75 protein-coding genes, 4 tRNA genes and 5 pseudogenes (2 of these 84 cut by a window edge) are annotated in these 115343 nt (G+C 67.6%); 60 read left to right on the top strand and 24 right to left on the bottom strand.

Annotated features, from left to right (window positions below):
- The 12 genes from H074_RS35910 to H074_RS41850 all read left to right on the top strand — a co-directional run.
- Nucleotides 1–248: the 3' portion of a hypothetical protein gene (locus tag H074_RS35910; protein ID WP_235096963.1), read on the top strand. Its footprint begins 187 nt before the window's first position; only the last 248 of its 435 coding nucleotides appear in the window; the start codon falls outside the window, past its left edge; it ends in the stop codon at nucleotides 246–248.
- 221 nt (nucleotides 249–469) lie between these two features.
- On the top strand, nucleotides 470–1135 hold the full coding sequence (locus H074_RS35905; protein ID WP_007035010.1) for a hypothetical protein: 666 nt from the start codon (nucleotides 470–472) through the stop codon (nucleotides 1133–1135).
- Between the two features lie 1527 nt (nucleotides 1136–2662).
- Complete coding sequence (locus tag H074_RS35900; RefSeq protein WP_039924228.1) at nucleotides 2663–4003, top strand: TadA family conjugal transfer-associated ATPase; 1341 nt, start codon at nucleotides 2663–2665, stop codon at nucleotides 4001–4003.
- A complete protein-coding gene (locus H074_RS35895; protein WP_007035007.1) occupies nucleotides 3996–4841 on the top strand; it encodes a type II secretion system F family protein in 846 nt (281 codons plus the stop codon). Before H074_RS35900 ends, H074_RS35895 begins: the two co-directional genes overlap by 8 nt.
- On the top strand, nucleotides 4838–5704 hold the full coding sequence (locus H074_RS35890) for a hypothetical protein (protein WP_007035006.1): 867 nt from the start codon (nucleotides 4838–4840) through the stop codon (nucleotides 5702–5704). Before H074_RS35895 ends, H074_RS35890 begins: the two co-directional genes overlap by 4 nt.
- Nucleotides 5705–5720: 16 nt before the next feature.
- Nucleotides 5721–5939 carry a hypothetical protein gene (locus H074_RS35885; protein ID WP_007035005.1) on the top strand — a complete coding sequence of 73 codons (219 nt, stop codon included), beginning with the start codon at nucleotides 5721–5723 and terminating at the stop codon, nucleotides 5937–5939.
- Nucleotides 5936–6331, top strand: coding sequence for a hypothetical protein (locus tag H074_RS35880; RefSeq protein ID WP_007035004.1), 396 nt, complete (start codon nucleotides 5936–5938; stop codon nucleotides 6329–6331). Before H074_RS35885 ends, H074_RS35880 begins: the two co-directional genes overlap by 4 nt.
- Nucleotides 6328–6741: a hypothetical protein gene (locus H074_RS35875; RefSeq protein ID WP_007035003.1), complete on the top strand. Its 414-nt coding sequence runs from the start codon at nucleotides 6328–6330 to the stop codon at nucleotides 6739–6741. Before H074_RS35880 ends, H074_RS35875 begins: the two co-directional genes overlap by 4 nt.
- Nucleotides 6738–7142, top strand: a complete 405-nt coding sequence (locus H074_RS35870; RefSeq protein ID WP_007035002.1) for a pilus assembly protein TadG-related protein — start codon at nucleotides 6738–6740, stop codon at nucleotides 7140–7142. The genes H074_RS35875 and H074_RS35870 overlap by 4 nt, the downstream gene beginning before the upstream one ends.
- 10 nt (nucleotides 7143–7152) lie before the next feature.
- Nucleotides 7153–9843: a LysM peptidoglycan-binding domain-containing protein gene (locus H074_RS39775; protein WP_083920556.1), complete on the top strand. Its 2691-nt coding sequence runs from the start codon at nucleotides 7153–7155 to the stop codon at nucleotides 9841–9843.
- A gap of 48 nt (nucleotides 9844–9891) precedes the next feature.
- Nucleotides 9892–10170, top strand: coding sequence for a hypothetical protein (locus H074_RS35860; protein WP_007034997.1), 279 nt, complete (start codon nucleotides 9892–9894; stop codon nucleotides 10168–10170).
- Between the two features lie 838 nt (nucleotides 10171–11008).
- Nucleotides 11009–11563, top strand: a complete 555-nt coding sequence (locus tag H074_RS41850) for a hypothetical protein (protein ID WP_235096962.1) — start codon at nucleotides 11009–11011, stop codon at nucleotides 11561–11563.
- 323 nt (nucleotides 11564–11886) lie between these two features.
- Here the strand turns inward: H074_RS41850 and H074_RS35850 are convergent, their stop codons facing one another.
- The 4 genes and pseudogenes from H074_RS35850 to H074_RS42430 all read right to left on the bottom strand — a co-directional run.
- The gene (locus tag H074_RS35850; protein WP_007034995.1) at nucleotides 11887–12828 is read right to left on the bottom strand and encodes an LLM class F420-dependent oxidoreductase; all 942 of its coding nucleotides are present in this window, start codon (nucleotides 12826–12828) and stop codon (nucleotides 11887–11889) included.
- Nucleotides 12825–19844 (bottom strand): type I polyketide synthase, encoded by a 7020-nt coding sequence (locus tag H074_RS35845; RefSeq protein WP_007034994.1) that lies wholly within the window; start codon nucleotides 19842–19844, stop codon nucleotides 12825–12827. The genes H074_RS35850 and H074_RS35845 overlap by 4 nt, the downstream gene beginning before the upstream one ends.
- Nucleotides 19845–20229: 385 nt before the next feature.
- Entirely contained in the window at nucleotides 20230–21111 is an 882-nt protein-coding gene (locus H074_RS35840) for an alpha/beta hydrolase (protein ID WP_007034993.1), read from the bottom strand.
- A gap of 21 nt (nucleotides 21112–21132) precedes the next feature.
- Nucleotides 21133–21258 (bottom strand): annotated as a pseudogene (locus H074_RS42430) (hypothetical protein); the annotation flags it as partial.
- Between the two features lie 137 nt (nucleotides 21259–21395).
- Here H074_RS42430 and H074_RS35835 point away from each other — a divergent pair.
- A pseudogene (locus H074_RS35835) lies at nucleotides 21396–22052 on the top strand (winged helix-turn-helix domain-containing protein).
- A 65-nt stretch (nucleotides 22053–22117) separates the two neighbouring features.
- On the opposite strand, the gene H074_RS35830 reads toward H074_RS35835, so the two are convergent.
- Nucleotides 22118–25423: a hypothetical protein gene (locus H074_RS35830; RefSeq protein WP_152521562.1), complete on the bottom strand. Its 3306-nt coding sequence runs from the start codon at nucleotides 25421–25423 to the stop codon at nucleotides 22118–22120.
- A 1400-nt stretch (nucleotides 25424–26823) separates the two neighbouring features.
- Here H074_RS35830 and H074_RS35825 point away from each other — a divergent pair.
- From H074_RS35825 to H074_RS35810, 5 genes are all read left to right on the top strand, one after another.
- Nucleotides 26824–33780 carry a type I polyketide synthase gene (locus H074_RS35825; protein WP_039924225.1) on the top strand — a complete coding sequence of 2319 codons (6957 nt, stop codon included), beginning with the start codon at nucleotides 26824–26826 and terminating at the stop codon, nucleotides 33778–33780.
- Nucleotides 33777–35267 carry a flavin-containing monooxygenase gene (locus H074_RS35820; protein ID WP_007034990.1) on the top strand — a complete coding sequence of 497 codons (1491 nt, stop codon included), beginning with the start codon at nucleotides 33777–33779 and terminating at the stop codon, nucleotides 35265–35267. The genes H074_RS35825 and H074_RS35820 overlap by 4 nt, the downstream gene beginning before the upstream one ends.
- A 708-nt stretch (nucleotides 35268–35975) precedes the next feature.
- Entirely contained in the window at nucleotides 35976–36353 is a 378-nt protein-coding gene (locus H074_RS35815) for a carbohydrate ABC transporter permease (RefSeq protein WP_007034989.1), read from the top strand.
- Nucleotides 36354–36355: 2 nt separating this feature from the next.
- Complete coding sequence (locus tag H074_RS41335) at nucleotides 36356–36661, top strand: ATP-binding cassette domain-containing protein (protein WP_007034988.1); 306 nt, start codon at nucleotides 36356–36358, stop codon at nucleotides 36659–36661.
- Nucleotides 36661–37515, top strand: a complete 855-nt coding sequence (locus H074_RS35810) for an ABC transporter ATP-binding protein (protein ID WP_007034987.1) — start codon at nucleotides 36661–36663, stop codon at nucleotides 37513–37515. Before H074_RS41335 ends, H074_RS35810 begins: the two co-directional genes overlap by 1 nt.
- Nucleotides 37516–38395: 880 nt before the next feature.
- On the opposite strand, the gene H074_RS35805 is transcribed toward H074_RS35810, so the two are convergent.
- Nucleotides 38396–39199: a DUF3050 domain-containing protein gene (locus H074_RS35805; protein ID WP_007034986.1), complete on the bottom strand. Its 804-nt coding sequence runs from the start codon at nucleotides 39197–39199 to the stop codon at nucleotides 38396–38398.
- Nucleotides 39200–40522: 1323 nt separating this feature from the next.
- Between H074_RS35805 and H074_RS35800 the strand changes: the two genes are divergently transcribed.
- From H074_RS35800 to H074_RS35720, 17 genes are read left to right on the top strand one after another with little or no spacing between them, the layout of a single operon-like run.
- Nucleotides 40523–41278 carry a thioesterase II family protein gene (locus tag H074_RS35800; protein ID WP_152521561.1) on the top strand — a complete coding sequence of 252 codons (756 nt, stop codon included), beginning with the start codon at nucleotides 40523–40525 and terminating at the stop codon, nucleotides 41276–41278.
- Nucleotides 41275–42612, top strand: coding sequence for a salicylate synthase (locus tag H074_RS35795; protein WP_007034984.1), 1338 nt, complete (start codon nucleotides 41275–41277; stop codon nucleotides 42610–42612). The genes H074_RS35800 and H074_RS35795 overlap by 4 nt, the downstream gene beginning before the upstream one ends.
- Nucleotides 42609–43679: a Gfo/Idh/MocA family oxidoreductase gene (locus H074_RS35790; RefSeq protein ID WP_007034983.1), complete on the top strand. Its 1071-nt coding sequence runs from the start codon at nucleotides 42609–42611 to the stop codon at nucleotides 43677–43679. The genes H074_RS35795 and H074_RS35790 overlap by 4 nt, the downstream gene beginning before the upstream one ends.
- The gene (locus tag H074_RS35785) at nucleotides 43676–44323 is read left to right on the top strand and encodes a VOC family protein (protein ID WP_007034982.1); all 648 of its coding nucleotides are present in this window, start codon (nucleotides 43676–43678) and stop codon (nucleotides 44321–44323) included. The genes H074_RS35790 and H074_RS35785 overlap by 4 nt, the downstream gene beginning before the upstream one ends.
- A gap of 17 nt (nucleotides 44324–44340) precedes the next feature.
- Nucleotides 44341–45894, top strand: coding sequence for an ABC transporter substrate-binding protein (locus H074_RS35780; RefSeq protein WP_007034981.1), 1554 nt, complete (start codon nucleotides 44341–44343; stop codon nucleotides 45892–45894).
- Nucleotides 45891–46838 (top strand): ABC transporter permease, encoded by a 948-nt coding sequence (locus H074_RS35775; RefSeq protein ID WP_007034980.1) that lies wholly within the window; start codon nucleotides 45891–45893, stop codon nucleotides 46836–46838. Before H074_RS35780 ends, H074_RS35775 begins: the two co-directional genes overlap by 4 nt.
- Nucleotides 46835–47623 (top strand): ABC transporter permease, encoded by a 789-nt coding sequence (locus tag H074_RS35770; RefSeq protein WP_007034979.1) that lies wholly within the window; start codon nucleotides 46835–46837, stop codon nucleotides 47621–47623. Before H074_RS35775 ends, H074_RS35770 begins: the two co-directional genes overlap by 4 nt.
- A complete protein-coding gene (locus H074_RS35765; RefSeq protein WP_007034978.1) occupies nucleotides 47620–49140 on the top strand; it encodes an ABC transporter ATP-binding protein in 1521 nt (506 codons plus the stop codon). The genes H074_RS35770 and H074_RS35765 overlap by 4 nt, the downstream gene beginning before the upstream one ends.
- Nucleotides 49137–54335, top strand: a complete 5199-nt coding sequence (locus H074_RS35760; RefSeq protein ID WP_007034977.1) for a non-ribosomal peptide synthetase — start codon at nucleotides 49137–49139, stop codon at nucleotides 54333–54335. Before H074_RS35765 ends, H074_RS35760 begins: the two co-directional genes overlap by 4 nt.
- Nucleotides 54332–56092, top strand: a complete 1761-nt coding sequence (locus H074_RS35755) for an ABC transporter ATP-binding protein (protein ID WP_152521560.1) — start codon at nucleotides 54332–54334, stop codon at nucleotides 56090–56092. Before H074_RS35760 ends, H074_RS35755 begins: the two co-directional genes overlap by 4 nt.
- Nucleotides 56089–57834 carry an ABC transporter ATP-binding protein gene (locus H074_RS35750; protein WP_007034975.1) on the top strand — a complete coding sequence of 582 codons (1746 nt, stop codon included), beginning with the start codon at nucleotides 56089–56091 and terminating at the stop codon, nucleotides 57832–57834. Before H074_RS35755 ends, H074_RS35750 begins: the two co-directional genes overlap by 4 nt.
- Complete coding sequence (locus H074_RS35745) at nucleotides 57831–58829, top strand: hypothetical protein (protein WP_007034974.1); 999 nt, start codon at nucleotides 57831–57833, stop codon at nucleotides 58827–58829. Before H074_RS35750 ends, H074_RS35745 begins: the two co-directional genes overlap by 4 nt.
- The gene (locus tag H074_RS38900) at nucleotides 58826–61120 is read left to right on the top strand and encodes a methyltransferase (RefSeq protein ID WP_007034973.1); all 2295 of its coding nucleotides are present in this window, start codon (nucleotides 58826–58828) and stop codon (nucleotides 61118–61120) included. Before H074_RS35745 ends, H074_RS38900 begins: the two co-directional genes overlap by 4 nt.
- Before the next feature lie 11 nt (nucleotides 61121–61131).
- A complete protein-coding gene (gene asnB / locus H074_RS35735; RefSeq protein WP_007034972.1) occupies nucleotides 61132–62973 on the top strand; it encodes an asparagine synthase (glutamine-hydrolyzing) in 1842 nt (613 codons plus the stop codon).
- Between the two features lie 25 nt (nucleotides 62974–62998).
- Nucleotides 62999–64201, top strand: a complete 1203-nt coding sequence (locus H074_RS35730; protein ID WP_007034971.1) for a cytochrome P450 family protein — start codon at nucleotides 62999–63001, stop codon at nucleotides 64199–64201.
- The gene (locus H074_RS35725) at nucleotides 64198–65769 is read left to right on the top strand and encodes a (2,3-dihydroxybenzoyl)adenylate synthase (RefSeq protein WP_007034970.1); all 1572 of its coding nucleotides are present in this window, start codon (nucleotides 64198–64200) and stop codon (nucleotides 65767–65769) included. The genes H074_RS35730 and H074_RS35725 overlap by 4 nt, the downstream gene beginning before the upstream one ends.
- Nucleotides 65763–72080 (top strand): non-ribosomal peptide synthetase, encoded by a 6318-nt coding sequence (locus tag H074_RS35720; protein ID WP_007034969.1) that lies wholly within the window; start codon nucleotides 65763–65765, stop codon nucleotides 72078–72080. The genes H074_RS35725 and H074_RS35720 overlap by 7 nt, the downstream gene beginning before the upstream one ends.
- A gap of 665 nt (nucleotides 72081–72745) precedes the next feature.
- Here the strand turns inward: H074_RS35720 and H074_RS35715 are convergent.
- From H074_RS35715 to H074_RS42425, 3 genes are read right to left on the bottom strand one after another with little or no spacing between them, the layout of a single operon-like run.
- Complete coding sequence (locus H074_RS35715; RefSeq protein ID WP_152521559.1) at nucleotides 72746–73057, bottom strand: hypothetical protein; 312 nt, start codon at nucleotides 73055–73057, stop codon at nucleotides 72746–72748.
- A 50-nt stretch (nucleotides 73058–73107) separates the two neighbouring features.
- On the bottom strand, nucleotides 73108–73395 hold the full coding sequence (locus H074_RS35710) for a hypothetical protein (protein WP_007034967.1): 288 nt from the start codon (nucleotides 73393–73395) through the stop codon (nucleotides 73108–73110).
- Entirely contained in the window at nucleotides 73392–73676 is a 285-nt protein-coding gene (locus H074_RS42425; protein ID WP_420805413.1) for a phosphoribosyltransferase family protein, read from the bottom strand. Before H074_RS42425 ends, H074_RS35710 begins: the two co-directional genes overlap by 4 nt.
- Nucleotides 73677–74298: 622 nt before the next feature.
- Here H074_RS42425 and H074_RS41845 point away from each other — a divergent pair.
- The 4 genes and pseudogenes from H074_RS41845 to H074_RS35695 all read left to right on the top strand — a co-directional run.
- A pseudogene (locus H074_RS41845) lies at nucleotides 74299–75765 on the top strand (beta-ketoacyl [acyl carrier protein] synthase domain-containing protein); the annotation flags it as partial.
- Nucleotides 75766–75897: 132 nt separating this feature from the next.
- On the top strand, nucleotides 75898–78132 hold the full coding sequence (locus tag H074_RS42160; protein WP_338022571.1) for a condensation domain-containing protein: 2235 nt from the start codon (nucleotides 75898–75900) through the stop codon (nucleotides 78130–78132).
- A 7-nt stretch (nucleotides 78133–78139) separates the two neighbouring features.
- Nucleotides 78140–79939 carry a non-ribosomal peptide synthetase gene (locus tag H074_RS35700; RefSeq protein ID WP_007034964.1) on the top strand — a complete coding sequence of 600 codons (1800 nt, stop codon included), beginning with the start codon at nucleotides 78140–78142 and terminating at the stop codon, nucleotides 79937–79939.
- Between the two features lie 90 nt (nucleotides 79940–80029).
- Nucleotides 80030–81151 (top strand): acyl-CoA dehydrogenase family protein, encoded by a 1122-nt coding sequence (locus H074_RS35695; RefSeq protein WP_007034963.1) that lies wholly within the window; start codon nucleotides 80030–80032, stop codon nucleotides 81149–81151.
- Nucleotides 81152–81434: 283 nt separating this feature from the next.
- Here H074_RS35695 and H074_RS35690 read toward each other — a convergent pair whose 3' ends face one another.
- From H074_RS35690 to H074_RS35680, 3 genes are read right to left on the bottom strand one after another with little or no spacing between them, the layout of a single operon-like run.
- Nucleotides 81435–83675: a DEAD/DEAH box helicase gene (locus tag H074_RS35690; protein ID WP_007034962.1), complete on the bottom strand. Its 2241-nt coding sequence runs from the start codon at nucleotides 83673–83675 to the stop codon at nucleotides 81435–81437.
- Nucleotides 83650–84990 (bottom strand): ATP-binding protein, encoded by a 1341-nt coding sequence (locus H074_RS35685; protein WP_007034961.1) that lies wholly within the window; start codon nucleotides 84988–84990, stop codon nucleotides 83650–83652. Before H074_RS35685 ends, H074_RS35690 begins: the two co-directional genes overlap by 26 nt.
- On the bottom strand, nucleotides 84987–87146 hold the full coding sequence (locus H074_RS35680) for a tellurite resistance TerB family protein (RefSeq protein WP_268744787.1): 2160 nt from the start codon (nucleotides 87144–87146) through the stop codon (nucleotides 84987–84989). The genes H074_RS35685 and H074_RS35680 overlap by 4 nt, the downstream gene beginning before the upstream one ends.
- A 710-nt stretch (nucleotides 87147–87856) precedes the next feature.
- On the opposite strand from H074_RS35680, the gene H074_RS40520 reads away from it, so the two are divergent.
- Both H074_RS40520 and H074_RS35675 read left to right on the top strand, forming a co-directional pair.
- Nucleotides 87857–88036: a hypothetical protein gene (locus H074_RS40520; RefSeq protein WP_152521558.1), complete on the top strand. Its 180-nt coding sequence runs from the start codon at nucleotides 87857–87859 to the stop codon at nucleotides 88034–88036.
- Nucleotides 88037–88250: 214 nt separating this feature from the next.
- On the top strand, nucleotides 88251–88655 hold the full coding sequence (locus H074_RS35675) for a hypothetical protein (RefSeq protein WP_007034959.1): 405 nt from the start codon (nucleotides 88251–88253) through the stop codon (nucleotides 88653–88655).
- 30 nt (nucleotides 88656–88685) lie between these two features.
- On the opposite strand, the gene H074_RS40865 is transcribed toward H074_RS35675, so the two are convergent.
- The 5 genes and pseudogenes from H074_RS40865 to H074_RS41840 form a co-directional block, all read right to left on the bottom strand.
- Nucleotides 88686–88859 carry a hypothetical protein gene (locus tag H074_RS40865; RefSeq protein WP_161630722.1) on the bottom strand — a complete coding sequence of 58 codons (174 nt, stop codon included), beginning with the start codon at nucleotides 88857–88859 and terminating at the stop codon, nucleotides 88686–88688.
- Nucleotides 88860–88863: 4 nt separating this feature from the next.
- Nucleotides 88864–90831 (bottom strand): S8 family peptidase, encoded by a 1968-nt coding sequence (locus tag H074_RS35670; RefSeq protein WP_039924219.1) that lies wholly within the window; start codon nucleotides 90829–90831, stop codon nucleotides 88864–88866.
- Nucleotides 90832–91057: 226 nt separating this feature from the next.
- Nucleotides 91058–92041 (bottom strand): AAA family ATPase, encoded by a 984-nt coding sequence (locus H074_RS35665; protein ID WP_039924218.1) that lies wholly within the window; start codon nucleotides 92039–92041, stop codon nucleotides 91058–91060.
- A gap of 64 nt (nucleotides 92042–92105) precedes the next feature.
- Complete coding sequence (locus H074_RS39760; RefSeq protein WP_235096961.1) at nucleotides 92106–92780, bottom strand: DUF2637 domain-containing protein; 675 nt, start codon at nucleotides 92778–92780, stop codon at nucleotides 92106–92108.
- A gap of 77 nt (nucleotides 92781–92857) precedes the next feature.
- Nucleotides 92858–93052, bottom strand: a pseudogene (locus H074_RS41840) (IS701 family transposase); the annotation flags it as partial.
- 155 nt (nucleotides 93053–93207) lie between these two features.
- On the opposite strand from H074_RS41840, the gene H074_RS35655 reads away from it, so the two are divergent.
- Complete coding sequence (locus tag H074_RS35655) at nucleotides 93208–94002, top strand: site-specific integrase (RefSeq protein ID WP_007034954.1); 795 nt, start codon at nucleotides 93208–93210, stop codon at nucleotides 94000–94002.
- A 14-nt stretch (nucleotides 94003–94016) separates the two neighbouring features.
- Here H074_RS35655 and H074_RS35650 read toward each other — a convergent pair.
- The 4 genes from H074_RS35650 to H074_RS35635 all read right to left on the bottom strand — a co-directional run bounded on the left by H074_RS35650 (nucleotide 94017) and on the right by H074_RS35635 (nucleotide 94822).
- Nucleotides 94017–94091 (bottom strand) — tRNA-Val (locus tag H074_RS35650).
- A gap of 1 nt (nucleotide 94092) precedes the next feature.
- Nucleotides 94093–94163 (bottom strand) — tRNA-Cys (locus H074_RS35645).
- 25 nt (nucleotides 94164–94188) lie between these two features.
- Nucleotides 94189–94261 (bottom strand) — tRNA-Gly (locus H074_RS35640).
- A 135-nt stretch (nucleotides 94262–94396) separates the two neighbouring features.
- On the bottom strand, nucleotides 94397–94822 hold the full coding sequence (locus H074_RS35635; RefSeq protein ID WP_005159130.1) for an SsgA family sporulation/cell division regulator: 426 nt from the start codon (nucleotides 94820–94822) through the stop codon (nucleotides 94397–94399).
- A gap of 398 nt (nucleotides 94823–95220) precedes the next feature.
- On the opposite strand from H074_RS35635, the gene H074_RS35630 reads away from it, so the two are divergent.
- From H074_RS35630 to H074_RS35610, 5 genes are all read left to right on the top strand, one after another.
- Nucleotides 95221–95292, top strand: a tRNA-Val gene (locus tag H074_RS35630).
- 879 nt (nucleotides 95293–96171) lie between these two features.
- Complete coding sequence (locus H074_RS35625; RefSeq protein ID WP_007034952.1) at nucleotides 96172–97698, top strand: sugar transferase; 1527 nt, start codon at nucleotides 96172–96174, stop codon at nucleotides 97696–97698.
- A 109-nt stretch (nucleotides 97699–97807) separates the two neighbouring features.
- A complete protein-coding gene (locus tag H074_RS35620; protein WP_007034951.1) occupies nucleotides 97808–98422 on the top strand; it encodes a malonic semialdehyde reductase in 615 nt (204 codons plus the stop codon).
- 180 nt (nucleotides 98423–98602) lie between these two features.
- Entirely contained in the window at nucleotides 98603–100630 is a 2028-nt protein-coding gene (thrS, locus tag H074_RS35615) for a threonine--tRNA ligase (RefSeq protein ID WP_007034950.1), read from the top strand.
- Nucleotides 100627–101163 (top strand): HIT family protein, encoded by a 537-nt coding sequence (locus tag H074_RS35610; protein WP_007034949.1) that lies wholly within the window; start codon nucleotides 100627–100629, stop codon nucleotides 101161–101163. The genes thrS and H074_RS35610 overlap by 4 nt, the downstream gene beginning before the upstream one ends.
- 96 nt (nucleotides 101164–101259) lie before the next feature.
- Here H074_RS35610 and H074_RS35605 read toward each other — a convergent pair whose 3' ends face one another.
- On the bottom strand, nucleotides 101260–101802 hold the full coding sequence (locus tag H074_RS35605; protein ID WP_007034948.1) for a YceI family protein: 543 nt from the start codon (nucleotides 101800–101802) through the stop codon (nucleotides 101260–101262).
- Nucleotides 101803–101918: 116 nt separating this feature from the next.
- Here H074_RS35605 and H074_RS35600 point away from each other — a divergent pair, with 116 nt between their 5' ends.
- The 5 genes from H074_RS35600 (at nucleotide 101919) to H074_RS35580 (ending at nucleotide 105767) form a co-directional block, all read left to right on the top strand.
- The gene (locus H074_RS35600; RefSeq protein ID WP_007034947.1) at nucleotides 101919–102461 is read left to right on the top strand and encodes a MarR family winged helix-turn-helix transcriptional regulator; all 543 of its coding nucleotides are present in this window, start codon (nucleotides 101919–101921) and stop codon (nucleotides 102459–102461) included.
- A gap of 103 nt (nucleotides 102462–102564) precedes the next feature.
- Nucleotides 102565–103206, top strand: coding sequence for a phosphatidylinositol phosphate synthase (gene pgsA / locus H074_RS35595; RefSeq protein WP_007034946.1), 642 nt, complete (start codon nucleotides 102565–102567; stop codon nucleotides 103204–103206).
- On the top strand, nucleotides 103203–104120 hold the full coding sequence (locus H074_RS35590) for a phosphatidylinositol mannoside acyltransferase (protein WP_007034945.1): 918 nt from the start codon (nucleotides 103203–103205) through the stop codon (nucleotides 104118–104120). The genes pgsA and H074_RS35590 overlap by 4 nt, the downstream gene beginning before the upstream one ends.
- A gap of 22 nt (nucleotides 104121–104142) precedes the next feature.
- Nucleotides 104143–105288, top strand: coding sequence for a glycosyltransferase family 4 protein (locus H074_RS35585; protein ID WP_039924251.1), 1146 nt, complete (start codon nucleotides 104143–104145; stop codon nucleotides 105286–105288).
- Nucleotides 105285–105767 (top strand): hypothetical protein, encoded by a 483-nt coding sequence (locus H074_RS35580; protein ID WP_007034943.1) that lies wholly within the window; start codon nucleotides 105285–105287, stop codon nucleotides 105765–105767. The genes H074_RS35585 and H074_RS35580 overlap by 4 nt, the downstream gene beginning before the upstream one ends.
- A 50-nt stretch (nucleotides 105768–105817) precedes the next feature.
- Here the strand turns inward: H074_RS35580 and H074_RS35575 are convergent, their stop codons facing one another.
- Complete coding sequence (locus tag H074_RS35575) at nucleotides 105818–107911, bottom strand: elongation factor G-like protein EF-G2 (RefSeq protein WP_007034942.1); 2094 nt, start codon at nucleotides 107909–107911, stop codon at nucleotides 105818–105820.
- 174 nt (nucleotides 107912–108085) lie between these two features.
- Here H074_RS35575 and H074_RS41835 point away from each other — a divergent pair, with 174 nt between their 5' ends.
- Together H074_RS41835 and pdxS are read left to right on the top strand one after the other, a co-directional pair.
- Nucleotides 108086–108244, top strand: a complete 159-nt coding sequence (locus H074_RS41835) for a hypothetical protein (protein ID WP_235096960.1) — start codon at nucleotides 108086–108088, stop codon at nucleotides 108242–108244.
- A 327-nt stretch (nucleotides 108245–108571) separates the two neighbouring features.
- Nucleotides 108572–109486, top strand: a complete 915-nt coding sequence (gene pdxS / locus H074_RS35570; protein ID WP_007034941.1) for a pyridoxal 5'-phosphate synthase lyase subunit PdxS — start codon at nucleotides 108572–108574, stop codon at nucleotides 109484–109486.
- Nucleotides 109487–109750: 264 nt separating this feature from the next.
- Here the strand turns inward: pdxS and H074_RS41220 are convergent, their stop codons facing one another.
- Complete coding sequence (locus H074_RS41220; protein ID WP_167333195.1) at nucleotides 109751–109960, bottom strand: hypothetical protein; 210 nt, start codon at nucleotides 109958–109960, stop codon at nucleotides 109751–109753.
- Between the two features lie 214 nt (nucleotides 109961–110174).
- On the opposite strand from H074_RS41220, the pseudogene H074_RS35565 reads away from it, so the two are divergent.
- The 6 genes and pseudogenes from H074_RS35565 to H074_RS38890 form a co-directional block, all read left to right on the top strand.
- Nucleotides 110175–110396, top strand: a pseudogene (locus tag H074_RS35565) (o-succinylbenzoate synthase); the annotation flags it as partial.
- A gap of 519 nt (nucleotides 110397–110915) precedes the next feature.
- A complete protein-coding gene (locus H074_RS35555; protein ID WP_007034938.1) occupies nucleotides 110916–111701 on the top strand; it encodes a S1 family peptidase in 786 nt (261 codons plus the stop codon).
- A 234-nt stretch (nucleotides 111702–111935) separates the two neighbouring features.
- Entirely contained in the window at nucleotides 111936–112352 is a 417-nt protein-coding gene (locus H074_RS35550; protein ID WP_007034937.1) for a DUF6892 domain-containing protein, read from the top strand.
- Between the two features lie 213 nt (nucleotides 112353–112565).
- Nucleotides 112566–113066, top strand: a complete 501-nt coding sequence (locus H074_RS35545) for a peptidase inhibitor family I36 protein (RefSeq protein ID WP_007034936.1) — start codon at nucleotides 112566–112568, stop codon at nucleotides 113064–113066.
- Between the two features lie 57 nt (nucleotides 113067–113123).
- Nucleotides 113124–115190 carry an AfsR/SARP family transcriptional regulator gene (locus H074_RS35540; RefSeq protein WP_083920551.1) on the top strand — a complete coding sequence of 689 codons (2067 nt, stop codon included), beginning with the start codon at nucleotides 113124–113126 and terminating at the stop codon, nucleotides 115188–115190.
- A protein-coding gene (locus tag H074_RS38890) for a tetratricopeptide repeat protein (RefSeq protein ID WP_007034934.1) crosses the window boundary here: on the top strand, nucleotides 115079–115343 show its beginning. It continues 500 nt past the right edge of the window; the window shows 265 of its 765 coding nt (coding positions 1–265); its start codon is at nucleotides 115079–115081; its stop codon lies beyond the right edge, outside the window. The genes H074_RS35540 and H074_RS38890 overlap by 112 nt, the downstream gene beginning before the upstream one ends.

The raw sequence follows: 115343 nt of genomic DNA, 5'->3' as shown, positions 1-115343 counted from the left end.
ATCGGCGTGCCCCTGCGGTGACCGCGGTGTCGCTCGACGAGTGCGACCCGCGGATCAAGATCACCGACTGCCTGGACCGGACTGGACTCCACCTGATCAGCGACAAACCGGGCGAGCAGGGGCGGGTTCTCGACAACCCGGACCAGCCGCGACGGTACGAGTTCCGGGCCGAGATCGTCCGGTACGCCAGCCTGAACGACCGCTGGCTGGTCCAGGTCGTCGACGCCGCCTTGGACAAGCCATGCTGACGAAGACGATCGGCTCGGCGCTGCTGGTGACCGCGATGGTCAGCCCGGCGGCGTGGGCCGGCCCGGCGCCAGGCCCAGGTGGTTGCCAATCCTCGGGGGTGCGCGGCACCTGCTGGGTCGGTGCGACAGATCCCGGCCGTCCGGGGCGCGAGGGAGGCCAGCCGGGGACAGGACCAGCCAGCCCGGGAAAGCGCGCCGGACCTGCTCCGCAATGCGTTCCGATGGCGATTCCCCAGCCGGCGAGCGGCGACCCGATGTGGGCGGGAAAGGACGCGTCGAAGGGGCGGCTGGTCGTGATGATCTGCGGCGTCGGCGGGCCCGGCGGTGGGTATCCCGGCGACGCTCGGGTGGCTTACGTGTCCAATGGAGCCGAGGCTCCCGTCGTCCCGCAGGTTTCGCCCGCCGAACTCGCTCGGCAGGCGATCGACCAGATGGGACTCTCGGCGCCCGACATCAGGCTGGCGCCGCCCGCCGATTCGCCGTATGGAGCCACGATCGGCTTTCCGGTGTGGATGTGGAGCGCACGAAGCGAGGCCACCACCGGCCCAGTCATCCGGACTGCAACCGCTGGAACCGTCAGCGTGACGGCTATCGCCAAACTCGCTCGCATCACCTGGTCGATGGGCGATGGGGCGACGAAAGCTTGCGCTGGACCGGGCACGCCGTTCACCGAAGACAGAGCTGGCCTCGCGTCACCTGACTGCGGGCACGTCTACCTGACGAAGGCTTCGTCCGGTGCCTTCGCCATCGCCGCGACCGGCCACTGGGAGATCAGCTGGTCCGGCGGCGGGATGTCCGATTCCGAGGCGATGGACCTGACATCGAGCGCCAGGTTGCCCGTCCGCGAAATCCGCACGCTGAACTCCGGGGAGGACGGCCATGAATGACCCAGCTCAACTCGAGAAGCCATCGCTCGCGCCCGAGATCCGCCCACTTCGGCGGCGCCCCTCGAAGCTACTGATCCTCGTGGGTCTCGTACTGGCTGCGCTGTGCGCGACCGGGACCGTGTTCATCTACCGGAACGTCGACACGACGATCGCCGCGGTAGGTGTCGCCGCTCCTGTCCGATACGGGCAGGTCGTCCTCGACAGCTCCGTGCGCGAGGTCCAGGTCCGACCTGATCCTGGCCTCACACCGGTGCTATGGAAGGACCGGTCGCAGCTCATCGGGCGGAAGGCCACGACGAATCTCTGGCCGGGGAGCGTGCTGACCGCGCAGGCGGTCGGAGGAGAGCTCCCGCCAAGGGCGGGAGAGCAACTCCTGGGTATCGCCGTCAAGCCGGCTCAGCTCCCGGCGACTCCGCTGGAGCCGTTGAAGCCTGTTCTCCTCGTTCCTTCCGGCCAGGGCGGCACAGTGACCGAAACCTGGGAACCCGTGCAAGGGACGGTCATCCGCGTTGGGAGCGAGATCAGACCGGACTCCGTGTGGTCGACGTCGTCGTGGCCGATCACCAGGGCCCGAAGCTCGCGACCAAGGGATCCGTGGGCACGGTCGCGATCGTTCTGCTGCCGGGGAGTTGAGCGAACCATGCTGATCACATTCACTTCCCTACGAGGAAGTCCGGGGACCTCGGCCGCGACGCTGGCCTTGACGTGGGCATGGCCGCGGCACGCTGTCGCCGCGGAGTGCGATCCGTCCGGCGGCCAGGCGCTGGCGGTGTTCGACCCGGGCGGTTCGCTCGGCCACCGAGGGATGTTCGAGGCGATGCTGGCCGCGCGGACGATGCCGTTGCCGCAAGCGTTGTGGCAGCAGGCGATCACGCTGCCGGACGGCACCGGACGACACTTTCTCCTGCCGGGGCCGCAAACGACCTCGGATTGCGGAAAGCCTGCAATGGCAGCGACTGGCGCTGACGTTCCGGACCTGGGAGTCGGTCGACGTCCTGGCGGACTGCGGTCGACTTCGTTCCCGCGGCATGCCGCACGCTGTCCTGGGGAACGCCGACCTGACGGTGCTGGTCGTACGCAACGACCGGCATTCGCTCCGAGCCCTGTCGTCCTCTGTGGACTTGGTTCGCGAAGAGATCGGCCTGCTCGGCACAGCAGATGATGGCTTGGTGGTCGTTGTTGCGGCTACTCCCACTGGGTTTCCACTCAAGGAGGTCGAGAGGCAGTTCGCGAAACTCGGTCTACCGGTTGTCGGTGAGATGCCGTGGGATCCGTCCTCCGCCACGCAGTTCACGGACACGTTTAGGCCAGGCAGACGCTTCGAGACCTCGTCGTTGCTTGAAACGTCCCGAAAGCTCGGATTCGAAATCGGCAAGCGAGCCTTCACTCGGTCGCGAAGGCTTCGAGGGCGGTCGATCCTTCAGCAGGCCCCGGCCAGGCAAGAGAGGCCACGACGTGAGCTCGTGCGGAGGCCGCCACCGCCCTCGATTCCGCGGCCTGCCGGATCTGCTGGCGAGGGGAACCGCCATGCTGGTTGAACAGGACTTCGCGGGAGCGGACGAGCTTGTCGATCGTGTCCAACAAGTTCTCGCGAAGCAGGTTGAAGAAGAGATGGCACGCCATAGCGAGCCGGAATCGGGAAGTTTCGAGCGTGCGCTCGCCGGAAAGCTGATCGACGAAGTCCTCTCGGCTGCGATCAAGGAGTGGGTCGGCCGAGGTAAGCCCTTTCTTGACCCCGGCAAAGAGTGGTTCGTCAAGCAGGCCGTGATGGCGGAGATGTTCGGCCTGGGACGGCTGGAACCGTTGCTGGCGGACGAAGGCGTCGAGAACATCGACATCATCGGCAACGAGCCCGTCTGGCTGTCCTACGCGGACGGCACGGTCATGCGCGCACCCCGGATCGCACCGACCGACGAAGCCTTGCTTCGCTGGTTACAGCGCCTGGCTGCCCGCCACGGCCGGACCGAGCGCTCCATCAACAGCACGTCACCCCTGCTGAACATGGAACTACCAGGCGGGGAGCGCCTGGCCGCCACCATCGAAGTCAGTGACCGCCCGCACGTCTCCATCCGGCGGCACCGGCTGTCCAAGACAGGGCTGGCGGACCTCCGCAAGCGGCGGATGATCTCGACGGCGCAGCTCGCGCTCTTGCGCGCGGCAGTGCGAGCGGAGAAGAACATCGTCGTTTGCGGCAGGCAACGGGCGGGGAAGACGACCCTCCTGCGGGCCCTCTGCTGGGAGATCCCTCCCGACGAACGGTTCGCGACACTGGAGACGGAGTTCGAACTCGGCCTGCACCGGCATCGTGATCGCTTTCCTGCTGTGGTCGCGTTCGAGGAACGGGTCGGTAATTCGGAGCGGTCCGGCGGCACCGTCGCCGACCTGTCGCACTTGGTCTGGCAGTCGCTTCGCATGCACACCACGCGCACGATCGTGGGCGAGGTCCGCGGCCGCGAGATCATCCCGATGCTCGACGCGCTTTCGACGGGCGGATCGGGCTCGCTCTCCACACTGCACGCCCGCAACGCGGGGGACGCCATCAACCGAATGGCCCGCCTCTGCCTCGAGGGGAACTCGGCTTGGACCCCCGAGTTGGCGCACGAAACCGTGGCACACGCGATCGATCTCATCGTGCACGTCGAGCTTGTCGCCGACAGAAGCAGTCTCGATCGCTACGTTGCCGAGATCATCTTCGTCGAAGCCGGCGAGTATGGGCGACCTGCGCGGACCTACCTGTTCCAACGTGCTGCAGGCCGCCGTTCGGTGCCTACCGGCAATCTGCCGACCGACATCGACGACTACGAGCGTGCCGGGTTCGACCGGAACTGGCTGACCTGTGGCAGCGATGGGGAGTGGGCACATGCCTGAACTCGTCCTTGTTCTGCTCAGCGTCGGTCTCGTCGGCAGTCTGGCCCTCATCGTCGCCGGAGCGTTCGGTATCGGCCGACGGCGACGGCTTGTCTTCCAGCCGAAGGCACTTCGGCGGCATCGCGGCCTGCGTTGGCGAGGACCGCTCGCACTGTCAGCCGGCGCTCTGGTCTGGCTTGTCTCCGGCTGGCCGATCGCTGGGGTGGCCATCACGGTATTCATCGTCTTCCTGCCGTGGCTTTTCTCAGCGGGAGCGATCGCCAAGCAGCGCATCGAGCGACTGGAAGCCCTGGAAACCTGGTTGCGACGTCTCAGCGACGTCATGGCGGCGGACAACACGGGGCTCGTCAGCGCCATACAGAGCTCCACCCGCGAAGCGCCGGCGTGCCTCGCCCGCGAGCTGACCACGCTGGCGTATCGCCTACGGACCTGGGACGTGCAGGAAGCCCTGCTCGAGTTCGCCGACGACATCGACGACCAGATCGGGGATGCCACGGTAGCCGGTCTCTGCGTCGCGCACCGCCAAGGCTCAGGGGTTGTTGGTCTGCTGCGTGCGCTCGCTCGGCAGGTTGCCGAGGACATCGTCGCTCGCCGGACCGCGGAATCCGAACGGGCCCGAAGGAGGTCAACCGCGCGGATCCTGCTCAGCATCTGGGCGGCGATGTTCGTGGGCATCGCTCTCTTCGGTAGCTCGATGTACACCTCGGCCTATGCCACTGCGGTTGGGCAGGTTGTCCTGGCTGTGGTGCTCGGTCTGGTCGGGGCCTCCGCGGTATGGCTGCGGCAATTGGGTCTCGAGCCGCCGGCCGCCCGATTCCTCGCCCGGCGGCGGACATGAATACGTTCGGCCAACTCATCCTGCTGGCCTTCGGAATCGCCGGCGGCACGACACTGATCGTCGCGGCATACGTGCCCGGACGCCTCCGGCTCAGCGATGTCCTGAACGGTCCACCTGTCGTTTCGGACAGTTCGTCGCTGAATCCAGCGTTCCGGGCGTTGATCCGGCTCGCCGACCGCTGCGGAGCGAGGGTGCCGACCACAGATCTCGACCTTGTCGGCCAGACACGCGAATCCTTCATGCTGAACCGCATCGGCTATGCGTCCGCCGGAGCTCTGGCGGTTCCGCTGACGAGCGCGGCACTCGCGATCCTCGGCGCTGGGACACCGGTCTTTCTGACTGGAGCGATGTCACTGTGCGCGGCAGTATTCGGCTGGACGCTTCCGCGACTCCTGCTGCATGCCAAGGCGCAGAAGGCGCGGGCGGCGTTCCGAGACGCCCTTGTCGCCTACGCGCACCTCGTCGCTCTCGGACGTCTCGGCGACCGCGGCCCGGTCGAAGCGATGCGCTATCCGGCCTCGTTGGGCGAAGGCTGGGCGTTTCACCGCATCCGGCTGGCGATGAACGAAGCATCCCTGCGCGGCCGGATGCCTTGGGAAGGTCTCGAGCGCCTCGCCGATGAGCTGGGTGTCCGTGAACTCAGGGATCTCGGCCACATCATCACCAGCGCGAGCGAGGGCGGAGCGAGCATCGCGGACACCCTGCGCTCGAAAGCGGCATCGATCGCTCAGCAAGGCCTGGCGGATCAGAAGACCAGCTCGTCGATCCGTTCGGATCGGATGGACATGCCGATCGCCGTGATGGGCTTGGCATTCATCGTCTTTCTCGCCTTCCCCGGCATCTTCACGATGCTCGGCACCTGAAACAGAGGAGAAGTCCATGCTCAAAACAGTGGTGGCCCGCCTGCAGTTCACCGTGCTCACGATCGGATGCGTCTTGCAAAGGCGTGGAGCGCAGTTCGTGCGCGAGGGCGAGCGCGGCGACGAGAACATCACCAAAGCCATCTACGCCGTACTCGGTCTCGTGCTGGCCACCGCGATCGCCGGGGCGGTCACGGCCTTCGTGAACGGCAAGCTGCCACTGATCGGAGGGCAATGAACCTCCGGCACGGCGCCGCCCAGCTGCCCGGCGAGCGCGGCGACGAGAACGTGTCGGCAATCCTCGGCCTGGGCGCACTTCTCTTGGCCACATGGTTCGTCCTGCAAGTCGTTGTGCTCTTCCTAGGGCGGAACGTTGCTTTGGCAGCGGCGCGGGACGGTGTCAACGCCGCGCGGCTGCCGCCCGTTGACGTGGTGGCAGCCGAGCAGCACGCACAGAACTACGTCAACCGGGTGACCGGCAGTTGGCTGTCCAATGTGAACGCCGAAGCCACCAGCGACGGCCGGAACGTCTCCGTCATCGTCACCGCTGAGGCCGCCTCACTGGTACCGTTCGCGCGCTTCTCGGTCAGCCAACGCGCGTCCGGGCCGATCGAGCAGCTGACGCCATGAAGCGCGGTGATCGCGGCGATGTCAACATCGAAGTCGTGATCGGCGTGTCGGCGCTGATCGTCCTTCTCGGTCTCGCGCTGGTCGGCATGCGGGTCATCACCGCGGAATCCGCGGTGGACGAGGCAGCCCGCTCTGCCGCGCGCGCGGCTTCCATCGCCCGTGACGGTCATGCTGCGGCGTCGGTAGCCGAGGCGCGGGCGCAAGCGGTCATCGCTCAGCAGGGCTTGAACTGCGCGCAGCTCAACATCACTGTTGATGCTCGAGACTTCGCCAAACCGCTGGGCGAGACCGGCTACGTGATCGCTACCGTCAGCTGTGAGATCACCTTCGGCGATCTCATGATCCCGGGTACGCGACTCACCGCTTCCGAGTTCCGATCACCGATCGATCGCTATGGAGCCCGTCGATGATCCGCTTACATGGTGAACGCGGCTCCGTCTCGGTGTGGTTGATCGGGCTGAGCATCGCCCTGATCATCGCCATCGGGTGGGCGGTCGACGGCAGTCGCAAAGCCCAAGCCCACTCGGAAGCGACGTCGATCGCCGAAGAAGCCGCGCGCGCAGCGGGGCAAGCTCTGCGCGTGCAGGCTCTTGCCGCCGGCCAGGTCGCAGACGTCAACCCGCAGCAAGCCGTCGCTGAAGCAGAGCGCTACCTCGCGGCGACGGGCACCGCCGGAACTGCTGCCGTGCGGGGTAACCGGATCGTCGTCGACACCACGATCACCAGAACCACCATCTTCCTCGGCATCGTCGGAGTATCGGAGTTCTCAGTGCGCGGCCACGGCGCCGCCGATCTGGTCTCCGACGGATAGGAGCACCGCCATGAGAAGGCTCGCGCGAATCCTCCTCGGCGTCTTGGGTCTCGTGCTGCTCCTCGGCGGGCCGCCGCTCCTCCTGTGGACGTTCAGGCCGGCGTTCCTACCGGATCACGTGCCGGCCTTCCCTGAAGTCGTTGGCTGGATCACCGAGCGAGACACCGGTCAGGTCTTCCTGCTCGTGGTGGCGGTCGCCGGGGTGATCGCCTGGTTGCAACTCGTCGTCGCCGTGGTGCTCGAATGCGTAGCACTCGTGCGCGGAGTGGCCGCTCCGAGGCTTCCTGGGTTCCGCTGGGCTCAACGACTCGTCGCGAGTGTCCTCTTAGGGTTGGTGATTGGTACGACGGCTGCGGAGGCCTCCCAGGCTTCCGTCGTCGCCCCGCCGGTCTCCGGACAGAGAAGCCACCAGGCCGTGGATGAGGCCGATCCTCCGGTCGCCGGCGGGTACACAGTCGTTCCCGGCGACTCGCTGATGAGCATCGCGGCCGAGCAGCTCGGCAACGAGAGTCGCTACGAGGAGATCTTCGATCTGAACCAGGGCCGCCGTCAGGCAGACGGAGAGGCTCTCCGAAGCGTCGACCTGATCAAGCCCGGGTGGCGTCTCGCGCTGCCTGCCGAACCACAGTGCGTCGAAGTCATCGTCGGCGCAGGTGACACGCTGACTCAGATCGCTCAGAAGCATCTGGGCTCCGCTTCCCGGTACGTCGAGATCTTCGAACTCAACCGAGGTCGGCCGCTGCCCGGAGGCCGGGTCCTGAACAATCCGGATCTGATCCATCCCGGCGATGTCCTTGAACTTCCCGGAGCGACAACGCCTGGACAAGGTGGGGGAGCAGCGTCTGAAGGCGCGGCTTCTGCACAGGTCGCACCACCTGGCTGTGGGCCCGAGCCGGTGCCGCCACCTGCACGGCCGCCGGGACCGACTTCGCCCTTACCCGAGCGGGTACCAGCGCCGGTCCCCGCTCCGGCGCCCGTTGAGACGGCTCCCAAAAGCGACGATAACGTCGTACCTCTCGTCGCCGTCGGGTTCGGAGGGCTTCTCGCCGCCGGCATTCTGGCTGCCCTCGCCCGGCGCAGGATGCTCGCTCAACGCCATCGTCGTCCTGGACGACGAATCCGCCGTCCACCGCCCACGGACCTGGAGACCGCGCTCAGGAAAGCCGAGGAACCTGCCACGGCTGAAGCTCTTGACGTCGCGCTGCGCAGTCTCGCTTATCGCGCCAGGAAGGAGGGCGTTTCGCTGCCTGCCGTCCGGTCCGCAGTGGCAGGGAGCCGCAGCGCGGTCCTGTACCCGCAGGAGCACACAGAATTCTTTGCTGATTCGCTCGATGTCGATGAGCTGGGCGGAGTTCCAGCGCCCTATCCGGCGCTTGTCACAGTCGGCCACGACCCTCGCCGTGACCTTGTCATGGTCAACCTCGCGGAGCTCGGCACGCTCACCCTCGACGGGGCCATAGAAGAAGCCGAGCCGGTCTTGTTGGCCATGGCCTGGGAACTGGCGACGTCCACTTGGTCCGGATCCGTCCCCGTGACGTTGATCGGCTTCGGGCGCTCAACCGCGGACCACAACCCTGATCGCTTCCGCCACTTCACTTCGGTGGACGAGTTTTCCAAGGCAGACGCGACCCCACCGAGTGTGGTCCTGTCTGCTGAACCTTTCGACGTGAAGCAGCGTGAGTGCCTTGCCGCGGTGGTCGCCGCGAGCACAGCGGCCTCAGATGGCTGGAGGCTCGATGTTTCCACGAAGTCCACGTTGATCGACGACCTCGGCATCGAAGTCGAGTTCCAGCGCCTGACCGTCGACCAGGCGGAAGAACTCGTCGCGACGCTCACTGCCGAGGTCAAAGCCGAACAGATGCCCGCAAACGACTCCCCGAATGTTCCGGCCGAACCGCCGTCGGCAACGGGACCTGAGCTGAGACTGCTCGGACCGGTCGGATTGCACAACGTCGACCCGACGAAGGTCGAAGGCAAGAAGATCAACCGGCTCACCGAACTCGCGGCGTTTCTGCTCCTCCATCCCGGGGCGACCGCCGAGGAAATCTCCCGACAGCTCGGAACTGACACCCGTCCCTGGTCCCCGGCGACCCGGCAGGGCTACATCTCCCGCCTGCGAACCTGGCTCGGCCACGACGAGAACGGCGACCTCTACCTCCCGAACATCGAAGTCAACGGAGGCGGCTACCACCTGTCGAAGTCGATGAACAGTGATTGGCATCGGTTCCGGCAACTCGTCGGGTCCGGCCCGAACCGTGACGTCTCCGATCGGCGGGCTCGGCTGGAAGCAGCGCTGGAACTCGTCACCGGCATGCCGTTCAGCAGCATCGGGCCTGGCCGATATGCCTGGAACTCGTGGCATCAGCGAGAAATGATCGACGCCATCGTCGATGCCGCCCACATGCTGGCCGAAATCTGCCAGCAGGACGGTGATTTGCCAGCGGCTCGTCGCGCGATCCTCCGAGGCCTTCTCGCCGAACCCGTCAGTGAACTTCTCTATCGAGACCTTCTTCGCGTGGAGCACCGAGCGGGAAACCGCACTGCGGTGAAAGACGCCGCCGGCAAGTTGGCCGATATCGCGGCCGCGCTCGATGTCGACCTCGACGAGGAAACCGCCACGCTCGTGGACACCCTGCTCGGCTCTGGTGAAGGCAGACTCACCAGACATTTACATTGCACTCACCCGAATACGTCGCGATAAGTATGGTCTCGCCTTCGTTCGGAGGCAGGAGACCCTTTAGGAGAAACCATGTTTATCGCGACAAGAATTCTTCTCACCGCCTTCGTCTGTGCAGCCGCCGTGGGATTCGGTGGCGCCGAAGCTTCGGCCTCCCCGCGCGAGGGGCTCTATCAGTGCATCGCGCAGGACAATGCCCCGCTGTGGTACCACGGTGTGATCCTCCGGTTTGCCAACAAAGGGCAGGGCCTGTACGACATACTCGACTTCGGTGGCCAAAGGATCTGGGGAACACTCTGGGGCGGCGGCATGTCCTACCAGATCGACCGGTGGAACGTCGGCTGGTGCTAAGGGCTGTTCAGGGGCTTTCCGGCGTTCAACGCGGGAGAGCCCCTACGGCCATGAAAGACGGAGCGCTCTGGGTGAAAGCAGATGGCCGACAGCGTCACATCGGCAGATGAGGCTCGATAACGTGCTGCCGCGTCGCGATCAAAGCTGAGCGTTGCTTCCACTTGACTGGTTGATCCACGAACCCGCTGGTTAAGAGTGAGCTGCTTTCTATGTCGGATGGTATCGAGTGATGCCGAACAAGACCTTTTCGTCTGGTCACCACGCATCGGCAGTGTCGGGGTATGTCGGCTGGTGTCGGACTGTTTCGGACCACTCGGGCTCGCAGATGTCGGGTTCTGTCGCCTACTCCCGCAGTCTTGGCTGCTTGCTTTGCCGGCTGTGGACGATAAGGGTAAGGGATCGCCGCGATCCGGGAGTAACCCCATAGCGTAAGCCGGCGGTGGCTTCAAGTAGGTCCCCGCGGAGTGCTGCCGTCTTGAGCTGTTCTTCGCGCACGGATTCGGCGATCATGACCGACGATGCGCGACCGGCGGCCGCCTGAACTCCTTGAGAGCAGCTATCTCGCGGAGATGGCCGTCGACTGAGACGCCCTTTTCAGCGAAGCGCGTTGCCCTGATATCGGTCAGCATCGAGCCGCGAGACACGAGAAGCTCAAAGGTGCTGTCAGAAAGGGCAGCGTTCGCGTGTCCTCACTTGACGTTCTCGATCGCGGCGTCGGAAGCTCGGGACAAGGCCTCACGCGTGTGACATGCCTGCCTGGTTCGAGAGGACTCCTGTGATCAGCGGATTGACCGGCTCGACGGTGAATACTCAGCAGCAGAGGCCGAGATGGCCCGCCGTGCTGCTGCCCGTGGCGATTTTCGGCTTCGCCGCCTGCGGCGCCACCCGACCGGATGAGCAGCCCCGGCAGGGAGCCAGCGGCGCAATCAGCCCGACCAGCCAGGCGCCTGCCATGACAAGCGGGCCTTCTCATCCCCGCAGCGCCACCGGCTCGGAAACTCCCGAGGCAGCCGTGGAATCGTGGGTCACCCAGATTCTAGGCGGGCACTACGCTGAAGCCTGTCTGGCAAGCGCACCTGTGGCTTCCCCCGGCGAGGATCCCGAAGCCCTGTGCAGCAGCCCCGATGTGCTCAAGACGGGGGAGTCCCTGCGCGAAGCTTGGGCCAAGCCGGGTGTCAAGTTGCCTCCGCAGGGAAAGGTCGACGTGACCGGCGTGACCGGCGAAGGTGACAAGGTCACCGTGCCGGACACGGCGATCACCCTCGACGGCCGCACGCTGCGCAGCCTCGCACTCATCGGCTCCAGCGGTGATACGACGTCGTTCAGCCTCACGCTCGATGTGCAGAAACTCGACGGAAGCTGGTATGTCGGCAACCTGAATTTGAACATCTGAACCTGCCGCACGCGCGCTCTCGACGACTGGGAATCAGTGGCCGCGAGTTCCTCCCCTGCTCTTGACGCCGCGACCTTTGGGCTCACAGGGGATCTCGCCGCCGCGTGGGACCACCTGGATCTCGACGGGCCCCACGAACAACGTGCACGCAAGCATCAATCGGACAATCAGTCGTGCGGATGTGTCCGATGTGGACACTTGGGGCGCGGCAGGAGCTCGGTCACGCCACGTATGTCTTACCCCTTCGATAAGTCATGCCGGGCCTGGCGACCACGAACTCCTTGATCAGGAGCTGAGTAGTTACGGGGCGTCAACGTCGACGCTCAGCTCGCGAAGAGTCGTGCGAACTCTTCCACCTGCCCCACACTCGTCGGATCCTCGAAGTACACGATCAGTTCCTGCACCCCCGCCTCTTCGTAGGCGGCGATCCGCTTCTTGACGGTGTCCACCGATCCGACCAGACCGTACGTGCCGGGATCGTCCGGAAATACGAATTTCGACGACGGAGGCACCAGTGCCCGCGCTGCGGCATCGGTGTTCTGGATGATGCACAGGGTCGTGACAGTACGGGAGATCGAGTCGTAGTCCCTGCCGACGTCCTCACAATGCCCGCGCAGCACACCGAATTTGTGCACCGCGACCTCGGGAGAGGTGACGATGTTGCAGGCGCTGCCGTACTGCGCGACGAGCCGCAGCGTCACCTTCTCGCCGTTACCCGCGATCATCAAGGGGATGTGCGGCCGCTGCACGCCCTTCGGTTCGTTGATCGCGTCGTGGATCCGGTAGAACTCACCTTCGAACGTAGCCTGCTTTTCCTTCCACAAAGCCAAGATCACCTGTACCGCCTCACTAAGCCTGCGCGCCCGCTCACCGTTGGTGCCGAAGTCATACCCGTATTGCACGTGGTCCTTCTCCAGCCAGCCCGCACCGATCCCGAAGGTCAACCGCCCGCCCGAAACGACGTCCAGGGTCGACGCCATTTTGGCCTGCAGGGCCGGATTGCGGTACCCGTTCGCCGTGACCAGGTGGCCGATCCGCACGTTGTGGGTCTCCCGTGCCAGCGCGGTGATCATCGTCCAGGCTTCGAAGACCATGTCGAACGAAGGCTGGACCGTGGTCAGATGGTCGGGCGCGTACAAGGCGTGGAATCCGGCGTCATCGGCGACCGCGGCGATGTCGACGAGCCGGGTGAAGGCCTCGATCGGATCGTCGAAGCCGGCGAAGTCGCGGGCGAACCCCGAGGGCAGGAAGATGCTGTACTTCATCGTGGTCCTTCCTGGAGGAACCGGCCGATCTCGAGCCACAGCTCGGCCCAGGCTTCGTCTTCGTGCCGGGTGTCGTGGTCGAGTCCCGGCACGGTGATCATCCGGGCGGGTGGCGCTTCCTTCTCCATTCGCTTCAGCAATTCGGCGGACTGCTCCCACGGAATGACCGTGTCGCCGTCGCCGTGGATGATGAGCAAGGGAGCCGCGACATTTTCGAGTGCCATCAGCGGCAGCCGCCGAGGTGACGCGAAATACTCCGCGGGGTCAACCTCCGAACTCGATGGCAGTAACGAACTCTGCCGGTCCTGATCCGCCTTCGCGAACGCCGTTGGATCGTAGAAACCCATCAGTAGAGCGGCATGCCGCCACAGTCCAGGGGCCCGTTCCAGTGCCAGCAGCGAGGAATACGCACCGCGGCTGGTGCCCAGGATGTTGAGCCGCTCCCCGTCGATCTCGGGTAGTCCGGCGAGGTGCCGCCCCGCCGCCACGACGTCGTCGACGTCCGCACCGCCGATTTCGGCCAGTGCCCGGTAGTCGTCACCGTGCCCTTTCGCGCCACGCTGATCCACGGTGAAGACCGCGAATCCGGCGGCGAGCAGCGGCGCGTGCTCGGTGATATGCGCGTACTTGCCCTTGCGGTTCAGTGCTCCTCCGTCACCGGATGCACAAACCAGCACGGCGGGGTGCGGTGCCTCCCCGGCCGGAAGACTGAGGTGGCCGTAGATCGTCAGGCCGTCGTCTGCCGTGATCTCGTGGACGACGATGTTCTCGAGGAGCGCGGTCTCGTCCGGCTGTGCGCGGTCCAGTTCGTCGACGAGCAACCCGACGAGCACATCGGCGCTCAAGCTGCGCTGGAGCCTGCCCGCGGGGACCGCGATACCGAGTTGCTTCTGCGCCTGGACCCGCAGTTCGACCGCGGTCAGGGAATCGACGTCCACCGCTTGCTGCTCGCCGAGTTGCTGTTCGGTCAACCCGGTGATCTGTTCCATCAACGGTATGACATAAGGCTGGAGCAGAGCGGCGCGCTCGGCGGGATTCGCCGACCGGAGGCGCTTGGCGACCGACTCTTCGCCGCCGTCGTCCTCGCCGCCATCCGCGATGTTCTCCGGCACCATCGTGCCGAACTTCGGCAGCGACGAGAGCTCGGGGTTGGCGCGCGCCCAGCGCGGCCAGTCGATATCGGCGACCGAGGCCTCGGCAGGCCGGGTACGGAGCAACACGCCCAGCTCGGTGACAAGGCGCGAAGGCGGCATGGCCACCTGGCCGTTGCGCCGCAGGATGTCGCCGACGTGCCCGCCGCGGCTGACCGCGACACCCACCTCCGCGACCATGCCCCACCCGATGCTGAGCGCAGGCAGCCCCTGCGCGCGCCGATAGCGGGCGAGGCCGTTGAGGGCTTCGTTCGCGGTCGCGTAGGCACCCGCGCCCGCCGCACCGAGCTGTGCCGCGACCGACGAGAACAACACGAAGAAGTCGAGCTCGTCGGAGAGGGTCTCCTCGTGCAGGAACCAGGCCCCGTCCGCTTTGGCCTTGGTGGCTTCGACGAGCCTGGCCCCGTTGCTGTTGGTGAGCACGACGTCGTCGAAATTGGCCGCGCCGTGCACGATCCCGCCGATCGGCGGCAGACGGCGGCGGAGCCGCGAGAGCAGGGAACGGACCTGGGAACGGTCGCTGACGTCGGCCTTCTGGACCCGCACCCGGACGCCTCGTGCGGTCAGCTCCGCGATCTCCCGCGCCGCGGCGGAGGAAGTCACCCCTCGGCGGCTGACTAGGGCGAGATAACGGGCGCCGTTGTCCGCGAGCCAGCGGGCGACTGTGAGTCCGAGGCCACCGAGCCCCCCGGTGAGCAGATACGTGACGTCCGGCCGGATCGGCGAGCCGGGCAGGGAAGTGGCAGGCACGCGCACGGTCTGCCCCGCCATCCGGACGACGACCTTGCCGTGGTGTTCCGGGGTCGACAGGATGCCGAACCCGTTGGCTGTCTCGCTCGCGACAACTTCCGTCAGCGGCAAGGAGGCGATCGCGCCCCGCTCGGAAAGCTCTGCGGCCGCGCGCATGTACTCCCGGACGGTCTCCGGTCGCAGCGCCATCATCCGGCCGTAATCGAGCGAATGGAATGACGCGGCCCGCCGGGTCGCGGCCGCACGAGCCGCGTGCTCGGCCTGAGTCGCGGGTTTGCGCAACTCGACGAACCGCCCGAAGGTGTTCAGCACCCGCAGACTGTGGTGGATCATGTCCGCGGGCAACGCGTTGACGATGACATCGACGCCGTCACCACCGGTCCACTCGAGGATGTCGTCCGCGAAGGACATGGACCTCGAATCCGCGACGCGGGTGAATCCTTCGCTGCGCAGGAAGTCCCGCCGCTGCTCGCTGCCCGCGGTGACGAAGACCTCCGCGCCGAGATGGGTCGCGAGGCGCGCCGCGGCCAGCCCGACACCGCCGGCCGCCGAGTGGACCAGAACGCGTTCACCTTCCTGGACCGCGGCAAGTCGCGTCAGTGCCAGGTGGGCGGCGGCCACGGGCAAGAGCGACGCCGCTTGCGCGAGTGTCAGCCCGGACGGCTTCTTCACCACACGGACGGCTTCGAGCGTGGTGTACGAGGCGAAGAGCTCCTTGCCGTGCGCGAAAACCTCGTCGCCGACATGCAGATCCTTGACCCCGTCTCCGATGCCGACGACGGTGCCCGAGCACTCCACCCCGGGCATCTCCCCGGAGAAGTCGCCTTCTGCCGTCCACTGACCCGCGTGCTTGAGCACGTCTTCGAAAGTGATGCCGACGTGCGAGATCCTCAGTTCGACCTCGCCGGGGCCGGGTGACCGCCGGGTGGCCGCGACGAACCGCCGGTCACCCGCGGTGGTGCGGACCGGGGACAGCCGCACGGGCGTCTCGTCGGTGTCCACCTCGACGGAGTCGAGTTCGGAACCCTCTTCCGCCCGGACCATCTGCCGGACGTAGCGGCCGTGGACGCGGAGAGCGACTTCGTCGGCCATGTCGGAGGTGAGTTCGGTGAGCAGTGCGGCGAGCAATCCGTCCTCCAGGCCACCCGGAGCCAGGTCGACCAGGCGGCAATGCAGTTCCGGCAGTTCGGCGGGAACGATCCGGCCGAAACCCCACACCGCGGCGCCGGATGGACTGGTCGTGGGATCGTCGGCGGACACGCTCTGCGCACCGGTGGTGACCAGGAACAGCCGGCCCGCGCCACCGGACAACCCTTGTACCAGCCGGAGTGGCTCCGCCACCGGAGAACACAGCGGCGAAGTGATCGCCTGGGCCTCGTCGATGTAGATCACGCCGCGGCAGGCCGTGTCGCCGGACGCGGCGGAAACCGCGGTCTCGACCCAGTCGCCGTCGGTCACCGTCGTGCGGACGACCTCGCCGCCGAGCGCGGAGAGACCATCCGCGAGCACGGCCGCGGTGGGCGACGAGCCCACGACGACCCAACGGCCCTGGCCGTCGGCGACCCGTTCGAGCGGTTGTGCCTCCCACGAGTGCCGGTAGACGAGCTTCGGCTCCTGCTGGACGGCTTCCGAAAGCCTGGTCGCCCGCAGACCGCGGATCTCCGCGACCACCTCTCCGTGGTCGGTCACCAGGGTCAGATCGCATTCGACCACTCCCGGCTTGGTGAACTCCTTGCCCCGGCCGTGCACCCACAACCGGCCTGCGGGAGACCGGAAGAACTGGAACGACTCGACATGCGTCGGCACGTAGGTGCCCAGATCCGTCTCCTCCCCGAACATGTGCGCGCCGACGATGACCGCCTGCAAAGCGCCGTCCAAACGTGCGGGGTGCAGCCTGTGTCCCGCTCGCTCGACGGTGTCGAGCCTGAGTTCGGCGAAGATCTCTCGCGTCTCGGACCGCCACCACACGCGATCCACGACCTGGAATGACGGCCCGTAGTGCAACCCGGCCGCGGTGAGGCGCGAGTAGATCTCCTCGTGATAGAGGTTTGGGAGCCCGTCGACGAACGCGTCCGGCGCCGCCGGGTGGGGCAACGGGCTCCGGGCGTTCGCCACGTGGGCCCGGCGGAGCTCGGTGTGCAATGTCCAGGTCGCGTCGTCAGGGTTGGCTCGGCTGTGCATGGTGACGTGCCGCCGATCCGGGTCGTAGCCGACGCGCAACGTGGTGACCGACGAGGACGGCAGAACCAGTGGACGGTGGAAGACGACGTCCTCCAGTACACACGGGTCGTCCTCGGCGAAGGCGGCTAGCGCGGCGTCGAGGTACCCGCAGCCGGGAAAGACGACGGCCCCGGCCACCTTGTGGTCTTCGAGATAGGGGAAGGCGGAAGCGGACAGTTCCACGTCGTGGACCGGGGTGACGGCGGCGACGGCCCGTCCGGTCATCCGAAGTCCGTCGGTGCCCAGGCGCCTGCGGCGGGCCGCGGGCGATTCGACCCAGTGGCGGTCACGCTGCCAGGGGTAGGTCGGCAGTGCCGGATGTGCCCGAGGGCCGGGCTGCACGCGCTGCCAATCGGGATCGGTGCCGACCTCGTAGAGTCCTCCGAGCGTCTCCAGAAGCTGTTCACGCTGCGGCCGGTCTCGGCGCAACGAGGCGAACCTGACCGCAGCGTCCGATCGGTCGGTGAGGGCCTCGTCGATCGCCGAAGCCAGCACAGGATGCGGCCCGACCTCCAGCACCGCGCCGATACCCCTGGTGAGGACCTTGCGGAACGCGTCGGCGAACCTCACCGGCCGCCGGACGTTCCGCCACCAGTAGCCGGCGTCCAGCTCGGTCCCCTTGACCTGATCGCCCAGCACCGTGGAGAACAAGGGGATCTCCGCCGGGCGCGGGTCCACATTCGCCAGTGCTTCGAGCAGCGGTTCGCGAATCTCGTCCATCTGAGGGCTGTGGTAGGCCACTTCGACCCTCAGCTCCTTCACCGAGGCTCCGGCCGCGGTCAGCGCGGCGGATACGGCCGCGACGGCCTGGTGGTCACCGGCGATCGTCGTCGCGTGTTTGCTGTTGATCGCCGCGATGGTCACCCCTGCGACCAGATGGGGTTCCACCTCGCCCGCCGGCAACGCGACCGCCACCATCGCGCCGCGCCCGGTCAGCCGCGCCTGCAGGCTGGCCCGGTGGAAGCTCACCCTGAGCGCGTCTTCGAGGGAGTACACCCCCGCCGCGTAGGCCGCGGCCACTTCTCCCACGCTGTGGCCCACGATGGCTGCGGGCTGGATTCCCCAGTGTCGCCACAGAGCGGTGAGACCGGCCTGGACGACGAAGTTGGCGACCTGCGCGTAGAGAGTCCTGGTCAGCCGCGACTCGGCCTCCGGTCGCCGTAACTCGTCCGTGATCGACAGGTCATGGTGGGCGAGCAGGGCGTCGCAAGCGGTGACCACCTCCGCGAAGATCGGCTCCGTCTCGAGGAGTTCACGTCCCATCCCCCACCACTGGGGCCCCATTCCGGTGTAGACGAAGGCTATCGACGGGCGGGTGACCCTGGCCGGATCGATGCTGAGACTTCGCAGCTTTTCGACGGCCTCGGACGCGTTCCCGGCGACCACGAACGTTCTCATCGAATGGTGGTCGCGGTTGCGAGACGCGGCACGGCACACCGTCCGGAACGCGGGGGCGTCCGGTCTCCCCAGCAGGTCCGCATAGGACTCGACAAGAGCATTCAATGCCTGGGCACTTCGGGCGGAGAGCGGTAACAGCACCTGCCCGTCCTCGACCGCTGTCTCGTCGGCGTCGGCGGGAGCCGGCCATTGTTCGAGGATCGCGTGCGCGTTGGTTCCGCCGAAACCGAATGAGTTGACGGCCGCACGCCTCGGGTTCTCTCGCTCTGGAAAGGGAACTGTCTCGGTGGGCACCCGCATGGGCAGCTTGTCGAACGGGATCCGGGGATTCGGCTTCTCGAAGTGAAGGTTCGGCGGGATGACACCCTGTTGCAGGCACAAGGTCGCCTTGATCACGCCGGCCACCCCCGCGGCGGCCTCGGTGTGCCCGAAATTCGATTTGACCGAACCCATCCAGTGTGTCTCGGTGGATTCACCGAGGACTTCGCCGATCGCGGCGGCCTCGACCGGATCTCCTGCCGCGGTACCGGTGCCGTGCGCCTCGAAGTAGCCGATGGACGACGGCACGACGTCGCCGGCCCGGCAGGCATGCTCGATCAGCGTGCGCTGGGCTTCCACCCTCGGCACGGTGATGCCGGGAGTATGGCCATCCTGGTTCACCGCGGTGCCCCGCACGATCGCGTGGACGCGATCTCCGTCCCGCAATGCCGCGGAAAGCGGCTTCAATACGAGGATTCCCGCGCCCTCGCCGCGCGCGTAGCCATTGGCCCGGTGGTCGAAGGACTTGCAGCGGGCGTCCGGTGACAGGAATTGTCCCTTGGACATGAGGACCGTGGTGGCCGGATTCACCATGACGTTCACCCCGCCCGCCACCGCGATGTCGCAGTCGCCGAGCGCGAGTGCGTTGCAGGCGTGGTGGAGCGCCACCAACGACGACGAGCACGCGGTGTCGAGAGTGAAGGACGGACCGCGCCAGTCGAATGCGTAGGACAGCCGGGCCGCCAGCATGGTCATGCTCACCCCTGTGGCGGTGGTCGAGCTGAGCAGATGCTGGTTCGAATCGGTCAACTGAAGCGTGGCCGCGTCGAAGGTGAACGCGCCGACATAGACCCCCACGTTCGCGGCGGCCGTCGAACTCGGCGGAATACCGGCGTTCTCCAACGATTCCCAGGTCACCTCGAGCAGCATCCGCTGTTGCGGATCCAGTGCGGCGGCCTCGCGCGGCGGCATTCCGAAGAACCCCGCGTCGAAGCTGTCGATCGGAGTGGTGACGAAGCCGCCTTGGCGGACGAACATCCGTCCGGGAGTCGAGCGGTCCGCATCAAAGAAATCCTTTGTGCGCCAACGATCCTCGGGAATATCACCGATCGCGTCGATGCCCGATCCGATCAGTTCCCAGAAACTGTCCGGTCCGGAAATCCCGCCGGGGAACCGGCAGCCGATACCGACGATCGCGACCGGCTCCGAGGTCTTTCGTGACGATGCGGGATTGACCACAGGGCACCTCTTAGCGCTCGACTCTGTTGCTCCGCGATGCTAGGGGCCGCTTACCGGCAGGTAACCTCAGTTACAGTCTTTTGGCCAATCTTCATACCCCGAAGCTCCAAGGTCGTACGGCGTCCCGGTTCACAATCGAGGGATAAGGCAGGGTGGCGAGCGGGTAGTGTTCGTGGGACAGGTGGGCGCTGTTCGGAGTGGGCATGAATGGTAAGTCGGGCAATGGGCCCGTAAGTCAAATGTGGCGTGTCAGTCTGCCGCGTAGCAGGCTTCTTCCTTGCCGAAGAATGATTTCACGCGGTCGGGCTGTTCTGGCGACGGCGAGCTTCCTCCCATTGTCCGGACACCGCGCCCCGGCGAGCTCGAAGTGATCCGCCTGGCCGCCTCAGTGTGACCCGACGAAATTCACCAGGGCGGCGGCGAGGGCTTCGGGAGCCTCCTGCGCGACGAAATGCCCCACGCCCTCGATGTGGACGGCGGTGACCTCACCCGCGGTCACCTGCCGGAAGGTCTGCACGGTGAACGGCACGTTGACGCCGTCCACGGTGAGAACCGGGACGGCCAGCGGGTGGGCTTCGGCCAGGGCCTTGGTCGCGCCGCCATCGGTGAAGATCGACTGGTAGAGCCCCGAGGTGCCGGCCCACCCGTCCGGGCCCGCATAGGAGCGGGTGAACTCGTCGAGGTCGGCCTCGGTGACCGCGCCCTCGGTCCCGTTCATCAGGGGGTAGGCCCAGTCGGCGATCAGGCGCCGTTCGTTCCCGGACAGCAACAGCTGGGGGATGCCGGGGGCGCCGAGAAACCCGACGTGCCAGGAGCCGCCGTGGTTGACGTCGGCGATCATCTCGAAGCCGTAACCGCTCAGGGCGGTCTCGATGGCGGTCAGGCTGAGCACGTCACCGGGATGCTCGGCCGCCGCGCGGAAGACGACGCCACCGCTGATGTCCTGGCCGACCAAGTGCACTGGGCCGGCGCCGAGGTGGGCGATGAGGTGGTGCAGGTCCTCCGCCGAGGTGGCCGCCGAGAAGTCCTCGCCGTTGTGGCTCGAGTCGCCGAACCCGCGCAGGTCGACGGCGAAGACCCGGTGGTCGGCGGCCAGCAGCGGGATCAGGGCGCGAAAGGCCCACCAGGTCTCCGGCCAGCCGTGCACCAGAAGGATCGGCGGGCCGGAGGCGCCGGCCGCGACGTAGTGCAGCCGGGTGCCGTTGACCTCGGCCAAGTGGTGGGTGACGCCGGGAATGGTGGCGCCGACGGGTGTGATGACCGGCATGTCGCTCCTCATATGGACAACTTGGCTGTCGATAAAGCTGGATAGATCCTGAAGGGTGTGCGGGCCACGCGAGTCGCTCCACACCACGTCATGCCCGGCGGCCACCGCCAGCCGCGCTACGGTGCTGCTGATGTTGCCACTGCCGATGAAGCCCGATCGTCGTCATGTCATCCGGAATCTAAGCGACCTCACCCGATTCCGACCTGCGGCCCACGGTGATGTGCGGCACATCGACGCCTGCTGCTCGAGCGCGGCTCGCCGGGTGATCACGCTACGGTCGTCGGGTGCGTGTACTGGTCACCGAGGACGACGAGGATCTCCGGTTAGCCGTCGAGGCTTCACTTCGCGGCTCCGGATTCGCCGTCGATGTCGCCAAGGACCTCCCTGACGCCGACGAGGCGCTGAGCGTCAATGCCTACGACTGCGTCGTGCTCGACCGAATGCTGCCTGCCGGGGACTCCCTCGACTACGTCGGCGAACGCCGCCGGGATGGCTGGGAGGTCCCGGTGCTGTTCCTGACCGCGCGCGACACCATCGCCGACCGGATCGCCGGGCTGGCCCTGGCCGACGACTACCTGGTCAAGCCCTTCGCGGTGGCCGAACTGATCGCGTGAGTGCGCAGCCTGTGCCGCCGTGGCGACTCAGGAGCGGCGCCGGTACTGGATTTCCTCGACCTCGAACTGGACATCGGCAGGCACGAAGCGCGACGCGGTGGCGTCACCTTGACGTTGACCGGTAAGGAGTTCGCGGTTCTGCACCGACTGGTGATCTCGGCGGGCGAGCCGGTCCGGCGCCGCGACCTGACCGACGCGGGCTGGGACGAACTGGTGCCCCCGTCGCCCAACGCGCTCGAGGTGCTGATCGCACAGTTGCGGCACAAGCTCGGGCCGCCGCCTGTGATTCACACTGTGCGGGGCGTCGGGTACGTCCTGCGCGGGTGATCACTTCCCGCCTGGGAAGCGCAGGCCACCCCGATGGCGTGACCCGCGAGTCGCTTGTCTCGGCTTTAAGCGATCGGCGTTGGACCGTGGCCTGCTTCGTGCGCGCGCAATTCCTGCAACGTTGCCTCAAAGTGGGACAGCATATTGGGCGTAGGCTCGCGCAATCTCTGGGCCACCACGTGGGCGTGCCTCGCCGCGTCCGCGATCCGATCCTGTGCCTGAGCCATCTCTGTGTAGCTCAGGTACTTACTCGCCCCATAGCACCGCACTTCCACCACCACCAACGGTATGCCGTCAACCACGTCGAAATCGTCCAGCACGGTCATCCGCTTGAAGCATTTCCTCATCACGTACCGGTGGTCATGCTTTTCCGTGAGTGCCGCCTCCCAATACAAGCGCATGGTGTCGTCACTGTCTTGAAGCCGTTCCTCTGGATCGCTTATGGGCTGCGACCTCGCACGAGCGACACGGTCCGGCACCCGGAAATTGACCATGGCCACCATCAGCTGGTAGATCCTCCCCGCGAACAGCCGCAGGAACGCCTGGGACTGGGCAGGCAGGGCCCGGCGCAGGTCCTTGGGCTCACGTCGGATCAGGTCGGCAGCGTGAAACTTCACCGGATCCATGGTGGCCGGCTCCGTGAAGATCGCCGCAGCATGGATGTAAGCCGACAACACGTGGGAGCGCACGGCTTGCGCCGACAGGTCCGCTACCCCGACGAAGCTCCTCGCTCGGTCCATGCGGTCCGAAATACGGCCCAGGGCACGCCAGCTCAAGTACCAGGCTGTGACCTCATTGGCGAATCGCAACGCGTCATGGCGGTGGTCCAGTGTGTGCAAGCCCCAGGCGGAGTCAGCGGATGTTTGCGCCTGCAGGTACTGGCGGAACAGGTAGCCCGTCTCCACGGGGACACCCACGTTGAAGTGGATCGCGGCCGCAGCCCCACCAGCACCCAAGGCCGAGGGACCGATCCAGGCTGCCTGACCCAGCTCGGTCACTTCCCAGCCGTCCTGCGGGCGGAGCACGTCCGCCAGCGCGGTGTCCGGCGGATCACCCAGCGCTCCGGGTATCCCGGCCAACGCCTCGCTCACCATCCGGTAGGCGGCTCTGCCGTCATCCAGCGAAATGTCGCGTGCCTCGCCAGGCAGATGCGGCATGACCCACAGGACCAGTTCGGGGAGTCCGAACACTCCCGCTCTCAGGCTGCCTGCAGACGCTGACAGCGCGCTTTGCTTGGTAGCATGGAATCGGTCCTTGTCGTCTTGGTAGAAAGGCTGCGTCTCCAGGATCACCTCCGCACCCCTGCGCCGTGCCAGTACCTCCGAGTCGTGGAGCTCCACCTCCTCGATGTCCATCGGCTCGTCCTCGTCCTCGTCCAGGTCGGAGCCGAAGGGGTCGACCTGGATCGGGTGCGCCCACTCGGCCTCCACGCTCTGGCCTGCCCCGCGCAAGAGGACACCGTCCTGATGCCCGGTCAGCCACTTCTGTGCGATCTTCGCCCCCTGCACGGACAACTGACGCCGCCATAGCGAGGGATCCAACTGGCCATGAGCCGCGCGCACGTCTTCACGCGCCACGACGATCCGCGCCATCCCCGGCTTGCGCAGCCTGCGAAGCTCCCCCTTGACCTCGACCATGAGCATCGACAGTTTCTCCTCGGTCAACCGAGGTACCGCAGGCGGAAGGCGCCCCGGTCCGCCGAGCTCCAGCTCCCCTCGGGAGGCGGCTTTCCGAACCCGCCCGTAGAACGGGATCTGCCACACCATCCCGCCCTCGACCGGTGTCGCGAAAACACCTGCCGGCGTCGCCGACAACGTGAACCGCTGCACACCCTGCGCCGCCAGACGAGACCGAACGCCCGCCAGCCCCGCAGCAGCCAGCCGCCCCACCCAGCCCGAGTGCCCTCGTAGCACCACCCCCGACGACGCCTGCACAAGATCATGTCCCCATTTGGCCCACCCCACTCCCGGTACCGGGTTCGTCCATCCCGGTATTTCGATCCGGCCCCAGCTGGACACTCGGTAAATCACCACCCCCGCCCCTTCCCCATCCAGGATCTCGAACCACACCTGCGGCCCCGACCGCCCCAGCGGCCCTTCTTCCACCAGCGCTGCCTTGCCACCCGCCCACCGCGCCATCGCCGGAACCGGCAACCCCACCGGAACCGGCATTCGCACTCGCCCCAGCTCATCGCCCGCCGTGGGAGGCCGGGAGCCGGATGCTGCGGGCGAATCGCCCTGGGCGCGGATGACCGCTTCGGTCCCGATATGAGGCGATGTTCGATCAGGCAGCAGAAGTGCCATGTCAGTGCTGTTCACCGACTGCGTCATGGAGATGCCTGTGGCAGTCGTGGAGGTCCACTCCGGCGCGGCCGCGGTTGCGTGGTTACCTGGTAGTAGCGCGATGCGCGCTCTGGGAACGCCCTCTTGGCCCTCGTCGAGGAACAGGGTCGACGGCACGTTCACGGTGATCAGGTCCGCGCCGTCGAGGCCTCGTGCGACCTGCCTGCGCGCCACGGCTGGCAGTGTGTCGAAGTCGGTCAGCAGCAGCACACGCGACGGCATCGGTCCCCAGCCCGTCGCGGCCAGGTCCTTACGCAAACGCAGGCCGAAGGCCCGCGGTGTCTCCCAGCAGCTGACGTCCCGCCGCTCGTCGTAGACGGCGAACCGGCCGCCGGCGAAGTAACCGACCACCACGGCCACATCGTCGAGGCCGAAGGGCAGCGCGCCCAGTTCCCGGCTGTGCCAGGGACTGGCCGCCGCGCGCGGCGCTCCGGTGGCTGGTCCTGTCCATGCCGGCGTCTCTGGCTGATAGGCGTCGTTCGGCGTCCACGCCACGTGGGTGGACCCCAGCATCGGTGCGTTCAGGGCGGCTGAGCGGGACTGGCGGTCGCGCCGGTCGAAGTAGCAGAGGCCGCGGACTCGTTTACCACCGAACGAGTACGGGCGCAGTCGGGCCGGGGCCCGGTAGCCGGGAGGGGCGGAGCGTTCGACCAGCCAGCCGGCGGGATTGGAGGTGAACCGGGATCGGTAGGCCCAACGCACGCGGTCACCGGCCGGGCCTTGAGGGTAGGCCGACATGAACCGGCCACTGCGGCTGCCCGAGGTGGCGTGCAGGCCCACCTGGACCGTGACCCCCACAGCCCTGCTGAGCGGGTGGAGCGGCTGCACGTTCACCGTCATGTCACCGTGCGGGAACCAGACCAGGCGTCCGACCTGGTCGGCGAGCTGCTGGCGCGTCGCACCTCTACTGCAGGTCAAGAGCACCAGCGGGTCCTCGAGCGGCCGCGTCGAGGTACGCAGCTCCGGCAGCACCCGCAGCCACGAACCCAGCGCCTGATCCGTGACCGGTTGCGCCAGACCGTCCACCATCAGGCACACCTGGTCCGCTGGAGAAGAATGCACCATGAGGAGCAGCGGATTGAGCGTCGGCAGCCATGGCCAGGCCCGCCAGGCCCTGCGCACCGGGGGATGCCTTGCGGCCCGAGGAACTGAGGCCGCTGACAAGGGCCCAGTGCGGTAGTAACCGTGGAAACCGTACGTTGCAACACCGGGAGCCGACATCGCCATAGTGCTCAGGCTCCGAGCCGTGATCTCCGGAGCGATCTCAGGCAGAGAAGCGTGCACGACGCCCTCCCCTATTTTCAAGGGGAAAAGAGTGACGTCCCTGCCGTCGAGCTCTATCAAAACCGGGGAGTCGCCCAGAAACATACGGTTGCCTACCTCAACAGTCCGCAAGGCCCGGTGCAGGCCCCCAGGGATAGAGATCGCCTCAATGGTCGCCAAGGGTGACGCGCCATTACAAGCAGATCCAGATGACACAGCATGATTGGCTACCCAGATTGCCCTGATGAGCTCTGAACGTGCCGAGTTGTGCCAAGTCGGCGGTACCGCGATGAGCAAGGCGCTGTCGGTTCCGCGTAACAGGGGCGATTCGCGGTGCGACGGACGGGATATGACAAATACCGGAGCCGGTGACTATCCCGGTTTCGTCAGGACGTGGCCCGCGACGACGCCAACGGCGGTCTCGAAACCAGGTAGTAGCGCTGTTCTTTCGGTGCAGGCGGATTCTCCCGGGAATCAGGACGCTCGTTGTCGGGCAAAACCGTCGTACCTCGTGGCTACGGTCTGAGAATAGCGGAGGAGACAGCGCTCGACGATCCTAACGGGCCGATAGTGGACGAAAGGGCCGGCTCGACTGGGCCGACGCCGACGTCATAGTCGTGCGAAAGCCCCGCTGGTCAGGTAACTCACAAGTTGATCACCTTGAGTGGCCGCGTGCGGCAAAAGGGCGAAAAGTCGCTGATCAGTGGTCACTGACGGCACGCCGGGCATACCGTGAGTTTCGGGAGAGGGACGAACGACCCGGCATGGTCTAGTCCGATGGGAGCGTGACTGCAGCGACAGTGTGGTGTTGTCCCGGGAGTCGTCCGTGCTCGAGGTGGGTAGCCCTGTGCGGTCGAGGTGGCTGCTCAGCTTGATCAGGTTTCCGTCGGGACCGCGCAGATGGAGGCCGTATCTGGACCGGCTTGGCGGCCGCAGCGCCTTCGGTGTCCACTCGCCGCAGACGAGCGCGCACGGCTTCCCGAGCGCTTCCTATTGTCCGCAGTCCGCCCACCACATCGTAAGAGAACATCTGACTGCGTCACGGTCCTGCCTCTTCGCGCACAATCGACAGCAGATTCGACACGGTCTGTTCTCGTCATCGGCTTTAGCGGGCCAGAATTGCGCTTCCTTGGAAAGCGCGGGAGTTCCGTCTGGGAGGCGCATTGATGGCGACAGGGGTTGCGGAATGGGCTGGCACGCCGGTCGCTATCGTCGGGATAGCCTGCCGTTTTCCGGGCGGGATCGAGGATATGCCGAGTTTCTGGGAGCTGATCGCGTCCGGGACCGACGCGATCGGTGATATCCCAGCCGGCCGGTGGCGGATTGGTGACCACTACGACGCGGATCCGGCCGCGCCGGGCCGGATGTACGTGCGGCAGGGTGGATTCCTGCGGAATCCGGTCGACGAGTTCGACGCGGGCTTCTTCGGGATGTCGCCACGCGAGGCGGCCGCGCTGGATCCCCAGCAGCGGCTGCTGCTGGAGGTCACCTGGGAATCGCTGGAGAACGCCGGAATCCCGCCGAAGTCGACCGCCGCCGGCAATGTCGGCGTCTACGTCGGTGGGTTCACCTTCGACGCGGCGACGCTGCAGCTGACCGACTCGAACCGGCATCTCGTCGGCTCGGCCACGCCCACCGGCGTGAGCATGACGATGCTGGCCGCGCGATTGTCGTATGCGTTCGACTGGCGCGGCCCGGCGTTGACTCTCGACACGGCATGCTCGTCGTCGCTCGTCGCGCTGCACCACGCGGTGGGGGCGCTCGCCCGCGGGGACTGCGACCTCGCGGTGGCCGCCGGGGTGAACGTGATGGTCAATCCGGTCACCACGGTTCTGATGTCCAAAGGGCAATTCCTTTCGCCGGATGCCCGATGCAAGTCGTTCGACCACCGGGCCAATGGCTACGCTCGTGGCGAGGGCGCGGGTGTCCTTTTTCTGAAGCCGTTACCCGCGGCGGTGCGTGACGGTGACCGCATCCACGCGGTCGTGCGTGGCACGGCGGTGAACCAGGATGGCCGAACGCCGGGGATCACGGTGCCCAGTGTGGATGCCCAGCGTGCGCTGATCGAGCGGGCCTGCCAAGTCGGGGACGTCGAGCCCGCGTCCGTCGGGTACTTCGAAGCCCACGGCACCGGTACCGCGGTGGGTGATCCGATCGAGGCCACCGCGATCGGTGAGGCCCTGGGTGATTCGTCGCGTACGCACTGGATCGGATCGGTCAAATCGAACTTCGGGCACACAGAGGCGGCGGCGGGTATCGCCGGGGTGATCAAGGCGGTGCTGTGCCTCGGCAAGGGGCTGATCCCGCCCAACCTGCATTTCGAACGGCCTAATCCGAAGATCCCGTTCGACCGGCTTCCGCTGAGGGTGCCGACGGAGATGGTGCCGTTCCCGGAGTCGGCGGGCCCGCGCCGGGCCGGGGTGAACTCGTTCGGCTTCGGCGGGACGAACGCACACGCCATCCTGGAGCAGTGGACGGGATCCGAGCCGGTCGCGGCGACCGAGGCGGAGGCCGGGCCGGTTCTCCTGCCGCTGTCGGCGCGAAGTCCGGAAGCCTTGCGTGCACTGGTGGATTCCTACGCGACGGCGCTGGAAAGCCCGGGAAGCCCTTCCCTGCGGCGGGTTGCCAGGGTGGCATCGCGGCACCGTGAGCACCATCCACTGCGGACATTCGTGGTGGCCGGGGACGCGGCGGAGGCGGCGGCCAAGCTGCGGGAGCTGACCGTCGAACCGAGGCGGGCGACGCGGCCGGGAAATGCCTTTGTGTACACCGGAATGGGCCCGCAGTGGTGGGGTATGGGTCGTGAGCTCTTGGCGACGGAGCCGTGTTTCGCCGAGGTTGTCACGGCTTGCGACAAGGTGCTGGCGAAATTCGGGGTTTGCATCGCGGACGAGCTCGACCGCGACGAAGCCGAATCACGGCTGACCGAAACTCTGTACGCGCAGGTCGCGAATTTCGTGGTGCAGGCCGGGCTCACCGCGTTGTGGCGGGAGTGGGAAATCGAGCCGGACTTCGTCGTGGGCCACAGTGTCGGCGAGGTCGCTGCCGCTTATGCAGCGGGCGTGTACACGCTCGAAGACGCCCTCACCATCAGCTTCCACCGCGCGAACCTTCAGTCACGCCTTGCCGGACGCGGCGCGATGGCGGCCGTGGACCTGCCCGCGGACGAGGTCGCCGCGTATCTGCGGGATGGCGTCGCGGTCGCCGCGGTCAACAGCACGTACGCGACAACGCTCGCCGGCGACCACGACGCCTTGGCAGCCGTGAGCCGGGAGCTGACAGACGCGGGAGCGTCGGTGAAACCGCTCCGCGTCGAGGTGGCGTACCACAGCCACCAGATGGAGGAGATCCGCGAACCGCTGCTCGCCGCGTTGCGGGAGATTCGCCCGCGCCGTGCGGAAGTCCCGCTTTTCTCTACGGTCACCGGTGACCAGATCGAGGGTCCGGAACTCGATGCGGGTTACTGGTGGCGCAACGTCCGCGAGACGGTCTTGTTCGCCGACGCGTTCCGGCGCGTGCTCACCCGGGCTCCCGGTGCCGTGCTGGAGATCGGACCGCATCCGGTGCTCGCGTCCGCGATCGACGAGGCGCTGGCCGACCGGTCCGACGACATCATTCGCCTGGCGTCGTCGCGCCGCGGCGAACAACAGCGCGAGTACTTGCTCACCGCGCTCGGTCAGCGATATGCCGCCGGCGCCGATCCGGCATGGGATCGGGTGCATCCGGGGCCGCGTGAGCACCTCGATCTGCCCCGGTATCCGTGGCAGCGGGAACGGCACTGGCTGGAATCGGTGGCGTCGCGGCAAAAGCGGCTGGGCGCCACTGACCTTTTGCTCGGCGGACAGCCGGTCGCCGGGGTCACGCCGGTCCACGACATCGAGCTGTCGACCTCGGCGCTGTCCTACCTCGATGATCACCGGATCGGTGAGTCCGTGGTGTTCCCCGGCTCCGGTTATCTGGAAGCCGCACTGGCCGCCTTCCCGGACGACGAGCCGTGTCTGCTCGAAGACGTCGTGTTCCACCGGCCGCTCGTACTGGCACCGTCGTCGATCCCGACGCTGCGGGCGGGCTTCGACCCGGCACGGCAGTTGCTCACGCTGCACAGCCGCACCCAGCCCGACGATCCTGTGTGGACGTTGCACGCCGAGCTGCGCCGCGGCCACTTCGCCAAGGCGCGGCTGCCGGAACGTCGTACCGAAATACTCGCTGGCCTGGCTGAAGGACTGCCGGAGCTCGGGCATGAAGAAGTGTACTCGCGCCTCGGCGGTACCGGGCTGAACTACGGTCCGGCGTTCCGTGCCGTGGAGCGGCTGTGGTGGCGTCAGGAGAGCCGTGAGGTGTTCGCCGAACTGCGGCTGGACACCGCCGAGCAGACAGGCCACCGGCTGCACCCTGTGGTGCTCGACGCGGCGCTGCAGGCGGTGATCGCCGGTGCGCTGATGCTCGGCGATGGCGTGGAATCCGGCACCTATGTGCCGGCCAGGATCGATGCGCTGCAGTTCTTCCGCAGCCCGGCCACCCGGCTGTGGGTGCACGGCCGGGGCCGGCCCGCCGCGGGGCCTGGCCGGATCGAATGCGATCTGTCCCTGGTGACCGACGACGGCGAAGTCGTCGCCGAGGTGAGGGGGCTGCAGGCCAGGCGGCTCGCGGAAGCGGCGGACGAGCCGTCGGTGCTGGTCTACGGGCACGTGTGGCAGCTGGAACCGCTACCGGAGGCGTCGGAGCGGCGGCTGGACGGCCGGTGGATCGTCATCGGAGCGTCGGCCACGGCAGCCGGGCTCGTCCGGGACCTCGCCGCTGCCGGGGCAGGCGTCCTCGCCGTGGATCCGGCCGGGGACGACTGGCTCGATCGGGTGCTAGCGGCGGCTTCGGCCTGCCGCGGCGTGGTTTACGTGGATAGCTTCGACGCCGAGGCCGCGTGCGCACCGATCGCCGCACCGTTGCGGCTCGTGCAGGAACTGCCTGCCGTGCCGTTGTTCCTCGTGACCACGGGGGCACAAGGCGTCTCCACAGTGAACCCGTCAGCGGCTTCGTTGTGGGGCTTCGGCCGCGTCGTCGCCGCGGAACGGCCGGAGCTGCGATGCCGGCTGGTGGATCTCGCACCGGGTGTGTCCGGGGAGGCGCTGCTCGCCGAGATCCTGCACGACGGAGGCGACGAGGTCTCGCTCCACCCCGACGGCCGGTATGTGCGGCGGTTGAAACAGGCCGAGGACGGCTCGGAACTCGACCACCTCCGCACACGCACCGACGTCACCCCGGTGCGGCTGGAGTCGTCCGGTGGTGAACTCGGTTTCCTCGCCACCACCCGCCGTCCGCCCGGTCCCGGCGAGGTCGAGCTCCAGGTGTCCCACGTGGGACTCAATTTCAAGGACGTCCTCAAGCACACCGGTCTGATCTCGTCTTACGCGATCGAGGGCAGCCATTCCGGAGAGTCGCTCGGGCTCGAATGCGCGGGAACGGTCGTGGCGGTGGGCGAGGGCGTGGCCGATCTCGAAATCGGGGATGAGGTGTTCGCGCACAGCCGGGACCTGTTCGTCTCGCACGTGACGCTCGACGCGGTACGCGTGGTCAAGAAACCGGCAGCGTTGTCCGCCGCCGAGGCCGCGTCGCTGCTGCCCGTGGTCACCGCGCACCTGTCGCTCGTCCGGCTCGCGGACCTCCGTGACGGGGAGCGGGTGCTCATCCATTCCGCCGCCGGGGGCGTCGGGCTGGTGGCGGCGCGGATCTCGAAGTGGCTCGGCGCGGAGGTATTCGTCACCGCGGGCAGTGCACAGCGGCGCGATTTCCTGCGACAGGAAGGCTTTGCGCACGTCGCCGATTCACGGTCGTCTTCGTTCGCGGACGACATCCTGGACTGGACCGGTGGCGCCGGCGTCGACGTGGTGCTGAACTCGTTGCCCGGCAGCATGATCGACCACAGCCTCCGTGCGCTGAGCACCTTCGGGAGGTTCGTCGAGCTGGGCAAACCGGGAGACGTCGCGGACCACGCGGTGCGGCTCGCCTCGACCCGGCGGGCGCTGTCGTTCCACTCCTTCGACTACGACCAGATGATGGCCCTGCGCCCTGCCGACGTCCGGGATTGCATGCAGGCGGTCGCGGAACTCTGCGAGCAGAAGGTGATCGCGCCGTTGCCGGTCGCCGAGTGGCAGGCGAAGGACGCCGCCGAGGCCTTCCGTGCCATGGCGAGTCCCGAGCACCGAGGGAAGATCGTGCTGCGCATGGCCGATGAGGAGGTGCTGGTGCCGGCGGCGTCGATGCCCGAGGCGCCGGTCCGGCCGGATCGGACGTACGTCATCACCGGTGGTCTCGGTGGCCTCGGCCGGACGGTGGCGCGCTGGCTTGCCGAACAAGGCGCGCGGCACCTCGTGCTCGTCGGCCGCGGCGGGATCACCACGGACGTAGCCGGTCGGCTGGTGACGGACTTGACCGCCGAAGGCGTCGAGGTGCGGGTCGAGAAGGCCGATATCGGTGACCACGCGCAGGTGCGGGCACTCGTCGCGGCCGTCCGCGCCCAGCTGCCCCCGCTCGCCGGTGTCGTGCATGCCGCGGCCGATTTCGACGACGTCGTGCTCGCCGACGCCGACGCTGACCGGCTGCTCACGGCAACCCGGCCGAAGGCGGACGGCGCTTGGCATCTGCACCGCGAAACTCTCGGCGACAGTCTCGACTTCTTCGTGCTGTTTTCGTCGGTCGCGGCACAATTGGGCGCGGTCGGCGCGGGCGCGTACGCCACAGCCAATGAGTTCCTCAACGGCCTCGCCCGCTACCGGCGCGCACAGGGGCTTCCCGCGACCAGCGTCGGCTGGGGAATGGTCGACGACGTCGGAGTCGCGGTGAGCCGTGACGGCTACGTCGGGGATGTCCTTCGCCGCACCGGTCATGTCGGTATTTCCCCCGCCCGGGTGGTCGCCGAGCTGGGAGCGTTGCTGCACACGCAGCCTGCGGAGGTGTCGGTCGCCGACATCGATTGGCCGCGGTGGGCGCGCGCGAATCCGCAGCTCGCGGCGTTGCCGACGGTCGCGACCGTAGTCCCGGTGGGCGCCGCGGATAGCGGGGACGAGTCCGTGGGGAGGCGGCTGCGGGAGGCCGGCCCTGACGACCGCGCGTCGATGCTGCCCGCGCTCGTCACGCCGTTGTTGCAGCGGACCACGGGCCTCACCGAACAGCAGCTCGGCGAAGATCAGGTGGTCGACGTCGACTCGCTCACCGCGGTCGAGCTACGGGTGCAGCTGCAGAGGCATCTCGGGGTCGCGGTGCCCGCGGTGCGGCTGCAGCGCAGCCTCAGCGTGGGCGTGCTCGCCGAGATTCTCGTCGACGAGCTGGACCGTACACGGCCCGAAACGGCCGCCGCGCCGCACGAGATCACCTCGGCCGATGGGCTGGTGATCTACGGCCACCTGAGCGTTCCCCCGGACCCCGGACCGCATCCGGCCGTCGTGGTGTGCACGGCGGGCGAAGGCGGAGCGTTGAACGCCGACGGTGACTACGCGCACCTCAGCGAACACGCGCCACTGCTCGCCGCCGGGTTCGCGGTCCTCACCGTCGACCAGCGCGGCGCGCCAGGGCACGGTCCCGATTTCACCGCCAGGGCCGAAATGGGCGGCGGAGACGTCGACGACGTCATCGCGGCCACGCGGTACCTCGCCGACCTGCCCGAGATCGACGGCACCCGGATCAGCATCGTGGGCACCAGCCGCGGTGCCTATACCGCGTTGCTGGCGTTGGAACGCCGTCCCGATCTGTGGCGGCACGCGACACTGCTGATGGGCCTTTACGACCCGGCGATGCTGGTCGCGGCCGAGCAAGCCCAGCCCGGCACTCTGCTCCCGGCGGGTTCAGGGTTCAGCTCGGCCGACGTCGAACGCTACTTCGGCGCACCGGAACGGCAGCCGCTCGCCGGCATCGGCACGCTCGGCGCACCGCTGCTGATCGTGCACGGCGACGCGGACTCCGTCGTGCCCCTCGCACAGTCGGAAGAACTCGCCGCCAGGGTACGGGAGGCGGGGCTGCCCGCGGAAATGATCACCGTGCCCGGGTTGGCACACGACAGCGAACACGAAGATCGGGTGTGGACCGGATTGTGGCCCGAGATCGGCCAGTTCCTCAGGGAAGGTACGCGATGACGACTCGGACGGAAGCACTGATCATCGGCGCCGGGCTGTCCGGGATCGGTCAGGCTGTGGCACTCGCGCGATCCGGGATCGATTTCGTGGTACTGGAGAAGGCGCCGGATCTCGGCGGCACCTGGCAGTCCAACACGTATCCAGGTGCGGCCTGCGACGTCGAAGCGCACCTGTATTCGTACTCGCACACCAAGAATCCTTTCTGGCGCTCGACATACGCCGGTCAGGAGGAAATCCTCGGGTACCTTCGCGGTGTCGCGGTGCGGCACGGGCTGCTGCCGCGGATCCGCTTCGGCATCCGGGTGGTGAGCGCGCGCTGGGACGAGGGCGCGGCGGAGTGGACCGTCGAGACCGCGGACGGCACCACCTTCGTCAGCCGGTTCCTCGTACTCGGGGTCGGTGGCCTGCACATGCCCCGGATTCCGGAGTTGCCTGGCGCGGCGACGTTCCGGGGCAGCACCTGGCATACCTCGTGCTGGAACAACGACGTCGACCTGGCGGACAAGCACGTGACGCTCGTCGGCGTCGGCGCCTCCGGGGTCCAGGTTGTGCCGCACCTGGCCGAACGTGCTGCATCGCTGACGATCTTCCAGCGCACCCCGCCGTGGGTGCTGCCGAAGGCGGACGCGGCGATCCCGGCCTGGCGGCAACGGCTTTTCGCGTGGCTCCCGGCCGCGCAGTCCCTGCACCGGCTGGGGATCTACCTGCAACGGGAGAAACGCGGCTTCGGCTTCCATACCCGGCCGGACCTGCTACGCGTCGCCGAGCCGATCGTGCGTCGGCGAATCGCCGAGCAGATCGCGGACCCGTCGCTGCGCGCACTCGTGACGCCGGATTATCCCCTGGGCTGCAAGCGAGTCCTGTTCTCCACCGACTACTACGCGACGCTGAACCGGCCGGACGTCCACGTCGTGTCCGGCAGCCCGGCCGAGGTACGCCAGGACAGGATCGTCGACGAGGCCGGTGGGGAACATCAAACCGATGTTCTCGTCTACGCCACCGGATTCGACCTCACCGGCTCGTTCGACCGGATCGAGATCGCCGGCATCGGCGGCCGAACGCTGAAGGAGGCATGGAGGGGCGGCATACACGGCTACCAGGGGCTCGCGGTGCCGGACTTCCCGAACATGTTCATGGCCGGAGGGCCGAACGGGTTCGCGCCGTACACGAGCGTCGTGCCGAACATCGAGGCACAGGCCCGCTACGTGGTTCAAGCCATCCGCACGACGCGGTCGACCGGTGCCCGAGCTCTGACAGTGCGCCACGACGCGACCGACCGCTTCCTGGCCGAGATGCGGACACGCTTCGCCAGGACGATCTGGGCGCCCGCCAAGTGCCGCAATTGGTACCAGAGCGACTCGCCGGGCGGAACGGTCCTCTGGCCGAGCTCGACCCTGCACTATCGCCTGCGCCTGCGCACCCTCCGCAGGGATGACTACAGATTCCTGCACACACAGGAATCTGTCGGCACGTTCCGTGACACCTGACCCGTGCTACAACGAGTCGACAGCGACTGATATCTCGCCCCGTTGCGGCTGGGCGTTACCGGTGGCCGTATCCCACGCCATCGCCACCGCGGCGGCCTGCTCCCGCCGCCGGCCCGGACTCACTCTTGCGGAGCCTCAACCCGGCGTGCCGGGCCGGGAAACACCGATCTTGGAACAGTCCTGGTGGTCTGCCGGTCTTGTGTTGACTGATGAGGATCTTGCTGTCTGGATCACCGGGCACCCCCGTGCCCACGTGCGTGGCCTGCTGGCGCCGCTCGCGGGGAAGAACGACTGGGCGGTCCCCTCGTTACCGGTGTGCGAGGACAGCACCCCGCCAGGCTGGGCACGATGGCTACTGGTGCGCCGATCCCTGACACCTATTGAGGGGTAAGGCAAAGGTGTCGGGTGGCGGGGATTCGCTCGCGGCCGTGGGGTGGCCGCGTCGCGAAAGCCACAGTGATGATGATGTGTGTGGATGGAGGCCTGGCGGGGTCTGGCCCGGAAAGCCACTGACGCCCTGGTTGAGGGTTGTCTTGCGAAAGATCTGCCGACTCGTGCTGGGTCTCTGTTCATGCACGTGACCAGGCCAGGGGATGTGACTTGATAGGAGCCTGTGCCACCAGGACACCCGTCACTGTGTTGTCCATCCCTGGCCCGGTACGTGCCATCCGTTCAACCCGATTGAGACACGGAATGGCAGTTACCAGGATGACTGATCTGCAGCATGCCGTCGACACGGCCCGGGTGCCCTACGAGATCGAGGAGTCCGCGCGGGTGGACGGGGCGAACAGCCTCGGAATCCTGCAGTTCGTGGTCACCCCGGTGATCGTGCCGTCGCTCGCGGCCGCCGCCGTCATCACGTTCTTCGACGGCTGGAACGAGTACCTGTTCGCCACCACCTTCATGCAGGACAAGGAGAGCTGGGTCGCCTCGACCGGCATCGCGTCCTTCATAGGGGAGTACTCCACCCCGCTCGACACGGTCTTCAGCGCGGCCGTGCTGTTCACCATCCCCGCCGTCGTCTTCTTCGTGCTCGTCCAGCGCCGGATCGTCTCCGGGCTGACCGCCGGATCTGTGAAGGGCTGATCATGATGCCGGTCATCGCGTTCGACCACCTCCGCAAGAGCTACGGAGGCACCGAGGTCATCCGTGAGTTCGACGCCGAGGTGCCGGACCAGGAGTTCCTCGTCCTGCTCGGCCCGTCAGGCTGCGGCAAGTCCACGATGCTCCGCATGATCGCGGGACTCACCGAGGTCTCCGGCGGCGAGCTCCGCTTCGACGGCGAGGTCGTCAACGCCAAGTCGCCGAAGGAGCGCAACGTCGCCTTCGTGTTCCAGTCCTACGCGCTCTACCCGCAGATGACGGTGCGCGCCAACATCGCGTTCCGCTGCTGATGGACGAGCACCGGTGGTGGCACCACATCCCGATCGTGGGCAACCTGGCGCGGCGCAAGGCGCTCAAGCGCCCGGACATGGTCGCGAAGATCGACGAGGTCGCCGAGATGCTGGAGCTGACGCGATACCTCGACCGGCGGCCCAAGGCGCTGTCCGGCGGGCAGCGCCAGCGCGTGGCCGTGGCCAGGGCGCTGGTCCGCGAGCCCGCGATCTACCTGCTCGACGAGCCGCTGTCCAACCTCGACGCCAAGCTGCGCACGTCCATGCGCGCCGAGATCGCCGCGCTCTACCGGCGGGTGCGCAAGTCCTTCGTCTACGTCACACACGACCGGGTGGAGGCCATGACCATGGGCACCCGGATCGTCGTGCTCAACGACGGCGTGGTCCAGCAGTACGGCAAGCCGAAGGAGATCTGCGACCGTCCCGCCAACGCGTTCGTCGCGCGGTTCATTGGTTCGCCGCCGATGAACGTGCTGCCCGTGCGAGTGCAGGACGGGACGATCACGGTCGACGGACAGACCCTGCCCGCTCCGGCGGACTGCCCGGTCTCCGCGGGCGAGGTGCAGCTGGGGGTGCGTGCCGAGCGGATCTCCGTGGGAGAGGAGGGTCTGGTCGCGCACGCGGTGACCGTCGAGCACCTGGGGGCCGAGATGATCGTCGGCTTCAAGCTGGGGCCGGCGACTACGGAGGTGGGTGCGGCGGCCTCCCGCGACCTCCACCTCGCCAAGATCCCGGGGGAGCTCCAGCTGGAACCGGGCGCTGAGTGCCGGGTACGGCCCGACCTCGACGGAGCGAGCTGGTTCGACGTGTCGGGTGACCGCCTCGCGGAGGCCCGCGAGCCCACCCTCGCCTAACCCGGGCTTCCGGCTTTGGCAGTGTCCAGTGTGGTCGATCGGGCCGCGGAAGCGTTCGGCGCCGGGGATCTCGGGCGGCTTCGACACCGAGAGCATCGGCGCTCGCTGGGGGTGGACCAGCGTGGTGAGCGGGCTGCTCACCTGATCGCTGTGATAGCGCGGGATCTGGCGCTGCCGGTAAGGGTGCTTCTGTCATGATTTTCTGCCCACATTGACGCTGACGGTTGGGTTAGGTTGGTCGTTGCGTGGCGGTCATGAACCCCCTGCACACCCACACTCGGGGTTGCCACGTGGAGGAGATAGGAGGGCAGCGGTCCGCTCCCGCCGGAAGGCCCCGGCTGGTAGAGCGGACCGCTGCCGTTTCTCCCATGGTCCGTCGGTGGATATTTCCGGCTGTGCACGGTGTTGCTTCACCGGCAATGGTCCGGTCTGAATCGGTGGCCCCTCGTCCCGGTGGAGTAACGGTCAGTTGCAGGCTGGGGTGACCACATTCTCACGAGGGGGTGCCAGTGCAAAACGCTGATCATTATGGGCAACCGGGTCGGTTTCCTCTTGACTGCCCCGAGTGTGGCGCCGGAGAGTGGCGAGTGAGGAAGCCCCCGTGTCGATCGGTTAGGGAGTCGCTGCCCTAGTCGGGGGCTTCCTCATCCCACGCTGCACCGTCCTGCACACCTATGGGTCCTTTATGGATAGATCCCCGGCAGGGACGCGAGTTTCGGAACTGTCTCGAAGCCGTGATCGAGCTGCCCGCGCAGAAGGGCCATACGCAGGCCGAAATCCCAAGGGTGCGCGTCGGACGCTGCCCGTTCGTCGGTGGGTCACTGTCCTCCCGGAACCCCTCGAATTCCTGGGGCAACGCCTGTCCGGGCAGGCGTTACGTTCACCGGACGCCGGTCAGGGTGGACTCCATCGCGAGGACGATGCCGTCCCAAAGGCGGGCTCGGGCGCGCATCGCCGAGCGAACGGTGCCGACGCACTGATCCCACTTGGCTTCGTCGTCGCCGCAAAGGTCGGCGAGCATCTGCATCGCCATGGGGGTGTGCTCGTCGGCGTCGACTTCGATGTGTCGTTCGAGGTAGCTGCGGAACAAGCGGAAGCGGTCGTCGGCGGGCTCATCTGAGATCACCTTGTCGAACATTTCCGGAATGAGGTCCTCTCGGCCGAAGGCGAATGCGGCGGCTTGGCAATGCGCGGGTGCCTCGGTGATGAGCCGCCAGGTCGCCGAAACGAATTTCGCCAATGGCTCTGGAATCCGGGGGACGGTCAGTGCATCCGGCACGGTTTTCCCGAGCCGAAGGGCCGCGAGGAACTCGTCGATGGCTCGGGTGTTCGCGCCGGCTTGCGCCATGGCGGCGCGATAGAGCTCGAAATGGCTACTGAATCCCGAATCCAGCTCATCGCTCTCTTCGACAAGGACGATGTCATTGATGAGTCGCCTGCTGGCCGCGTGCCCCTGTGGAATCCAGGGCACCTCCACGCAGGTCAACTGACGTTGCAGGCTTTTCAGCAGAGACATGAAGTCCCACACGGCGAACACGTGGTGTTCCATGAAGACAGCGATGTCGGAGGGTGACTCGAAGCTGTCATAAATTCTGTGGGTGGTCACCTCATCGCGTTCCGGCTCGCTCTTGGTGCGGATCATTTCAATTCCGGAGTGGTCGACTTCCCATTCGTACCGGGACATCGCGTTTCTTGTCTGAGAGGTAGTGGTGAAAAGGCGGCAAGTTCGTCCGGCGTCACGCCGCTCACGGTCGTCGGGGCGCTTCCGGTCCGAAGGCGTGGGTTCCGGGATCGGCAGTTCCCTTTCGTCAGAGGGGCCTGAACAGGTGGTGGTCCCGAGTGCGACCTGCATGTCGGGGAGCAGGTGGGCGCCATCGGTCCGGGCTGCGGCGCGGCGCGTGACGGGACTGTCCGGCAGCCACGGAGGGCGCATGCTCGAGACCAAGTACGACAACATCGGGGAACACGCACTACTCCTCGCGACACTATGAGTATGCGGAAGCTTATGTGAAAGGTGTTCAGCTTGACGCATGACGCCCTTCTTCGGCGGTAGTGATCAATTTCAATCTGTACCGTAGTGGCGTGCACTATCGGTCGAAAATAGGTGGCCACCGTTAGCGCCCGCCTGCGCGCCGATCTCGTCTGGAGGCATTATGCCGTTGTGCTGTGCGTGATCAGAATCAGGAGAAGTCGGATCATTGGCGTGTTGGCCGGACGCAATCGGTGTGGATTCACTGATGAGCACGAACCGGATGGTGATCCTCAGTTACGGTGCGAAGCTGGTGTGGAGTCGTGAAGCAGCCTTCGAAACCCGGCATGGTCCCGACGAGTCGGCTGTCATTCCCTGTCTCCGTTCCACGCTGAGGACGCGGTCGGCATGGCTCCGGCCATGCGCTCGGCGCGCCCGCTGACCGGGGTGAGAGTGCAGACGATCTGGCCGGCGCGTGTCTCGGCCACGGTTTGGTCTGCGCGTTGCGCACCGTATGGGTATCGGCGCTTGTGGGATGCTCGGCCGGCCGAGATGCCTGATCGTCCACACTGGAGTGACCGAGATCTCGGACGACCGTCGGGGAAGCAGATCCCCAGGCTCCCAGGGGGTTGGGAGATCCGGCCATGGCTGAACCAGCCGTTCGCCGAGACAACCTGGGTGCTGCGGTCAGCTGAGCTCGGCTCGGCTGACTTCGGTCAGCGGCTCCGGCGACTGTGTCCTCGAGTCTTGAAGATCTGCCTGAAAGTTCCTATTTGCTGGGCTGGATGAGTGATCAACTGCCACCAGGATTGAGCAAAGGCTAGCCTAACCTCAGCTGCTCCCGACGACCTTGACCTGCTTGTTTGGGCCAAGCATCCCTTGGTATGCAAATGGATCGGGTCGAAGGGCTGGCAGGTGGGCGGCCCGGGGTGCCGGTTGCCTAGCACTAATGAAAGTGACTACCGTTGTCGATAGTGGCTCGATGTATCGAACCGGTGAAATTCCGATCGCTGTCAGTGACCTTCGGAGGAGGGGTTTGTGAGCTCATCGACCACGTGGTTGCGCTGCCACGAGTCAAGGCCGAGGGCTGAGGCTCGCGTGGTGTGCCTGCCGCACGCTGGGGGCGCGGCCAGTTCCTACGCCTCATGGGCGGCCGCGATTTCGCCTGCCTTCGAGGTCGTGACCGTGCAGTACCCCGGTCGGGAGGACCGTCTGGTCGAGCCGTTCACCGTGGGGATGTCCACTCTCGCCGAGGACATCGCTTCAGCCCTCGTCTCACTGGACGAGCGTCCGATCGTCCTCTTCGGACACAGCCTCGGTGCGCTTGTGGCTTACGAGGTGGCACGGACTCTTGAATTTCGCGACGGAATCATGCCCGCACGACTCGTGGTGTCCGGACGGCGAGCGCCGTCCGATTCGCCAGGCGGGTCGGTCCACTTGATGTCCGACGATGCTCTGGTAGACGAGTTGGTCGGACTCGGTGGCACGGACGGCGTTCTCCTGGCCGACCCGGACGCGCGGTCGGTGTTCCTGCCCGCGATTCGTGAGGACTTCCGGCTCGCCGAGACCTACCGGCACGTGTCCGGCGTGGACCTCAGCTGCCCCATCACTTCGGTGATCGGGAACGAGGACACCGAGGTGAAGGCCGCGCAGGCGGCACGCTGGGCCGACCACACCACCGGACCGTTCGACCTGATCCTGCTGCCTGGTGGGCACTTCTACCTGATCGACGAGGCTGAGGCCGTACTGGATCTCCTCGCCCGTCCCATCCCGGTGATGAGAGGCAGTTCGTGACAGTCGAACGTCGGATCCCGCTCGATTCGGACTACGTCCGGGTCGCGGGCGCGTTGGCAGCAGGTTCCACCGAACCCCATATGGTCTACGAGAACCAGGGCTCGGTTTGCTGGGCCGAAGGCGAAGCGGCCGTTTTCACCGTGCACGCCACGGGCGTGACGCTGACCGAGAACGGGAAGCGGACCGAACTCCCCGGAGAGCGACCGTCGGCGGCGGTCGCGGATGCGTTTGGCGCCATCGCCACATCGGGGTGGCGAGCCTATGGTTGGGCAAGTTTCGAGTGGAGCCACCTGCTGCATGGAGGTGTTCGCACCGGCACGGACGATCCGTTGGCGTATCTCGCGGTGCCGCTCCGTGAGATACGGCTCGCCAACGGCGCGGCGATCCTGCGCGCGGCGACCGAGTCCGAAGTGGACGCACTCGAACAGCGGCTCTCCGGCGCGGTGGTGTCAGCGACCTCTCCGCTGGTTTCGGACAGGGTGGCGGTCGATGACCGCGAAGACCGGTTCGGGTACCGGGACGCGGTCGCGGCAGCCGTGGCCGATATCCGGGCCGGCCTGCTGGACAAGGTGATCCTCTCCCGTGTCGTGCCGATCGAGGAGGAGGTCGACTTCCCGGCGACCTACGTGACAGGTCGCCAGGGGAACACCCCCGCGCGGTCGTTCCTGCTGCGTCTCGGCGGCTGGGAGGTGGCCGGGTTCAGTCCGGAGATCGTCGCGGGAGTCGGCGCGGACGGCGCCGTCAGAACCCAGCCACTGGCCGGGACGCGGGCGTTCGAGGGGGACGCGCCCGTCGACGCGGCACGTCGTGACGAGTTGTACTGCGACGCCAAGGAAGTCTTCGAACACGCCATTTCAGTGCGGCTCGCCGCCGCCGAGATGGCAGAGGTGTGCGTGCCGGGATCGGTGCACGTGGTTGATTTCATGTCGGTCAAGGAGCGCGGGACCGTACAGCATCTGGCGTCCGATGTGGCGGGCACGCTTGCGGACGACCGGACGGCCTTGGACGCGCTGGCAGCGCTGTTCCCGGCGGTCACGGCCTCGGGAATCCCCAAAGCAAAGGCCTGCGAAGTGATCCACCGGGTCGAGCCTGGCACCCGTGGCCTCTACAGCGGAGCCGTACTCACCATGGATTCCGACGGTGCCATGGACGCCGCACTGGTGCTGCGCAGTGTGTTCCGCCGCGATGGGCGCACTTGGCTGCGCGCGGGCGCCGGGATCGTGGCGCAGTCCACTCCGGACCGGGAGTTCGAGGAGACGGTGGAGAAGCTGCACAGCGTATCGCGGTTTCTGGTGCCGCCGGTTCCCGCGCTCGTCCCGGCGGCGACGTCGTGACCCGTGTGGTGGTGGCGGGGACGGCGTTCGGACGGATCTACCTCGACGCGGTGTCGGCGGCCCCGGACCTCACCCTCGCCGGAATCCTGGCGAACGGGAGCGACTATTCGCGGGACTGTGCGGCGCGCTACGGGGTTCCGTTGTTCGGGTCGGTGGACGACGTGCCCGGCGACGTGGGCACAGCTTGCGTGGTCGTCCGGTCCGGTGCGCTCGGCGGTCAGGGAACCGAACTGGCGCAAGCGTTCCTGCGCAGGGGCGTACACGTCCTGCAGGAACATCCGGTGCATGCCGACGAAATCGCCGCGAACCTGCGGATCGCGCGGGCGAACGAGGTCGCGTATGCGGTCAACACCCTGTATCCGCGTCTCCGGCCGGTGCGCAGGTTCCTGGCCGCCGCGGATGTGCTGCGGAGAAGGCAAAGGCTCGACTTCATCGACGCAGCCTGCAACAGCCAGGTCGCCTATCCCTTGCTGGACGTGCTCGGCCGGATGACGGGCGGCCTGCGGCCGTGGGCGTTCGGTGAGGCGCACAGCGCGGAGCGGCAACCGTTCTCGAGCATGCACGCCGAAGTCGGCGGTGTGCCGGTCACCTTGAGAATCCAGAATCAGGTGCATCCTGGTGACCCGGACAACCATTCGTACCTCCTGCACCGGATCTCGGTCGGCTGTGAGGGTGGTGTGCTGTCCCTCGCCGACACGCACGGTCCGGTGCTGTGGAATCCGCGCCTGCACTCGCCCCGGGACGAAACCGGCCGGCTGATGATGGCCGGACCCGGCACCGAACGCCTGGACGTGCCCAGCACTGTCGTACTCGGCGAGGAGGCACCTGGCACCTACCACCAGGTGTTCGCGGAGCTGTGGCCCGATGCGGTCGCGGAGAGCCTGCGCGCACTGCATAGGGCCGCCGCCGAGCCGAACCGGCGGATGACCGACGGCCAGTGGGCGCTGGGCGTGTCCCGGATGTGGAGCGCCCTCACCGCCCGGATCGGAATGCCGGAACTGGTGGAACCACCGGAGCCCGAACCGATCCCGCTCGCCGACCTCCTCGCCGTGAAGGGCACCGCATGAACTGCAGCCACGTTCTGCTGAAGGTCGACGACCTGCACCAAGCCGTCCGGGATTTCCGGAAACTCGGGTTCACCGTCGACTACGCCTCGGCCGGACGCAAGGCCCGGCACGCCCACATCTGGTTCAGCTCGGGGCCGATCGTGGAACTGCTCTCCACTCCGCCTGGCGCGTCATTGATGACGGTGCCACTGAATCTGGCGTTCGGCCGGGGCGCGGGGGCGAGAATGACTCGCTGGGCTCGTGCCGGCGAAGGATTCTGCGACGCGGCGGTGCTCGCAGGCCGGGAGGAACTCCGGCGCGCGGGACGGGTGGTGAACTGGAAACGCACCAAACCCGACGGTTCCACGACGGCGTTCGCGTTCACCTACCCGCGGAACGACCGGACCCCGTTCCTGGTCACCCCGTACGACCCTCCGCAACATCCGGCGAACGTGTCGCACGCCAACGGTGCCGAGAGGGTGAGCCGTGTCCTCGTGGACGTCGCACCCACTGAACGCACGGAGTTCGACCGGCTCACCGCGGGCGGGGGAGATTTCGAGCTTCGCGACGCGGACGCGACCGAGATCCGCGCTGTCGTGTTGCCCGGCTTGAACCGCCCGCTCGACCCCGCTCTGCTGCACGGCGCGGTCTTTCTGCCTTGCTGAACCACCCGGAGGAGATCATGTCCATCAATCGTCGTGTCCTGTTCCGGACGGCCGGACTCGCGGCCGGCGTCGCCGGCGCGGGCGCGTTCCTCAATGCGTGTGGCACGTCGATCCCCGCCTCGGGACCGGTGCGGCACACCGTTCCCTCCGTGGCGAGGTCAGGAGGCGTCCTGCGCGCGGTGTTCACCGGCGGCGGAGCGGCCGAAAGTCTCGACCCGTTCGGCAGTGGTTCGCCCGTCGACTTCGTGCGCGGTGATGTCGTGTTCGACTCGTTGTTCACGCTGAGCGGTGGTGAGGTCGTGCCCGCACTCGCGACCGGGATCGAGGTGGGACCAGGAGCTACGTCGTTCGTGCTGACGTTACGCGAAGGCGTGAAATGGCACGACGGATCGCCGTTCACCGCAGACGACGTCGCCTACAGTTTCCGGTTCATGAGTTCCCCGGAGCGGGCCTATCCGAGCCAGCTCTCCGCGTACTTCGATTTCGACAAGCTCCAGATCCGCGACCCGTTCACGCTCGTGGTTCCCGCCCGTCGGCCGGTGGGCGACCCCGCACTGTTCCTGGCCGCCTTTCCCGGCAAGATGGTGAAGAACGGTGCGACGTTCACCGGGGCCACCGCGATCGGTACCGGCGCCTATCAGGTGACGGTGTTCGAGGCCGGCCGTGAGTCGCGGCTCAAGCGGTTCGACGGACATTGGTCGGGGAAGGCCCCGGCGGACGAACTGGTGCTGCTCAGCCTGTCCGATCCGCAGGCCAAGGTGAACGCGGTCGTCACCGGCCAGGCCGACTACGCGGGCGATATCCCCTTCATCACAGGTAAAGCCGGTGTTGCCGGCAACGACTTCGAAGTCCGCACCGCCGGCGAGGAGAACCGGACGGCCTACGGCTGGGTGCTCAATACGACCCGCAAGCCATTCGACGACCCGCGGGCCCGCAAGGCAGTGCGGCTGGCGATCTCCCGGCGGGCGCTGGTGGACACCGTCCTGCTGGGCTACGGCGTGCCCGGCAACGACCTGTTGTGCGCCGGGGCCAAGTACTTCACGCCGCGTGACGTTCCCGCGCGTGATCTCGACCAGGCGAGGAAACTGGTCAAGGAGTCCGGTGCCGACGCGACGGAGATCGTGATCCGCACCGCGGAGTGGGAGATCGGCTACAACGCCTCCACTCAGCTGCTGGTCGAGCAGCTCAAGGAAGCCGGGCTGAAGGTCCGCGCGGATATCGTGAGCCCGCCGGAGTTCTTCGAGCCGAACGCTGTCGGTGCCGCGAACGCGGTCGCCTTCTCCAGCGGAGCAGTACCCCTGGCCGTGATCTACGGAAGGCTCGCCGCCTACCCGCCGCTCGCGCTCAAGGACGACGGGTTCACCGCGGCGTTCGGCCGGGCCATCGGCAGTGCCGACGAGGCCGAACGGGCCAAGGCCTGGAAAGACGCCCAGGAGATCATGTACGACCGGGGCAACACCGTGGTGTGGGGGCAGGCCGACGTGCTGAGCCTCGCCCGCAAGGCGGTGGCGGGCATCACGGTCCGTGACCAGGCCAAGTACCCCTACCTCGGCAAGGCCGGGCTCGCGTGATCCGTTCTCTCCCGGGACGGCTCTCGGCAGGCGCTGTTCTGCTGGCACTGCTGACTTTCGTCGTCTACGTCGGGGTCGATCTGCTGCCAGGGGATCCGGTCACCAGCAGGCTCGGCCCGAGCACCCCGCCCGAGCGGATCGCCGAACTCCGGCACCACCTCGGTCTCGATCGTCCGGTGCTCGCCCGGTACGGCGAATGGGTCGCCGGTCTTTTCCGCGGTGACCTGGGCATCTCGGCGTCCGGTCGGCCGGTCACCGAGATGCTGTCCGACCGGGTCGGCAACTCCGCGCTCCTGGCGGCCATGGCGGTGCTGCTGCTCGCGCCGCTGTCGCTCGTGCTCGGTCTGTGGGCGGCGTGGCGCCGAGGCAGGCCGGCCGACCGGGTCGTGTCGACGGGCATGCTGCTCCTGGTGTCGGTGCCGGAGTTCGTCGTGGCGGGAGCGCTGGTGCTGCTGTTCGCGGTGAGCCTGCGGATGTTCCCCGCTGTGTCGCTGCTGCCGGTGGGCGCGAGTCCGCTGGCGTATCCGGAAGTACTCGTGCTGCCGGTGCTGAGCCTGCTGCTGGTCGGACTGGCTTACGCGGTGCGGGTCATCCGCGCGTCGGCGTGTGCCGTACTGGCGAGCCCGCACGTGGAGTTCCTGCGGCTCGGCGGGGCTTCCGGGAGTACGGTGCTGCGCCGGGCCGTCGTCCCGACGGTGTTGCCGGTCGCGGCGCAGGTGTGGCTGGTGACCGGGGTCGCCTTCGTCGGCGGGGCGGTACTGGTGGAGAAGGTGTTCGGCTACCCGGGCATCGGGGAACTTCTGGTCGTGTCCGTACAGTCCGGCGATCTGCCGGTGGTGCAGGCACTCGTGCTGATCCTCGGCGCGGCGATGCTGGCCGCGCTCGTGCTCGCCGATCTCGCCGTGGTGCTGCTGACCCCGAGGCTGCGGACGGGAACACGGTGACCAGGCTCAAGTGGACCTTGTTCGGTCTCGCGGTACTGGCCGTCCTCTTCGGACCGCTTGTCGCGCCGCATCCGGCCACGGCCCCCATCGGTCCGCCGTTCGCCCCGCCGGGAACGGCCGGTCTGCTGGGCACCGACCAACTCGGCCGCGACGTCTTTTCCCGGCTGTTGCACGGCGGCGCGCCGATGCTGCTCACCAGCGCGCTCGCCGCACTGATCGGCTCGGGAGCCGGGGTGACGGCGGGGCTGTTCACAGCACTGGCCTCTTCCGGCAGGCGTTGGGTGGAAGCGATCTTCCTGCGCCCCTTGGACCTGCTCGCCGCCGTCCCGCCGATTCTGGTGCTGCTGCTAGTGCTCACGGCTTTGCCGAACCGGGCGGGGATCGTGCTGGCGGTGGCGCTTTCGAGTGTCCCGCTTTCGGCCCGGATCACCCGCGCGGCGGCGGAACAGGTGATCGGCCGAGCCCACGTCGAGGTGGCTCTCGCCCGCGGCGAGAGCTGGGCGTGGCTGCTGGGCCGCGAAATCCTCCCTTTGGTGGCGAGCACCGTTTTGGCCGATCTCGGCATCCGTTTCGTCGCGGCCGTCTATCTGGTCGCGGCGGCGGGCTTCCTCGGACTCGGCACATCGGCTTCGGATTGGGGACTGCTGATCGTGGAAGCGTTGCCCGGAGCGGCTTTGCAGCCGTGGGCGCTGCTGGCCCCGGTGGCCGGGATCGCGCTGGTCGCGGTGACGGCCAACCTCGCTTCGGACGCGTTGGCCCGGCGGTCGAGGGGAGTGCTCGGATGACCGCGCTCGTGGAAGTGCGGGACCTGCGCCTGCTGGCCGGCGGCCGCCCTGTCCTGGCCGGTGTCGATCTCGTGCTGGCCGAAGGGGAATCGGTCGGCTTGGTCGGCGCGTCGGGCTCCGGCAAGACGACTCTCGCGCTGGCGGTGCTCGGCCATCTGCGATCCGGTGTCCGGCACGGTGGCGGAAGAGTTTCGGTGCGGGGAAAGGACATGCTGCCCACACCGGCGCCGGGAGTCCGGGGTGGCACGATCGGCTACGTCGGCCAAGACCCCGGCGCATCCCTCAATCCTTACGCGCGGATCTCCTCGATCCTCCTCTCCGCGGCAGGCCCTACCCCGCGCGCCGCCCGGGCCGGACGCGTGCGCGATCTGCTGGGACGCGTCGGACTGCCACGTGAGGACGCGTTCGCGCGCCGCTACCCGCATCAGCTCTCCGGCGGTCAGCAACAGCGGGTGGTCCTCGCCGCGGCGCTGGCGCGCGAACCGCGGCTGCTCGTGCTCGACGAGCCGACGACCGCACTCGACCTCGTCGCCAAAGCCGAGGTCCTGCGCGAGATCCGGCGGCAGACCGAAACCGGCGTCGCCCTGCTCTGGGTCAGTCATGACCTGAGCACCGTGCGCGAACTGGTCGATCGGGTCGTGGTGCTGGACGCGGGCAAGGTCACCGAAGACCGGTCCGCAGTCGAGGTGACCGCCGCCCCGGCGGTCCCGGTCACACGCGCGGCAGCCAGGGAAGAAGATCGCGCGATTGTCCTCAGTGGACGTTCGCTGGCCGCATCCTTCGGCGAGCGGGCAATTCTGTCCGATGTGGACTTCGATCTCCACCGCGGCGCCTGTCTCGCGGTTCTCGGGGTGTCCGGAGTCGGGAAGAGCACCCTTGCCCGGTGCCTGGCCGGGCTGCATCGGCCGAAGAGTGGGTCCGTCCTGCTGCACGGCACCGCGTTGGCGCCCGGAGTCCGTGGGCGTTCCACTGCCGAACGTGCCGCGATCGCCCTGGTGGCACAGAATCCGGCCGAGGCGCTACACCCGCGCCAGGACGTCCGCACCGCGCTCTCCAGGCCGCTGCGGAGGCTGCGGGGAATCACGTCGCGGTCGGCCCAGGACATCGAAGTCACCCGGTTACTCGAGGCCGTGCGGCTGCCGTCCGCACTGGCGTCACGGCTGCCAGGTGAACTCTCCGGTGGTCAGCGTCAGCGGGTTGCGCTGGCCCGTGCGCTCGCCGCCGACCCCGAGGTGCTGATCTGCGACGAAGTCACCTCCGCGCTGGACACCGCGACCCAGGCCGGGGTTCTGGACCTGCTGGCCGAACTGCGCGCCGAGCTCGGCGTAGCGGTCCTGCTGATCACCCATGACCCGTGGGTCGCCGCGTCGGCTTCGGACAGCGTCCTGGTGCTCGCCAGTGGCCGCGCCGTCGCGTCCGGGCCGACCGCGGGCCTGCTCCCGGTCGGCGAGGATCCGGAGAAGCTCGTGACCCGTTTGCTCGTTTCCCCCATCACTGAAGGAGTTCTACCGGCATGAGCGCACCCGAGATCGTTGCCGAATTGCGGACTCTGGGGGTGGACCTCTGGCAGGACAGCGGCCAGATCCGCTTCCGTGCCCCTCACGGGGTGCTCACCGACGAGTGGCGGACCGCGCTGCGTGCGCACAAAGCCGAGATCGTGGAACTCCTCGCTCGCGACGGCGAACCCGCCGCCGTCACCCACGACGAGGAGGCACGCCACGAACCGTTTCCCTTGACCGACGTGCAGACGGCGTATCTGCTCGGCCGTCGCGAGTCGTTCGGCTTCGGGGGCGTGGCCTGCCACGGCTACCTCGAGGTGCGCTATCCGGAACTGGACGCGGCTCGGGTCGAGGACGCGTGGAACGCCTTGGTGCGACGGCACGACATGCTGCGCGCGGTCGTCGAACGCGACGGCTACCAGCACGTCCTGCCCGAGGTGTCGCGATGCCCGGTCCCGGTGGCCGAATCGGTGGAGGCCGTCCGCGCCGAACTCGGGCACCGCCACTACGAGACCGATGTGTGGCCGCTGTTCGACCTGCGGGTCACCCACCGCCCGGATGGCGACGTCCTGCACATCTCGATGGATTCGCTGATCGCGGACTGGGCCAGCGCGGGCGTGCTGCTGGACGAACTGGACCAGCTGCTGGCGAACCCGGACGTGGTGCTGCCACCGCTGGAGATCACCTTCCGCGACTACCTGCTCGCCGAACGCGGGCTGCGCGACACCGCTCGCTACCGCGCGGACCGCGACTACTGGCGGGCACGCATCGACGACCTGCCACGCGCGCCCGAACTGCCGTCGCTCAGCGGCACGGAATCCGGGCCGGTCGGCTTCCGCCGTCACCACGCCAGGCTCTCCGCACCACAGTGGGAGGGGCTGCGGGAGCAAGCCCGCCAGCACGGGATCACCCCCTCGACGGCGGTTCTCGCCGCCTACGCCGCCGTGCTGGGCCGCTGGTCCCGTCGCCCGCGGTTCAGCCTCAACCTCACCCTGCTCAACCGGCAGCCCCTGCATCCGCAGGTGAACGCGCTGGTCGGCGACTTCACGTCGGTCAGCCTGCTGGCCGTGGAGGACTCGGCGGGGCTGCCCTTCCACGAGTGGGCCGCCCGGACGGGCGCGCGGATGTTCGACGACCTCGATCACCGGCTGTTCTCCGGCGTCGAGGTCATGCGCGAGATCGCCCGCCGCCGCGACCGTGACGCCGCGCTGATGCCGATCGTGTTCACCAGCGCGATCGGCCTCGGCGGCCGGACCGGGTCCGGCATCACCCAGACCCCGCAGGTCTTCCTCGACTGCCAGGTCACCGACGACGCCGACGGGCTCCAGGTCAACTGGGACGTCCGGCAGGGCATCTTCCCCGACGGCCTGATCGAGGACATGTTCGCGGCGCTGGAAACCGCTCTTCTCCGGCTGGCGGAATCACCGGAAGCGTGGCTCGTCACCGATCTGGTGCCGCTGCCGGCGTGGCAGGCCGAAGAACGTGCCCGGGTCAACGACACCGCCGCGCCGCTCACGTCCGCGTTGCTGCACGCCGGGGTGTTCGACCAGGCCGCCCGGACACCGGACGCCGTCGCTGTCATCGGCCCGGTGGGAACGCTGACCTACGGCGAACTCGCTCGCCAGGCGGGAGGTGTCGCGGAAGCGTTGCGCGCCAAGGGAATCGCTTCGGGCGAGCTGGTCGCGGTCAATCTGGACAAGGGGCCCGATCAGATCGCCGCGGTGCTCGGGATCCTGCTCGCGGGCGGCGTCTATCTGCCGGTGGACACCACACAGCCGCCGTTACGACGGGACAAGCTCGTCGCCGCCGCCGGCCACGTCGTGACCCAGGCGTGGTTCGAGGACCCATCACCGGTCGAGGACATCCCCGTGGTCGCCGGAGGGGACCCGGATTCGCTCGCCTACGTCATCTACACGTCGGGCTCGACCGGTGAGCCCAAGGGCGTCATGATCACCCACCGGGCCGCCGCCAACACCGTCGAGGACGTCAACCGCCGCTTCGGCGTCACCGCGGCCGACCGCGTGCTCGGCTTGGCACAGCTGGGATTCGACCTCTCGGTCTACGACATCTTCGGTCTGCTTTCGGTAGGCGGGGCGCTCGTCCTGCCCGATCCCGCCCGGCCCGCCGACCCGTCGCACTGGGCCCGGCTCGTGGCCGACCACGGCGTCACGATGTGGAACTCGGTGCCCGCGCAGCTGCAGATGCTGGCGCATTACCTGCCCTCGGAACCAGTGTCGCTGCGGACGTTGCGGCTCGCGCTGCTCTCCGGTGACTGGATCCCGGTCACGCTGCCCGGCGAAATCCGCGCGTTCGCCCCGGACCTGGAGGTGATCGGTCTCGGCGGCGCCACCGAGGCCGCGATCTGGTCGATTCACCATCCCATCGACCATGTGCCCGGACACTGGACCTCCATCCCGTACGGCGTCCCGCTGACCAACCAGACCTTCCGCGTACTGGACCAGGCCCACCGCGACTGTCCGGTGTGGACGGCCGGCGAGCTGTACATCGGCGGTGCCGGGCTGGCGACGGGTTACCTCGGTGACGGCGCTTTGACCGCGGCCCGGTTCGTCACGGTCGCGGGGGAGCGGCTCTACCGTACCGGCGATCTCGGCCGATATCTGCCTGGCGGGGAGATCGAGTTCCTCGGCCGCGAGGACGCCCAGGTCAAGATCCGGGGCCACCGGGTCGAACTGGGCGAGGTGGAGGCGGCGCTGCTGGCCCATGACGCTGTGGGCGCGGCGGCCGCGGTGGTGGCGGGTGAGCGCCACGGCGAGCGGGCGCTGCTCGGTTTCGTCGAACCCGCTCGCCTTCTCGAACCGGCCACCTCACCCGATCTCGCCATGGCAGGCCGGTTCGCGGACCGGCAGGTCGCGGACTTCGACGCCGCACAGGTCGCCAGGCACGTCCGGCTGCTGCACCAGGCCGCGCTCACCTCGATGCGTGAAGCTCTCGCGTGCCATCCCGAAGTGCACGAACGGCACCGCTGGCTCGCCCGTCACTGGCGCGACCTGGTCGCCGGCGCCCCGGAGATCAATGCCATGGGGATCAGCGCTGAAGAGGCGTGGTCGCTGCTCGACGACGACCCCCTGTGCACGCCTGAGTTCCTGGCGTTTCATCGTGCCCATGTCGAGCGGGTGCACGAACTGCTCGACGGCGAGCAGAACCCGTTCGAGCTGCTGTTCCCCCAGGGCGACATGGCCCGGGCGCGTGCGGTCTATCGGGACAATCCGATCTTCCGGTACCTCAACGCCGCCGCCGCGGCGGTGCTCAACCGGATCGCCGCCGCGCACACCGGCGGGCCGCTGCGGATCCTGGAGGTCGGCGCGGGGACCGGGGCGACCACCGACGCCGTCCTACCGATGCTCGCGGGCCACGAGATCGACTACCTGTTCACCGACGTCTCGCCGTTCTTCCTTGCCGAGGCACGGGAACGCTTCGGTGAGCACCCCGGCGTCCGCTTCGGGCTGTTCGACCTCGACCAGGACCACCGGTCGCAGGGTTTCGCGCCGAACTCGTTCGACGTCGTGGTTTGCGCCGGCGTGCTGAACAGCGTGCGGCGGCCGGAAACGGTACTGGATCTGGTGGCTCCCGGCGGGTGGCTCGTGTTCACCGAACCCGTCGTCGAGCATCCGCACATCATGCTGACGCAGGGCTTCATGATGGACGGCCCGGCGCTGCGGTCCCGCCAGGACTGGCTCGACCTGATCGGCGGCGCCGATCTGTCCCTGCCGGGCGACGACCATCCCCAAGCAGCTCAGGGGATCCAGCTGTTCGCGAAGCGGGTGAAGGCCGATCGCGCGTCCGTCACCCCCGAAGAGCTGACCTCGTTCCTCGCCCGGCGGCTGCCCGTGCATATGGTGCCGTCGCACCTCCAGGTGGTGGATGGACTCCCGTTCACCGGCAACGGCAAGATCGACCGCAAGACGCTGGCCGGCTGGCGCCCCGCCGCCGCCGACGACGCGGGCGATCACGACGGTGTCGCCGAGGACGAGCTCGAGGGCAGGCTGTGCGTGCTGTGGGCGCGGGCGCTCGGGCTGGCCAGGATCGGGCGGCACGACAGCTTCTACGACCGCGGCGCCGACTCCCTGATCCTCGCGAGGGTCGCCGGGCAGCTGCGCGAACAGGTGCCTGAAGCGGCGGACGTCGCCTACGACACGCTGCTGCGGCAGATGCTCAACGAGCCGACGGTGGCGGCCCTGGCCGCGTCACTGCGTGCCCGAGACCGGCCCGCGCCCATCGCGCGACGCGACGACCGGGGCAACCCGCTGCTGGTGCCCTTCGGCGGCGGAGGCGACGGCCCGGCCCGGGTGCTGTTCCACGCGGCACTCGGCACGATGGACTACTTCCATGCACTGGCGAACGCGCTGGTGGCCCAGGACCTGGGGCCCGTGCTGGGAATCGCGGTCGCCGACACCGACACCTACCTGTCCATCGACGCGAAGGAACTCATCGGGCGGGTCGCCGACGACTACACCGACCGGTTGCTGGCCGAGGGGCACACCAGGTTCCAGCTCATCGGGTACTGCCTCGGCGGGCTGCTGGCCACCGAGGTGGCCCGGCGACTGCTCGAACGCGGTGCCGAGGTCGCGGACCTGACGCTCGTCGACAGCATCCCGATGTTCCTTGAAACCGACGAGGAGTTGGCGTTCGAGGCCATTTTCGTGCCCAACCTCAACCTTGACCCGGTCGCCACGGTGTTCGGTCCCGACGTGGACGGTGCTGACGTCTACCGGGCGATCGACGGGCTGATGGCCGAGCACGACCGCAAGGTGCCCGCCGGGGCCATGGCTTCGCTGACCGGTGATCCCGGGCTGGAGGCGGTCGCCGCCGCCGTACGCGGACAGCATGAGCGCACGCAGGCCGAGCGGCTCGCTTCGTACGCGGAGGCCGCCGCGAGCCAGGCCGGCATCCCGGTCGGCCCGGAACTGGTGCCCGCGTTGTTCGAGGTCTGCCGGCACAGCATGCGGGCCGCCCGGTTCGACCCCGAGCCTTACGCCGGTGACATGACCTTCCTGCGTGCCTCCGAACAGCAGTCGTTCGGTGTCACCGCGGGCGTCGGTCACCTCGCCGCACCGTTCTGGGAGGACCTGTGTCTCGGCGAGTTCACGGTGACCGACGTGCCAGGAAACCACTTCAGCGTCATCGAGCAACCACACGTCGAGGTGGTGGCCTACCAACTCGGGGCTTCGATCACCCGGGGAGCACGCTCGTGAGCACGAGGGAGTCCACAAGGGACCCCAAGGCCGCCGGGGCCGCGTTGCATGCGTTGCGCAGGCCGGTGGCTTCGCTGACCAGGCTGGGTGTCGTGCTCTCCGCGCTGGGCACCCTCGCGACGTTGGTGCCCTTCGTCGGCATTGCCGAACTGGGCCGCGTCCTGCTTGAACCCGGACCGGTCGACGGCGCCGAAGTCTGGCCGATCGCCGGGGTCGTCGCCCTCGCGCTGGTGATCGGCTGGGCGGCCAACGGTGCCGCGCTGTCGGTGACGCATGCCGCCGACCATCGGCTGCAGGCGAGCCTGCGCCGCCGGATCGTGCACCGGCTCGGCCGGGTGCCGCTCGGCTGGTACTCCGACACGAACTCCGGCCTGGTGCGCAAGGCAGCCCAGGACGACATCGACGATCTGCACCACCTGATCGCGCACCACGACGTCGAGATGACCGGGGCGATCGTCCTGCCGCTCGGCGGCGTCGCCTACCTGTGCTGGCTGGACTGGCGGCTCGCGCTGCTGGCCATCGCGACCCTGCCGGTCTACCTGGTGGCCTACGGATCGATGATGCGCGGATTCGTGCAGAAGATGGTCGAACTGGACGCCGGGGTGGCCCGGGTCAGCGCGGCGATCGTCGAATTCGTGCACGGCATCATCGTGGTCAAGGTGTTCGGACAGGCCAAGCGCGCGCACCGCGCCTACGACGACGCCGTCGGTGAGTTCGGTGACAAATACGCGGGCTGGGTGCGGCCGATGCTCAAACTCGAAGCCCTCACCTCGATGGCGCTGTCCGCCCCGGTGGTCGCGCTGGTCAGCCTCGCGGGCGGGATCTGGTTCGTGGCCGAGGGCTGGGTGACGCCGATCGAGGCGCTCGCCGAGGTTCTCGTCGCGATGATCATCCCGACCACCCTGCTGGTGCTGAACCAGGGGATCACCGCGCAGCGCAAGGCGACCGCCGCGGCGAGCCGCATCGTGGCCCTGCTGGACATCCCGCCGCTGCCGGTTCCCGCGCAGCCGCGGGAACCGGCGGGACACGACGTCGAGTTCGACGACGTGTCGTTCGCCTACGAGGGAACCGACACCGTCGTGTCCGGCATCAGTCTGCACTGCCTGCCCGGCACGGTCACCGCGCTGGTGGGTGGTTCCGGCGCGGGCAAGTCCACCTTGGCCAAGCTGGTGCCCAGGTTCTACGACGTCACGTCCGGCGCCGTCCGCGTCGGCGGCGTCGACGTACGCCACATCGCGCCCGAAGTGCTCTACCGCAAGGTCGGCTTCGTCCTCCAGGACGTCCGGTTGCTGCACGGCACGGTGGTGGAGAATCTCCGCCTCGGCCGCCCGGACGCCACCGAAGACGAGGTGATCGCCGCCGCCACCGCCGCCCGTATCCACGACCGCGTGCTGGCCCTGCCCAGGGGTTACGACTCCGTCATCGGCGAGGACGCGATCTTCTCCGGTGGCGAGGCACAGCGGATGTCGATCGCGCGGGCTCTGCTCGCCGACACCCCGATCCTGGTACTGGACGAGGCGACGGCCTACGCCGACCCGGAATCCGAGGCGCAGATCCAGGACGCGCTGTCCGTGCTCGCCAGGGGCCGGACGGTCCTCGTCATCGCGCACCGGCTCGCCACGATCGCGGGCGTCGACAAGATCGTCGTCCTCGATGGCGGGGCCGTGGTGGAACAAGGGACACAGGAAGAACTGATCGCCGCGAACGGCCGCTATGCCCGGATGTGGGACGCCTACACCGAGGGGAGCACTCGATGATCCGGGATCTGATGAAGATCCTCGGCCCGAAACATGATCGGGCGGTGAAGATCTACCTGACCTGGCTGGTGGCCTACTCCCTGTTACAGGGCCTGGCGATGGTCGCCCTCGTACCGGTGCTGCGAGCCGTGCTGACCGGGGACGCCGACGCGGCGTGGCGCTGGCTGGCCGTGGTGCTCGCCGTCGTCGTCGCCACCTGCGTCGCCCGCTACCAGCAGGCTATGCACGGTTTCGCGCTCTCCCTGATCACCCTGACCAGCCTGCACCGCCGGCTCGGCGATCACGTGGCCTCGCTGCCGCTGGGCTGGTTCTCCTCCGAGAAGGTGGGCAGGCTTTCCCGCAGTGCCACCAATGGCACGCTGATGGTGACCAACGTGACCGCGCACATGCTCACCCCACTGGTCAGCGGCATTGTCACCCCGGCGACCGTCGCGACGGCCATGCTCGTGCTCGACTGGCGGCTGGGGGTGGCGACGTGGGTGTGCGCGCCGTTGCTGTGGCTCACGCATCGGTGGGCGGTGAACTCCGTCGGCCGAGGCGAGGAACTCACCGACGCGGCGACCACGGCCGCGGGTAACCGAGTCGTGGAGTTCGCCCGCGATCAGCAGGTGTTGCGCGCGTTCGGACGCACCACCGAGGGCTACCGTCCCCTCGAGGACGCGATCGAGAACCAGAAGACGGCGGGCCGGACGCTGCTGTTGATGGCCGCGCCACGCCTGCTGGCCAACGGACTCGGCGTGCAACTCGCGTTCGCGGCGGTGATCGCGTTCGGACTGGCGCTGGCGGTGAACGGCGCCATCGACCCGGTGATGTTGATCGCGCTGATCGCGTTGACAGCCCGCTTCACCGGCCCGCTGGCCGAGGTCGCGGCGCACAGCGGCATGACGCGGATGGCCGCGAACGACCTGCGCCGCCTCGCCTCGATCTTCGACGAGAAGCCGTCAGCCGAACCCGCCGTCTCCCGGTCGGTGACCGAACCCGGCGAGATCGAGCTGACCGGCGTGCGGTTCGGCTACGAGCCGGGCCATCCGGTGCTGGACGGCATCTCGTTCCGGGTGCCCGCACGCGGCATGACCGCGATCGTCGGGCCGTCCGGTTCCGGCAAGAGCACCATCACGCGGTTGATCATGCGGTTCTTCGACGTCGATTCGGGCACCGTCTCCGTCGGTGGCGTCGACGTGCGCGAACAGTCCACAAAGGACTTGATGGGGCAGCTCTCTGTCGTGATGCAGGACGTGTACCTGTTCGACGACACGCTGGAGGCGAACATCCGCGTGGGCAGGCCGGAGGCCACCGCCGAAGAGGTCCGTGAGGCCGCCAGGATCGCCGGCGTCGACGAAATCGTCGACCGGCTGCCCGGTGGCTGGGCCACCAGGGTGGGCGAGGGCGGGGCTTCACTGTCCGGTGGGGAGCGCCAGCGGGTCTCCGTGGCCAGGGCCGTGCTCAAGGACGCGCCGATCGTGCTCCTGGACGAGGCGACGGCCGCGCTCGATCCGGAAAACGAGCGGTACGTGCAGAGAGCACTCCGCACGCTGATGGACCGCGCCACCCTGCTGGTCATCGCCCACAAGCTGCCGACCGTGGTGGCCGCGGACCAGATCCTGGTGCTCGACGGCGGCGGGATCGCCGAGTCCGGCACGCACGAGGAGCTACTGGCCTTGAACGGGCGCTACACCGAGTTCTGGAACGAACGCCGCCGCACCCAAGGCTGGCGGCTGGTGTCCGGTGAGGAGCCGAAATGATCGGGGTCGTCGGAGCCACCGGCGAGGTCGGCTCGCACACCGTCCGGGTACTGCGCGCGCTCGACGTGGGACCGCTGCGGACCGGTGGAAGCCGGAACGTGGACGTCCTCGACGAGGCGTCACTGGACCGGTTCGCCCAGGGCTGCCGGGTACTGGTGAACTGCGCCGGACCGGCCCACCTGGTCGGCGACCGGGTCGCGCGGGCGGCGGTCCGTGCCGGGGCAGGCCACGTCGACGCGTCGGATCCGGAAGGCGCCGCGGTGGGCGGCACGGCCGTGATCGGGGCGGGATTGCAGCCGGGACTGACCGGACTGTTGCCGCGCTGGCTCGCGCGGCGGGAGTTCGACACCGTGCACGGATTGGTCGCCCACCTCGGGGTGCTCGACCGATTCACCCGCACCGCCGCCGACGACTATCTGGCGGGCGCCGAACACGGTGAGGCGCTGGCCGCCTGGCGGCGCGGACGCCGTTCGGGCGTGCTGACCCGGCGCACTGACGTCACCCTGCCGTTCTTCCCCGGTGAGGTGTCGCTGCTGCCGTACCTCACCGAGGAAAGCGCGAAGGTGGCCGAGCACTTGGGGCTCGACCGAGGCGATTGGTTCACCGCGGTGTCCGGCGAGCATGTCCGTGCCGCCTTCGACCGGGTCCGCTCATTGGATCGGGCCGGCGCCGTGACGGCGTTGTGCCGCGCCAGCGAGCTGGACCTCGCCGGACGCGAGCCGCACGTGGTCCTCCTGATGCGCATGGAGGGCGTGCGCGCCGGTCACCCGATCACCAGGACCGCCGTCCTGCGTGGCCGGGGCAACGGCGCGCTGACCGGTGCGCTGACCGCGCTGGCCGTACTCGCGGTGCTCCGCCGGGAAGTGCCGCCTGGCAGGCATTTCGCGGCCGAGGTGCTCGACCCCGAGGTCACGATCGCCCGTCTCGGCGAGTGCGGCGTGGCGGCACCGTTCGTGGCCGAGGGCGAAGCGGCGCTCGAGGCGGGTGTGCTGTGAGCCTCCACGAGGCCGGGCTCACGGCGCTCGGCGACCTGAACCCAGGCACCTTCGCCGCCGCGATGGAGGTGCTGGAGCGGGTCAGCCTGCAGGCGATGGCGGCCGCGTCCGGCGTCGTCGCTCCGCGCCACCGCTGGCTGGCGGACCGATGGGAACAGGCGCTACGGGGGCGCACGCCCGGTGCGTACCGCGAGCCGGGGGACGAGTTTGAGGCCGCCTACGCCGCTCTCGGGTTCCCACCGGTGATGGCCCGCTTCCACCGCGAGACGCTGGCATGGCTTCCGCACCTTCTCGACGACACAGTCCCGCTGCGGGATCTGCTGGTGCGTGCGGGTGACGTGCAGACCGCCTACCAGGACAACGTGTTCACCGGATACCTCAACGCCGCGTGCGCCGAGGCCGTCCGGCAGGCGGGTCCGCGCGTGCTCGAACTCGGTGGCGGAGCGGGACTGAGCACCGCCGCCGCGCTGGCGGCGTTGCGCGGCAAGGATTACAGCTACACGTTCACCGACATTGCACCGTTGGCCGTTCGCGCGGCCGAGGCACGGTTCGGCGATGACCACAGGGTTTCCTGCCGGGTGTTCGATCTCGATGCCGATTTCGCCGGGCAAGGCTTCGCCGACGGCAGCGTGGATGTCGTATCGGCAGGCAACGTCCTGCACAACGCCACCGACATCGGCGCGGCGCTGCGCCGGATCCGCCGCGTGCTGGCTCCGGGGGGCAAGGTGGTGTTCACCGAGTCGGTCCGTGACACGGCGACGACCCTGACCTCCGTGCAGTTCCTGTTGTCCCGCGACGAACACCGGGACCGCACACCGTTCCTGGATCTCGACGAGTGGCACGCGGCTCTGGTCGCCGCGGGATTCGAACCGGGGACGACGCTGCCCGAGCCGTCGTCACCGCTGGCGGCCGCGGGACAGCAGCTCTTCACGGCGACGGCGGCAGGCATCCCCGGTGACTGGCCTGCCGCCAAGGTGCTGGCCCACCTGGAACGCTCTCGCACCACCGAGGTGGTGCTGCCGGCAGCCATGGTGCGTGCGCTGGCCGACGAGCCTTCGCTCCTGCTCGCCGACCTGTCGGCGCTGAAGGTCATCCGCTATCACGGTGACGAGGTCGGTGACGCGGTGCGCGCCGCGCTCGGCGTCGAACTCGCGCGGATCGAGCCGGTCGATGTCGGCGACGACTTCCTCGCCGGCATCGCCGACGAGGCAGACCTCGAACTGGACGGCGTCGACCTGCGGGCGGCGGTGGCCGCGGTGCACGAGTTCGGCCGGACCGCGCTGTTGTCGATGCTCAACGCCCTGCACCGGCGTGGTCTCTTCCGGGGACGGGGCAACACCGAGCAGGAGGTGCTGGAGGGTGTCGCCTACCCTCGGCTGCTCCGCCGCTGGCTCGAAGTCCTCTCCGCCGAAGGATTGCTGCGGGAGGAGAACGGACTCCTGATCCCGGTGCCCGACGCCGAGGCCTATTCCGATGCCGCGCTCGACCGGGCCTGGTCACAGGCGGCCCGGGCCTGGCAGGAGACGACAGGGTCCGCGGGCACCGTCGAGTACGCCCGTGCCAATGCCGAGCGGCTGCCGGATCTTCTCGACGGTTCCTGCGACGCGGTCACCCTGCTGTTCCCCGAAGGTCGCACGGATCTCGCCGAAGCGCTGTACCGGGAGAACGTGACCGGCCGCTACCAGCACCGTGCCGTCAGCGCGTTCATCGGCGGCCTCGCGCGGCGTTGGCCCGCCGACCGGCCGCTGCGCGTACTGGAGGTCGGCGCCGGCACCGGCGCGACCACCGAGCGGGCGCTGCCCGTGCTCGCGGCGGCCGGGATCGAGGTCGACTATCTCTACACGGACGTGTCGAAGCTTTTCCTCGACCAGGCGGCCGTCCGGTTGCGCGACTACCCGTGGGTGCGGTTCGGCCGGTTCGACATCGACGCCGATCCGGCTTTGCCACGCGGTTCGTTCGACGTGGTGATCGGTGGTGGTGTGCTCAACGCGGCCACCGACACCGACGCGTCGGTGCGGCGATTGGCGGGCCTGCTGGACGCCGGTGGCTGGCTGGTGCTCACCGAACCGACCGTCGAGGAGTTCTGGATCCTGACCTCCCAGGCGTTCCTGATGGCCGAAGCCGACGACGGCCGCTCCGCCACCGGCGCGACCTTCCTGACCTTGCCGCAATGGAACGCGGTGCTCGACGGCGTCGGCCTGGAGCGGGTTCTCGGCCTGCCCGGCGAAGGTCATCCGCTCACCCCCCTCGGCCACCGCGTCTTCGTCACGCGCGTGCCGAACCGAACCTGAGGACAACGAGCATGTGTGGAATCACCGGCTGGGTCGCGTTCGACACCGACCTCACCGAGGAAGTGCCCGTCATCGAGGCGATGACGAAGACCCTGAGCGACCGTGGTCCCGACGCGGGCGGAACCTGGATCCGTACCCATGTCGCGCTGGGGCATCGACGGCTGGCGGTGATCGACCTGCCCGGCGGCGCACAGCCGATGGAGGCCCGGACACCGTCGGGAACCGTGGCGCTGACGTTCTCGGGCGAGATCTACAACTTCCAGGGCCTGCGTGCCGCACTCGAAGGAAGCGGCCACCGCTTCGCCACCCGCAGCGACACCGAAGTGGTGCTGCGCGGCTACCTGGAGTGGGGCGAGGCGGTCGCCGAACGGCTCAACGGCATGTACGCCTTCGGTCTGTGGGACGAGCGCCACGGCAAACTGGTCCTGGTCCGCGACCGGGTCGGCGTGAAGCCGCTGTACTACCACCGCACGAGTGACGGACTGTTGTTCGGCTCCGAACCCAAGGCGATCCTGGCCAACCCCCGGTTCGCGCGGGTCGTGGACACCGGCTGTCTCCGCGAGCTGACCGGCTTCACCAAGGCTCCCGGCTGGTCGCTGTGGAAGGACATGCACGAGGTCGAACCGGGCACCGTCGTGACGGTTTCCCGCGCCGGGATCCGGCACCACACCTACTGGCGCCTGGAAACCATGCCGCACACCGACGACCTCCCGGCCACCGTCGAGAAGGTCGGAGCGTTATTCGGTGAGGCGGTGCGGCGGCAGACGGTGTCCGATGTGCCGCAGTGCGTACTGCTGTCCGGAGGGCTGGATTCCAGCGCCGTCACCGCTGTCGCCGCCGCCGAACTGCGCGACCGTGGCGAGAAGACTCGCACGTTCTCGGTCGATTTCGCCGGGTACGAAGAGAACTTCCGCCCGGACGAACTGCGCGAGACCCCGGACTCCCCGTTCGTCCGTGAGGTCGCCGCGCACGTCGGCTCGATGCACCGGGACATCGTGCTCGACTCCCGCGCGCTGGCCGATCCCGCGCTGCGCCGTGCCGTCGTGGCCGCGCGGGACATGCCGATCGGGCTCGGAGACATCGATTCTTCGATGTACCTGCTGTTCCAGGCGATCCGCGCCGAGTGCACGGTGGCACTGTCGGGCGAGTTCGCGGACGAGCTGTTCGGGGGCTACGCCTGGTTCCACCATCCGGCGGCCCGTGAGGCCGACACGTTCCCGTGGCTGGCGTTCAGCAACGCCTACACCGGTGACCGCACCGAGATGCTGCGTCCCGAGCTTCGCCGGGAGCTGGACATCGGCGCGTACGTCGCCGACGAGTACCGCACCGCCGTCGCCGCTGTCGACCATCTCGACACCGAGGACGAGCTGGAGCGACGGATGCGCCGCAGCAGCCATCTGCACGTGACGCGGCTGGTCCGCGCCATGCTGGACCGCAAGGACCGGATGTCCATGGCCGTAGGCCTGGAGGTCCGGGTGCCCTTCGCCGATCACCGCCTCATCGAGTACGTCTACAACACGCCGTGGTCGATGAAGGCGGACGGCGGCCGGGAAAAGAGCCTGTTGCGCGGAGCGGTCGCCGACCTGCTGCCCAGGTCGGTCACCGAGCGCGTCAAGAGCCCCTATCCCTCCACACAGGACACCCGCTACGCGGAATCGTTGCAGCGACAGGTGAACGACGTGCTTGCCGAGGCCGGACATCCCCTGTTCGAGATCTTTGACGCCACCTGGGTGCGCGGCGCGGCTGCACAGGATCCCGACGTGGTCACCGGCAGGCTGCGCACTGGTCTGGAACGCGTACTGGACTTGTACCACTGGTTCGACCTGTACCGGCCCGAGCTCCGGCTCGGCTGAACCGGTGCACCACAAGGAGAACACCATGACCACAACCGGACCGCTCGTTCTCGGCGGGGACTTCGTCCAGGACGCGCACAGCGTCGGAGCGAAGCTGCGTGAGAGCGCACCGATCCGCCATGTCGTACTGCCCAGCGGCCTGCCCGTGTGGCTCGTCACCGGGTACGAAGAAGCCAGAGCCGTCGCGACCGATCCTCGATTCAGCAGCCAGCGCGTCTATGACCGGATGCACCGGATGGCCCTTGGCGAAGACGCCGAGAGTCCTTTTTCCGAGGACTTCGCGATGAACCTGCTCAACCTGGATCCACCGGATCACACCCGGCTGCGCAAGCTGGTCGCGAAGACGTTCACCGGCCGGGCCATCGCACCCCTGCGGCCGCGGATCGAGCAGGTCGCGGACGAGCTGCTCGACGCGATGACCGGCCGGGACTCGGTGGAGCTGCTGGAGTCCTACGCCTATCCGCTGCCGATCCGGGTCATCACCGAGCTGCTCGGCGTGCCGTTCGACGACCGCGACCAGTTCACCGCGTGGTCGAAGACCATGGTCGACGGCGGGGCGAGCGAAGCCGCGGGTGCGGCGACGATGCGGATGGCGGGCTACCTGCACGGGTTGATCGCGGCCAAACGCGAGAACCCCGAAGACGATCTGCTGTCCCAGCTCGTGCACGCCAGTGAAGACGGTGATCGCCTCTCGCCGTCGGAGCTGATCGCGGTTTCCGTCGTGCTGCTCATCGGCGGATTCGAGACCACGGTGAACCTGATCAGCGGCGGCGTCTTCAGCCTGTCTCGCGACCCCGGCCAGCTCGCCCTGCTGCGGGCCGACCGGAGCCTGATGCCGAACGCGATCGAGGAGTTTCTGCGGCACGAGACGCCAAACATCCTGTCCTCACCGCGGTACACCACCGAAGAGGTCGAGATCGCGGGCGTGGTGATCCCGGCCGGGGACTTCGTCATGGTGTCGTGGCTGGCGGCGAACCGCGACCCCTCCCGCTTCACCGACCCCGACAGGCTCGACATCACCCGGCCGATGGGCGGTCACCTCGCCTTCGGCCACGGCTTGCACTTCTGCCTGGGAGCGCCGCTGGCCCGGCTGGAGGGGGAGATCGCCTTCGGCCGCCTGCTGGACCGGTTCGCCGACATCGAGGTGCTGTCCGCTGTGGACGATCTGCGCTGGCGTGACAGCACGGCCATGCACGGTCTCGAATCGTTGGAGCTGAGGCTGCGATGACCACCGACTTCGTCCCCTGGCCGGACGAGTTCGCCCGGTACTACCGCGAGCGCGGGTACTGGCGGGACCGTACTCTCGGCGCGTTGCTCGACGACGGCGCACGGAGGTGGCCGTCGCGGACCGCGGTGGTCGACGGCGACCGCCGCTGGTCCTATGCCGAACTGAACAAAAAGGCGACGCGGCTGGCCTGCGGACTTCGTGCGCGGGGGATCGGGCACGGTGACCGCGTGCTTGTGCACCTGCCCAACGTGGCCGAGTTCCTCTCGCTGGCGTTCGCGTTGTTCCGGATCGGCGCGGTCCCGGTGCTCGCCTTGCCGGCACATCGCCGGACCGAAATCGTTCACCTCACCCGGCTCGCGACCCCAGTTGCGTACGTCGTGGCGTCCGACCTTCGGGACCTGGCGCACGCCGTCCCGGAGATCGCGCACGTGTTCGTCGTCGGCGAGCCCGGCGAGTTCACCGCACTCGAGGACGTGTCGGCCGAGGGCGAGCCCGGCGATGGGCCCGGTCCGTGCGATATCGCCGTGCTGTTGCTGTCCGGTGGTACGACCGGGCCGCCCAAGCTGATTCCGCGTACCCACAACGACTACGAGTACAACCTGCGGGCGAGCGCCAAGCTGTGCGGTTTCAACGCCGATACCCGCTACTTGGCGGCGTTGCCGATGGCGCACAACTTCCCGCTTGCGTGCCCCGGTGTGCTGGGGACGTTGTGGGCAGGCGGGACAGTCGTGTTGTGCACCGGCGCGGACCCGGGAACGGCGTTCCCGCTGATCGAGGCCGAGCGCGTCACCGTGACGGCGCTCGTACCACCGTTGGCACTGGTGTGGCTGGACGCCGCCGAAAAGTCCACAGTGGATCTGTCGAGCCTGGAACTGCTCCAGGCGGGCGGATCCCGGCTCAAGGCCGAAGCCGCTCGCCGGGTCACGTCGGTGCTGGGCTGTGTGCTCCAGCAGGTCTACGGCATGGCCGAGGGCCTGCTTAACTACACGCGCATCGGTGATCCGGACGCCATCGTCAACGACACCCAGGGCAGGCCGCTCTGCGCGGACGACGAGGTGCGGATCGTGACCGCGGACGACGAGCCGGTGCCCGCGGGCGAGGTCGGCGAACTGCACGTCCGGGGGCCGTACACCATTCGCGGCTATTACCGGGCCACCGAACACAACGCGGGTGCGTTCACCGCCGATGGTTTCTATCGCAGCGGAGACCTCGTCCGGAGGCTGCCGACTGGGGAACTCGTCGTCGAGGGCCGGGTCAAGGACGTGATCAACCGCGGCGGCGACAAGATCCCCGTCGAAGAGGTGGAGAACCTCCTGCTGAGCCACCCAGCCGTGTACGACGTCGCGATCGTCGGAATCCCCGACGACGTGATGGGTGAACGGAGCTGTGCCTACGTGATCGCACGCGGCACGCCACCCAGTCGCAAGGACCTCCTGGCCTATCTACGCGAACACGGTGTCGCGGCTTTCAAGCTGCCGGACCGGGTCCGCTTCGTGAAGTCATTCCCCCGCACCGGCCTAGGCAAGGTCGACCGCAAAGCTTTGTCCACTCTGGAGAACCGATGGTGACCATGCATCGTCCTGACGCCCACCCCGGCAACTTCTCGTCGCAAGAACTCTCGCAGCAAGTCGCCGAGCTCCTCGACCTGTCCGACGACGTCATCGACGAACACGAGAACCTGATCGAGCTGGGTCTGGACTCGATCACGATGATGCGGCTGGCCGGGAATTGGCGCAAAGCAGGAGCGAACGTCACGTTCGCCGATCTGGTCACCACGCCCACGCTCGCCGCGTGGCGAGCCATGCTGGCCGTCGAGTCCGGACAGATCGCCCGGGCAGAAAAGAAAATCGACGAGTCCGCGCCGTTCTCGCTGGCGCTGATGCAGCACGCCTACTGGGTCGGCCGAGCGCCGGGGCAACGGCTGGGCGGTGTCGACGCGCACTTCTATCACGAGTTCGACGGCACGGGCGTCGATCCGGAGCGGCTTGAGAACGCCGTCCGGGCACTGTTCGTCCGGCACGGGATGTTGCGTGTGGCGGTGTCGGACGACGGAACCCAGCGTGTGCTTCCCGAGAGCCCCTGGGCCGGCATGCGTGTCCACCACTGGGTCGATCAGTCTACTTTGGACGCACGTCGCACCGCGCTGTCGCACCGCAGGATGGACGTCTCCTCCGGCGAGGTCTTCGACGTCCAGCTTTCCCTGCTGCCGGAAGGCCGCACGCGGATGCACGTCAACCTGGACATGATCGCGGCGGACGCGCTGAGCTTGCGGGTGCTCCTCGCCGACCTGGCCCGCGGTTACGCGGGTGAAACCCTCGCGCCGCTGCGATACAGCTATCCCCGATATCTGGCGGAACGGGGGAGTCCCGGCAAGGAAGCAGCGCGGGAACATTGGATGGGCCGGCTGCCGACGCTGCCCGGAGCACCTCGACTCCCGGTCGCCAACGCCGTCGGCGAACCCACCGTGGTGCGGCGCCACCGTTGGCTCGGACCGGAATCGGTGAGCGCGATCGAGCGCTCGGCCCGTCGTCACGGGCTGACCACGGCGATGGCGCTGGCGGCGCTGTTCGCCGAGACCTTGACCGCGTGGAGTGCCGAACCGCGGTTCCTGCTCAACCTGCCCCTGTTCGACCGTGAGCCGCTACACGACGAAGTGGACTCGCTGGTCGGCGATTTCACCTCGTCGGTGCTGCTGGAGTGGGACGGGGCCGTTCCAGGCTCCTTCGCCGAGCGGGCAGGGTCGCTACAGCGGCGGTTCCACTCCGACGTGGCGCACACCGCCTACTCCGGTGTCGAGGTGCTGCGAGACCTCTCGCGCATGCACGGCGAACAGATGCTCGCCCCCGTCGTCTACACCAGCGCGCTCGGTCTGGGTGAGCTGTTCGCCCCGGAGGTCACCGGCACCTTCGGCCAGGCCTCGTGGATCATCTCCCAGGGCCCACAGGTCTGGCTCGACGCGCAGGTGACCGAACTCGACGGCGGCCTGCTGGTGAACTGGGACGTCCGGGAGGACGTCTTCGTCCCGGACGTGCCGGACGCGATGTTCGCCGCCTACTGCACGCTGCTCGATCGTCTCATCGAGGGCGAGGACGCCTGGTCGGAAACCCCGGATCTGATCCCGCCTGCCCAAGCGCTCGTGCGTGCCGAGGTGAACAACACGAAGGTGACCAGGCGGGCGCGTCGTCTGCACGACGCGTTCTTCGCCCACGCCACCGCGTGCCCCGACGCACCGGCGGTCTTCTCCGACGGAGAATCCAGGACCTACGGCGAACTCGCCGAACACGCCCTGCGGATCGCGGGCCACCTGACCGCCAAGGGGGCAGGCCCCGGGCATCTGGTCGCGGTTTCGCTGCCCAAGGGGCCGGATCAGGTGGCCGCGGTGCTCGGGGTGCTCGCGGCGGGGGCGGCGTACCTGCCATTAGGTGTCGACCAGCCCGCGGTGCGACGGGACCGGATCCTGCGGACCGCCGGGGTGACCCTCGTGCTGGACGACCTGGCTCCGGCGAGCGGGGCGACGGCGCTCGCGGAACCCGTGAGCGGTGACGACTCCGCGCTCGCCTACGTCATCTACACCTCGGGCTCTACCGGCGAACCCAAAGGTGTGGAGATCGGCCACGCTGCCGCGGTCAACACCGTCGACGACCTCAACCACCGGTTCGGCATCGGGCCGGAGGACCGCTCGCTGGCGCTGTCCGCGCTCGAATTCGACCTGTCGGTCTATGACCTGTTCGGTCCGCTTTCGGTGGGCGGCGCGGTGGTGTGCGTACGCGACTACGGCCGCCGTGACGCTTCCGTGTGGGTCGATGCGTTGCTGCGGCACCGGGCCACCGTGCTCAACTGCGTCCCCGCCTTGCTCGACATGGTGCTGACCGTGGCGCAGGAGCCGTTGCCGCTGCGGGTGGTGCTGCTCGGTGGTGACCGCGTCACCATAGACCTGCCCGCCAGGCTCGCCGAGTACGCGCCCGAGTGCCGCTTCGCCGGACTGGGCGGCACCACCGAGACCGCCATCCATTCCACGGTGTGCGAGGTCGGCGACGTGGATCCACAGTGGACTTGCGTGCCCTACGGCACGCCGCTGGACAACGTCCTGTGCCGCGTGGTCGATCCGCTCGGTCGTGACCGTCCTGATCGGGTCCCGGGAGAACTGTGGATCGGAGGGGCGGGGGTCGCGCGGGGCTATCGAGGGGATCCCGCGCGCACGCGGGAGAAGTTCGTGGAGTTCGCGGGTACGCGCTGGTACCGGACCGGTGATCGCGCCCGGTACCTGCCCGACGGAAGCCTGGAGTTCCTCGGCCGCGATGACCACCAGGTCAAGATCCGCGGTCACCGTGTCGAATTAGGTGAGGTCGAGGCCGCGCTCACCGCGCACCCCGGCGTCACCGCCGCCGCCGTGGTCGTGACGGCGAATCGGCGGCTGGCCGCCGTCGTCACCGGGACGGTGCCGATCGCGGAGCTCGAAGAATTCCTGATCGGGTGGCTGCCGGCGGCGATGCGGCCGGACGCCCTCTCGGCGCTTCCGTCGCTGCCTCTGACCGCGAACGGCAAGATCGACCGCGGGCTGCTGTCGCGCACGCTGGACGACCGGCCCAGCGAAGAGGCGGCTGTCTCCGCACTCCAAGGCGAAATCGAACGCCTGGTCGCGGCGGCCTGGGCGGAAGTGCTGCCGAGCAAGGAGATCGGACGTGAACACGACTTCTTCGCCCTCGGTGGAGATTCGCTGCTGGCGACCAGGCTGATCGGCAAACTGCGCGCGGCCGGGCTATCGGGTGTGTCGCTGAGCGATCTCTTCGCGCGTCCGGTGCTGGCCGATTTCGCCGCCGGGCTCTCCCTGACCTCAGCCGACGAAGCGCCGGTCAGGCTCGTCTCCGATCCCGCGAACCGATACGAGCCGTTCCCGCCGACGGAAGTCCAGCGCGCGTATTGGCTCGGGCGCGACGAGGGCTTCACCCTCGGCGGTGTCGGCTGTCACTTCTATCGTGAGTACGACGTGGAGGACCTCGACCTGGCGCGGCTGGAGACCGCGGTCAACCGGCTCGTCGAGCGGCACGAGATGCTGCGCGCCGTCTTCGACGAGCAAGGCGACCAGCGGGTGCTGCCCGAGGTGCCGTGGTTCCGGGTGGACCTGATCGACGGCGGATTCGACGAACTCCGTGCCACCACCTCGCACACCGTTTTCGACCCTGCCGTGTGGCCGCTGTTCACCGTGCGCGCGGCCCGGGCCGGTCGCCGGACCAGGTTGGCGATCGGCATGGACAACCTGGTGCTCGACGCCTTGAGCATCCTCGTCTTCTACGCCGAACTCGCCTCGCTGTACGAGAACCCGGACGTAGAACTCCCGGCGATCGGGATGTCGTTCCGCGACTACGTTCTCGGCGTCGAACCCACCGCGTTGGACCAGGCCAAGGCCTACTGGAGCGGGCTGGTGCCCGAACTGCCCCCCGCGCCGCGACTGCCGCTGGCGAAGGACCCGGCCGAAGTGGCGGTACCGCGGTTCGACCGGCGGTCCGCCAGGGTGGAACCCGCACGATGGCGCGTGATCACCGACCGGGCCAAGGAACACGGGGTCACGCCGTCCGCCGTGCTGATGACGGCGTTCGCCGAGGTGCTGGGCAGATGGAGCGCGAGAGCGGACCTGACACTCAACGTCACGCTCTTCGACCGCAAGGAGGTCCACCCCGACATCGAACGCGTGCTGGGCGACTTCACCTCCCTGCTCTTGGTGGCCTGCCGCCCGGCGCTCGACGGTGGCTGGCTCGACCGGGTGCGCCAGGTCCAGGAGGAGTTGTGGGGCGCACTCGACCACCGCGACGTCTCGGCCGTGTGGGTGCTGCGGGAACTGGCCCGGACCACTGGTGACCCGAACACCACCATGCCGGTCGTGTTCACCAGCGCCCTGGGCGTGTCGGCGGACCCGCCGCAGGGCAGCACCCTGTTCGCTGACAACGTCTGGGGTGTCTCCCAGACGCCGCAGGTGTGGCTCGATCACCAGGTCACCGAGGCCGCGGGCGGTGTGCAGCTGAACTGGGACGCGGTCGAGGAGCTGTTCCCGCCGGGCCTGCTGGACGACATGTTCGAGGCCTACCTGACGCTGGTGGACCGGCTCGCCACGGTCGCCTGGCGGGAACCGGTCACCGATCTGCTGCCCGACCGGCAGCGCGAGGTGCGCGCCGCGGTGAACGCGACCGACGGCCCGGTTCCCCCAGGCGCTTTGCACAGCGCCTTCTTCCGGCTGGCCGCCGAGGAACCGGACCGGGTGGCCGTCGTCGGCGCGCTGACCTACGGCGAACTCGCCGACCGGGCGCTGCGGCTGGCCGCCGTGCTCGGGGAGCGGGGCGCGGTACCTGGTGACACCGTCGCCATCTCACTGCCCAAGGGGCCCGATCAGCTGGTCGGGGTGCTCGGCGTGCTCGCCGCCGGATGCGCCTACGTGCCGATCGGGGTCGATCAGCCGTCTGCCCGCCGTGAGCGGATGCTCGGTCTCGCCAAGGCCGAGCTGGTCGTCACCGCCGACCTGCTCGCGCAGCACGCCGACCCGTTGCCGGCCTGCTGTCCTGCCGCCGAACTGGCGTACGTGATCTTCACGTCCGGTTCGACCGGCGAGCCCAAGGGCGTGGAGACCACCCATCGGGCCGCGCTGAACACCGTCGCCGACATCAACGAGCGGTTCGCCGTCGGGCCGGAAGACCGGCTGCTTGCCGTGTCCGCACTGGACTTCGACCTGTCGGTGTACGACATCTTCGGCCCGCTGTCGGTCGGAGCCGCCGTCGTCACCATCACCGAGGACGGCCGCCGCGACGCGCACCGGTGGCACGACCTGGTCACCACACACGGAGTCACGATCTGGAACACCGTTCCCGCGCTGCTCGACATGCTCCTGGTCGCCGGTGAGGAGCGACTGCCGTTGCGGATCGTCCTGCTCTCCGGCGATTGGGTCGGTCTCGATCTACCGGGCCGGCTGGCCGAGCGTGCTCCGGAGTGCAGGTTCCTGGCCCTCGGCGGGGCGACGGAAGCGGCGATCTGGTCGAACTACACCGAGGTCTCGCGGGTGGATCCCGCATGGATCTCCATCCCGTACGGCACTCCGCTGCGCAACCAGCGATTCCGCGTCGTGGACGATCTCGGCCGGGATTGCCCGGACTGGGTCACCGGCGAGCTCTGGATCGGTGGTGAGGGCGTGGCACAGGGCTACCGTGGCGCACCCGAGCAGACCGCGGCCCGCTTCGTCGAACACTCGCCGCACGATCGCTGGTACCGAACGGGAGACCTCGGCCGCTACTGGCCGGACGGCACACTGGAGTTCCTTGGGCGAGCCGACCAGCAGGTGAAGATCCGGGGGCACCGCATCGAACTCGGCGAGATCGAAGCAGCCCTCGAATCCGCTCCTGGTGTCGCCCGCGCGGCCGCCGTCGTGACCGCCGACCGGCGGCTCGTCGCCGCCGTGGTGGCCAGGACTTCGATCGAACCGATCCGGTCCCATATCGCGACGCTGCTGCCCGTCCACATGCTTCCGGACGCGGTCGTGGTGCTGGAGAGCCTGCCGCTCACCGCCAACGGCAAGGTCGACCGGGCCTCGATCGCCACGCTCGTCCAGCCGACCGAACAGACCGGTTCACCGGCACCCGTCGGTGCGGTGGAGACGACGATCGCGGATATCTGGGCGGATCTGCTCGGCCGCGACCACGTCGGACGCGATCAGAACTTCTTCACTCTCGGTGGGGACAGTCTTCGGGCGACCAGGCTCATCGCGGCGCTGCGTACCCGGCTCGGCTTCACGTTGTCGCTCTCGACCCTTTACGCGGCGCCGACCGTCGAAGGCTTGGCCCGTGCCGTCTCTGCTCGGGCGGCGCTCAGCGAAGCGATGGAGGAAGGGACACTTTGACCGCGGTGAATCCAGGTTCGTCACGACGGACCTGGATTTCGGAACAGGCTCCAGCTTGAGTTTCAACCTGTTCGGCTGGGTCGTGGGTCGTTTGGCCGAAATCACCGAAAATCGAGCAGTCCCAGCTCCCACACGTTCGAGGGTGCGCGAGGGCAGACCGGCTGACTTTTGAGACAAAGAGCCGACCCTCGTTTCGGCTTGCGCCCCTACGCCCCGTTGGCCGGACCCGGCAATGAAACCGGAGAGAAGATTCCTTCCTTGGGGCAGGCTAGGAGTGAGCTGCGAATGTCAATGCTCACTACACCGGAGAATTTTCGAACTGCGGCTCGAATGAGGACCGCTGAGGGGGTTCGTCGATTTTCGCTGACCGCGGCGGAGTCTTCCGAAGTGGCAAGTCTCGCCGATCGCACACTGGGCGCGATGAGCGAAGGATACCTGGTCGGTCATTTGGACGAAGTTCGGGTGGCTTCGGAGAATCTGCCACCGCGTCTCAGACGCTTTCTCGTCGAATCACGGGTGACCGAGTCCGATATCTTCTCGGTCTCCGGCGTGCCCATCGGATCCGATCTTCCATCCACCCCCGCGGGCTGGACAGCCGCCCAGCGGACCGGTGCCGGTCTGCGGGAGCAGATGGTATTGCTGCTGTGCGGCTCGCTCGTCGGCGATCAGTTCACGCTGGTGAGGCTTTGTTCCCGGTTCCAGGGGCAGCCTTCCAGCGGATCCAGCAAACGGTCCATCAGCCGCGCGACGTCCGCGAACGCCTCCGCTGGAAGACCGGGGTGAGGCTCGATCAGACCGGCGACCTGATCCACGTGGGAACGAAGTGTCTCGAGCGTCCCGTTGTTGTCGACGCGCAGCCGCACAGCGGCGAACGTGGCCGGCTCCTTTTCGAACGGGTCCTCGTCGGCACTCGGGAAACGCTCGGATCCGATGCGCGTGCGCCGGATATGAGGGTCGGCGTCGGCCTCGACGAACACCGCTCCCAGATCGACCAGGCGGTGGAGATCCGCCGAACAGCGCGGCCCGATCACGATGAGCGGGCGTGGATGACGCAGGGCGCGGTCGATGAGCCAAGCCGGGTCGGCTGCGAGCAACTGCGCTGCCTGGCCAGGCCGCGCAGCGCTTTGGCGTCGTAATCGTCCAGGGCGTTCGCCGTCATCCCGTGACGGCGCTCGTAGTCGCGTAGAAGCGGCTCGGAGATCGATGCGATCGCATACCCTGGAAAGCGTTCCGCGAGCATGCCCGCGACCGTGTCCCTGCCCGCGCCTGCCAAGCCGATCACCGCGATGACATCGGCCCTGGTGCCGCGGTTCATCGAGCCGTCTCCGCGAGATACTTGCTTCCGGGACTGACAAGCCGCGTCCCTTGGCAGCAAAGCGGGCAATCATCAGGCGAAAACGCCGGAATGTCTTTGCGCGTCAGCGCGACAAGCGGAACCTCGTCTTCCCAAGCGAACGGGGACCCCCGGCGCACCACCAAGGCGGCGACAGCGGCAGGCGCGGCTCCGGCGGAGGCGAGAAGATCGAAGACCTCGACGACCGTCCCAGCCGTGGTGATCACGTTCTCGACGACCAGGACACGTTGCCCCGGTACCAGTTTGCCCCCGTCGAGGCTGCTGCCTGCCTTCGACGCGTTCGGAGTACAGGAATGGCACCGCTGCCTGGCGAGCGAGTTCGAAGCCGAATACCACCGCGCCCGCCGCCGGTGCCACGATGACGTCGAAGCCGGTGACGCCGGCCGTACCGAGTTGTCGCAGGAGAGCCGAACATGCCGCGGTACAAGCGTCAGGATGCTGGTACTTTAGGGCAACCATGTTGCCTGATGGCACAACCGGCCGGCCTGGCCTGTAGCGACGTCGGGGCGACCGGAGAGCACACGCTGACCTGCGGTTCGTCCTCGCTGGACTGATCGAGGTCTCGCCATCCGATACGCCGAACCGGCGAGGATCCACAGGGCAAGGTCGCACACCTTCGGTTGGTGAAGGTGCTGTTCCAAGGGGTGAAAACATCGCTTGACCCGACAGGTCACGACCTTTAGCTTCAACTCGGAATTTACCTTGAAAAATCTTTCGGATACCGAGACGGAAGAGGCGGGGTATCAGCTCTTGAAATTGTGACACTTTCAAGTAGTGGTCGCTATGGCGGAAAGGTCGAAAATGTTCGTCCGCCGTTGCCTTCCTGGTCATCCCTTGTGCTGATTAAATGGTGGGGAATCGACGATGGTCGATACAGTAGAGTCCGCGGCGGTCGCCCTCGTCGGGGTGGCCTTCGAATTCCCAGGCTGCGATGACTGGGAGAGCCTGACAGAACTGCTCCGTGCGGGCCGGGACGTGATGCGTCAGATACCGGACGCGCGCGCCGAGAGTACCGGTGTGGCGCGCTCCACGGGTGAACGCGACGCCGGCTGGATCGATGACATCACCGGGTTCGGCTACCGATACTTCGGCCTGTCCCGGGCCGAGGCCGAGTTGATCGACCCACGGCAGAGACGGATGCTCCAGCACGCCGTGCGGGCGATCGGCGACGCCGGGTACGCCCCCGCGGAATGAGCGGGCGCCAACGTCGCTGTGTTGTCGGCCGATTACGGCGGGCCGCGGGCGAGTCTGTTCGACCTGCTGTCCCGGGGCGATCAGCGGACCGCCCTCGCGGAGACCGGCAGCTTGCACGCCTACCTGGCGGGCCGGATCGCCTTTCACCTGGACCTCAGAGGGACGGCCGAGGTCATCGACACCGCCTGTTCGTCGTTTTTGGTCGCTCTGCACGAGGCCCGGTGGAAACTCGCTCGTGGTGAGTGTGACGCGGCGCTGGTCGGTGGCTATGAACTCGCCTTGGGTGATTCGGCGCAACGCAGCACCGACGTCGACGGACTCGGCCTGCTTTCCTCCGTTGGCCGGTGCCTGCCGTTCGATGCGGAAGCCGATGGCTTCACCCCCGGCGAAGGTGGCGGCTTTGTCCTGGTCAAACGCCTCGCCGACGCGCTTCGGGACGGCGACTGTGTGCGCGCTGTGATCCGGGGCAGTGCGACCAACCAAGACGCCTCGCGAACCACCGGGCTGACGGCGCCCAGCCCCAGTGCCCAGACCGAGGTGATCTCCGCGGCATGGCGGGAAGCCGGGGTAAGTGCGGCATCGATCGGCTACATCGAGGCGCATGGAACCGGGACGAAAATCGGTGACCCGCTCGAGATCCAGGGGCTGGCCGGCGCCATGGCAACCGCGCACGACCCCGCCTCGGTTCCCTGGGTCTCCTCGGTGAAGGCGAATTTCGGGCATCTCGGCGGGCTGGCGGGGTTCGCCGGGTTGATGCGCGTCCTCGCGCAGTTTCGAGATGGAGAGATCTTTCCCACCGCCGGGTTCCGGCAGCCCAACCCGCTGCTCGCGCTTGACGGTGTCCCACTGCGTATCGCCGATCGGGTGGTGGCATGGCCGGCAGGGGAGCACAGCCGGTTCGCCGCTATCAGCAGCTTCGGCCTGAGCGGGACGAACGCGCACATGGTGTTCGAAGAGGGGCCGGTGACGGCGCGGCCGGCACGTGAAGTGGCCGGCGAATACACGGTGCTGTTGTCCGCGCAGGACACGACCGGGCTGGCCCGGCAAGTGGAACGTCTTCGAGGTCTGGTGGCACGCGACGCGGCCGGATTCGATTTGGCGGCCGCAGCCGAGGTCTTGGCCGCCGACCGTGAGCACTTCCCGTACCGGCTCGGCTGGGTCGTGCGAAACGCCGAGGAACTCGCCGGCAGGCTGAGCACGGCTGAACCAGCGACGCACCCGACACGGGTCACGACGCCGGTCGTCGTGGCTCTCGGCGACCTCACGGACATGCCTCTGGTCCGGTTGCGGCAGCTGGCCGCGTCGTACCGCGGCTTCGCACGGGTGTTGGCGGAGGCTGCCGAACACCTGCCGGAGGGGCGCTGGTCGCCGGCACAGCGCGCTCTGCTGGGCATGCTCGGTTCCCTGGCGGTACTCGCCGACGCGGGGATCGAGCCCGCACTGCTCCTCACCCATGGCTTGGGAGGCGCTGCGGCACGAGTACCGCACAGTGAGACTGTGGGCATGGCTCTCGATGCCGTCGCCGAGTCCGCCGCGCTCGTCGAGCCACCGGACGCGGCCGCCTTGAGCTCGGTGTTGCCCAGCGACTGCACGGTCGTCGACCTGACGCCGGGCACCGCGCTCTCCGACCTGCTGCCCGCCGCCATCCCCTTCGCCGAGGCGCTGTGCCGGCTTCACCTGCAGGGACGGACCTTGAACTGGCAGGCCGTGATCGGCCGTCCACGACAGCGGATCGAGTTGCCGGTCGCTCCGCTCTCCGAAGAGCACTGCTGGCCGCTGATCGCGCATCCACAGAAGGAGTCTGTCGAACCCGAGGCACCGCAGCCGCTGCTCGGATCCATCGACGACATCGTGCTGGAGATGGCCTGCGACGTCCTCGGCGAGCCCGGCCTCGCCTTGACCGACGAATTCCTCGGCATCGGCGGCAATTCGTTGAACGGCACCCAACTGATCGCGCTGATCAACGAGCGGTTCGATGTCGACCTCGACGTCCTGGACCTTTTCGAGCTTCCGGATCTTCAAGCGTTCGCCAACGCGGTGGCCGCGGCGGCTCCCGAATTCTCGCCCGCGAAAACGGACACGCGGTCGGCGAGTGAATGCCCATTGTCCGAACAGCAAATGGCCGTCCTAGCGGCGATGGGAAGCTCTCAGGAGCCCAGGGCCTGGAACCGGCCCGCCGCGCTGCTGCTCGACGGTGACACCGACCCCGACGCACTCGCCGAACTGTTGACCTGTCTTGTGCGCAAGCATTCCATGCTCCGGGCGAGCTTGCGGGACACTCCGGACGGGCCTCGGCAGGTCATCGCCCCGCCCGAGACGGCGAAGGCCGAGCTGGAATCGGCGGAACTGGTGATCGCCGGTGAAACAGAGCTGGACCGGCGGCGGGAGCTGCTCGACCAGGTCAACCGCATGGCCGCCGTACCCGTCTCTCCCTACGCCGATCCTCCGGTCAGATATCAGCTGATCGACGCCTATTTCCCCGATCGCACCCGGCAGATTCTGCTGGTCGTCTTTCATCGGCTTTTCGTGGATGAATGGGGATGGCACAAGGTATTCGAGGAACTCATCGAGGGCCCCGCCGCGACCCCCGCCCCGCAGCGCCAGTACTTCGATTACGTCCACGCCCAACGTCAACTGTTGTCGGACGGCGCCGAAAGTCTCACAGCCTTCTGGACCGGTTACCTGGCAGGCTCGCGATATACGCCGCTGCCCGCGGACGCGTCATACGAGAGCGGCCAGCCTCCGGTCGTTTCGGCGAGCACGGACCTGCAGTTGACCATCCCCGCCGGTACGGCCGACGCGCTCCGTGAATTCGCGCGTCGGGAACGCGGCACACTGCACATGGTGATGTTGGCGGCCTGGGTGGCGTTCCTCTGGGACATCTCGAAAGAACCCGAGGTCACCGTGGCCGTGATGGCAGCAGGCCGGGCACCGGAGGACGAATCCCTGGTAGGCAATTTCGCGAACACACTCGTCTTGCGAGCCGGGGTCCGCTCGGATGAATCGTTCAGTGAGTTACTCGCCGTTGTCAGGGAAATGACCCTGCTGACGTTTTCGCACCAGCACCTGCCTGCCGATCGGATCGGCAGGATCGTCAAACGTGGTGTAAAGCCACTGGCCAGTACGATGTTCACGTTCTCTGGTACTCCCGTCGGGCCGGCGAGCCGATTGGGCGACGACGGGCCGGGGGTCGAACTGCTCGAACTTACGCCGGTTTCGTCTTCGTCACCCTTGAGTTTGACGGTGCTGGTGCACAGTCAGGAGGTTCACTTGAACCTTCAATTCTCCGAGGAATTGTTCACCCGTGAGACTGTTCAAGCTTGGCTGAAGAACTACAGTGCGCTGTTGCGGAGAGTGGCCCTGCTGGGACATGGCATCGCGGTGAGCGATCTTGTCAATTCAGGTATCGCCGAGAGGGTGCTCATCGCCCCGCGTGCGGATTCCGACCAGGCAACGCGTGATTCCCAAGGCGCCGGTGCGCACCTTTCCCCTCGACACCGTTAGGAAACCCATGCGCGTCGTGACCCCAGTTCAGGAAGTCCTGTCGGCTTCGGCGATCTTCCACCAGGTGGCCGCGGTCAACGGTGGCCGCACAGCGATCCGGTGTGGGGCGATCGCGACGACTTACGCGGAAGTCGCCCACCGTGCCGGAGGCATAGCGACTTGGCTACGGGAACAGGGCGTCGGCCGAGGCGATATCGTGGCGACCCTGCACGACCGGTCGGTTCGCCCTGTCGTATCGATGCTCGCGGCCTGGGCGGTCGGCGCCGCCTATGTCCATCTCGACCCGTCCGACCCAGACCAGCGTCTCATGGCCATGCTTGAGACCGTCCGGCCCACTGCCCTCCTCGCCGACCCGTCGCATCAGCGGCGCGTGCCGGATAGTTCATTTCCGAGCCTCGCCGTCGATGACGGCATACCGCTGATGCCGTACGAAGTGGAGCCCGATGTCTCTCCGGAGGATCTGGCTTACCTCGTGTTCACCTCGGGATCGACCGGCTCGCCGAAAGCCGTGGCGGTCGAACATCGGGCGGTGCTCAACCACCACGCCGCGATCCGGCGGTTCAGAGGCGAGATCGAGCCCGGCAGCTTCGGCCTCACCGCCGCGTTCACCGCGGACTTCGGCCTCGATTGTGTATTCGGCGCGCTGTTCACCGGCGGGCGGCTGGATGTGTATTCTCCGCGTACCCTGCTGGACCCTGTCGCGTTCGCGGCCGAACTCGCGAGTCATGCGGTCGATGCCCTGGTGTACACGCCCACCCTGCTCGAGGCTCTGAGCCGGGGAGAACGACTCGATCGCTTTCTGCCAAGCCGGATGGTGATCGTCGCCGGCGAGTCCTTCCCGCCTCGGCTCGCGCGAGCGATCTTGCGGACACGACCCGATTTGCCGACATTCAACTCGTACGGGCCGTCGGAGGCGACGATCGAAGTCATGCAGCACAGAGTTCGTGAGCAGGACGTCCGGCGTCCCCGTATCCCGATCGGGCGACCTTTGGAAGGGGTCACCGCTTGCCTGCTCGACGAGGATGGCGCGGAAGTCCCCGACGGGGTCAGCGGCATACTGCATTTGGGTGGGCAATGCCTGGCCAGGGGGTACTACAACGATCCTGACGCGACCAATGGGAAATTCATCGTCACCGACACCGGGGAACTTCTGTACCGGACCGACGACATCGTCGTCCGCAATGCCGATGGCGATTACGAATTTCTCAGCCGTGCGGATCGGCAACTCAAGATCCGCGGACATCGCGTGGAACCCGGAGAGGTGGAAGCCGCTCTCCTCGGACAGCCGGAAGTCGTCCAGGCTCTGGTGGTCCCGCAATCGGTGACCCCGGACGCGCCGCCGCACCTCGTGGCGTACGTGGTCACGGAGTCTTCGGTACAGCCTGAGGACCTCGCCGTACGACTCCGCGCCACCCTGCCGTCACCGCTCGTCCCGAGCCATATCCACACGGTGCCCTTCATCCCGCTTGGATCCACGGGAAAGGCCGATCTGACGGCCCTGCGCGCCATGGTCGTCCAGGTCGCCTCACCGGAGGCGGAGGTTCTCCGGACCAGCGTTCAACTCGCGGTGACCAAGGTCTGGTGCGCCGTGCTCGGCCGCGCCGAAATCGGCCTGGACGAACGGTTTCTGGAAGCGGGAGGTGACTCCTTGAAGGCCCTTCAGGTCTTCGCCGATCTCCGGCGCGAGTTCCCCGACATCACGATCGCCCACCTGTTCACCTACCCCACGATCGCCACGCTGGCACAGGCGCTGGACGGCTCCGAAACTCCCCGTCCCGCGCCGCGTCCCACCGTCGTCGGGCTGTGACCGCGTTTCGAACGAGGTGTGCCACCGCGCGGGGATCGAGATCAGGAGGAACAGATCATGCCCACGGCGTCAGCCCATCGCCCGGAATGGATGACTGACGATCTGAACTCACTGCGCGACCTAGCTCGCACGTTCTGCGCGAAGGAGCTGGTGCCACATCAGAAGCGCTGGGCGGCGCAGAAGCAGGTCGACAGGGAGTTGTGGATCAAGGCCGGGAAGGCCGGTTTGCTCTGCCTGTCCATCCCGGAGGAATACGGCGGAGGTGGGGGAACGTTCGCACACGAAGCCGTCTTGCTGGAAGAGCAGACCCGGGCCGGGGACTCGAGTTGGGGCAGCAGCGTACACAGCGCGATGGTGGCGCACTACTTGCTGGACTACTGCACGACCCGGCAAAAGCACTACTGGCTGCCCAAACTCGCCAGCGGTGAACTGGTCGGCGCGATCGCGATCACCGAACCCGGCACCGGCTCGGACCTGCAGGGCATCAAGACCAAAGCAGTCCGGGATGGCGCCGAATACGTACTGAACGGGTCGAAGACGTTCATCACGAACGGTGGCCAGGCCGATCTGGTCATCGTGGCCGCCAAAACGGAGGGCGGGCCTGGTGGTTATGACATCTCGTTGCTGGTGGTGGAGGCAGACAGGCCAGGTTTTCGACGTGGTCGGACCCTGGACAAGACCGGCATGACGGGACAAGACACCACGGAACTGTTCTTTGACGACGTCCGGGTTCCGGTGGAGAACTTGCTCGGTGGAGCGGAGGGGCTCGGCTCACTCCAGTTGATGGAGCAACTGGTGCGGGAGCGCCTGATCATCGCGGTGACATCGGTGGCGACCATGGAGACGGCGGTGGCCGACACGGTGGCTTATACCAAGGATCGCACCGCGTTCGGCAGCACTTTGTTCGAGTTCCAGAACACCAGGTTCAGCCTGGCCGAGTGCGCGTCGGAGGCGGCTGTGTGCCGGGTTTTCGTGGATCACTGCATCCGGTCGTATCTGGCGGACGAGTTGGACATGGCCACCGCGGCGATCGCGAAGTGGTGGTGCAGCGACCGCGCGTATCGGGTGGTGTACGAGTGTGTGCAACTCCATGGCGGGTACGGATACATGACCGAGTATCCGATCGCACGGGCCTGGGCGGACGTCCGTGCCCAGCGGATCTTCGGTGGCACCAACGAGATCATGAAGGAGATGATCTCGCGCTTGCTCTGATCCGGATCGAGTCGACGAAACCGGATCACTTGGTGGCCGGCGACGGGTGCGAGCGGCGGTTAGGATCCGCGAAGCCGATCTCGTCACAGCGGACGACGGCGCTCAAGATCGCCGAGCGGAGCAGGAGCGTCTGCACCGCCAACTGGCCGAGGCGCTCGTCGACAGGATCGGGTCTGCGACAGGCGCCAGGTGGTGCCCCTGAGGCGATCCTTTCGCCAAGGCGTTCCGCCGGAACTACAACAAGCTGAAGGACGGGCAGACAACCAGCACTGGCCGCAATCGCTCACCTAGACGCCGAAGACTCGAAGGTCGCGTCCGCCGATGTCGCGGCTTGTGTCAAGCGCCGGGCGGCCGCAACGGCGCCCGCGTAGTCCAGCGACGCGGACACGAATTGATCGCAGAGGAGCTCTTCGCTCAACCAGCCATCGAATTTTTCGGTCGCCTTGCCCTTGACCTTGCGAGCCAGCTGTTCCGGGTCCGGCGTCCGCCCCGCGGCTACCTTGCCCAGCGCGGACAAGGCCGCCGCGCGCGGTACGCCGACGAGCCGCAGCGCGGCACTGTCGACAGCCGCTTCCATCCTGGTCGTGTTGAGGATCGCCGCGAGCGTGTGCAGCTCGCGGTCGCCTGCCCAGGGGAGTAGGAGTGTGTCCGGGCCATCAGTGATGATGGAGGCTCGATCAAGCCCGAGAGTGGCGTAGGCCCGGCGAGCCTGCTCGAATAGCTCTCTGGATTGGCGGTCCAGGTATGTGGGAATGCGGTCGCCTTCCAGGAGATTTCGCATCCTGTCGCGTACAGCCCGGTGCACCAGACCACCTGCGTCGCCGAGGTGCGGCGGTTTGCCTCCCGCAGCCGGAACCAGCTGGACGACCTTGTCGTCCTCGTGGACGGCGCTGATCCGCCAGCGTTGGCCGGCGAAGACGAGCAGCAGACCTTCGTAGAGGGGGAAGTCGATCGGCATGGTGCCGAGCTGACGGCCACTGTGGACGAGTCGGTACTCCTCGGGAGTCTGGAATGCGGCGTAGAACGTGTAGTGATTGACAGCTGCTTCTCCGAGCCCGCCGAGCAACAGGGTGCCATCGCCGGCCTGGGTGAGCACGTCCTTGGCGCCCAAGGTGCGGAGCAGATCAGCGAACTGCGCTGTGGTGACCGCCGAGAATGGGCTGCCTCGGCCGCAGAGCACCGTGTATGCCTCGGCCGGGCGGGCGCCGCCGTGCTGGGCGATCAAGGACAGCAGCTGCTGGATCAAGGTCGACAAATGAAGCCGGGACGCCTCCGGTGGCTCGCACCAGCGGTCGAGCAGCAGATCGATCGAGGCGATCGTCTGCACCAACGGCAACTGAAGACGGTCGGGGAGAGGTGTGTCGGCGTCTATGGCCACAGTGGCGCAGTACGCCCGCAGGATCGCGGGTTCGTCACGACGGCCGGAGCGGCCGAGTCGTTGCCGTAGGGATGCGACCGACGGAGGCGGACCGATCTGGGCGACCTGGGCGATGGCGCCGATGTCGATCCCCATCTCCAGCGTCGTCGTGCAGACGGCGGTAGTTGGTTTCGTCGGGTCTTTGAGCATCGCTTCGACATCTTCGCGAAGCTCCTTGGAGAGGTTTCCGTGATGGGCGTGGAACTCGTTGGACACACGGGCACGGACACTGCGGTCGGCGAGTTCAGCCGCGTAGAGTTCGACTCGCGAGCGTGCGTTGGCGAACACCAGATTGGTCTTGCCACGCAGGTTGGTGAACAGGTGGTTCGCGATGTCGCGGACAGCGGTGCCCCCGCCGTCGGGTTCCTCAGTGTCCGGTCGCTCGTCCAGGTAGCTGCGCAGTTGAAGGTGAAGTTCCTGGCCGCTCATCGCCGATTCGAGGATCTTGACCTGGTCTCCGTGGTCGGGGCGAAGCTGGCCGGCGGCCAGCGACATGTCTCCCAAGGTCGCCGAGAGCCCGATCCGCGGGATTCGTCGCTTGACGGCGAGTTCGAGACGATGCAGTTGGGAAAGCAGCTGTGCTCCGCGCTCGGTACCGAGGAACGAGTGCAGCTCGTCGACGACGACGTACTGCAACGACGCGAAAAGCCGTGGGATCTGTGTACCGCGAAGGACGAACATCGCTTCGAGCGATTCCGGAGTGATGAGCAGGATCCCGGATGGAGCATCCAGCAAGGCTTTCTTGCGTGCTCCGGCGACGTCTCCATGCCAGCGATGGGTCGGGATCTCCAGCACCTCGCATAGCTCTTCCGTGCGCCGGAACTGGTCGTTGATCAGCGCCTTGAGCGGGCCGACGTACAGCGCCTGAATGCCCGGGTCGTCGCACTCGGCGAGTTTCGAGCAGATGGGGAGAAACGCGGCCTCAGTCTTGCCGGCCGCGGTCGCGGCTCCGATCAGGACGTCGGTTTCACCGGCCAGGATCGCGGGAATGGCGGCGTCCTGGATATCGCGAAGCTCGTCCCACCCCTGCTGCCAAACCCAGCGTTGCACGCTCCGATGCAGCAGGCCGAAGTTGACCGCCTCAGATGCGGAGGCTGGTGAGTTCATCGGTGCTGTCCACGTTCTGCCCGCCGAGTTCGTCGGGGAGCGGCTCCAGGTCGGGGTTGGACTCGGTGTCGATCGAGACGTTGCCGAGGAGTTGCCGCCAGTCGGCGCCGGGATTCTGGTCGAGCACGGCCAGGAGGTTCACGAACTCCTTGATGGTGTTCCGGGGAGTCCGGAAATAGGCGTCGCCGATCCTTCCGGCGCAGTGTTGCATGAACGCTCCCAGCGCTTCGTCCGGGACGAGGTACGCGGCGGGATCCCCGGCGGCGTAGACGTGGCGCAGGCGTTCCAGCAGGACGTGCATGTCTTCCGGGGTCAGGTTCGCCAGCCGAAGGACCGGGCCGGAGTAGTCGACCAAGCCGCCGATGGCGAAGTTGTTCTCGGCGAGGCGGCTGCGGAGCGCTTCGTAGCTGTAGAGCCCTCGCCGGGTGTCCATCAACATCTCCGGTGTGCCACCGAAACAGAAGCCGAGCCCTTCGACGTTGCCTTGGAGGCAGTCGTTGACGATGCGCAGGACCTGCTCGTAGTTCGACTTGCGGGCGCCTGTATGCGCGAGCTTGTAGAGGTTGACCATCTCGTCGAGACAGACGAGCAATCCGGAGAAACCGGCCAACCGGACGAACCTGGCGACGAGCTTCAGCTGGTCGTAGAAGTTGGTGTCGTCGACGATGCCGCGTACTCCGAGCGCGGCGCGCGCGTCCGTGCGTGTGGTGAATTCGCCACGCAACCAGCGGACCGCGTCAGCCTTCAGCTGTTCGTTGCCGGTGTCGTGGCCTTTCCAATAGGCACCGATCACTTGCGCGAAGTCGTAGCCGCCGACGCTTTCGGACAGCCTTTCGAGGCGGTCGGCAATGCAGGTGGAAGGCGATACGCCGACACTGGCGGCCTCCTGGATCGCCGAAGTCACGAACCGCTCCACGATGCTGGGCAGGGCGTTGCCGTCCGGAGTCGAGCGGGTGGAGATGTTGCGCATCAGCTCGGCGTACAGCGAGCGGGCCTGCCCGCCGCTCGCGTGCAGGCGCCGATCGGGTGTGAGATCGGCGGAAGTCGTGACGAGCTTGCGCTCGGCGGCGATGGAGCGGACCAGGTTGAGGAAGAACGTCTTGCCGGCGCCGTACTCGCCGATCACGAACCGGACCGCGGAGCCACCGTCGGCGATCCTGGTGATTTCCTGGCTCATCGCCGAAACCTCGGCCGCGCGACCCACCTGGACGTGCTGGAACCCGGCGCGGGGCACGACCCCGGACCGCAGCGACGAGATGATCGCGTCCCGATCACGGGGGCGCAGGCGAACGGGTTTTTGTGCGGGCGTCGTCATCCGAGCATGTCCTTCACGATGTCCTGGTTGATGTCGAGGGGATCCGAGCCTTCACACAAGGGCTCACCGGTGCGGTCATACGCTGCTTCGTTGAGGGCTTCCAGGGCACCGTCGGGCATGAGGCCGACCTCGGCAGCGAGCTCGTCGAGTTCGGCGCGGCTCCACGTGTCGCGCGCGACGAGGAGGTGGAACAACCGCGTGTGCGCGTCATCGAGGCCGTCGACGGCGGCCTCGTCGACAGGGGGAGGGGACGGAGGCGCGACAGGCTCGTCGTCGGCGAAGATCTCGGCCAGCTCGGCTGCCACCAGCACCGACTCGGCCCTGGTACGTGCCAATCGTTCCGGATCCAGTGTCAGTGTCGTCGAGTCCTGACGGCTCGCCGGAGACGGCGGAATCCGTAAGCCCGCCTTTTGCTTGCCAGGGATTTCAGCGCGGGTCAAGTCGTCTGTCGCAGCCGCATGAAGCGACCCGTACACGTCGCCTGGATCGAGACCGAGGGTGGTGAACAGCCGCTCGAGCGTGCGGATCTCGTCCGGGGTGACCTGGCCGTCGGCGGCCGCGATGGTGGTCAGCAACCGCCCCACCGTGGCCCTCCGGGAGGTCGACAGAGATTCCAGCCGTCGGCGCAAGACAGCCGGCGTAGGTGGCTTCGTCAGGACCAGTGCCGCGTGTGCGTCGAGACGGAGTTGTTCGTCTTCGCTGAGATCGAGTTCGTCGATCGCCAGCTCGCGCAGAGTGCGACGCTCGGGCTCGCTGACTGTGCCGTCCGCCGTGGCGACGAGCATGCCGAGGTTGATGATCGCGAGTGCGGCCGCGTACTCGACGCCAGGTGCGCTGACCGGTCGCTCCGCGCGGCGGAAGAGAACGATGGACGAGGTCGGAGTCGGCGTGGTTCCGCCGAACCGGACGTCGGGTTCGATGCCGAGACCACGGTGTTCGAGCAGCTGGGCTACAGCGACGGAATCGGCTTTGGCCAGCTTTCCGGTCTTCGTCGGCCATCGGGAGATCAGCTCTTGGGCCGAGATGACGCCTCGGCCATCGCTGCCGATGCACTGCGCCGCCCATGACCACAACGCATCGGTCTCAGGACTGGGCTTATGTGTGACTCCGTCAGGAAGCAGGGCGATCGCCGCCGGTGAGCCCGCGCCATCCGGATAGCGGCCGAGATAGCGGCTGTACGCCTCCAGATCGCTGGTCACGGCCTCGACGATGTCGCGGAGTTTGGTGATCGGGCCGCTCAGTCGGCCGACGTCCGGGAGCGCCGTGTTCTCCAGGTCGACATGTCCTTGGAAACCGATGCTGGCGGCGTAATAGCTCACCGAGAGGCGCGGCTTGTTCGGTTTCACGACCAAGCCGTCACCGAACTTCGCGCGATACCGCTTAGTGAAAAGCTCAAGGAACTCGTTCGGGCATCGAACGGCGGGTGTACGCAGGTAAGTGTCGGGATGGTGCGCGTACCACGAAAGTGCCCAATCCGCTGGAACCGCGCGCCCTTCGACCGCCAGCTGTGCCAACCCGATCTTCAGATCGATCGGCAGTTCATGGCTCCACTCGGTGACCGGCGGCGCCGCGCGGTCGTAGCGCACAGCCGGATCGAGAAGTGTGGCTGCTTCGAGCAGACCTTCGGCATATCCTTTGAAGGATCGGTTTCCGCTGTAGATTTGCAGCAACCGTCGGACCTCGGCGACCAGGATCGCGCGTTCGGCGCCGCTGTTGTCGAGTTCGGGGATCTCCGTGAGCAGCCGGCGTTCCAACCCATAGAAATACAGGAACACATAGCCGATGTAGGCATTCGGATTCGCACGGCCACCGGCCAGCCACGACAGATAGGCGCCGCGAGCCTTCGGCGAGATGTCGCTGTAACAGGGCCAGTAGTCCATCGACTGGCCCTGCCAGTCCGGATCACGTGTGTCGACCGGCGAAGTCGGATCGATCAAGGCGGGTTCGACGCCGATACCGGCCGCGTCCGGCATTCCGACGCCTACGTAAAGCATGCCGCCCTGCACGGTCAGGCCCGCGATCGTGATGTCCTGACCACGCGGAACCCAACCGTGACCGCTGGACGGCTGTTGTTGCCGTGGCGGCGGGGCCGAGATCGACCGGTTCCCGCGAGGCGGTGTGGCAGCCGGTCGCGGCGCGGGGTGAGGGCGGGACACAGGCTGCGAGCGGATAGGTGGCGGCTGCACGACGTGGCTGTGAGGCGGGCGATGATCCAGCACTGGTGCGGGAGACGTCGGCCGAGGAGGCGCCGGCGGGGTGCGGGCTGTCCTGGCGGCCGATGGCTGAAGAGCCTTCCAGGTCAGCACGACGATGATCGCCAGCACGCCCAGGAACGCGATCACCAGCACTGCGATCAGCCCTGCCAAGAAACCTCCCAGGTCGCATCGCCGTCCGGCGACGTTTCGTCATGCTTCGCTGAGTGATCGAGAGCGACCGCGCTGGGGTTACAGGCTTGACGGGATCGTCACCTGAACGTGCCGAGTTGACGATACTGCGAGGGACAAGGCACTGCCGGATCTGCGTAACGGGGGCGACTCGCGCTGCGACGGACGGGATATGACAAATCCCGGAGCCGGTGACTGTCCCGGTTCGGTGCAAACGGATTTTCTCGAGAACAGGGGAGCTCGCTGTCGGGCGAAACCGTCGTACCTCGTGGCTCCGGTCTGAGAACATCCCACGTGGTGCTGAACCACCTGGGGGCCGGTGTCGCCGTGATCGGGACGAGCAAGGTGGCCCACGAGGCGGATGTCTTGGTGCTCCGCCGGGACGTGGCCGATCGTTGCCGGAGGCTTCACAATGACCCGAACAGCACCGGCGCGGTGATCGGGGTCTAGGGCAAGTACTACACCAGACCACCATCCTCGGCATGGGGCGGCATTTCCTCGGTCTCGACTCCGAAATGCCGCGCAGGGCCACGACCATCCTGACGGCGACGGGTGTCAACAAATCGGTGATGCACCTGATCCAAGGCAGGGATCGGGCCTACGACCTCGGTGTACTGCCCGGGCGCAAGCCGAGCACGACCTCCAGGAGCGGTACGCCATGATCCTGCGCGGTTCCGCAATGGTCCGCGACGTCTCGTCAGGCGATCTTCCGGGCGGGCGCCACTGTGCGTGTCGGTGACTAGCCCGCTCGGGTCGGTGGTCCGGTGCGACGGAACCAATCCTACTGTTGTGTTTTGCTGCTCGGTGACTGATTCCGCTGCCGGCGCACACAATCAGGCGCTTTCATGTCGCGAAAACCGCATTAACATGGAATGCATGGGGAGGAAACGGAAAAGGAAGCCGGGGTTCATCGGCCGGTATTTCGGGTATGTTCTCTTGCCGGTCATCGTGTACGGCTGGGCATCGGGGAACATGAGCGCCGCGTTCATTCTGATCGCTTCGTCGCTGACCTTGCTCTACATGCTCTTCGCCGCGCCCTCGTGGTGTATGGCGACGACGCGCGACGGGAACGGTTGCCGCCGAAACTCTTCCGGCCTGCTGCTGGGGTGCTCCCTGCGTGAGCACAAATGGCAGAAAATGAAGATGGCGTTCCGGGCCAGTAAGTGGGGCGAACTCTTCGGCCGGTTCTGGGGTAACACGGCCAATTCGGCCGCTGCCGTGAGCGCCATGGCCACGACGCTCTCCGCGCTTGTCGCCGCCGTCGCGCTCGCCACCAGGTGAGTCGGGCGTGCGCCCCGGCACCGGGGATGATCAGACGGATACGCTGGCCGTCGTGCTGATCTGGACCGCGTTGTAGATGTCCACGTCCGCTGCCCCGAAGTCGACGCTGACGACCATTGCATACGGAATCCGGAGATGCCTGGTGCGGTCATGGTCTTCCCACCAGCCCAATGCCGGATAGATGGCGATCAGCCGGTCGCCCACGAGTTCACCTGGCCGTCAGATCCAGGCAGTCATGCTGCACCGTGCCGCGGGCGCGGTGCAGTGACCCGACCGTCCAGTTGTATCCGCTGGTCTTGGCCTTGCTCGTTCCCGTGCTTCGTGCGAGCGCGTTGATTCTGCGCCGCATCTGGTCCTCGCTTTCGAGAGGCCCCTGCATCTCCCATTTGAGTTTTCCGCCCGCGTAGCGGCGGATATCGAGCGTTTCGGTGGGTTCGACGAAATAGGCGAGCGTGACGGTCAGCCGTACCGGTGTCTCGGCGTTGTCGTTGAGAACCTGTTGGGGCAGTGGTACCCGCAGCAGGTGAGCTTGCCTGCGGCCCGGGGCGAGGGCGCCTTCGTGAACGAAGACCGGACGGTTGCTGTCCGCACCACTGGCCAGGCGAAGATCCGGGACACCGTAGCCGACCGCGCGCAACCGGTCTTTGCGGTCGCTGAACTGGGCCATCATGGCAGGTGTCCAGCGTGCGCTGTGTACATACAGGGCGCGTAAAGCGGAGGCTCCCAGGCCGGGATGCAAGCGCGCGAGCGTCGCGAGGTCGGCAGCGGCCGACGCCGCGGCCGGACTGGTGGCCCAGACCTGGGTGCTCAGTTCGCCACTACCGTGCCGATAACTCGTCGTCCACAACGACAGGTGCTGTGCTCCCGTGTTCGGCAGACCGCCCCCTGGAGCCGTATTGCCTGCCTCTTTCACGATGTCGGGTTTGATCGGCCGAGCGCTACCACCCACGTCCGTGCTGGCGTAGGGGCTCAGACCACCCGACGGTGCCAACGGAGCAGGATAAGAGCCAGTGCCCTGGGCGGCAGGACCCGCAAGACCGGTATAGCCGCCGACGGTGAGCGCATTCCACGCTTGAGCCGGCTGGCAGATCGGTTCGCCCAAGTTCACGGTGGGATAGTCCTCGGCCACCGTGGCAAGCCGGTCGTTGGGTACGTTGCCTGCGGCGACGACGATCAGCCGTCCTCGCCCGTCGTTCCAGGCGAGCCGGTCGACCCCGATCGACCACGCCGTGCGGAGTGCGGTCGGGTTGTCCGCTCCGACACTGAGGCTGTGGACCACATTGTGGCCGTTCGCGAGATTCTCGGCCTCGACGACGGAGTTCTCCGTACGCTCCGCCCAAAGTTCCGGGTCGTCGTCCTGTGGACCGCTGGTGGGGGTGGGTATGAGGCGCATGCCGATCAGCTTGATCCGGGGATTCAGCAAGCCTGCCGCAATTCCTTGCAGATAGTCCGGGTACGCGGCGATACCGGACATAGCGGTGCCGTGCCCGTGACGGTCCGCCGCGTCCGGCTCACCGGGTACCACGCTGCCGCTTCCCAGCAAGATCGGCCGTAGGTACGGATGTGCCGGGCTGATCCCGGTGTCGTGCACGGCGACCACGGTCGCGTCTGTCGGTGGTTCGCCGACTGCTACAGGAGGTGAGGCCGATGCTTCACCCTGCAGCAATGCTTCGACGAGTCGTACACGTTGAGCGAGGTGGACTTCGTAGACCTCGGGAACCAGGCTCGGGAGTTCGGAAAGGACGTTTCCGGAGAGACGGGCCAGGAAGATGTCTCGCTCGGCTCCTTCGAACCGCGTCGGAGATCCATGGTGACCGCCCAGTTGAGCGAGCCAGTGGATCTCCTGTCGTACCCGCTCCCTGTCGTGAGCTGAGTCGAGGCTGCCGCCGCGTGTCCACAGCTCCACCCAGTACGAGGTGTTGTCGTCGATGTCGTCGGCGCTGAACTCACCCAAGCTCAGATCGGCCAGTGTGGGGACACGGAGGGAGTCGATGCGTGCTATGAGTGGCTCGTTGGAAGGCGCTCCGGACTTGGTGGTCTTGTCCCGGTACTGTTCGATCTTGCGGCGAAGCGCTCGGGCGTCCGTCCGGACGTGCACTAGCGCCTGTCCTTGGTCGATGGAGACCAGTACCGCGGATGACGACTTGTCGCCCAGGCTGTCCGCGTACTTGCTCAAGTCTGATGAACCGGTGGCCGTGATCAGCCGGCCTTCGCTTCCGGGGGCCGGAATTATCTGCCTTCCCTCGATTGCATCCAGTGAACGGAGCAACCTCGCCGCATGCTGTTGCCGAGTCCGGGCGGGTGGCGGGCGACGTTTGCCACCACCGAACGCCCGGTAGGCTTCCTCGGCCGCGCGGCTGACCCTGAGCAGTGGGAGCCCTGTCCGAATCATGCTGGATCCGTCACAGACTGCCCTCCCGGGTACGGGACATCAGTTCGGTCCTGATCTCGTCGTACGCGGGGTACTCCTGATCGGCGAGAATCGCGGCCTTTCGCGCGTTGTCCACGGCGGCGCGAACCTGAGCGAAGGAGAGCCCGTGGGCTTCTCTGACGAGGTTGCCCACGGCGGCGTCGTCGAGCGGTACGGACCGAAGCAGGCGACGCAGCAGGGTCGTCAGGCCTTCGGAGTCCGGTGGGGGAAACTCGAGCACATCGTCGAAACGACGCAGAAGTGCGTGATCGAGTGCGCCTCCGATGTTGGTGGCGGCCACGATCAGGCTGTCGCTTTCATCGGCGTCCAGCAACTGAAGAAACGTGCCCACAACGCGTTTGGCTTCACCGACGTCGAACTCGTCTCCGCGGTGCTTGCCCAGCGCGTCGAACTCGTCGAACAGATACACGGCCCGAACACGGCCGATATGCTGGAAGATGTCGGTCAGCGTGGCCGCGGTTTCACCCAGGTAACGGTTGAACAGTACTTCGAGCCTGACTCGGGCCAGAGGGAGCTTCAGTTCCCCTGCCAGTGCGTATGCGGCCATGGTCTTGCCGCAACCGGGCGGGCCGTGCAGCAGAAGCCTTCGGCGGGCACGCAAGCCGTGCTCGGCGAGCCTGCCGGACATCCGTTGTTCGTCCAGGACTCGTTGCACGTTCGCGCGCAGGCCGGACGGCAGAACGAGTTCGCCTAGGCTGATTTCGCTGTAGCGGATGTCGAGGACGTCAGCGAGATCGCGAGGTGGCCGGGCGAGCTGGATGGGCCGTCGTGCCCCGGTCTTGCTGAAATCGGCATCCTTGGCTTCGGACAGTAGCTCCCTCAGCCGGGCGGCTTGGCGGGTGTGGCCTGCGCGTGACTCCGCCGCGATCAACTGCTTCAGTAGGTTCAGCCACCGAATGTCGTCACCGTGTGTATGTGCACGGACCATTTCTGTGATGATCTCTGCTGTTGCCACAGTCACCTCCCCTCCAACTGGTCATCGCTGTCCATCATCGCATGTCCCGCGAGACCCGCCAGCGCTATCCGGTCATCGAGGCGGACGAAACCCCGGTGGCGGGGCCGGTAGCAGAGGGCGCGAGCACGCCCTTGGTTTGCCACTTTCGGAGAACCCTGCGGCCGTAGTTATGCGTCCCGGCGACCCGGTCGAGATCGGCGCCGGAGGGTGTCCGTCCTAACTCCTGTTCCGCCACATAGTGGTTCCACATTCGCTGTTCGGCTGTCAGAGGGACCACCGGACTCGATGCGTCCGAAGTCTGTCGAGCGGAGGGGACCACGGGACCTTGTGCGGACACCTCAGGTTTTGGGGCTACGGGTTCGGTGCGGTGGCGTTTGAGGGCACGGTTTAGAAGTTCGACGGCTAGCAGCAGGGCAAGGGGTGGGCAAGCCGCGACGGCGACACCGAGTGCGCTGGTTACCGGCGCCGAGCCGATGTTCGCGCAGAGCGACAGCGAGATGTCGAAGAGGAAAGCGGCCCAGGTCGGCCACCGGCTGGAGCCGTCGCGGTTCGGTTTCCACAGTTCGACGGTCGCCGTGGTGAGAAGGCCGTCGACGATGAGGGGCCAGATGGACGCGGTCGTCGTGTCGGCTCCGAAGCGGAGGGCGAATTGGCGTCCGTGGATGTAGGAGGCGTAGGCGGCGCCGAGGGCAACCAGGGCGGTGCACGCGCACTGGATCCGGAGGGAGACGGCACTCACGCGAGGCCTCCCATGCGGCGGCGGCCGCGACGTGGCAGCTCTACAGTAGCGGAAATCTGCAGGTCAGGGCGCTTGTCAGCCTGGGTGGAAGCTGCTCGTACCTCGTCCGGGGTCCGGTCCCCGACCCGCTCGGCGATCGTCCAGCAATTCACCCGCGACAGCCCCGACAACAGACCCGCCACGAACCGACCCGCCCGCCGACGCGGCTCCACCCGCGCGAACCGGCCCGCGACACGACCTAAACCCTCACCTAGCAACGCCTGCCACCGCACAACGTCTACGCTGACAGCCGCGGCCACCACATGATCTTGAGTTGTCCTCACAAACACCCATGATCACCGTGGTGGCCGCACCCATCCCACCGGGCCACCCAGCACCATCACGATCTACAGCTGGAGTACTAGGCCTCGCGGGGTTCGCTCGCGGGTTGCTCGACTTCTACACCGATTCCCGGTCGGGAGAGTTGGTCGGTCAGCAACGCCACGAGTACGACACCGAGGCGCTCGCGATCCAGATCCGCGAGCCCTTGAAGGAGATCGGCGGACGCCTGTTTAAGGGTGGCCGTCAGATCGACACGTCACGGCTCGCTGATCTCGGGCCGCGGCCGACCCGTCCGGTGACACCGCGACGACAGGGTGGCCGCGCGAAGAAGGGCCGGACCAAGACTCCGGCGGGCACGCGGAGCGTGGAATTGCCACCGAGTATCGCGGTCTTCTACGTAGAGCTGATCGACAGCCACAACTTCCCGTTCGTGCTCTGCAGCGCGGAAGGCGCACCGCTGCGGCGGTCGAACTTCCGCAACCGCTACTGGCGTCCGGTCTGGGATGGCAGTGACGCTGAACACACGCGGTCTGCGGAAGTGGTGCAGCCGATCCTGCCGACGTTCACCTCCCACGAAGGGCGGCACAGCCACAGCACCTGGCTGGCCGAGGACGGCATCCCCGAGGTCGCCCGCAGAGCCCGGCTCGGTCAGAAGATGAAGGGCATCGCGAAGGTCTACGACCACGTGACTCCGTTGATGCGCCGTCAGATCTTGCAAGCGCTCGAGACCCGGTGGATCGGCTCGCTGGTCGCGCTCACCCCGAGTGAGCGGACGAAGCTGGGGGAGTGGTTCCCGCGCCTCCACGCCACGTTCCGTGATGGGCAGTTGGAGACGGCCCCGAAGGCTATCGCCATTGAACGACTGAAGCCCCGCCCCTCTGAGGAGGGACAGGGCTTCTGACCTGCGAAAACAGATGGTGCGCGATACTGGGATTGAACCAGTGACCTCTTCCGTGTCAGGGAAGCGCTCTCCCGCTGAGCTAATCGCGCGAGGTGGAGACGGGATTCGAACCCGTGTACACGGCTTTGCAGGCCGTTGCCTCGCCTCTCGGCCACTCCACCGTGTCAGGCCCGAGAGGGCCTTCCGAGCGGATGACGGGATTCGAACCCGCGACCCTCACCTTGGCAAGGTGATGCGCTACCAGCTGCGCTACATCCGCACATCCTCGGTTCGGGTGGAGGTCAGAAACTCGCGGTTCTTTCCCTCACCCCGTCGCCGTGGTGTGTGTGAACACTATCCGATCCGGAAAACGGTCCTGCAACCGGGGTGCCACTTGCTGTTCGCAAGGCCGTCATCAGGCCAGATCGTTGGGGATCAGGTGGGTCAGGGCGTCGTCGACGTCGACCCACAGGTGCTCGTTGCCCGGCAGTACGACGTCGTAGGTCCGGTCGAGGAAGTCGGCCAGCTCCTGAGCGGACGCCTCGAACATGGCGTGCCCGGACGGCGAGTTCAGTTCGATGAGAACGGACTCGGGGTCTTCGACGGAGGGGCGGATGCGTACGTCGCCATCGCCCGCGTCGGCCAGGAGGCCGTCCGCGAGGAGATCGCGCGCGTAAACCCACTCGACCCAGCCGGCGCGGCCGGTGCGGAAGGCGGCCACGACCGCGTACGGGTCGCGTGTGTCGTATCGCAGTTCCACCTTGACCGGAACCGCGGGGGTCCGCGGTGCCAGGAGGTCGAACACCGCCGTCGAGCGGAGCGTCACGTGATCGTTGCGCATCGTCCTACCCTTCGTCTCCTTCCCGGCCCGGTCGAACCGAGTGGCGATGATGTGACGCATCGGCCGGCTGATCGGAACGCGGTTTTGCCGCAGATCACCCGGACGGGGTCATCGGACCCCGGGGCATGCTCCGTCACCCCATCATCACCCGCGCGACGCGCAGCCCTACATGCGCCCTGCAGGCAGTCCACATGTACATACTGCGCGGTTTAGTCGTCGCGCGATAGCACCGTCGCATGAATGTCGAAACGCGTCACGGGCGCCCCCCGGTCGTGACAACCCCGGCTAGCTCGTGGTTGTTCGCTCCGTATTTGCTGGTGAGCGGAGTGTGGTCGGAGGGAACCACCCGTTTGCAGGCCCTCTAAAGTCGTGGGGTAGAGTCGGCGGACACCGCGAGCGGGCGATTAGCTCAGCGGGAGAGCGCTTCGTTCACACCGAAGAGGTCACTGGTTCGATCCCAGTATCGCCCACCGAATGAAGGCCCTGGACCAGTGGTCCAGGGCCTTCATTCATTCTCGGGGCGCCCTCGGCGATGAGCCGTCCGGCAGCATTCGATCCCCAGGTCGGACGCGGGTTATGTGGGGGCGGCACTTCTGCCGTCGCGGGTGGCGCGCCCGGCGCGGCCGGGTCCACCGGGCTCGGTGGCGGCCGCGGGGCGCCGCCGGATCCTTGTTCCTCGAAGCGTGTCGTTCCGGCCGGTGTGGACATTCATCGGAGACGTCGCGTCGCGCCGCGAAAATGTCGCATGAATCGATCATCGAGACTTCTTTGTGATCCTCGGCACGAACCGTCCCGCGAAAGGTTCAGACCATGTGGAGGTGGTCGGGACGGCTCACCCGTCCGGCTCCGGTGGCGGGGTCGCCGTGACGCTGACGTGATGTGACGAAACGCCACTCCCGTGACCGATTGACAAGGTAGATCGGCTCGCGGTGGGCGCGCCCGCCGCGCCGCGGCCCGGCGAAGCCGTGAAATCCACAGTGGACCGGCCGGGGATCGACTCGCGCGGACCGTCCACTGTGGAGTTTTCGGCTGTTCGGCCGAACGGGGGCGCGGTGCTCCGAGTGGTCGGGAAGGCCGGGAATTCGTGACTACTTTGAGTAGTTGTTCGGCGGATACGGTCTATTACGCATCGTCATCATCTTGTTATCAACATGGGATTCATTTGCCGGATGCCGGCCAAGGCTGTGGCTGGAAATCCTTGTAACGATGGCAGGAGAGTGGCCGATACCTTGGCGTGTGTCGCCCCATCGGCCGCTGAGAGACCTTGAGAATCGATCACTCTTCGAGATCGCTCTCATTTACTCAGCGTGTTGATCTGGCGTTCGGGAATCCCCACTCCGGGAGGTCTGATGGAAGAGTCGGTGCGGCCGTCGTCCACCGTCAACGGGACGCCGCAGTACATCGACCTTCAGTCGATCCCGCTTCCCCCGCAAAGGGGGGCGGGCGATGTCCCCACGATCGACACCACGTCGGCGCGGCCGCCTTACGCGGCTTGGGAATCGCGCTACCGCGCATGGGTCATCGGTAGTGACGTTTTCACCGCGTTCGCGCTCATCATGATGAGCGCCTTCTTGATCGATCGATCCGATCCGCACGACATGCACGCGCTCGGTACCGCGGCCGCCTTCCTGTTCGGGTTGTCGGTCTGCCGTGCCTGGAGCCCGCGCGTGCTGGGCGAGGGTGCGGAGGAGTATCGGACGCTGGGGCGTGGCCTGGTGGCCACCGCCGTTCTCGTCGCGCTGGGCGGTCTGCTCTTCGGTGCGCTCGCCGTGCAACCGTGGGTTTTCATCGTCGTCCCGATGATCTCGGTCTTCATGTTCCTGCAGCGGTACGCGCTGAGACAGGTGCTGCACCGGCGCAGACGGTTCGGCGAGTGCCTGCTGCCGGTGCTCGCGGCGGGAAGTCCCGACACGGTCGCCGACCTGATCGCCCGCACCAAGGCGGATCCCCATGTCGGCTGGCGGGTGGAAGCCGTCTGCACATATTCCGGTGCGGGCGCGGAACGGGGGAGCGGTGAGGTGGAAGGCGTCCCGATCGTCGGGAAGCTCGACGACCTCGCGGGCCACGTCCGCCGCGGTGGCTACCGGGTCGTCGCCGTGACCGCCGATCAGCACTGGAACCCGAAACGCCTCCAGCGGCTCGCTTGGGACCTCGAAGGAACCTCGGCCGAGATGGTGGTCGCGCCGATGCTGATGGAGGTCGCCGGTCCCCGGCTGAACGTCTCCGGTGTGCTCGGCATGCCGCTGCTGCGGGTCACCGCGCCGATGTTCACCGGCGGCCGCCGCCTGGTCAAGGAAGCGCTCGACCGGTTCGGTTCCGCTCTGCTCCTCACCCTCTTTTCGCCGCTGCTGCTGGCGATCGCTGTCGCGATCAAGCTCGACGACCGCGGCCCGGTGATCTACCGGCAGCGTCGCGTCGGCCGTGACGGTCACACCTTCACGATGCTGAAGTTCCGCACGATGGTCACGAACGCGGACAAGCTCAAGCAGGATCTCCAGGCGGACAACGAAGGCGCGGGCCCGCTGTTCAAGATGCGCAACGACCCTCGGGTCACCCGGGTCGGCGGCCTGCTTCGCCGGTACTCGCTCGACGAACTGCCGCAGTTGCTCAACGTCGTGAGCGGGCGGATGTCTCTCGTCGGCCCCCGTCCGCCGCTGCCCGAAGAGACCGTGAAGTACGCCCCCGACGCGCGCCGCCGTCTCCTGGTCAAGCCGGGGCTGACCGGCCTCTGGCAGGTCAGCGGGCGCAGTGACCTCAGCTGGGCCGAGAGCATCCGCCTCGATCTGCGCTACGTCGAGGACTGGTCCCTCGCCCTCGATCTGGTGATCCTCTGGAAGACCTTCCGTGCCGTGGTGCAGGGACGGGGTGCCTACTGACGCCTTCCTGTGACCGGACCCACACTCAGAGGTAGTTGAGCGAGAAATAGTTCAGCGCTCAACTAGGTTGAGGCGAGTACAAGGACGCGTACGGAAGGAAGATCCACCCATGACCACCAGCGTTGAGCCGACCGAAGCCTTGAACCTCCCGCAGGACGTTCAGGACCTGTTGTTCCGCGAGGCCCGCACCGCGAACAGCTTCAGCGACGAGCCGGTGACCGACGAGCAGATCCGCGCGATCTACGAGCTGGTCAAATGGGCCCCGACGTCGATGAACAACCAGCCGCTTCGCGCGCTGGTGATCCGCACCGAAGAGGGCAAGAAGCGTCTCGCCCCGCTGATGTCCGAGGGCAACCGCGCCAAGACCGAGGCCGCGCCGGTGACCGTCGTGCTGGCCGCCGACACCGAGTTCCACGAGAACCTGCCGCGCACGTTCCCGCACTTCCCGGGCGCCAAGGACCTGTTCGCCGACGAGGCGGGCCGCGTCGAGACCGCCAAGCTCAACGCGCTGCTGCAGGTCGGCTACTTCATCATCGGCGTCCGCGCCGCCGGGCTGGCCGCCGGCCCGATGACCGGCTTCGACGCCGAAGGCATCGACAAGGAGTTCTTCGCGGACAAGCCGTGGAAGTCCCTCGTCGTGATCAACGTCGGCAAGCCGGGCGAGAACCCCTGGTACGACCGCCTGCCGCGGCTGGACTTCGACGAGGTCGTCGAGACCGTCTGACCTCGTTCCTCGATACGCGAAGGCCTTCTTCCGATGGGAAGGAGGCCTTCGTGGTGTTAGGGGTAATGCGCGTGAGCCGCGCCGCACCTGACGACTAACATCACGGGAACCATCCACTTCCACCGCGAGGAGTCCATCGTGTCCCAGCCGTCGTCAGTAGCAGCCGCAACCGCCCCGCGCGTGGTGGTACCGGCGGGCACTACGGCGGGCTCCGCGGTCCGCGAGGCCGGGCTGCCGACCAAGGGGCCGGACACCATCGTCGTCGTGCGCGACGCCGAGGGCAACCTTCGTGATCTGGCCTGGGCGCCGGAATCCGACGTCGAGGTCGAGGCCGTCGCCGCCGACACCGAGGATGGCCGCAGCGTCATCCGCCACTCGGCCGCCCACGTGCTCGCCCAGGCCGTGCAGCAGCAGTTCCCGCAGGCGAAGCTCGGTATCGGCCCGCCGGTCAAGGACGGTTTCTACTACGACTTCGCCGTCGACACCCCGTTCACCCCGGAAGACCTGCAGGCGCTCGAGAAGCGCATGAAGCAGATCGTGAAGGGTGCGCAGCAGTTCTCCCGCCGCGTCTTCGACTCGGTCGACGAGGCGAAGAAGGAACTGGCCGACGAGCCGTTCAAGCTCGAACTGGTCGACATCAAGTCCGAAGACTCCACAGTGGACACCAGTGAGGTGATGGAGGTCGGCGGCGGCGAGCTGACCATCTACGACAACCTCGACCCGCGCACCAAGGAGCGTGTGTGGAGCGACCTCTGCCGCGGCCCGCACGTGCCGACCACCAAGTTCATCCCGGCGTTCAAGCTCACCCGGGTCGCCGCCGCGTACTGGCGCGGTGACGACAAGAACCCGCAGCTGCAGCGGATCTACGGCACCGCATGGGAATCCGCCGAGGCACAGGACGTCTACCTGGAACGGCTCGCCGAGGCCGAGCGGCGCGACCACCGCAAGCTCGGTGTCGAGCTGGACCTGTTCTCCTTCCCGGACGAGATCGGCTCGGGGCTGCCGGTGTTCCACCCCAAGGGCGGGATCATCCGGCAGGAGATGGAGAACTACTCGCGCCAGCGGCACGTCGAAGCCGGGTACGACTTCGTCTACTCGCCGCACATCACCAAGGGCGCGCTCTTCGAGACCTCCGGCCACCTCGACTGGTACCGCGACGGCATGTACCCGGCGATGCACCTCGACGCCGAGCACAACGAGGACGGTTCGGTCCGCAAACCAGGGCAGGACTACTACCTCAAGCCGATGAACTGCCCGTTCCACGACCTGATCTTCCGTTCGCGCGGGCGTTCCTACCGGGAACTGCCGCTGCGGATGTTCGAGTTCGGTTCCGTGTACCGCTACGAGAAGTCCGGCGTGATCCACGGCCTGACCCGCGTGCGCGGCATGACGCAGGACGACGCGCACATCTTCTGCACCCTGGAGCAGGTCCCCGGCGAGCTGAAGTCCCTTTTGGACTTCGTGCTGAACCTGTTGCGCGACTACGGTCTCGACGACTTCTACCTCGAACTGTCCACTCGGAACGAGGAGAAGTACATCGGCTCCGAAGAGGTCTGGGCCGAGGCGACCGAGGTGCTGCGCACCGCCGCCGTGGACTCCGGACTGGAACTGGTGCCGGATCCCGGTGGCGCCGCGTTCTACGGGCCTAAGATCTCCGTGCAGGCGAAGGACGCGCTGGGCCGCACCTGGCAGATGTCGACCATCCAGCTGGACTTCATGCTGCCCGAGAAGTTCGAACTGGAGTACACCGCGGGCGATGGCAGCCGACAGCGTCCGGTGATGATCCACCGCGCGCTGTTCGGCTCGATCGAGCGGTTCTTCGGTGTGCTGACCGAGCACTACGCGGGCGCGTTCCCGGCGTGGCTTTCACCCGTCCAGGTGGTCGGCATCCCGATCACCGAGGACCAGGTCGAGCACCTGCGCGGGGTCGAGAAGGCGCTGCGGGCCAAGGGGATCCGGGTCAACGTCGACGCGGGCGACGACCGGATGCAGAAGAAGATCCGCACCCACACCACGCAGAAGGTGCCCTTCATGCTCCTGGCGGGCGCGAAGGACGTCGAGGCGGGCGCGGTGTCGTTCCGGTTCCGTGACGGCGGCCAGATCAACGGTGTCCCGGTGGCCGACGCGGTCGAGGCGATCGCCGGCTGGGTCCAGCGTCGCGAGAACGCTTCGCCGACCGTGGCGGGCTTGGAGGCGGTACTCCGGTGACGGGCCCCGATGGCCCTGAAGTCGTCGGACAGGACGGTGTGGGGATCCCGGACGCGTTGCAGCGCCTGTGGACCCCGCATCGGCTCGCCTACGTGCAGGGGTCGAAGAAGCCCGACGAGGGCTGTCCGTTCTGCCGCCTTCCCGAGAAGAGCGACGAGGACGCGCTGATCCTCGCACGCGGAAAGACGGTGTACGCGGTGCTGAACCTGTACCCGTACAACCCCGGTCATCTGATGGCCGTCCCGTACCGCCATGTCGCGGACTACACGGATCTGACGGCGGAAGAGACCGTCGAGGTGGCGGAGTTCACCCAGCACGCGATGCGGGTGATCCGGGAGGTTTCGTCGGCGCACGGGTTCAACATCGGGATGAACCAAGGCGTGATCGCCGGCGCGGGAATCGCCGCGCATCTGCACCAGCACGTGGTGCCGAGGTGGGGCGGCGACGCGAACTTCATGCCGGTGATCGGGCATACGAAGGTGCTGCCGCAGTTGCTGGGGGAGACGCGGCAGTTGCTGGCCGGCGCCTGGTAGCTCCGGGCCGCGCTTGGGCGCTGTCTTGAAGTACGTGAAGGCCCCCTTCATTGCGCTGGACGCAATGAAGGGGGCCTTCACGTACTTGCGGGGGCCTCAGGCGTTGAGCGCGGCCTGCAGCTCGATGTCGATCTTGACCTTCTCGGACAGGAAGGCGTTGCCCTCCGGTCCGATGCCGAAGTCGCGGCGGTTCACGGTGGCGGTGGCCGAGACACCGATGGTGGTGGCGTTGTCGTTGGCCGGGTTGGTGCCGATGCCGTTGAACTCGGCCTCGAGCGAGACCGGGACGGTCTTGCCGCGCCAGGTGAGCTCGCCGTCGATGACGTAGTCGCCGCCGTCCTTGCGGATACCGGTCGAGCGGAAGGTGATGACCGGGTGCTCGTCGACGTGGAAGAAGTCCTCGGACTTGAGGTGCGTGTCGCGCCCGTCGACACCGCTGGCGACCGACGAGGCGTCGATCTCGACGGTGACCGACGAGTCGAGGATGTTGTCGGCGGTGACGACCTCACCGGTGAAGGCGGTGAAGTTGCCCCGGGACTTCGCCAGGCCGAGGTGCTTCACGGTGTAGGCGATGTCGGAGTGGGCGGTGTCGATCGTCCACTTGCCTGCGACGTAGCCCGGGATCTCGGTGGTGGTCATGAAAGTCGATCTCCAAAGTCTGTGTGCGTTCGTGGTGAACCCTCGTCTGGTTGAGCGCTCAACCATGACTGTAGCGCAATTTGGTTGAGCGCTCAACCAAGGGTAGAATGGGTGACATGTCCGAACCCCGATGGCTCTCCGACGAGGAGCAAAAAGTCTGGCGCGACTTCTCCGCGGCCACGCGGATGCTGCAAGCGCATCTGGAGGGCCAGCTTCAGCACGAGGCGGGCATGCCCCACACCTATTACGAAGTGCTCGTCGCCCTTTCGGAGGCGCCGGACCGGCGGCTGCGGATGAGCGAACTCGCCGACGCGCGCAAGGCGTCGCGCAGCAGGCTCTCGCACGCGGTCGCGCGGCTCGAGGCGAACGGCTGGGTACGCCGTGAGTCCTGTCCCACCGACAAACGCGGTTCCTGGGCGGTGCTCACAGCCGAAGGTTTCGCCGCGCTGGAGGAGGCCGCGCCCGGGCACGTCGAGGCCGTCCGCGAGAGCCTCTTCGATCCGCTGACCCCCGAACAGGTGAAGGCGCTCGGCGAGATCAGCGCCGCCGTGCTGGGACGGCTGTCGCCGAGATGCGCCGCCGCCGAGGCGGAACTGGCGCTGCGGGAAGAGACTCTCGCGAACCTCGAAGACGCAGCCGAACTGGCCAAAGCGGACTGACCGGGAGCCGGTCCAGGGGCGGGCGCGACGACGGGCGCCGGTGCGGGTGGATAGGCTTCGGGCGGCCACCCGACCCTGCTGCTTAGGTGCACCTGAAGAACCGATGCTCAACATTTTCGCGCGCGCCTCCGTTTCCCGCGTCACCGACCCGATGGGGAAGGTGCTCGTGCGTGCCGGTCTGACCCCGAACGCGATGACCGTCATCGGCACGGCCGGGGCGGTGCTGTGCGCCCTCGGGTTCTTTCCCAACGACATGCTGCTGTGGGGCACCTTCACCGTCTGGGGCTTCGCGATGCTGGATCTGCTCGACGGCGCGATGGCCCGCGCCCGCGGATACGGCACGGCCTTCGGAGCCGTCCTCGACGCGACCTGCGACAGGCTGGTCGACGGCGCGTTGTTCGCCGCGATCGCGTGGTGGTGTTTCGTCCACGACGACAACCGCCCGGCCGCGGCCGCCGCGTTGATCTGCCTGGTGCTCGCGCAGGTCATCTCGTACGTCAAGGCCCGCGCCGAGGCTTCCGGGCTGGAGGCGGACGGCGGGCTCGTCGAACGCGCGGAACGCCTGATCATCGCCCTCGTGGGAACCGGATTGCATGGTCTGGGCGTTCCGTACACCGTGGACATCGCGCTCTGGCTGCTCGCGGTGCTTTCCGTGATCACCCTGCTGCAGCGGACGGCCGCGGTGGCCAAGGCGGCGAGGGCGGCCAAGGCGGCCGGGCCACCCGCCGCGGAGGGCGGGGCATGAGCGGGTTCTCCCAGCGGCTCGGTGACTTCGGCTACGCGGCGGGCTGGCGGCTCGCGCGCTGGCTGCCGGAGTCGATGGGCGCGGTGACCTTCGGACTGGGCGCGGACCTGGCCGTCCGGCGGGACGGCGGCGGCGTGCGCCAGCTGCGGCGCAATCTCGCCAGGGTGGTGCCGCAGGCCGACGGCGTCGAACTCGACGAGCTGACCCGCCGGGCGATGCGGTCCTACGCCCGCTACTGGCACGAAATGTTCCGGCTGCCTTCGATGGACCACAAGGAGGTCAGCCGCAAGGTCGCCCAGTCGATCACCGGGGTGGAGAACCTCGACGCCGCCCTCGCCGAGGGCAACGGCGCGGTGATGGCGCTGCCGCACAGCGGGAACTGGGACGCGGCCGGCGTCTGGCTCGCGGACTATCTCGGCGGTTTCACCACGGTCGCGGAGCGGCTGAAACCCGAATCGCTGTACCAGCGGTTCGTGTCCTATCGGGAATCACTCGGCTTCGAGATCGTCCCGCTGACGGGCGACAGTTCGGCGATGCGCGTGCTGCTCAAGCGGCTGCGGGAGAACAAGGCGATCTGCCTGGTGGGGGACAGGGACCTGACGAATTCCGGGGTGCCGGTCAAGTTCTTCGGCGAGCAGACCCGGATGCCGGGCGGACCGGCCCGGCTGGCCGCCACCACCGGCGCCGCGCTGATCCCGGCGGGCTGCTGGTTCACCGAGGACGGCTGGCAGATCCGGCTGCACCCGCGGATCCGGGTCACGAACCGGTCCGAGGTGCCGGCGGCCACCCAGGCGCTGGCGGACATCTTCGCCGGGGACATCGCCGCGCATCCGGCCGACTGGCACATGATGCAGAAGTTCTGGCTCTCCGACTTCGAAGCCGGGGAACAGGCCGACCTCGGCGAGGCGAGCTGATCCGATGGCTCAGGCGCGGGTCATGAAGATCGGGATCGTCTGCCCGTACTCGTTCGACGTGCCGGGCGGTGTGCAGGGACACGTCATCGACCTCGCGAAGGCACTGCTGGCACGCGGGCATCAGGTCTCCGTTCTCGCTCCGGCGGACGAGGACTCCGACGTCCCGGATTTCGTCGTCCCCGCCGGCAAGGCGCTCGGGATCCCGTACAACGGCTCGGTCGCGCGGCTGCAGTTCGGCCCGGTGTCCTACGCCCGGGTACGACGGTGGATCCGCGACGGCGACTTCGACGTCCTGCACCTGCACGAGCCGGCCGCGCCGAGTCTTTCCCTCTTGGCGCTGAAGGTCGCGGACGGCCCGATCGTGGCGACCTTCCACACCGCGACGACGCGTTCGCGGACACTGGCGGCGTTCCAGCCGGTACTGCGGCCGCTGCTGGAGAAGATCACCGCGCGGATCGCGGTTTCGGCACTGGCCCGCCGGGTCCAGGTCGAGCACGCCGGCGGTGACGCGGTCGAGGTGCCCAACGGCGTCGACGTCGACTTCTTCTCACGTGCGCTCCCGCTGGACGGTTATCCGCGAGCGGGCGGCACCGTCGGGTTCGTCGGGCGGTACACCGAGCCCCGCAAGGGGATGGGGGTCCTGCTGGAGGCGTTGCGGACACTGCTGCCGGAGTTCGAGGAGCTGCGGCTGCTGGTCGTCGGCCGCGGCGACGCCGATCAGCTCCGGCGCGAAGCCGGGCCGGCGCTGGCGCCGCATATCGACCTGCTCGGCCAGGTCGACGACGAGACGAAGGCGCGGGCGCTGCGCAGCGTCGACGTCTACTGCGCGCCGAACACGGGCGGCGAGAGTTTCGGGATGATCCTCACCGAGGCGATGGCGGCGGGCACCCCGGTACTGGCGAGCGGGCTGGACTCGTTCCGCCGGGTGCTCGACGACGGCAAGGCCGGGATGCTGACCGAGACGGGCGACGCGGCGGCGCTGGCCGACGGATTGCGCGAGCTGCTCGGAGACCCGGCCCGCCGGGCGTCGCTGGCGGCGGCCGCGGGGGAGCGGGTCGCGATGTTCGACTGGTCCGTGGTCACCACTCAGATCCTGCGGGTGTACGAGACGGCGATCGCCGCCGATCCCCGGCGGGTCGGCGCGGGCGAACGCGAGTTCAGCCGATGACGACCTGGGTGTGGATCGGCGGTCTGGTGGCCGCGATCGTGGTGCTGGGAGGGCTTTTCCTGCTCGCGACGGCGAATCGGCTGGACAGGCTGCACGTCCGCACCGACGCGGGCTGGGCGGCCCTCGACGCGGCCCTCGCCCGGCGTGCCGTCGTCGCCAGGGCGGCCGCCGCGATACTGGGCGACGAGGAGCTGCGCACGCTGGCCGAGTGTGCCGAGCGGGCGCCGAGGCCGGATCGCGAAGCGGAGGAAAGCGAACTGACACTGCGGCTGGCGCGCGTCGACCGCACGGCCTTGCAGCCATCGCTGGCCGAAGAACTGACCGACGCCGAGCACCGCGTCGTCATCGCGCGGCGCGTGCACAACGACGCCGTCCGGGACACCCTGGACCTGCGGCGCCGCCGGAAGGTCCGGTACTTCGGCCTCGCCGGGACCGCCCGGCTTCCGGAGTACTTCGAGATCGCCGAGCCCGATCTGTAGGAGGACGACCCCCGTGAGCAACCACCGCAAGTAGATGACGAATCGCGGGCTCAGTTCGGCATCGGCTCGAACCGGGCGTGCCTGCGGGTGAACGTCGCCGTACCCGAGGTCAGGGAACGCAGGTCGATCGCGTAGCGCAGGAGCTCGGCCGCGGGCACCTCGGCGCGGATGACCGTGCGGCCGCCTTCACCCGATTCGGTACCGAGTACGCGGCCGCGCCGGGACGAGAGATCGCCCAGCACGGTGCCCAGGTGCTCGTCCGGAAGCTGAACCGCCACTTCCTCGAGCGGTTCGAGCAACGCGATCTTGCCCGCCGCGGCGGCCTCCTTCAGCGCCAGCGCGCCCGCCGTCTGGAACGCGGCGTCCGACGAGTCGACGCTGTGCGCCTTGCCGTCGACGAGCGTCACCCGGATGTCGATCAGCGGATGACCGTCGACGAGGCCCCGCTGGGCTTGGGCCCGGACTCCCTTTTCGACACTCGGGATGAACTGGTGCGGCACCGAGCCGCCGACGACCTTGTCCACGAATTCGAAGCCCGACCCCCTCGGCAGCGGCCGGACCTCGATGTCGCAGACGGCGAACTGGCCGTGCCCACCGGACTGCTTGACGTGCCGTCCGTGTCCGCGAGCCGGACCGGCGAAGGTCGAACGCAGGCTGATGCGGACGGGTTCGGTGTCCACATCGGCGCCTCCCGCGCGCAGCCGCGACAGCACGACGTCGGCGTGGGCTTCGCCCATGCACCACAGCACGAGCTGGTTGGTCTCGGCGTTGCGGTCCAGCCGGAGCGTCGGGTCGCCCGCGACGAGCCGGGAGAGGTTGCGCGCCAGCGTGTCCTCGTCACTGCGGGTCTTCGCGATGACGGCGACCGGCAGCAGCGGTTCCGGCATCGTCCACGGTTTCATGATCAGCGGGTCTTCGGGCGAGGAAACGGTGTCGCCCGTTTCCGCTGAGCCGACCTTGGTGAGCGCGCAGAGGTCGCCCGCGACGCAGTACGGGACTTCGCGCAGGTTCGCCCCGAGCGGCGAGTACAGATGCGCGACCCGCTCGTCGGCGTCGTGATCCTCGTGCCCGCGTCCGGCGAGGCCGTGGCCCGAGACGTGCACCGGCCGCTCCGGGCGAAGCGTCCCGGAGAACACCCGCACCAGCGACACCCTGCCGACGTAGGAGTCGACAGCGGTCCGGACGACCTCGGCCGCCAGCGGGCCGTCGGGATCCGCGCGGAGACCGGCGTGCGGTTCGCCGGTGGGCGAGGTGACCTCCGGCGGGACGTGCTCCAGCGGCGACGGGAAGGCGCGCACGATCCCGTCGAGGACTTCGGCGAGCCCGACCCCGGTCGTCGCGCACACCGGGATCACCGGATGGAAGGACCCGCGGGCGACGGCGGTCTCGAGATCCGCGATCAGCGTGTCCTCGGCGATCTCCTCGCCGGAGAGGTACCGGTCCATCAGGGACTCGTCCTCGCTTTCGGCGATGACCCCTTCGATCAGTTCGTTGCGGGCCTCGGTCATCCTGGTGAGATCGCCCTCGTCCGGCTCACCGATCTCGGGTGGGAAGCCCTTCGAATAGTCGAAGTAGCGGCGCGTGATGAGCCCGACGAGCCCGTCGCGCGCGGGTAGGTACAGCGGCAGGACGCCGGCGCCGAAGGCTGCCTGACAGGCCGCGATCTCGCCTTCGGGGTCGGCGCGGTGATGGTCGAGCCGGGAGACGACCACCGCCCTCGGCATCCCGACGGCCGCGCACTCCTCCCACACCGCGATCGTGGCCGCGTCGACGCCTTCCGCCGCGCAGACCACGAACAGCGCCGCGTCGGCGGCGCGGAGCCCGGCCCGCAGTTCACCGACGAAATCGGCGTACCCGGGGGTGTCGATGAGGTTGATCTTGTGGCCCTGGTGCAGCACCGGCGCTACCGAGAGGCCGACCGACCGCTGCTGCCGGACCGCGGCGGGATCGTGGTCGCACACCGTGGTGCCGTCGGTGACCGAACCCGCCCGCGGCACCGTGCCGGACGCGGCGAGCAGTGCTTCGGCGAGTGTCGTCTTGCCTGATCCCGACGGGCCGACCAGGACGACGTTGCGGACTTTCGCCGGGTCGTCCACAGCGACGGCGGCCCCGGAGTCTCCGTTCTTGCTCTGTTTGTCGGCCATGCCGGTCTCCTCACCACACGATGCCACGTACGGGTGTGTCCTCGATCACACACCCGCGACGGGTGTCGCGGCAAGGCGCCCGGCGAGGGACCCCTCGAATGTCGACGCGCCGTTATGCTCGATGGCGGACACCCGGAGGCGAATCCGACCGAATCCGACGGTGGGGGATGAGCGATGGAGCTCGGCAGGCGAACGGTGTTACGGCTGGCAGGGGCGGTCCCGGTGATGGCGGCGGTGCCCGCGGCGATCCCCGAGGCCGGTGGTCCGTGGGAACGGTCGCGCGCCCGGTTGGCGGGTGAGCTGTTCCGGCCCGGCGACCCCGGCTACTACTAAGTGAGGCTCGGCTTCTTCAGTCTCTACGACCATCGGCTGCCCGCCGGTGTCGCGGTATGCGCGAGGACGACGGTTACGCCGATTCCATAGTGGACAAGGGGCTCGTCATCGACCTGTCCCGGCTGAACGCGCTCGCGCGAGTACTCGCAATTCGGCACCTGTTTGCGGTAGTTCGGCGCCGAACTACCGCAAACAGGTGCCGAATTGCGGGCTAGATCACCCAGTGGACTGCCGAAATCGCCGCGAACTGGCCTGCTTCAGGGGTCCAAAAGCGGCCTACTCTCGGAGGCGTCACCTCACCTCGTGCGCTTTCGGAAAGGTCCAGCAGTGTCTGACGACTCCACGAACACGGCCACCACCTCGCTCACCGGCACCGCCCGGGTCAAGCGCGGGATGGCGGAGATGCTCAAGGGCGGTGTGATCATGGACGTGGTCACCGCCGAGCAGGCGAAGATCGCCGAGGACGCCGGCGCCGTCGCGGTGATGGCGCTCGAGCGGGTCCCCGCGGACATTCGCGCGCAGGGCGGCGTCGCCCGGATGAGTGACCCGGACCTGATCGACGGCATCATCGAGGCCGTTTCGATCCCCGTCATGGCGAAGGCCCGCATCGGCCACTTCGTCGAGGCTCAGCTGCTTCAGTCGCTCGGCGTCGACTACATCGACGAGTCCGAGGTGCTGACCCCGGCCGACTACGAGAACCACATCGACAAGTGGGCCTTCACCGTGCCCTTCGTCTGTGGAGCGACCAACCTCGGTGAGGCGCTGCGCCGCATCAACGAGGGCGCGGCGATGATCCGTTCCAAGGGCGAGGCCGGCACCGGCGACGTCTCGAACGCGACCACGCACATGCGCAAGATCCGCGCGGAGCTGCGCCGCCTTTCCTCGCTGCCCGAGGACGAGCTTTACGTTGCGGCGAAGGAACTCCAGGCCCCGTACGACCTCGTCAAGGAGGTCGCGGAGAAGGGCAAGCTCCCCGTCGTGCTGTTCACCGCGGGCGGCATCGCGACGCCGGCCGACGCCGCGATGATGATGCAGCTCGGCGCCGAAGGCGTGTTCGTCGGCTCCGGCATCTTCAAGTCCGGCAACCCGGCGCAGCGCGCCGAGGCGATCGTCAAGGCCACCACGTTCCACGACGACCCGGACGTCATCGCGAAGGTTTCGCGCGGCCTCGGTGAGGCGATGGTCGGCATCAACGTCGACGACGTGCCCGAGCCCCACCGCCTGTCCGAGCGCGGCTGGTAACCCCCGGACGGTCGCCCGCTCTCCTCGGATCAGCGTCGGCGGCGAGCGAAGGTGCACCTCGTTCCGACGGGGCCGGCCGGCTCACGTCTTGTCGATCCCGGGCCACGGCATCTCTCGCCGGGCCCGGCGAGATCGGCGCCGAACGGCGATCGAGTGCTGCCGGAATTAAAGTGTCCAAAAGGACATTGGTGACACAGGTTTGCGACCCACCCACGTGTCGCGTAAATGGCGGCGAGATTCTTGTGACCGGTGGTAGTCGGCCGATCAGGCTCGGCTGACGCATCGGCCGGAAAGTGAATGAATTTCCAGGAAATCGTGCTTGCGGCCAAGATGTAGCCGAATGGAGACGATCTTCGATCGACCGTGAGAAGCGACGTACTTTTTCACCGGCGACGGCCCGATCAAAGCCTGTGAAGCGCTTCTCATTCCGAGGTCATCCTTGTCCAGCACCGCCAGACCCGGTGATTCGATCACCGGGGCAGCGTGGGGCGGGTCCGGGCTTACCGCTCGAAGACCGGCACACGGCGCGGCTGCTCGACTCCGTCGAACCGAATCTGCCCGGCAGGACCCGGCTGGAGAGCCTCCGGCAAGCGGGCGGGAACCCTCTCGCGCTGATCGAGTTCGCCCGCTCGGCGGCGAGCGATTCGCCGACCACCGTCATGACCCGGCGCGACCCGGCTCGAGGAGGCTCGGCCGAGCCGGAAACCTCGCCTTGGCCGCCTTGCCGGGTTTCACCCTCCCCGGAGATGTCTCCGCGTCCGCGCGGTACTACGCGCAAGACATCACCGAGCCGTTCGTGCTGACCGACGGGTGGATGAAGGTTCCCTCCGCACATCGCCTCGGGGTGGCACCCCGAGGCGATGTGCTCGGCGACGTGACGACGCGGACCAGGTGGCTGCCGTTCCGGTGACCGGTGCCGGCGCTCGCGCCGTCCGACGCGGACTCCACATCGGACAGTCACGTACGTGCCGCACCCCAGCCCGTATTCGCTCAGTTTGGCTGCCGCTCGCTGAACCCAGCCGGGGTGTCCGTGAAGGCCTCCTCACCGTAGTCGCTGAAGCCCGCCGAGCCGCGCTCGAACCTGAACAGCCGATCATGATGCCGCGGAGGGAGCCACGCCGATGGCTCCTTTCGCCGCTTGTCCAGGATCGTCATGCTAACGACGCGGCATCCGATGTGCCGCACAAGAGGAATGCCTGTCCATAGTGGATAACTTGGTGGTGCTGAGAAAACCGTATGACCGGACAACGTTCGTCGTACCCGCTCCTCAGCTCACTCTTGGTGCACGGTCTCGCCGAATAGCGGTGTCTCCTGCCGCACGTAGGCAAGTCGCTGGCGACGCTCCTGCTGAGAGCCGACCCCGCCTGCCGTGAATTCCCCTCTCTCCCGTACCAGGGCGATCAGAGCCCGTGAGATCTTAGGACGTGATGTGCTGTTCGGCCGGTTTCGTGTGTTCGCCAGTCTGGCGGTGGTCTGTGCCGTTGCCCTGGCGATGGTGCCCAGTGGCTATGCCGGCGCGATCGTAGGTGGCGACGCGGTGCCGCCTGGCGCCTACCCATGGCTGGTGAGGTTCGGAAACCCGGGCGAGGGTTACTGCTCGGGTTCGCTGGTTTCGCGCCGGCACATCGTGACGGCAGCGCATTGCGTGTCCAAGAATCCTGACGAGCCCGATGACATGTACGCCTACTTCCTCACCGAGACCCGGCCCTACACGGTCAGGGTGGTTCGCACGGAGCGCCACCCGTGGGGAGTGGGTGATGCCCGTAACATCGACGTCGCGGTGCTGACGCTCGAGCGTCGGGTGCGGACCACGCCGGTCAGGCTCGTTCCCTCCGGCGCCATGGGGCCGATCTTGCCCGGCAGTCCGCTCACGGTCGCCGGCTACGGCATGACCGAGCATCAGCGGCCTGAACGTGCCCATGAGCTGACTTTCACCGCGACCTACCGCTGCGACCAGCCCGGCCCGCAATGGTTCTGCGCCGACGCGCCCCGGCCGGGGACCGGTGTGCGCCCGGAGGACAGCGGTGCCCCAGCCTTCACGAGGGTCGGAGGCGGCAGGGAGCGCTACATGCTGGTGGGCACGGTCAGCAACCATCGCGATCACCACACCTGGTTCGCGAATTTGGCGCAGCCGCCCGTGAACGACTGGATCCGGTTCAAGATCTTCGGAGACTTTGACGCGGGTCAGGTAGATCGGGAGCCGGCCGCCAGCTAGTCAGCGCTGAGTACGTTCTCGCCGTAAAGATCTCAGAGGTCCGCGGCGATGGAACCGAACAGGGACGGCGAGGCGGCTGTCGCGCCACACCGACCGGGGAATCTCGAAGGGGTGCGAGCCTCGTGAGTGGTAAGCGGTTCTAACCGTCCTTACCACTCACGAGGCCACCACGGTCCGCCGCTCTCTTTCGCAACATGCCACCTTTGCCTTACCCCTCAATATATGGTTCGGCGTATGAGCCAGCCGATCTCGTTCGCCGACCCCAACTTCAAGCTCGCCGTCGTCCAAGAACTGATGTACAGCCAGGATCTCCTGCCGAGGTTCAGTCTGCGGGAGTACGCCGCCGAGCAGGGCTTCACCTACGACGGCGGGAGCGTCGAGGCCGTACCTGAGGCCCTGGCGTATTTCGAGGCGCTCGAGGTCCCCGTCGAGCTTGCGGAGAAGATCACCGAGATCGAGATGGACGGTGGCAACGAGATCTACCTCGAGATCGCGCCGAACTGGGACGGCGAGGACGGACTGTTCGACGTCGACGAGTTCGCCGACGTGCGGCACTTTCCGAACCTGAAGTCGATGACACTGCTCTACACGGGCAACGAGGAGGCGCTGGAGACGCTGCGTGCCCGCGGCATCGTGGCGGACTGGCTCTGACCCCGGCCGCCCGCCTGGATGCACACCTTGTCCGTGACCCAGCGCGCCGGGCACGGGTGACGTCAGCGGCGGTGGGCTGCTCCATCGCGGCTGGTGACCTGCGGCTCTAAGCGGATGCACCGCGGTCCCTTTTCGACTGCTTAGGCTTCGGGCAGCGGATCGCGGGACCTTGATGGCGGCGTGCGGAGGGCACGCCGGATCAAGGAGGAACAAATGCGCACTCTCCGGTTCGTTTCCACGGCTTTGGGCGCCGCCGCGGTCGCGGCAGCGCTCGTCGCGGCGCCCGCTTCGGCCGCGTCGGACGGGGCGGCCACGCTGAAGTCGGCCGGGGTCGACGCGGCGAAGCTCGCCCCGGGGTGGAAGGTCGTCGGGGACCAGATCGTCTGGAACGGCGGGGAAACCACTCTGTCGTTGTCGCCCGGTGCGGCGAGCAACTGCCAGGAGAACTACGTGTGCCTGTACGAGAACCGCGACTTCGGAGGACGGCGACTGCAGTTCCGGTCGCCCGACTTGAAGAACCTGGTCGACTACGGATTCAATGACCAGATGTCGTCCTGGCACAACCGGCGCTCGGTCGATGCCCGCTGGTACTACAACATCGGCGGCGGGACCAGTCGCTGCATGCAGGCGGGTGCCCGAGCGTCGTACGTGGGCAACGCCGACAACGACCAGGCGACCTCGTTGAGAATTTACACCTCGGGCAGTGCCTGCTGAGCGAGGTGTTCCTTCGAATGCCGGACGCCACCCCCGGGTATTTCTGAGACTCTCGTCTTGGGTGTCTCGATTTACTGGGGGAAACCGGTGAACGAAAAGAACCACTATTTCTATCGCCTGTTCGGTGAACCCGCGGCCGAGTGGCAGGGCACGGACCTGCCACTCGGCCCGCCGCAGGCGCGCCGGGTCTTCGCGCTTCTGCTGATCGAGGCGGGCCGTCCGGTGCCGCTGGACAGGATCGTCGACGAGCTCTGGGGCGACAAGCCACCGGTCTCGGCGAAAGTTCAGATCCAGGGGCTCATCTCGGGCCTGCGCCGCGCCTTGCGCACACCACAGGGCGGAAGGCCGATCCTGACCAGGGGAGCGGCGTACCTGCTCGACGCGCGGCCGGAGGACACCGACACCGGCCGGTTCACCTGCCTCGCCGCGCAGGGCCGCGAACTACTGGCCCGTGACTGCCATCGCGAGGCGGCTCAGCGTTTCCGGGACGCACTCGAACTGTGGCGGGGTCCAGTGCTCGCCGGGATCCCGGCCGCGGCCGAGGTCGTCGCGCGTTGGGAGGAAGAACGTCTTTCGCTGCTGGAGGACAAGGCCGAGGCCGAACTCGGGCTGGGTGAACACGACCGGCTGGTGCCCGAACTCCGTGATCTGCTCGCCGCGGCCCCGTTCCGGGAACGGGTCTGCGGGCTGTTGATGACGGCGCTCGCCCGGGCAGGCCGGGTGGCCGAGGCACTCGACGTCTACGCCGGATGGCGCCGCAGGCTGGTCACCGAACTCGGTGTCGAGCCGTCGCCGTCGATCCGCTCGCTGCAGTGCGAGATCCTGCGTGATGGCCAGGGCATGACGACGCGTGACTATCCCGCGTACCAGGAACCCGCGGTGCCCTGTCAGCTGCCGCCGGGGATCCCGGACTTCGTCGGCAGGGACGCGCTCATCGCGGACCTGCTGGCGGAACTGGGCGGGGGCGACAGTCGTGACACCCCGCCGGTGTTGCTGCTGACCGGCGCCGGCGGGATCGGGAAGTCCTCGCTGGCGATCAGGCTCGCGCACCAGGTCGCGGACCACTACCCCGATGGAAGGCTGTTCGCGGCTCTGCGCGGGACCACGAACGAGCCGAGGCCCCCGGAGGCCGTGCTCGCCGGGTTCCTGCGCGCGTTCGGCGTTCCCACCGACGAGATCCCCGCCGACGTCGACGAATGCGCCTGTCTGTTCCGCAGCCTGGTCCACGGCCGCCGCGTACTGCTCGTCCTCGACGACGCCGCCGGCGAGGCCCAGCTGCGGCCGTTGCTGCCCGCCGGTGGCGGCTGCGCGGTGATCATCACGAGCCGAGTCGTCCTGGCCGGGCTCGAACTCGGCCGCCAGGTCCCGGTCGACGTCCTGCCACTGGCCGACGCGGAGGCCCTCCTCGCCAAGCTCACCGAGACCGGCGAAGATCCTGTGGCCGCACAAAAGGTTCTCGAACACTGCGGCGGGCTCCCGCTGGCGTTGCGGATCGTCGGCAGCCGGATCGGCGATCGCACGGGCTGGCGGCTCGCCGACGTCGCGGGCGAACTCTCCGTCGAACGGCGGCGGCTGGATTGGCTGTGCGCCGGGGATCTCGCCGTCCGGGGCAGCCTGTCCCTCGGGTACCGGCAACTGGCGCCGGACCGGCAGCGGCTGTTCCGCAGGCTGGGCCTGTTGCCTTCGGCCGATTTCCCCGCGTGGGCGGCGGCGCTGGCCGACGACGGCGAGCCCGAAGTGACGTCTCTCGCGCTGGAAGACCTGCGGCATCGGAACATGGTCCAGCCTGCCCCGCGTACCACCGGCGCACCGCGTTACCGGATGCACGATCTTTTGCGCGCGTTCGCGGTCGAGGAGGTCGCGGCCGAACCGGAAAAGGCCCGCGCGGACGCGACCGAACGAGTGCTCGGCGGTTGGCTCTGGCTCGCGGAGAAGGCCGCGGACCGTTGTCCCGCAGCGTGTTGCGGCCGGAGCCCGGCGGTGCGGCCCGGACCTCGCTCGACGAAGAGCTGGTGGCCGAACCGCTTTCGTGGTTCCGGAACGAGGTTCCCGCGCTGGAGGCCGCCGTCTCGCACGCGGCGGGCGCCGGACTCGGGGAGCTCGCCTGGGAACTCGCCGTCGTGACCGCGTCGTACTTCGACCACAGCGGACTGTATTCGGAATGGTCGCGGTGCCACCGGCGCGCGCTCGCCGCGGCGCGGGCGTCGGGATGCCCACGCGGGGAAGCCGCACTGCTGCGCGGAATCGGTCAGATTCACCTGTACCGGGACGACTACT

It is taken from the genome of Amycolatopsis decaplanina DSM 44594, assembly GCF_000342005.1.
GTDB lineage: Bacteria > Actinomycetota > Actinomycetes > Mycobacteriales > Pseudonocardiaceae > Amycolatopsis > Amycolatopsis decaplanina.
This window is presented reverse-complemented; position numbering and strand designations above follow the sequence as displayed.

What these genes read in the sequence shown, in the direction of transcription:
- H074_RS35905 (WP_007035010.1), top strand. Translation starts at nt 470, where the DNA reads ATGGCGATTCCCCAGCCGGCGAGCGGCGACCCGATGTGGGCGGGAAAG.
- H074_RS35900 (WP_039924228.1), top strand. Translation starts at nt 2,663, where the DNA reads ATGCTGGTTGAACAGGACTTCGCGGGAGCGGACGAGCTTGTCGATCGT.
- H074_RS35895 (WP_007035007.1), top strand. Translation starts at nt 3,996, where the DNA reads ATGCCTGAACTCGTCCTTGTTCTGCTCAGCGTCGGTCTCGTCGGCAGT.
- H074_RS35890 (WP_007035006.1), top strand. Translation starts at nt 4,838, where the DNA reads ATGAATACGTTCGGCCAACTCATCCTGCTGGCCTTCGGAATCGCCGGC.
- H074_RS35885 (WP_007035005.1), top strand. Translation starts at nt 5,721, where the DNA reads ATGCTCAAAACAGTGGTGGCCCGCCTGCAGTTCACCGTGCTCACGATC.
- H074_RS35880 (WP_007035004.1), top strand. Translation starts at nt 5,936, where the DNA reads ATGAACCTCCGGCACGGCGCCGCCCAGCTGCCCGGCGAGCGCGGCGAC.
- H074_RS35875 (WP_007035003.1), top strand. Translation starts at nt 6,328, where the DNA reads ATGAAGCGCGGTGATCGCGGCGATGTCAACATCGAAGTCGTGATCGGC.
- H074_RS35870 (WP_007035002.1), top strand. Translation starts at nt 6,738, where the DNA reads ATGATCCGCTTACATGGTGAACGCGGCTCCGTCTCGGTGTGGTTGATC.
- H074_RS39775 (WP_083920556.1), top strand. Translation starts at nt 7,153, where the DNA reads ATGAGAAGGCTCGCGCGAATCCTCCTCGGCGTCTTGGGTCTCGTGCTG.
- H074_RS35860 (WP_007034997.1), top strand. Translation starts at nt 9,892, where the DNA reads ATGTTTATCGCGACAAGAATTCTTCTCACCGCCTTCGTCTGTGCAGCC.
- H074_RS35850 (WP_007034995.1), bottom strand. Translation starts at nt 12,828, where the DNA reads ATGAAGTACAGCATCTTCCTGCCCTCGGGGTTCGCCCGCGACTTCGCC.
- H074_RS35840 (WP_007034993.1), bottom strand. Translation starts at nt 21,111, where the DNA reads ATGCCGGTCATCACACCCGTCGGCGCCACCATTCCCGGCGTCACCCAC.
- H074_RS35830 (WP_152521562.1), bottom strand. Translation starts at nt 25,423, where the DNA reads ATGGTGGACGGTCTGGCGCAACCGGTCACGGATCAGGCGCTGGGTTCG.
- H074_RS35825 (WP_039924225.1), top strand. Translation starts at nt 26,824, where the DNA reads ATGGCGACAGGGGTTGCGGAATGGGCTGGCACGCCGGTCGCTATCGTC.
- H074_RS35820 (WP_007034990.1), top strand. Translation starts at nt 33,777, where the DNA reads ATGACGACTCGGACGGAAGCACTGATCATCGGCGCCGGGCTGTCCGGG.
- H074_RS35815 (WP_007034989.1), top strand. Translation starts at nt 35,976, where the DNA reads ATGACTGATCTGCAGCATGCCGTCGACACGGCCCGGGTGCCCTACGAG.
- H074_RS41335 (WP_007034988.1), top strand. Translation starts at nt 36,356, where the DNA reads ATGATGCCGGTCATCGCGTTCGACCACCTCCGCAAGAGCTACGGAGGC.
- H074_RS35810 (WP_007034987.1), top strand. Translation starts at nt 36,661, where the DNA reads ATGGACGAGCACCGGTGGTGGCACCACATCCCGATCGTGGGCAACCTG.
- H074_RS35805 (WP_007034986.1), bottom strand. Translation starts at nt 39,199, where the DNA reads ATGTCCCGGTACGAATGGGAAGTCGACCACTCCGGAATTGAAATGATC.
- H074_RS35785 (WP_007034982.1), top strand. Translation starts at nt 43,676, where the DNA reads ATGAACTGCAGCCACGTTCTGCTGAAGGTCGACGACCTGCACCAAGCC.
- H074_RS35780 (WP_007034981.1), top strand. Translation starts at nt 44,341, where the DNA reads ATGTCCATCAATCGTCGTGTCCTGTTCCGGACGGCCGGACTCGCGGCC.
- H074_RS35765 (WP_007034978.1), top strand. Translation starts at nt 47,620, where the DNA reads ATGACCGCGCTCGTGGAAGTGCGGGACCTGCGCCTGCTGGCCGGCGGC.
- H074_RS35760 (WP_007034977.1), top strand. Translation starts at nt 49,137, where the DNA reads ATGAGCGCACCCGAGATCGTTGCCGAATTGCGGACTCTGGGGGTGGAC.
- H074_RS35750 (WP_007034975.1), top strand. Translation starts at nt 56,089, where the DNA reads ATGATCCGGGATCTGATGAAGATCCTCGGCCCGAAACATGATCGGGCG.
- H074_RS35745 (WP_007034974.1), top strand. Translation starts at nt 57,831, where the DNA reads ATGATCGGGGTCGTCGGAGCCACCGGCGAGGTCGGCTCGCACACCGTC.
- asnB (WP_007034972.1), top strand. Translation starts at nt 61,132, where the DNA reads ATGTGTGGAATCACCGGCTGGGTCGCGTTCGACACCGACCTCACCGAG.
- H074_RS35730 (WP_007034971.1), top strand. Translation starts at nt 62,999, where the DNA reads ATGACCACAACCGGACCGCTCGTTCTCGGCGGGGACTTCGTCCAGGAC.
- H074_RS35725 (WP_007034970.1), top strand. Translation starts at nt 64,198, where the DNA reads ATGACCACCGACTTCGTCCCCTGGCCGGACGAGTTCGCCCGGTACTAC.
- H074_RS35720 (WP_007034969.1), top strand. Translation starts at nt 65,763, where the DNA reads ATGGTGACCATGCATCGTCCTGACGCCCACCCCGGCAACTTCTCGTCG.
- H074_RS35710 (WP_007034967.1), bottom strand. Translation starts at nt 73,395, where the DNA reads ATGAACCGCGGCACCAGGGCCGATGTCATCGCGGTGATCGGCTTGGCA.
- H074_RS42160 (WP_338022571.1), top strand. Translation starts at nt 75,898, where the DNA reads ATGCCTCTGGTCCGGTTGCGGCAGCTGGCCGCGTCGTACCGCGGCTTC.
- H074_RS35700 (WP_007034964.1), top strand. Translation starts at nt 78,140, where the DNA reads ATGCGCGTCGTGACCCCAGTTCAGGAAGTCCTGTCGGCTTCGGCGATC.
- H074_RS35695 (WP_007034963.1), top strand. Translation starts at nt 80,030, where the DNA reads ATGACTGACGATCTGAACTCACTGCGCGACCTAGCTCGCACGTTCTGC.
- H074_RS35690 (WP_007034962.1), bottom strand. Translation starts at nt 83,675, where the DNA reads ATGAACTCACCAGCCTCCGCATCTGAGGCGGTCAACTTCGGCCTGCTG.
- H074_RS35685 (WP_007034961.1), bottom strand. Translation starts at nt 84,990, where the DNA reads ATGACGACGCCCGCACAAAAACCCGTTCGCCTGCGCCCCCGTGATCGG.
- H074_RS40520 (WP_152521558.1), top strand. Translation starts at nt 87,857, where the DNA reads ATGGGGCGGCATTTCCTCGGTCTCGACTCCGAAATGCCGCGCAGGGCC.
- H074_RS35675 (WP_007034959.1), top strand. Translation starts at nt 88,251, where the DNA reads ATGGGGAGGAAACGGAAAAGGAAGCCGGGGTTCATCGGCCGGTATTTC.
- H074_RS35635 (WP_005159130.1), bottom strand. Translation starts at nt 94,822, where the DNA reads ATGCGCAACGATCACGTGACGCTCCGCTCGACGGCGGTGTTCGACCTC.
- H074_RS35625 (WP_007034952.1), top strand. Translation starts at nt 96,172, where the DNA reads ATGGAAGAGTCGGTGCGGCCGTCGTCCACCGTCAACGGGACGCCGCAG.
- H074_RS35620 (WP_007034951.1), top strand. Translation starts at nt 97,808, where the DNA reads ATGACCACCAGCGTTGAGCCGACCGAAGCCTTGAACCTCCCGCAGGAC.
- H074_RS35605 (WP_007034948.1), bottom strand. Translation starts at nt 101,802, where the DNA reads ATGACCACCACCGAGATCCCGGGCTACGTCGCAGGCAAGTGGACGATC.
- H074_RS35600 (WP_007034947.1), top strand. Translation starts at nt 101,919, where the DNA reads ATGTCCGAACCCCGATGGCTCTCCGACGAGGAGCAAAAAGTCTGGCGC.
- pgsA (WP_007034946.1), top strand. Translation starts at nt 102,565, where the DNA reads ATGCTCAACATTTTCGCGCGCGCCTCCGTTTCCCGCGTCACCGACCCG.
- H074_RS35590 (WP_007034945.1), top strand. Translation starts at nt 103,203, where the DNA reads ATGAGCGGGTTCTCCCAGCGGCTCGGTGACTTCGGCTACGCGGCGGGC.
- H074_RS35585 (WP_039924251.1), top strand. Translation starts at nt 104,143, where the DNA reads ATGAAGATCGGGATCGTCTGCCCGTACTCGTTCGACGTGCCGGGCGGT.
- H074_RS35580 (WP_007034943.1), top strand. Translation starts at nt 105,285, where the DNA reads ATGACGACCTGGGTGTGGATCGGCGGTCTGGTGGCCGCGATCGTGGTG.
- H074_RS35575 (WP_007034942.1), bottom strand. Translation starts at nt 107,911, where the DNA reads ATGGCCGACAAACAGAGCAAGAACGGAGACTCCGGGGCCGCCGTCGCT.
- H074_RS41835 (WP_235096960.1), top strand. Translation starts at nt 108,086, where the DNA reads ATGGAGCTCGGCAGGCGAACGGTGTTACGGCTGGCAGGGGCGGTCCCG.
- H074_RS35550 (WP_007034937.1), top strand. Translation starts at nt 111,936, where the DNA reads ATGAGCCAGCCGATCTCGTTCGCCGACCCCAACTTCAAGCTCGCCGTC.
- H074_RS35545 (WP_007034936.1), top strand. Translation starts at nt 112,566, where the DNA reads ATGCGCACTCTCCGGTTCGTTTCCACGGCTTTGGGCGCCGCCGCGGTC.